This window comes from Dongia sp. agr-C8 (assembly GCF_054658695.1).
Genome location: NZ_BAAGHZ010000003.1, coordinates 941,651 through 1,050,430 on the forward strand (window position 1 = coordinate 941,651; position 108,780 = coordinate 1,050,430).

114 protein-coding genes and 1 pseudogene (2 of these 115 only partly in view) are annotated in these 108,780 nt (G+C 66.7%); 53 read left to right on the forward strand and 62 right to left on the reverse strand.

All coding sequences use genetic code 11. The features are described from left to right. Together ACYQ4T_RS18710 and ACYQ4T_RS18715 are read left to right on the forward strand one after the other, a co-directional pair. On the forward strand, nt 1–217 hold the 3' portion of the coding sequence (locus ACYQ4T_RS18710) for a hypothetical protein (protein ID WP_459857340.1). The gene continues 47 nt to the left of window position 1, outside the view; only the last 217 of its 264 coding nucleotides appear in the window; its start codon lies off the left edge, out of view; its stop codon occupies nt 215–217. 18 nt (nt 218–235) lie between these two features. Beyond that, nucleotides 236–766, forward strand: coding sequence for a GNAT family N-acetyltransferase (locus ACYQ4T_RS18715; RefSeq protein ID WP_459857342.1), 531 nt, complete (start codon nt 236–238; stop codon nt 764–766). On the opposite strand, the gene ACYQ4T_RS18720 is transcribed toward ACYQ4T_RS18715, so the two are convergent. Beyond that, a complete protein-coding gene (locus ACYQ4T_RS18720; RefSeq protein WP_459857344.1) occupies nt 739–1,578 on the reverse strand; it encodes a helix-turn-helix transcriptional regulator in 840 nt (279 codons plus the stop codon). The genes ACYQ4T_RS18715 and ACYQ4T_RS18720 overlap by 28 nt on opposite strands. An 89-nt stretch (nt 1,579–1,667) precedes the next feature. Here ACYQ4T_RS18720 and ACYQ4T_RS18725 point away from each other — a divergent pair, with 89 nt between their 5' ends. From ACYQ4T_RS18725 to ACYQ4T_RS18735, 3 genes are all read left to right on the forward strand, one after another. Beyond that, a complete protein-coding gene (locus tag ACYQ4T_RS18725) occupies nt 1,668–2,045 on the forward strand; it encodes a VOC family protein (protein ID WP_459857347.1) in 378 nt (125 codons plus the stop codon). 196 nt (nt 2,046–2,241) lie between these two features. Next, nucleotides 2,242–3,195: a glutathione S-transferase family protein gene (locus tag ACYQ4T_RS18730; protein WP_459857349.1), complete on the forward strand. Its 954-nt coding sequence runs from the start codon at nt 2,242–2,244 to the stop codon at nt 3,193–3,195. A 159-nt stretch (nt 3,196–3,354) separates the two neighbouring features. Further along, on the forward strand, nt 3,355–5,931 hold the full coding sequence (locus ACYQ4T_RS18735; protein ID WP_459857352.1) for a PAS-domain containing protein: 2,577 nt from the start codon (nt 3,355–3,357) through the stop codon (nt 5,929–5,931). Here ACYQ4T_RS18735 and ACYQ4T_RS18740 read toward each other — a convergent pair whose 3' ends face one another. From ACYQ4T_RS18740 to ACYQ4T_RS18755, 4 genes are all read right to left on the reverse strand, one after another. Then, nucleotides 5,932–6,510, reverse strand: a complete 579-nt coding sequence (locus ACYQ4T_RS18740; RefSeq protein WP_459858065.1) for a tetratricopeptide repeat protein — start codon at nt 6,508–6,510, stop codon at nt 5,932–5,934. It lies immediately after the preceding gene. Nucleotides 6,511–6,575: 65 nt separating this feature from the next. After that, nucleotides 6,576–7,838: a PAS domain-containing sensor histidine kinase gene (locus ACYQ4T_RS18745; RefSeq protein ID WP_459857354.1), complete on the reverse strand. Its 1,263-nt coding sequence runs from the start codon at nt 7,836–7,838 to the stop codon at nt 6,576–6,578. Nucleotides 7,839–7,950: 112 nt separating this feature from the next. Continuing rightward, entirely contained in the window at nt 7,951–8,604 is a 654-nt protein-coding gene (locus tag ACYQ4T_RS18750; RefSeq protein ID WP_459857356.1) for an alpha/beta hydrolase, read from the reverse strand. A gap of 13 nt (nt 8,605–8,617) precedes the next feature. After that, nucleotides 8,618–9,268, reverse strand: a complete 651-nt coding sequence (locus tag ACYQ4T_RS18755; protein WP_459857358.1) for a DNA-3-methyladenine glycosylase family protein — start codon at nt 9,266–9,268, stop codon at nt 8,618–8,620. On the opposite strand from ACYQ4T_RS18755, the gene gluQRS reads away from it, so the two are divergent. From gluQRS to ACYQ4T_RS18770, 3 genes are all read left to right on the forward strand, one after another. Further along, nucleotides 9,267–10,148 carry a tRNA glutamyl-Q(34) synthetase GluQRS gene (gene gluQRS, locus ACYQ4T_RS18760; protein ID WP_459857360.1) on the forward strand — a complete coding sequence of 294 codons (882 nt, stop codon included), beginning with the start codon at nt 9,267–9,269 and terminating at the stop codon, nt 10,146–10,148. The two genes, ACYQ4T_RS18755 and gluQRS, sit on opposite strands and share 2 nt — an antisense overlap. A gap of 54 nt (nt 10,149–10,202) precedes the next feature. Next, on the forward strand, nt 10,203–10,922 hold the full coding sequence (locus ACYQ4T_RS18765) for a TerC family protein (RefSeq protein WP_459857362.1): 720 nt from the start codon (nt 10,203–10,205) through the stop codon (nt 10,920–10,922). A gap of 186 nt (nt 10,923–11,108) precedes the next feature. Next, nucleotides 11,109–12,983: a chloride channel protein gene (locus tag ACYQ4T_RS18770; RefSeq protein ID WP_459857364.1), complete on the forward strand. Its 1,875-nt coding sequence runs from the start codon at nt 11,109–11,111 to the stop codon at nt 12,981–12,983. Nucleotides 12,984–13,043: 60 nt separating this feature from the next. On the opposite strand, the pseudogene ACYQ4T_RS18775 reads toward ACYQ4T_RS18770, so the two are convergent. Next, nucleotides 13,044–13,187, reverse strand: a pseudogene (locus tag ACYQ4T_RS18775) (endonuclease domain-containing protein); the annotation flags it as partial. Between the two features lie 176 nt (nt 13,188–13,363). Here ACYQ4T_RS18775 and ACYQ4T_RS18780 point away from each other — a divergent pair. Together ACYQ4T_RS18780 and chrA are read left to right on the forward strand one after the other, a co-directional pair. After that, nucleotides 13,364–14,203, forward strand: coding sequence for a chromate resistance protein ChrB domain-containing protein (locus ACYQ4T_RS18780; protein ID WP_459857367.1), 840 nt, complete (start codon nt 13,364–13,366; stop codon nt 14,201–14,203). A gap of 378 nt (nt 14,204–14,581) precedes the next feature. After that, nucleotides 14,582–15,949 (forward strand): chromate efflux transporter, encoded by a 1,368-nt coding sequence (gene chrA / locus ACYQ4T_RS18785; RefSeq protein WP_459857369.1) that lies wholly within the window; start codon nt 14,582–14,584, stop codon nt 15,947–15,949. On the opposite strand, the gene ACYQ4T_RS18790 is transcribed toward chrA, so the two are convergent. The 6 genes from ACYQ4T_RS18790 to ACYQ4T_RS18815 form a co-directional block, all read right to left on the reverse strand. Then, nucleotides 15,946–16,590, reverse strand: a complete 645-nt coding sequence (locus ACYQ4T_RS18790) for a hypothetical protein (RefSeq protein ID WP_459857373.1) — start codon at nt 16,588–16,590, stop codon at nt 15,946–15,948. The two genes, chrA and ACYQ4T_RS18790, sit on opposite strands and share 4 nt — an antisense overlap. A gap of 156 nt (nt 16,591–16,746) precedes the next feature. After that, nucleotides 16,747–17,304 carry a DUF4142 domain-containing protein gene (locus ACYQ4T_RS18795; protein ID WP_459857376.1) on the reverse strand — a complete coding sequence of 186 codons (558 nt, stop codon included), beginning with the start codon at nt 17,302–17,304 and terminating at the stop codon, nt 16,747–16,749. A gap of 193 nt (nt 17,305–17,497) precedes the next feature. Then, nucleotides 17,498–19,459, reverse strand: a complete 1,962-nt coding sequence (locus tag ACYQ4T_RS18800; protein WP_459857379.1) for a methyl-accepting chemotaxis protein — start codon at nt 19,457–19,459, stop codon at nt 17,498–17,500. A gap of 140 nt (nt 19,460–19,599) precedes the next feature. Then, nucleotides 19,600–20,451, reverse strand: a complete 852-nt coding sequence (locus ACYQ4T_RS18805) for a DUF4743 domain-containing protein (RefSeq protein ID WP_459857381.1) — start codon at nt 20,449–20,451, stop codon at nt 19,600–19,602. Further along, nucleotides 20,452–21,309 (reverse strand): DUF4743 domain-containing protein, encoded by an 858-nt coding sequence (locus tag ACYQ4T_RS18810; RefSeq protein WP_459857384.1) that lies wholly within the window; start codon nt 21,307–21,309, stop codon nt 20,452–20,454. Between the two features lie 5 nt (nt 21,310–21,314). After that, complete coding sequence (locus tag ACYQ4T_RS18815) at nt 21,315–22,472, reverse strand: adenylate/guanylate cyclase domain-containing protein (protein WP_459857386.1); 1,158 nt, start codon at nt 22,470–22,472, stop codon at nt 21,315–21,317. A 131-nt stretch (nt 22,473–22,603) separates the two neighbouring features. Between ACYQ4T_RS18815 and ACYQ4T_RS18820 the strand changes: the two genes are divergently transcribed. Both ACYQ4T_RS18820 and ACYQ4T_RS18825 read left to right on the forward strand, forming a co-directional pair. Continuing rightward, nucleotides 22,604–24,295 carry a vWA domain-containing protein gene (locus ACYQ4T_RS18820; protein ID WP_459857388.1) on the forward strand — a complete coding sequence of 564 codons (1,692 nt, stop codon included), beginning with the start codon at nt 22,604–22,606 and terminating at the stop codon, nt 24,293–24,295. A gap of 102 nt (nt 24,296–24,397) precedes the next feature. Further along, nucleotides 24,398–24,949 carry a hypothetical protein gene (locus tag ACYQ4T_RS18825; RefSeq protein ID WP_459857390.1) on the forward strand — a complete coding sequence of 184 codons (552 nt, stop codon included), beginning with the start codon at nt 24,398–24,400 and terminating at the stop codon, nt 24,947–24,949. Between the two features lie 337 nt (nt 24,950–25,286). Here ACYQ4T_RS18825 and ACYQ4T_RS18830 read toward each other — a convergent pair whose 3' ends face one another. The 4 genes from ACYQ4T_RS18830 to ACYQ4T_RS18845 all read right to left on the reverse strand — a co-directional run bounded on the left by ACYQ4T_RS18830 (nt 25,287) and on the right by ACYQ4T_RS18845 (nt 29,224). Then, the gene (locus tag ACYQ4T_RS18830) at nt 25,287–25,592 is read right to left on the reverse strand and encodes a type II toxin-antitoxin system RelE/ParE family toxin (RefSeq protein WP_459857394.1); all 306 of its coding nucleotides are present in this window, start codon (nt 25,590–25,592) and stop codon (nt 25,287–25,289) included. Then, a complete protein-coding gene (locus ACYQ4T_RS18835; RefSeq protein WP_459857396.1) occupies nt 25,589–25,837 on the reverse strand; it encodes a type II toxin-antitoxin system ParD family antitoxin in 249 nt (82 codons plus the stop codon). Before ACYQ4T_RS18835 ends, ACYQ4T_RS18830 begins: the two co-directional genes overlap by 4 nt. 59 nt (nt 25,838–25,896) lie before the next feature. Beyond that, on the reverse strand, nt 25,897–27,081 hold the full coding sequence (locus ACYQ4T_RS18840; protein WP_459857399.1) for an aminotransferase: 1,185 nt from the start codon (nt 27,079–27,081) through the stop codon (nt 25,897–25,899). A gap of 154 nt (nt 27,082–27,235) precedes the next feature. After that, a complete protein-coding gene (locus tag ACYQ4T_RS18845; RefSeq protein ID WP_459857401.1) occupies nt 27,236–29,224 on the reverse strand; it encodes an acetoacetate--CoA ligase in 1,989 nt (662 codons plus the stop codon). Between the two features lie 168 nt (nt 29,225–29,392). Between ACYQ4T_RS18845 and ACYQ4T_RS18850 the strand changes: the two genes are divergently transcribed. Both ACYQ4T_RS18850 and ACYQ4T_RS18855 read left to right on the forward strand, forming a co-directional pair. Next, nucleotides 29,393–30,295, forward strand: coding sequence for a DMT family transporter (locus tag ACYQ4T_RS18850; RefSeq protein ID WP_459858068.1), 903 nt, complete (start codon nt 29,393–29,395; stop codon nt 30,293–30,295). Beyond that, nucleotides 30,292–31,227, forward strand: coding sequence for a DMT family transporter (locus tag ACYQ4T_RS18855; protein WP_459857403.1), 936 nt, complete (start codon nt 30,292–30,294; stop codon nt 31,225–31,227). The genes ACYQ4T_RS18850 and ACYQ4T_RS18855 overlap by 4 nt, the downstream gene beginning before the upstream one ends. 103 nt (nt 31,228–31,330) lie before the next feature. On the opposite strand, the gene ACYQ4T_RS18860 is transcribed toward ACYQ4T_RS18855, so the two are convergent. Further along, complete coding sequence (locus ACYQ4T_RS18860) at nt 31,331–31,693, reverse strand: YkvA family protein (protein ID WP_459857405.1); 363 nt, start codon at nt 31,691–31,693, stop codon at nt 31,331–31,333. Between the two features lie 115 nt (nt 31,694–31,808). Between ACYQ4T_RS18860 and ACYQ4T_RS18865 the strand changes: the two genes are divergently transcribed. After that, the gene (locus ACYQ4T_RS18865; RefSeq protein WP_459857408.1) at nt 31,809–32,567 is read left to right on the forward strand and encodes a tetratricopeptide repeat protein; all 759 of its coding nucleotides are present in this window, start codon (nt 31,809–31,811) and stop codon (nt 32,565–32,567) included. An 81-nt stretch (nt 32,568–32,648) separates the two neighbouring features. Here the strand turns inward: ACYQ4T_RS18865 and ACYQ4T_RS18870 are convergent, their stop codons facing one another. From ACYQ4T_RS18870 to ACYQ4T_RS18885, 4 genes are all read right to left on the reverse strand, one after another. Next, complete coding sequence (locus tag ACYQ4T_RS18870; RefSeq protein ID WP_459857411.1) at nt 32,649–33,071, reverse strand: OsmC family protein; 423 nt, start codon at nt 33,069–33,071, stop codon at nt 32,649–32,651. A 151-nt stretch (nt 33,072–33,222) separates the two neighbouring features. Continuing rightward, nucleotides 33,223–34,878: a tetratricopeptide repeat protein gene (locus tag ACYQ4T_RS18875; protein WP_459857413.1), complete on the reverse strand. Its 1,656-nt coding sequence runs from the start codon at nt 34,876–34,878 to the stop codon at nt 33,223–33,225. 83 nt (nt 34,879–34,961) lie between these two features. After that, on the reverse strand, nt 34,962–35,231 hold the full coding sequence (locus ACYQ4T_RS18880) for a hypothetical protein (RefSeq protein ID WP_459857415.1): 270 nt from the start codon (nt 35,229–35,231) through the stop codon (nt 34,962–34,964). Between the two features lie 20 nt (nt 35,232–35,251). After that, complete coding sequence (locus ACYQ4T_RS18885) at nt 35,252–35,479, reverse strand: flagellar basal body rod C-terminal domain-containing protein (protein WP_459857417.1); 228 nt, start codon at nt 35,477–35,479, stop codon at nt 35,252–35,254. Between the two features lie 298 nt (nt 35,480–35,777). On the opposite strand from ACYQ4T_RS18885, the gene ACYQ4T_RS18890 reads away from it, so the two are divergent. Continuing rightward, nucleotides 35,778–36,659: an HpcH/HpaI aldolase/citrate lyase family protein gene (locus ACYQ4T_RS18890; protein WP_459857419.1), complete on the forward strand. Its 882-nt coding sequence runs from the start codon at nt 35,778–35,780 to the stop codon at nt 36,657–36,659. 8 nt (nt 36,660–36,667) lie between these two features. On the opposite strand, the gene ACYQ4T_RS18895 is transcribed toward ACYQ4T_RS18890, so the two are convergent. From ACYQ4T_RS18895 to ACYQ4T_RS18920, 6 genes are all read right to left on the reverse strand, one after another. Continuing rightward, nucleotides 36,668–37,909: an arginine deiminase gene (locus ACYQ4T_RS18895; RefSeq protein ID WP_459857421.1), complete on the reverse strand. Its 1,242-nt coding sequence runs from the start codon at nt 37,907–37,909 to the stop codon at nt 36,668–36,670. A gap of 25 nt (nt 37,910–37,934) precedes the next feature. Beyond that, nucleotides 37,935–39,401 (reverse strand): arginine-ornithine antiporter, encoded by a 1,467-nt coding sequence (gene arcD / locus ACYQ4T_RS18900; RefSeq protein WP_459857423.1) that lies wholly within the window; start codon nt 39,399–39,401, stop codon nt 37,935–37,937. Nucleotides 39,402–39,574: 173 nt separating this feature from the next. Next, nucleotides 39,575–40,510, reverse strand: a complete 936-nt coding sequence (locus tag ACYQ4T_RS18905) for a hypothetical protein (RefSeq protein ID WP_459857425.1) — start codon at nt 40,508–40,510, stop codon at nt 39,575–39,577. A 5-nt stretch (nt 40,511–40,515) separates the two neighbouring features. Further along, nucleotides 40,516–41,976 carry an MBOAT family O-acyltransferase gene (locus tag ACYQ4T_RS18910; RefSeq protein WP_459857428.1) on the reverse strand — a complete coding sequence of 487 codons (1,461 nt, stop codon included), beginning with the start codon at nt 41,974–41,976 and terminating at the stop codon, nt 40,516–40,518. Nucleotides 41,977–42,057: 81 nt separating this feature from the next. Further along, nucleotides 42,058–42,993 (reverse strand): DMT family transporter, encoded by a 936-nt coding sequence (locus tag ACYQ4T_RS18915; RefSeq protein WP_459857431.1) that lies wholly within the window; start codon nt 42,991–42,993, stop codon nt 42,058–42,060. A 129-nt stretch (nt 42,994–43,122) separates the two neighbouring features. After that, nucleotides 43,123–43,782: a TetR/AcrR family transcriptional regulator gene (locus ACYQ4T_RS18920; RefSeq protein WP_459857434.1), complete on the reverse strand. Its 660-nt coding sequence runs from the start codon at nt 43,780–43,782 to the stop codon at nt 43,123–43,125. Between the two features lie 258 nt (nt 43,783–44,040). On the opposite strand from ACYQ4T_RS18920, the gene ACYQ4T_RS18925 reads away from it, so the two are divergent. Both ACYQ4T_RS18925 and ACYQ4T_RS18930 read left to right on the forward strand, forming a co-directional pair. Then, complete coding sequence (locus ACYQ4T_RS18925; protein ID WP_459857437.1) at nt 44,041–45,105, forward strand: HlyD family secretion protein; 1,065 nt, start codon at nt 44,041–44,043, stop codon at nt 45,103–45,105. Between the two features lie 22 nt (nt 45,106–45,127). Further along, nucleotides 45,128–46,780, forward strand: coding sequence for an MDR family MFS transporter (locus tag ACYQ4T_RS18930; RefSeq protein ID WP_459857440.1), 1,653 nt, complete (start codon nt 45,128–45,130; stop codon nt 46,778–46,780). Nucleotides 46,781–46,788: 8 nt separating this feature from the next. Here the strand turns inward: ACYQ4T_RS18930 and ACYQ4T_RS18935 are convergent, their stop codons facing one another. The 7 genes from ACYQ4T_RS18935 to ACYQ4T_RS18965 form a co-directional block, all read right to left on the reverse strand. Further along, complete coding sequence (locus tag ACYQ4T_RS18935; RefSeq protein WP_459857443.1) at nt 46,789–47,547, reverse strand: type 1 glutamine amidotransferase; 759 nt, start codon at nt 47,545–47,547, stop codon at nt 46,789–46,791. A gap of 126 nt (nt 47,548–47,673) precedes the next feature. After that, nucleotides 47,674–49,305 (reverse strand): hypothetical protein, encoded by a 1,632-nt coding sequence (locus ACYQ4T_RS18940; protein ID WP_459857445.1) that lies wholly within the window; start codon nt 49,303–49,305, stop codon nt 47,674–47,676. A 104-nt stretch (nt 49,306–49,409) separates the two neighbouring features. After that, a complete protein-coding gene (locus tag ACYQ4T_RS18945) occupies nt 49,410–50,297 on the reverse strand; it encodes a metal ABC transporter permease (protein WP_459857448.1) in 888 nt (295 codons plus the stop codon). Between the two features lie 6 nt (nt 50,298–50,303). After that, on the reverse strand, nt 50,304–51,098 hold the full coding sequence (locus ACYQ4T_RS18950; RefSeq protein WP_459857450.1) for a metal ABC transporter ATP-binding protein: 795 nt from the start codon (nt 51,096–51,098) through the stop codon (nt 50,304–50,306). 196 nt (nt 51,099–51,294) lie between these two features. Next, a complete protein-coding gene (locus ACYQ4T_RS18955; protein ID WP_459857452.1) occupies nt 51,295–52,176 on the reverse strand; it encodes an alpha/beta hydrolase in 882 nt (293 codons plus the stop codon). A gap of 184 nt (nt 52,177–52,360) precedes the next feature. Further along, a complete protein-coding gene (locus ACYQ4T_RS18960; protein WP_459857454.1) occupies nt 52,361–53,053 on the reverse strand; it encodes a M48 family metallopeptidase in 693 nt (230 codons plus the stop codon). A 195-nt stretch (nt 53,054–53,248) separates the two neighbouring features. Next, the gene (locus ACYQ4T_RS18965; RefSeq protein ID WP_459857456.1) at nt 53,249–54,166 is read right to left on the reverse strand and encodes a bifunctional transcriptional activator/DNA repair enzyme AdaA; all 918 of its coding nucleotides are present in this window, start codon (nt 54,164–54,166) and stop codon (nt 53,249–53,251) included. A gap of 234 nt (nt 54,167–54,400) precedes the next feature. Between ACYQ4T_RS18965 and ACYQ4T_RS18970 the strand changes: the two genes are divergently transcribed. The 9 genes from ACYQ4T_RS18970 (at nt 54,401) to ACYQ4T_RS19010 (ending at nt 63,143) form a co-directional block, all read left to right on the forward strand. Continuing rightward, entirely contained in the window at nt 54,401–54,928 is a 528-nt protein-coding gene (locus ACYQ4T_RS18970; protein WP_459857459.1) for a GcrA family cell cycle regulator, read from the forward strand. 68 nt (nt 54,929–54,996) lie between these two features. Beyond that, entirely contained in the window at nt 54,997–55,860 is an 864-nt protein-coding gene (locus ACYQ4T_RS18975) for a CE1 family esterase (protein WP_459857461.1), read from the forward strand. Between the two features lie 80 nt (nt 55,861–55,940). Then, the gene (locus ACYQ4T_RS18980) at nt 55,941–56,510 is read left to right on the forward strand and encodes a 2-oxoacid:acceptor oxidoreductase family protein (protein ID WP_459857464.1); all 570 of its coding nucleotides are present in this window, start codon (nt 55,941–55,943) and stop codon (nt 56,508–56,510) included. Beyond that, nucleotides 56,510–57,766, forward strand: a complete 1,257-nt coding sequence (locus ACYQ4T_RS18985) for a transketolase C-terminal domain-containing protein (protein WP_459857467.1) — start codon at nt 56,510–56,512, stop codon at nt 57,764–57,766. Before ACYQ4T_RS18980 ends, ACYQ4T_RS18985 begins: the two co-directional genes overlap by 1 nt. Before the next feature lie 10 nt (nt 57,767–57,776). Next, nucleotides 57,777–58,778, forward strand: coding sequence for a thiamine pyrophosphate-dependent enzyme (locus tag ACYQ4T_RS18990; protein WP_459857469.1), 1,002 nt, complete (start codon nt 57,777–57,779; stop codon nt 58,776–58,778). 4 nt (nt 58,779–58,782) lie between these two features. Then, entirely contained in the window at nt 58,783–60,405 is a 1,623-nt protein-coding gene (locus ACYQ4T_RS18995; RefSeq protein WP_459857471.1) for an NAD(P)-binding protein, read from the forward strand. 34 nt (nt 60,406–60,439) lie between these two features. Continuing rightward, nucleotides 60,440–60,964, forward strand: a complete 525-nt coding sequence (locus ACYQ4T_RS19000) for a P-loop NTPase family protein (RefSeq protein WP_459857474.1) — start codon at nt 60,440–60,442, stop codon at nt 60,962–60,964. Between the two features lie 8 nt (nt 60,965–60,972). Further along, entirely contained in the window at nt 60,973–61,980 is a 1,008-nt protein-coding gene (locus ACYQ4T_RS19005; protein ID WP_459857476.1) for a sodium:calcium antiporter, read from the forward strand. Between the two features lie 206 nt (nt 61,981–62,186). Beyond that, entirely contained in the window at nt 62,187–63,143 is a 957-nt protein-coding gene (locus tag ACYQ4T_RS19010; protein WP_459857478.1) for a nucleoside hydrolase, read from the forward strand. 114 nt (nt 63,144–63,257) lie between these two features. On the opposite strand, the gene ACYQ4T_RS19015 is transcribed toward ACYQ4T_RS19010, so the two are convergent. Further along, complete coding sequence (locus tag ACYQ4T_RS19015; protein ID WP_459857480.1) at nt 63,258–64,130, reverse strand: SDR family oxidoreductase; 873 nt, start codon at nt 64,128–64,130, stop codon at nt 63,258–63,260. Nucleotides 64,131–64,239: 109 nt separating this feature from the next. On the opposite strand from ACYQ4T_RS19015, the gene ACYQ4T_RS19020 reads away from it, so the two are divergent. Continuing rightward, on the forward strand, nt 64,240–64,869 hold the full coding sequence (locus ACYQ4T_RS19020; protein WP_459857482.1) for a TetR/AcrR family transcriptional regulator: 630 nt from the start codon (nt 64,240–64,242) through the stop codon (nt 64,867–64,869). Here the strand turns inward: ACYQ4T_RS19020 and ACYQ4T_RS19025 are convergent. After that, a complete protein-coding gene (locus ACYQ4T_RS19025; RefSeq protein ID WP_459857485.1) occupies nt 64,866–65,570 on the reverse strand; it encodes an SOS response-associated peptidase in 705 nt (234 codons plus the stop codon). The two genes, ACYQ4T_RS19020 and ACYQ4T_RS19025, sit on opposite strands and share 4 nt — an antisense overlap. A 2-nt stretch (nt 65,571–65,572) precedes the next feature. Beyond that, nucleotides 65,573–66,124 (reverse strand): hypothetical protein, encoded by a 552-nt coding sequence (locus ACYQ4T_RS19030; RefSeq protein ID WP_459857487.1) that lies wholly within the window; start codon nt 66,122–66,124, stop codon nt 65,573–65,575. 137 nt (nt 66,125–66,261) lie between these two features. Between ACYQ4T_RS19030 and ACYQ4T_RS19035 the strand changes: the two genes are divergently transcribed. The 3 genes from ACYQ4T_RS19035 to ACYQ4T_RS19045 all read left to right on the forward strand — a co-directional run bounded on the left by ACYQ4T_RS19035 (nt 66,262) and on the right by ACYQ4T_RS19045 (nt 68,422). Beyond that, a complete protein-coding gene (locus ACYQ4T_RS19035; protein ID WP_459857489.1) occupies nt 66,262–67,182 on the forward strand; it encodes a DMT family transporter in 921 nt (306 codons plus the stop codon). 88 nt (nt 67,183–67,270) lie between these two features. Continuing rightward, complete coding sequence (gene tam / locus ACYQ4T_RS19040; RefSeq protein WP_459857492.1) at nt 67,271–68,041, forward strand: trans-aconitate 2-methyltransferase; 771 nt, start codon at nt 67,271–67,273, stop codon at nt 68,039–68,041. 93 nt (nt 68,042–68,134) lie between these two features. Next, nucleotides 68,135–68,422 (forward strand): hypothetical protein, encoded by a 288-nt coding sequence (locus ACYQ4T_RS19045; RefSeq protein ID WP_459857495.1) that lies wholly within the window; start codon nt 68,135–68,137, stop codon nt 68,420–68,422. A gap of 15 nt (nt 68,423–68,437) precedes the next feature. Here the strand turns inward: ACYQ4T_RS19045 and ACYQ4T_RS19050 are convergent, their stop codons facing one another. Beyond that, the gene (locus ACYQ4T_RS19050; RefSeq protein WP_459857497.1) at nt 68,438–68,899 is read right to left on the reverse strand and encodes a MarR family winged helix-turn-helix transcriptional regulator; all 462 of its coding nucleotides are present in this window, start codon (nt 68,897–68,899) and stop codon (nt 68,438–68,440) included. 47 nt (nt 68,900–68,946) lie between these two features. On the opposite strand from ACYQ4T_RS19050, the gene ACYQ4T_RS19055 reads away from it, so the two are divergent. From ACYQ4T_RS19055 to ACYQ4T_RS19065, 3 genes are all read left to right on the forward strand, one after another. Continuing rightward, on the forward strand, nt 68,947–69,309 hold the full coding sequence (locus ACYQ4T_RS19055; RefSeq protein WP_459857500.1) for a DUF488 domain-containing protein: 363 nt from the start codon (nt 68,947–68,949) through the stop codon (nt 69,307–69,309). After that, nucleotides 69,306–70,232: a PLP-dependent cysteine synthase family protein gene (locus tag ACYQ4T_RS19060; protein WP_459857502.1), complete on the forward strand. Its 927-nt coding sequence runs from the start codon at nt 69,306–69,308 to the stop codon at nt 70,230–70,232. The genes ACYQ4T_RS19055 and ACYQ4T_RS19060 overlap by 4 nt, the downstream gene beginning before the upstream one ends. Before the next feature lie 72 nt (nt 70,233–70,304). Further along, nucleotides 70,305–70,646, forward strand: a complete 342-nt coding sequence (locus ACYQ4T_RS19065; protein WP_459857504.1) for an antibiotic biosynthesis monooxygenase family protein — start codon at nt 70,305–70,307, stop codon at nt 70,644–70,646. A gap of 15 nt (nt 70,647–70,661) precedes the next feature. On the opposite strand, the gene ACYQ4T_RS19070 is transcribed toward ACYQ4T_RS19065, so the two are convergent. Further along, a complete protein-coding gene (locus ACYQ4T_RS19070; protein ID WP_459857506.1) occupies nt 70,662–72,092 on the reverse strand; it encodes a pyridoxal phosphate-dependent decarboxylase family protein in 1,431 nt (476 codons plus the stop codon). Between the two features lie 166 nt (nt 72,093–72,258). Between ACYQ4T_RS19070 and ACYQ4T_RS19075 the strand changes: the two genes are divergently transcribed. Both ACYQ4T_RS19075 and ACYQ4T_RS19080 read left to right on the forward strand, forming a co-directional pair. Next, a complete protein-coding gene (locus tag ACYQ4T_RS19075) occupies nt 72,259–72,678 on the forward strand; it encodes a hypothetical protein (protein WP_459857509.1) in 420 nt (139 codons plus the stop codon). A 10-nt stretch (nt 72,679–72,688) separates the two neighbouring features. Next, entirely contained in the window at nt 72,689–73,852 is a 1,164-nt protein-coding gene (locus tag ACYQ4T_RS19080; RefSeq protein ID WP_459857511.1) for a hypothetical protein, read from the forward strand. A 6-nt stretch (nt 73,853–73,858) separates the two neighbouring features. Here the strand turns inward: ACYQ4T_RS19080 and ACYQ4T_RS19085 are convergent, their stop codons facing one another. Both ACYQ4T_RS19085 and ACYQ4T_RS19090 read right to left on the reverse strand, forming a co-directional pair. After that, nucleotides 73,859–75,508: an acetolactate synthase large subunit gene (locus tag ACYQ4T_RS19085; RefSeq protein WP_459857513.1), complete on the reverse strand. Its 1,650-nt coding sequence runs from the start codon at nt 75,506–75,508 to the stop codon at nt 73,859–73,861. Between the two features lie 36 nt (nt 75,509–75,544). Continuing rightward, nucleotides 75,545–76,576, reverse strand: coding sequence for a TerC family protein (locus ACYQ4T_RS19090; protein WP_459857516.1), 1,032 nt, complete (start codon nt 76,574–76,576; stop codon nt 75,545–75,547). Between the two features lie 247 nt (nt 76,577–76,823). On the opposite strand from ACYQ4T_RS19090, the gene ACYQ4T_RS19095 reads away from it, so the two are divergent. Both ACYQ4T_RS19095 and ACYQ4T_RS19100 read left to right on the forward strand, forming a co-directional pair. Beyond that, a complete protein-coding gene (locus ACYQ4T_RS19095) occupies nt 76,824–77,777 on the forward strand; it encodes a lipid kinase (RefSeq protein ID WP_459857519.1) in 954 nt (317 codons plus the stop codon). Nucleotides 77,778–77,908: 131 nt separating this feature from the next. Then, on the forward strand, nt 77,909–78,454 hold the full coding sequence (locus ACYQ4T_RS19100) for a methylated-DNA--[protein]-cysteine S-methyltransferase (RefSeq protein WP_459857522.1): 546 nt from the start codon (nt 77,909–77,911) through the stop codon (nt 78,452–78,454). Between the two features lie 6 nt (nt 78,455–78,460). Here ACYQ4T_RS19100 and ACYQ4T_RS19105 read toward each other — a convergent pair whose 3' ends face one another. Continuing rightward, nucleotides 78,461–79,282 (reverse strand): oxygen-binding di-iron domain-containing protein, encoded by an 822-nt coding sequence (locus tag ACYQ4T_RS19105; RefSeq protein WP_459857525.1) that lies wholly within the window; start codon nt 79,280–79,282, stop codon nt 78,461–78,463. Between the two features lie 135 nt (nt 79,283–79,417). Here ACYQ4T_RS19105 and ACYQ4T_RS19110 point away from each other — a divergent pair, with 135 nt between their 5' ends. Beyond that, a complete protein-coding gene (locus ACYQ4T_RS19110) occupies nt 79,418–80,029 on the forward strand; it encodes a TetR/AcrR family transcriptional regulator (RefSeq protein ID WP_459857528.1) in 612 nt (203 codons plus the stop codon). 33 nt (nt 80,030–80,062) lie between these two features. Here ACYQ4T_RS19110 and ACYQ4T_RS19115 read toward each other — a convergent pair whose 3' ends face one another. After that, nucleotides 80,063–80,476: a GFA family protein gene (locus tag ACYQ4T_RS19115; protein WP_459857530.1), complete on the reverse strand. Its 414-nt coding sequence runs from the start codon at nt 80,474–80,476 to the stop codon at nt 80,063–80,065. Between the two features lie 121 nt (nt 80,477–80,597). Here ACYQ4T_RS19115 and ACYQ4T_RS19120 point away from each other — a divergent pair, with 121 nt between their 5' ends. From ACYQ4T_RS19120 to ACYQ4T_RS19130, 3 genes are all read left to right on the forward strand, one after another. Further along, nucleotides 80,598–81,161: a methylated-DNA--[protein]-cysteine S-methyltransferase gene (locus tag ACYQ4T_RS19120; RefSeq protein ID WP_459857532.1), complete on the forward strand. Its 564-nt coding sequence runs from the start codon at nt 80,598–80,600 to the stop codon at nt 81,159–81,161. Nucleotides 81,162–81,341: 180 nt separating this feature from the next. Further along, entirely contained in the window at nt 81,342–81,860 is a 519-nt protein-coding gene (locus ACYQ4T_RS19125) for a PAS domain-containing protein (RefSeq protein WP_459857534.1), read from the forward strand. Continuing rightward, nucleotides 81,835–83,142: a methyl-accepting chemotaxis protein gene (locus ACYQ4T_RS19130; RefSeq protein ID WP_459857536.1), complete on the forward strand. Its 1,308-nt coding sequence runs from the start codon at nt 81,835–81,837 to the stop codon at nt 83,140–83,142. The genes ACYQ4T_RS19125 and ACYQ4T_RS19130 overlap by 26 nt, the downstream gene beginning before the upstream one ends. 87 nt (nt 83,143–83,229) lie before the next feature. Here the strand turns inward: ACYQ4T_RS19130 and ACYQ4T_RS19135 are convergent, their stop codons facing one another. Then, entirely contained in the window at nt 83,230–84,288 is a 1,059-nt protein-coding gene (locus ACYQ4T_RS19135) for a GlxA family transcriptional regulator (protein ID WP_459857538.1), read from the reverse strand. Between the two features lie 125 nt (nt 84,289–84,413). Between ACYQ4T_RS19135 and ACYQ4T_RS19140 the strand changes: the two genes are divergently transcribed. The 4 genes from ACYQ4T_RS19140 to yghU all read left to right on the forward strand — a co-directional run bounded on the left by ACYQ4T_RS19140 (nt 84,414) and on the right by yghU (nt 87,706). Continuing rightward, a complete protein-coding gene (locus ACYQ4T_RS19140; protein ID WP_459857540.1) occupies nt 84,414–85,487 on the forward strand; it encodes a class I SAM-dependent methyltransferase in 1,074 nt (357 codons plus the stop codon). Between the two features lie 92 nt (nt 85,488–85,579). Continuing rightward, complete coding sequence (locus ACYQ4T_RS19145) at nt 85,580–86,179, forward strand: TetR/AcrR family transcriptional regulator (RefSeq protein ID WP_459857543.1); 600 nt, start codon at nt 85,580–85,582, stop codon at nt 86,177–86,179. Continuing rightward, the gene (locus tag ACYQ4T_RS19150) at nt 86,176–86,775 is read left to right on the forward strand and encodes a DNA-3-methyladenine glycosylase I (protein ID WP_459857545.1); all 600 of its coding nucleotides are present in this window, start codon (nt 86,176–86,178) and stop codon (nt 86,773–86,775) included. Before ACYQ4T_RS19145 ends, ACYQ4T_RS19150 begins: the two co-directional genes overlap by 4 nt. 49 nt (nt 86,776–86,824) lie before the next feature. Beyond that, nucleotides 86,825–87,706, forward strand: coding sequence for a glutathione-dependent disulfide-bond oxidoreductase (gene yghU / locus ACYQ4T_RS19155; protein WP_459857547.1), 882 nt, complete (start codon nt 86,825–86,827; stop codon nt 87,704–87,706). Nucleotides 87,707–87,842: 136 nt separating this feature from the next. Here the strand turns inward: yghU and ybaK are convergent, their stop codons facing one another. The 4 genes from ybaK to ACYQ4T_RS19175 form a co-directional block, all read right to left on the reverse strand. Continuing rightward, entirely contained in the window at nt 87,843–88,316 is a 474-nt protein-coding gene (ybaK, locus tag ACYQ4T_RS19160) for a Cys-tRNA(Pro) deacylase (protein WP_459857549.1), read from the reverse strand. A gap of 18 nt (nt 88,317–88,334) precedes the next feature. Beyond that, a complete protein-coding gene (locus tag ACYQ4T_RS19165) occupies nt 88,335–89,609 on the reverse strand; it encodes a hypothetical protein (protein WP_459857551.1) in 1,275 nt (424 codons plus the stop codon). Between the two features lie 88 nt (nt 89,610–89,697). Beyond that, nucleotides 89,698–89,925: a hypothetical protein gene (locus tag ACYQ4T_RS19170; protein WP_459857553.1), complete on the reverse strand. Its 228-nt coding sequence runs from the start codon at nt 89,923–89,925 to the stop codon at nt 89,698–89,700. A 21-nt stretch (nt 89,926–89,946) separates the two neighbouring features. After that, nucleotides 89,947–90,711, reverse strand: coding sequence for a DUF899 domain-containing protein (locus tag ACYQ4T_RS19175; protein WP_459857556.1), 765 nt, complete (start codon nt 90,709–90,711; stop codon nt 89,947–89,949). 116 nt (nt 90,712–90,827) lie between these two features. Between ACYQ4T_RS19175 and ACYQ4T_RS19180 the strand changes: the two genes are divergently transcribed. Continuing rightward, nucleotides 90,828–92,051 carry a hypothetical protein gene (locus ACYQ4T_RS19180; RefSeq protein ID WP_459857558.1) on the forward strand — a complete coding sequence of 408 codons (1,224 nt, stop codon included), beginning with the start codon at nt 90,828–90,830 and terminating at the stop codon, nt 92,049–92,051. A 36-nt stretch (nt 92,052–92,087) separates the two neighbouring features. Further along, nucleotides 92,088–92,723: a Vgb family protein gene (locus ACYQ4T_RS19185; protein ID WP_459857560.1), complete on the forward strand. Its 636-nt coding sequence runs from the start codon at nt 92,088–92,090 to the stop codon at nt 92,721–92,723. Here ACYQ4T_RS19185 and ACYQ4T_RS19190 read toward each other — a convergent pair whose 3' ends face one another. Beyond that, a complete protein-coding gene (locus tag ACYQ4T_RS19190) occupies nt 92,724–93,278 on the reverse strand; it encodes a winged helix-turn-helix transcriptional regulator (RefSeq protein WP_459857563.1) in 555 nt (184 codons plus the stop codon). A gap of 139 nt (nt 93,279–93,417) precedes the next feature. Between ACYQ4T_RS19190 and ACYQ4T_RS19195 the strand changes: the two genes are divergently transcribed. Together ACYQ4T_RS19195 and ACYQ4T_RS19200 are read left to right on the forward strand one after the other, a co-directional pair. Then, on the forward strand, nt 93,418–93,843 hold the full coding sequence (locus tag ACYQ4T_RS19195; protein WP_459857565.1) for an Ohr family peroxiredoxin: 426 nt from the start codon (nt 93,418–93,420) through the stop codon (nt 93,841–93,843). A 104-nt stretch (nt 93,844–93,947) separates the two neighbouring features. Further along, nucleotides 93,948–94,676, forward strand: a complete 729-nt coding sequence (locus tag ACYQ4T_RS19200; RefSeq protein WP_459857567.1) for a hypothetical protein — start codon at nt 93,948–93,950, stop codon at nt 94,674–94,676. A gap of 14 nt (nt 94,677–94,690) precedes the next feature. Here ACYQ4T_RS19200 and ACYQ4T_RS19205 read toward each other — a convergent pair whose 3' ends face one another. From ACYQ4T_RS19205 to ACYQ4T_RS19220, 4 genes are all read right to left on the reverse strand, one after another. Next, complete coding sequence (locus ACYQ4T_RS19205) at nt 94,691–95,056, reverse strand: MmcQ/YjbR family DNA-binding protein (protein ID WP_459858071.1); 366 nt, start codon at nt 95,054–95,056, stop codon at nt 94,691–94,693. Beyond that, entirely contained in the window at nt 95,056–95,454 is a 399-nt protein-coding gene (locus tag ACYQ4T_RS19210; protein ID WP_459857570.1) for a DUF4345 domain-containing protein, read from the reverse strand. Before ACYQ4T_RS19210 ends, ACYQ4T_RS19205 begins: the two co-directional genes overlap by 1 nt. A gap of 26 nt (nt 95,455–95,480) precedes the next feature. Further along, nucleotides 95,481–95,846, reverse strand: coding sequence for an ArsC family reductase (locus ACYQ4T_RS19215; RefSeq protein WP_459857572.1), 366 nt, complete (start codon nt 95,844–95,846; stop codon nt 95,481–95,483). Nucleotides 95,847–95,948: 102 nt separating this feature from the next. Beyond that, nucleotides 95,949–96,845, reverse strand: a complete 897-nt coding sequence (locus tag ACYQ4T_RS19220) for a DMT family transporter (RefSeq protein ID WP_459857574.1) — start codon at nt 96,843–96,845, stop codon at nt 95,949–95,951. A 238-nt stretch (nt 96,846–97,083) separates the two neighbouring features. Here ACYQ4T_RS19220 and ACYQ4T_RS19225 point away from each other — a divergent pair, with 238 nt between their 5' ends. Beyond that, nucleotides 97,084–97,953, forward strand: coding sequence for a LysR family transcriptional regulator (locus tag ACYQ4T_RS19225; RefSeq protein ID WP_459857577.1), 870 nt, complete (start codon nt 97,084–97,086; stop codon nt 97,951–97,953). Between the two features lie 274 nt (nt 97,954–98,227). Here ACYQ4T_RS19225 and ACYQ4T_RS19230 read toward each other — a convergent pair whose 3' ends face one another. After that, on the reverse strand, nt 98,228–98,647 hold the full coding sequence (locus ACYQ4T_RS19230) for a DoxX family membrane protein (protein ID WP_459857580.1): 420 nt from the start codon (nt 98,645–98,647) through the stop codon (nt 98,228–98,230). Nucleotides 98,648–99,004: 357 nt separating this feature from the next. Between ACYQ4T_RS19230 and ACYQ4T_RS19235 the strand changes: the two genes are divergently transcribed. Together ACYQ4T_RS19235 and ACYQ4T_RS19240 are read left to right on the forward strand one after the other, a co-directional pair. Then, nucleotides 99,005–100,123, forward strand: coding sequence for a ParA family protein (locus ACYQ4T_RS19235; RefSeq protein ID WP_459857582.1), 1,119 nt, complete (start codon nt 99,005–99,007; stop codon nt 100,121–100,123). A gap of 4 nt (nt 100,124–100,127) precedes the next feature. Further along, complete coding sequence (locus ACYQ4T_RS19240) at nt 100,128–101,024, forward strand: SIR2 family protein (protein ID WP_459857585.1); 897 nt, start codon at nt 100,128–100,130, stop codon at nt 101,022–101,024. A 93-nt stretch (nt 101,025–101,117) separates the two neighbouring features. On the opposite strand, the gene ACYQ4T_RS19245 is transcribed toward ACYQ4T_RS19240, so the two are convergent. The 8 genes from ACYQ4T_RS19245 to ACYQ4T_RS19280 all read right to left on the reverse strand — a co-directional run. After that, complete coding sequence (locus ACYQ4T_RS19245) at nt 101,118–101,459, reverse strand: DUF3362 domain-containing protein (protein ID WP_459857587.1); 342 nt, start codon at nt 101,457–101,459, stop codon at nt 101,118–101,120. Between the two features lie 80 nt (nt 101,460–101,539). Next, entirely contained in the window at nt 101,540–101,935 is a 396-nt protein-coding gene (locus ACYQ4T_RS19250; protein ID WP_459857589.1) for a PIN domain-containing protein, read from the reverse strand. Nucleotides 101,936–101,965: 30 nt separating this feature from the next. Next, nucleotides 101,966–102,220, reverse strand: a complete 255-nt coding sequence (locus ACYQ4T_RS19255; protein ID WP_459857592.1) for an AbrB/MazE/SpoVT family DNA-binding domain-containing protein — start codon at nt 102,218–102,220, stop codon at nt 101,966–101,968. 57 nt (nt 102,221–102,277) lie between these two features. Continuing rightward, the gene (locus ACYQ4T_RS19260) at nt 102,278–102,673 is read right to left on the reverse strand and encodes a hypothetical protein (RefSeq protein ID WP_459857594.1); all 396 of its coding nucleotides are present in this window, start codon (nt 102,671–102,673) and stop codon (nt 102,278–102,280) included. Between the two features lie 158 nt (nt 102,674–102,831). Next, nucleotides 102,832–104,847 carry a YgiQ family radical SAM protein gene (locus ACYQ4T_RS19265; RefSeq protein WP_459858073.1) on the reverse strand — a complete coding sequence of 672 codons (2,016 nt, stop codon included), beginning with the start codon at nt 104,845–104,847 and terminating at the stop codon, nt 102,832–102,834. Between the two features lie 368 nt (nt 104,848–105,215). Further along, nucleotides 105,216–106,763: a glutamine-hydrolyzing GMP synthase gene (guaA, locus tag ACYQ4T_RS19270; protein WP_459857597.1), complete on the reverse strand. Its 1,548-nt coding sequence runs from the start codon at nt 106,761–106,763 to the stop codon at nt 105,216–105,218. After that, nucleotides 106,760–107,338 (reverse strand): N-acetyltransferase family protein, encoded by a 579-nt coding sequence (locus ACYQ4T_RS19275; RefSeq protein WP_459857599.1) that lies wholly within the window; start codon nt 107,336–107,338, stop codon nt 106,760–106,762. The genes guaA and ACYQ4T_RS19275 overlap by 4 nt, the downstream gene beginning before the upstream one ends. Nucleotides 107,339–107,495: 157 nt before the next feature. Further along, nucleotides 107,496–108,780 carry the 3' portion of an RsmB/NOP family class I SAM-dependent RNA methyltransferase gene (locus tag ACYQ4T_RS19280; RefSeq protein ID WP_459857601.1) on the reverse strand. The gene runs 56 nt beyond the window's last position, so 1,285 of the gene's 1,341 nt are visible here — the last part of the coding sequence; its start codon lies off the right edge, out of view; it ends in the stop codon at nt 107,496–107,498.

Below are 108,780 nucleotides of genomic sequence, written 5' to 3' on the forward strand. Positions count from 1 at the left end.
CGTCGCCCTCGTCATTCTCGGCGGCCTGGTCACATTGCTCTCCGGCCTCTGTGCCGGGGGCAGCATCGTCGGCGGCATCATCGACATCGCCAATGGAGACGCGACCCTTCGACAGGCGCTCGGCCCGGCCCTGCCGTTCCTGTTGGTCGGCCTGCCTTTCCTGGCGGGCGGTATCGCGCTAATGGTCTGGGGTCTGCGCATCCAGAGGCGCAGGTAACGCTCCAAGGAATTCCCCGTGCCGACCATCCCCGTTCTCGACACCCCGCGCCTCACCCTGCGCGGACATCGCAGCTCCGACTTCGAATCCGTCGCCGCCATGTGGGGCGATTTCGAAGTCGCGCGGCATATCAGCGGCAAGCCATCGACCCCGGAGGAATCCTGGGCCCGCATGCTGCGCTATGGTGGGCTCTGGCACTTCCTCGGCTACGGCTATTGGGTGGTGGAGGATAAGGCCACCGGCAAGTTCCTGGGCGAGGTCGGCCTCGCCAACTTCCACCGCGAGATGGATCCGCCGCTCGGCGATCTTCCGGAGGCGGGCTGGGTGATGACGCCCGCGGCCCATGGCAAGGGCTACGCGACGGAAGCCATCGGCGCGGCACTCGCCTGGGCGGACGAGACTCTGAAGACGCCGGTCGTCTGCATCCTGGCGCCGGAGAATCCGGCCTCGATCCGGGTCGCCGAGAAGAGCGGCTTCCGCGAGATCGCCCGCGGCACCTACAAGACCTGGCCGACTTTGGTCTATCGCCGCGAACTGCCCGCGCGATAGGCACCGGGGTTCAGGCCCGTCACCTTCTTGAAGCGGCGGTTGAAGGTCGAGAGGTCGTTGAACCCGGCTTCGAAGGCGATCGACGAGATCTCGTCGCGGGAGCGCTTCAGCCGCAAGGCGGCGCGGTGGAGGCGGTTGCGCAGCAGATACTGATGCGGCGCGAGCCCGACCACCTGCCGGAAGGTGCGCAGGAAATGGTAGGGGCTCATCGCCGCCCGCCCGGCCAGGCCGTCGAGCGTGTAGCTCTCCTCCGGCCGCGCCGCCAGCGTCCGCACGATCGCCGTCACGCGCTTGATGTCGCGGGCGCTCGGCTGCCGCGCCCGCTTCGGCGCATCGGCGAGAATCCCGATCACCGCGCCGGCCAGCCGCAGCGCGATCTCCTCGAAAGCATCCCGGTCGTCCTCATCACGCGCGACTTCGGCTTCGGCAAACAGCGGCGCCAGGACTTCGAGCGGGGGCAATTGCGGCCGCGTCACCGCACTCCGCCGCGCGCCGGGCACCGCGGCGACGATCTCTTCCCAGACCGCCGGTGAGAAATGGAAGGCGGTGCAGCGGTCGCCGACCCCGTGCTCATGGCCGCATTCGTAGCAGACGCCGGGAGCCCCCAGCATCACCGCGCCCGGTGTCAGCACCGCGGCGCCGATGCTGGAGCGGTACTGGAACGTGCCTTCGCTGACCTGCGCGATGGCGACCGCGCGATGCTGCTCTTCGAAGGCCGCCGTCTCCGGACCGGAGCGGCAGATGATGTCCTGCACCATCCAGCCGCGGCCGGAGGCGAGGGTCCGCGACGACAAGGGGGTCGGTTCGCTCATGCGTACAGAATAGCAACTTTTCCCAAGCGGCGTCACCGCCCGATTGCCTAGATGGAGGCACATGGCCAAGAGCGAAAGGAGCCGAACCCATGTTCAACCACATCTCGATCGGCGTGCGGGATATCGGCCGCACCAGGAAGTTCTACGACGCCGCCTTGAAGCCGCTCGGCTTCAAATGCTTGAGCGAAGGCGCGGATTCTCTCGGCTACGGTGCGGCGGAAGTGGCGCTCTGGATCGGCCAGGTGGCCAAGCCGGCGTCGATCGACGACAAGGCCAACCTGCATTTCTGCTTCGACGCCGGCAGCCGCAAGGCGGTCGATGCCTTCCATGACGGCGCGATGAAATCGGGCGGCAAGGACAACGGCAAGCCGGGCTTGCGCAAGGATTACGGCGACAACTACTACGCCGCCTTCGTCATCGACCCCGACGGCTATCGCCTCGAAGCCTATTGCGGCCAGGCGAAATAGAAAATGAAACGTCATGCCCGTCCCCGGACCTGATCCGGGGATTGACCCGGGCATCTCGCGCCGCCGTAGAAATGCCCGCGGATCAAGTCCGCGGGTGACGTCGTGGAGTAATCAACAGCCCTGGCCGGATAAACTTACCCTTTCATCCGGCAACTCGAGCGCCCATGTTTCACCCCTTGCATTGCAGGAGTGAAACATGGGCCTCCTTGTGGGCGGCGTCTGGCAGGACAAGTGGTACGACACCGACTCGCAGAAGGGTCGCTTCGTCCGGTCCGAGAGCCGGTTCCGCAACTGGGTGACCGCGGATGGGTCACCCGGTCCCTCGGGCGAGGCGGGCTTCAAGGCGGAGGCGGGGCGCTATCACCTCTACGTCTCCTATGCCTGTCCCTGGGCCCACCGCACCCTGATCTTCCGCGCGCTCAAAGGGCTGGAGAGCATGATCGCGCTCTCGGTGGTGAACTGGCATATGGGCGCGCGCGGCTGGACCTTCGATCCCGGCGCCGGTGTCATCCCCGATCCGATCCATCACGCGAAGACCCTCGCCGACGTCTACCTCGCCGCCGATCCGGAATATTCCGGCCGGGTGACCGTGCCGGTGCTTTGGGACAAGCAGCGCGGCACCATCGTGAACAACGAGTCTTCCGAGATCATCCGCATGCTGAACGGCGCCTTCGATCGCCTGGGCGCGAAGCCCGGCGACTATTATCCGCCGGATCTCCGGGCCGAGATCGATGCGCTCAATGCGCGGATCTACGACACGGTCAACAACGGCGTCTACAAGGCCGGCTTCGCGACCAGCCAGGCGGCCTATGAGGAAGCGCTGCACCCGCTGTTCGAGACGCTGGATTGGCTTGAGGACCGGTTGACATCGCGCCGCTATCTCTGCGGCGATCGCGTCACCGAGGCGGATTGGCGGCTCTTCACCACCTTGTTGCGCTTCGACCCGGTCTATGTCGGGCATTTCAAGTGCAACATCCGCCGCATCGCCGACTACCGGCAGCTCTCACGCTATCTGCTCGACCTGCTCGGCTTTCCCGGTGTGCGCGAGACGGTGCATCTCGATCACATCAAGCATCACTATTACGGCAGCCACAAGACCATCAACCCGACCGGCATCGTGCCGGTCGGGCCGCGGCTGGACTGGGCGTGACCGCGCCTAGCGGCCGACGCTTGTTTGATGAATAAACCAATCCGGTATGCAGCATATGATTGTATGCGGCGGACCCGCTCGGACAATTGGTGCGGCTGGCCTTCGGTAGTATCATCGCGGCTTCGGGTCGCCCTGAACGGGTGTAGGGGTGTCGTGGCCATGATCCAGATCAGCCAGTTCATGCTGGGCCTGACACAGAACGTCAGCCTGCTCGCGCTCCTGATCGTCGGCTATGTCTGGATCCGGCGCGTGCCGCAGATGACGCCGGCGCTGCGGGACAGTGCGCTCGGCCTGCTGTTCGGGCTGGGCGCGGTCGGCGCCATGGCGACCAGCGTCAATCTCGGGACCGGCATCCTGCTCGACGGCCGCACCATCCTGGTCGGCATCGCGCCGCTGTTCGGCGGCTGGATCGCCGCGCTGCTTGCCGACGCCGTCGCGATCGGGTTCCGCGTCTGGGTCGGCGGCCCGGCCCACTCGCCGTGGCTCGGCATGGTGGTCGCGAGCCTGCTCGGGATCGCCTTCTGGCGGGTCCACCTCCGGCTCGGCCGGCAGCCGGGCTTTGTGGCTCTGTGGCTGCTGGGGCTGCTGATCTCGGCGGTCAACCTCTCCGTCATCCTGTTCCGCGCGCCGGAATTCGTCGTGGCGATTTCCAAGGAGATGCTGACAGCGGTCGCCGCACCGCTGCTGATCGTCAACCCGCTCGCCATGGCGATCCTGGGCGTCGCCCTGCGGCGCGAGGACGACCGGCTCGCGTTGCAACGCCGGCTCGATGAACAGACGGATCTCTTCAAGGCGATCTTCGGCGCCATGAGCGACGGCGTCACCGTGGCGAATGCCGAGGGCGAACTGGTGATGCGCAACCCGAAAGCCATTGAGCTGGCGGGAGACGCGCCGAATTCCACTTCCAGCAAAGATTGGGCCGAGGCCTTCGGCACCTATCAGGTCGATCGCGACTCGCTTTTTCCGGAGGATGACATCCCCCTGGTCAAGGCGGTGAGAGGCGAGAGCAGCGACGGTGTCGAGATGGACGCCGTCAACCGGCACGACGGCACGCGGCGCACCCTGAGCGTCAGCGGCCGGCCGCTGGTCGGCCACGACGGCAAGCCGCGCGGCGGCGTGGTGGTGTTTCGCGACATCACCGCCCAGCGCCGCGCCGCGCAGGAGCTTGCGAAGAGCGAGATGCGGCTTAGGGCTGCGATCAGCGCCATGGAGAGCGGCTTTGCGCTGTTCGACGCCGAGGACAGGCTGGTCCTGTGCAACGAAGCCTTCATCGACCGGGGCTCCCGGGCGGCGTTCGGCAACCCGGCCGGCCGGACCTTCGCGGAGATCATCCGCGCCTTCGTCGCCGGCAGCGTGACCGCGGTCGACGCGCGCGCCGATCCGGAAGCGTGGATAAGCTGGCGGCTCGAGCTGCATCGCAACCCGCCGGACCGGCCGACCGAGATGCAGTTCACCGATGGGCGCTGGAAGCGCTTCACCGAGCGCGTCACCGCCGAGGGCGGCCGGGTCGCGATCTGGACCGACATCACGCCGCTGAAACAGGCCGAGCTCCGGCTGCGCGACGCGATCGAGAACATGGACGGCGGCTTCGCCCTGCTCGATCGGGACTTGCGCTTCGTCGCCTTCAACCATCGCCTGTTGGAGCAATACCCGAAGAGCGCGCATCTGTGCGTGGTCGGCGCCCGGCTGGAGGACGTCATCCGCTACGGAGCGGAGCACGGCGAATATGCCGGCGTCGCGTCGCCGGCCGAGGTCGAAGCCCTGGTCGCCGGCATCAAGGCGAGCTTTGCCGGCGAGCGCGACGCCTCGGGCGAGGTTGAGCTCGCCGATGGTCGCTGGTCGCTGGTCAACCGGCATCGTACCGAGGACGGCGGCCATGTCGTGATCCGCACCGACGTGACCGCGCTGAAGCGCCAGCAGCGCGACCTCGAAGCCGCCAACCGCAAGCTGCAGAATCATGCGGCGGAGCTGGCGGCCCTGGCCGCGAAGCTGGACGAGGAAAAGCGCCGCGCCGATGCCGCCAACCGCGAGAAGTCGATCTTCCTCGCCGGCATGTCGCACGAGTTGCGCACGCCCTTGAACGGCATTCTCGGCTTCGCCGAAATGATCGCCCAGGAGATCTACGGTCCGGTCGCGCCGCCGCGCTACCGCAATTGCGCCGATCTCATCCACCAGAGCGGCGCGCATCTGCTGTCGCTGATCAACGACATCCTGGACTTGTCCAAGATCGAGGCCGGCAAGGCCGAGCTCCGCATCGAGGCACTGCGGCCGCGCGCGCTGGCCGACGAGGCGATCACTCTGGTTGCGCGGCTGGCCCGCGACAACGACATCCGCCTGGTCTCGGACATCGACCCGAGCTGCCAGGCCCTGCATGCCGATGAACGCTCCGCCAAGCAGATGCTGCTCAATCTGCTCTCCAATGCGGTCAAGTTCACGCCGGGCGGCGGCGAGGTCCGGCTCGCGATCCGCTGCCTCCCCGACGGCGGCGTCGAGCTCGCCGTCAGCGATACCGGTCCCGGCATGACGGACGAGGAACTGCAGACCGCCCTCGCGGTCTATGGCCAGGTGGACGGCGTCGCTTCCCGCCTGAACGGGACCGGGCTCGGCTTGCCGCTGACCAAGGCGCTGGCCGAGCTCCATGGCGGCCGGCTGCAGATCGAAAGCCGCAAGGGCGCCGGCACCACGGCGACCATCCACCTGCCGGCGGGCTCGGCCTGCCAGGCCCGGAGGGTTTGATTACGGCGCGTGTTCCTTGCGCCAGGCCTCGGCGCGCTTCGTCGCTTCGGCCCGATCCTCGGCGCTGAGCTCGGCGGTGAGCTTGTCGCGGGTCGTCACCGCGACCTGCTTCGACAGCGGATCCGGCATCCCTTCGGCGCCGATCAGCAGCCATTTCAGCGCCTCGATCTTGTCCGGCTTGCCGTCCGCGGTGCCGGTGCCGGTCAGCAGGTTTCCCGCCAAGGTCACCTGCGCCTCGGCAAAGCCGTGCTCGGCGGCGCGGCGGAACCAGTCGTTCGCCGCCTTCTCGTCGCGCACCACGCCATGTCCGGCCGCGGTCATCAGGCCGAGCGCGTTCTCGGCCGGCGGATAGCCGCCCGCCGCCGCCTTGCGATAGAAGGTGAGCGCCTGGCCGTAGTCGAGGGCGACACCGCCGCTGCCGCGCTCGAACTGCGCGCCCTTGGCGAAGTCGGCGGCGAGTTCTTCCTGGGTCGGCGGAGCCGGCTCGGAATGCCAGATGAAAACCCCCAGCCCCGCCAGCAGGAGGAGGGCGAAGACTCCGGCTGCGACCAGCGCGAAATGCGAACGGGTGAACTGCAGGGCGGCCTCCTTCGGAAAAGAGCCGGGAGACTAGAAGGAAACCGATCCGCGGTCCATTGGCAGGGTCAAGCTTGCGCCCCCGGCATGGCCGGCGGCTGCGGGAAGGAGAGGATCGCCCGCGTGCCCTCGCCGGGCTTGCTCTCGAAGCGCAGCGATCCGCCATGCTGCTCGGCCAGGGACTTCGCGATCGGGATGCCGAGGCCGGTGCCGCGGCCCTTGCGCGTGACCAGCCGGTCGTCGTCGATGCCGCCGGTGGACGCGAGCAAGCTGTCGATCTGCCCCCGGGTCAGCCCCGGGCCGGTATCGCCGACCTCGATCTCGACCTTGCCTTCCAGGCGGCGGAAGGCGATCCAGACCTTGCCCGAGGGCGGGGTGAACTTCAGCGCGTTGTAGAGCAGGTTGACCGCCGCCTGCTTCACGGACACCCGGTCGGCGGTGAAGGCGCCGCATTTCTCCGTGCCGGTGACCGAGAGATCGATGCCGGCGCCCTGGCGCGGCGGCATCATGTTCAGCGTTTCGCGCGCGAGCTCCAGGGGATCGATCTCCACCATGGTCATGCGCCGCAGCCCGGTCTCGATGCGCGACAGGTCGAGCAGATCGGAGATCACTTCCAGGAGGTGCTCGCCGCTCTTCTTGATGTCCTCGATGTATTCGCGATAGGCCTCGCTGCCGATCGGCCCGAACACGCCGAGGCGCATGATGTCGGCGAAGCCGATGATCGCGTTCAGCGGCGTCCGGAGCTCGTGGCTCATGTTGGCGAGGAAGCGCGACTTCGCCGCATTGGCGGTCTCGGCTTCGAACTTCGCGGTCTTCAACTCGCGCAGCAGCCGCGCCATGTCGTCGGTCTGGGTCGCGAGCCGCACCATCGCGTGCTGCAGGGCGGTCTCGCGTTCCTTGAGCGCCTGGATGTCGCGGCCGACCGATTGCAGCTCCATGTCGCCGGTCAGGGGCGAGCGCACGATCTGCGCGTTCCAGCTCCACCAGCGCTTGGTGCCGTCGGGCAGCTCCCATTGGATCTCGACCGCCTTCACCGAGCCCATGGTCAGCAGGGTGCGCACGCGCTCGCGCGCGATCTCCACCTTGCGCGCGTCGAGGAACTCGCTGATCGGGCGGTTGATCAGCGAATTGGGATCGCGCCCGAGCAGCCGGGCATAGCTCGCGTTGCACCACTTACAGACGAGCTCGGGCGTATAGCGGATGACCGCGTCATCCAGGTCGGAGATGACGGCGTGCCAATAGGCGGCTTGCTCGGAATCATACCGGGTGGCTTCCCGAGGCTGTCCACCCATGCCGTCGCCGTTCGCCATCACGCCTCTGTCCGGAATCAAGGCCTCATCACGGTCTTCCGGCATTTTAGTCCTAGCAAGGGTAAACGAGGTCTTAATGGCGAGACGAAACCCCCGCGCAAAAGCCCAAGATCACCGCGGGCTCCGCGGATCCTCAGGAAAAATTTTGGTGGATAAACTGCCCGCCGCGGGTCAACCCCTCGGGGTCGATCGAATGCGGCAGGCCGGGCCGCGCCAGCGTCTCGACTGTGACACCGAAGGATTGCAAGACCTGCGCGGCGGCGCCCATGGCCGCGAAGGGCACGACCTGGTCGGCGGTGCCGTGGACCAGCAGTACCGGCGGCTTGGACCTGATCTCCAGGGCGAGCGCGTCGGCGCCGATCAGCGCACCGGAATAGCCGACGATGGCGGCCGGCGCGGTGGTGCGGCGCGGTCCCACATGCAGCGACATCATCGTGCCTTGCGAGAATCCGACCAGCGCGAGGCGGCTCTCGTCGAGCCCGCGCGATTTCAGCGCGTCATCGAGAAAGCCGTCGAGAATGGTCGCGGCCGCCCGCGTGCCGGCGAGCTTCGTCGCCGGATTGCGGTCCTCGAGCCCGAACCACTGATAGCCGCCGAACGGATTCATCTCGCAGGGGAAGGGCGCGTTCGGCGAGACGAATTCCGCATCCGGCAGCAGGTCGGCCCAATAGGGCGCCAGCGAAATGAGATCGTCGCCGTTCGAGCCATAGCCGTGCAGGAAGACGACGAGCTGCTTGGCCTTGGATCCGGATTTCGGCGCGACGTTCGGTCCATCGAGGGTCTGCATACGCTTCACTTCCTTATAACGGCTGGCCGCCGATGCCGCCCTTCCCGTTCCTATAGTAGTGCCAGAGCATCCGGGCAGCGTAGGAGCGGAACGGCCGCCAGGGCTCGGCGATCTTCAGCAGCTTCTTCGGGTCCGGCCGGGCGCGGAGCTTCTTCAGCCGTTGCGCCGCCACCATCAGCGCCAGGTCCTGGGCCGGCATCACGTCCGGCCGCTTCAGGCTGAACAGCAGGAACACCTCCGCCGACCAGCGCCCGATCCCCTTGACCGAGGAGAGCGAAGCGATCGCCGCCTCGTCATCCATGCGCCGGAGCTTGGCCAGCGACACCCGCCCGTCCAGGAAGGCGGCGGCGAGATCGCGGCCATAGACCATCTTCTGCCGCGAGAAACCGATCGCGCGCAGGTCGTCGTCGCTCAGCGCGACAAAACCCTCCGGCGTCACCTTGGCGAGACGCTCGTTCAACCGGCCGGAGATCGCCCGCGCCGACGCCGTCGAGACCTGCTGCGCGATGATCACATGCATCAGCGTCTCGAAATCGGCCGGACGATGCCGGGGCGGCGGCGGCCCGATCTCCGCGATCGCCGCGGCCATGTGCCGGTCGGCACCGGCGAGATGATCCAGCGCCTGTTGCAGCAGCCCTGCGTCTTCGCTATTCCTGCCCGCCATGACCCTCGCCTTCGGAGCCGGAATAGTTACGCGATTCGCGCCCAGTCCGACAGGCTTTCTCCATCTCGGCCATGCCCATTCCGCCTTGCTCGGCCATCGCACCGCGCGCCAGGCAAATGGCCGTTTCCTGCTCCGCATCGAGGACATCGACCGCACCCGCTGCAAGCGGGAATTCGAGCGCGCGATCTTCGACGATCTTCATTGGCTTGGCCTCGATTGGGAAGAACCGGTGCGCCGCCAGTCGGACCACTTCGCCGATTATGCGGCGGCCCTGGCGCGGCTGGAATCCGACGGTCTGCTCTATCCCTGCTTCTGCAGCCGCAAGGACATCGCCGCGGCGGCAAGCGCTCCCCACGGCATTCCATCACAGGACGGCGAGACCGTGATCTATCCCGGAACCTGCCGCGGGCTCGACCCGATTCTTGCGGCCGAGCGCAAGGCCGCGGGCGCGCCCTATGCGCTGCGGCTCGATACCGCGGAAGCCTCACGCCGGTCCGGTCCGCTCGCCTTCTCGGAAGCCGATCCGGATGGCGCCAATTTGCGCGAAATCCGCGCCCAGCCGGAACGTTTCGGGGACGTGGTGCTGGGCCGCCGCGACACCCCCGCCAGCTATCACCTCTGCGCCACCCTCGACGACCATCTCCAGGGGGTGACCCTGGTCATAAGAGGCGAGGATTTGCGGCCTGCGACTCATCTGCACCGCCTGCTGCAGGCGGTTTTGGGGCTTGCATCGCCGCAATATAGGCACCATGTCTTGCTGACAAACGAGTCGGGGGTCCGGCTCTCGAAACGCGACGGTGCCTTGGCGCTCCGGGCGCTGCGGGAGCGGGGATTGAGCGCAGCAGCGGTGCGGAAGATGGCCGGGTTCCAGGATGCATAAAACTCGGGCCGATCGGTCGCCGATGAAATCACTCCAAGAGCAGAACCCGCGCTGATGGAGGGCTTCGAGCACATCCTCGTCGCGCTGATCCCGCTCGCCCAGGTGATCATGATCGACCTGGTGCTGGCCGGCGACAACGCCATCGTCGTCGGCATGGCCGCGGCCGGCCTGCCCAAGGAAATGCGCGCCAAGGTCATCGTCATCGGCATCGCGGCCGCGACCGTCCTCAGAATCGTCTTCGCCCTCGTCACCAACCAGCTGCTGGCAATCATCGGCCTCACCCTGGCCGGCGGCATCCTGCTGCTCTGGGTCTGCTGGAAGTTCTGGCGCGAGCTGGTGCATGAGCGCCGCCGGCGGCTGAAGGAAGCGGCGATGCGCCGCGAGCAGCTCACCCGCGACGAGCGGGTCGAACTGGCCGAGCAGCCCGAGGTCCTTCCGGGCGCCGCGCCGGCCAAGACCATGCGCCAGGCGATCACCCAGATCATCCTGGCCGACGTCTCGATGAGCCTGGACAACGTGCTGGCCGTGGCCGGCGCCGCCGGCCATCATACCTGGGTGCTGATCGTCGGCCTGCTGCTCTCGGTCGCCCTGATGGGCGCCGCCGCCACGATCATCGCCGGCCTCCTGAAGCGCTATCACTGGATCGCCTATGTCGGCCTCGCCATCATCCTCTGGGTCGCCGTGGACATGGTCTACCGCGGCACCACCGAGGTGATGCACCAGATGAACGACGACCCGCCCGTCACCACGCCGCTGCCGGCGCCGGCGCAGTAACGCGCCTCGTTTCGTACCCCCACCCCGACCCTCCGCCGATTCGGGGGAGGGAGAAGAAGCCGCGCGCTGCAGTCCCCTCCCCCGAATCGGGGGAGGGTTAGGGGGTGTGAGTCACCGCGTGGGGGTGCGTATCCCAGCGTCCCCTGATAAAACCAAGCGTGACGTGAAGCAGTCAGCGCACATGCCGTGACCACCGAGCCGCAACCTGCCCAAGATCTTCAGGGGGGCACCCGCTTCCGCCGCATCGCCCGCGGCGTGCCGTATCGCGTCCAGCTCTACAGCCGGCTGCTCTATCGCAAGCTGCTCGCCACCCGGGTTCGCGACAGCGAGGTGGCGCTGCTGATCCTCGCGGTGCTGATCGGCGCCGCGGTTTCGGTTGTCACCTGTCTGACCGGGGAAGCCCTGGTGCTGATCCGCGTGGCTCTGTTCGGCAGCCACGAGGCCGTGCACTTGAGCAGCGGCGAGGGCATCGATCCCATCCGGCTGATGGCGGTGCCGATCATCGGCAGCCTGATCTACGGCTTCGTCGCCTATGGCGAACGCCGGCTGCGCGGCCGCGACATCGTCGATCCGATCGAGGCCAACGCGCTCTATGGCGGCCGGATGTCGCTGCGCGATTCCGTCTCGCTGGCGCTGATGACCCTGTTCTCCGCCGGCATCGGCGCCTCGGTCGGCATGGAGGCGGCCTATACCCAGGCCGGTTCCGGCGTCGCTTCGCGCACCGGCCAGGCCTTGCGCTTCCGCCGCAAGGATCTGCGCGTGCTGGTCGGCTGCGGCGCGGCGGCCGCGATCGCCGCCGCCTTCAACGCGCCGCTGGCCGGTTCCTTCTACGCCTTCGAGCTGGTGATCGGCGCCTATTCGCTCAGCGCGCTGGCGCCGGTCGGCATGGCGGCGGTGACCGCCGCCGTGGTCGGCCGCACCTTCTTCAACCTCGAGCCGCTGATGATCATCCCGCAGCAGATGCCGCCGGGCAATGTCGACTTCCTCTATTTCGCCGCGATCGGCGTCGCCGCGGCCTTCGTCGGCGTGATCGCGATGCGCACCGTCACCGGCTTCGAATCCATCCTGCAGCAATGGCAGCTGCCGCGCGGCTTGCGCCCCTTCTGCGGCGGCGTGGTGCTGGGCGGGCTCGCCTTCGCCTTTCCGCCGGTGCTGGGCAGCGGCCATGGCGGCATCGAGGTCACCGTCACCCAGGCGACGCCCTTCGTGTTGCTGCTCGGCTTGCTGGCCGCGAAGCTGGTGGCTTCCGCGGTCTCGGTCGGCAGCGGGCTGCGCGGCGGCTTGTTCTCCTCCTCGCTCTACATCGGCGCGCTGCTGGGCGCGCTGATCGGCCAGCTGGCGGCGCTGATCGACCCGATCCTCTCGACCGAATCCATCACCTTCACCATGGTCGGGATGGGCGCGGTCGGCGCGGCGATCGTCGGCGCGCCGGTCACCATGATCCTGCTGGTGCTGGAGCTCACCGCCTCCTATTCGATCACCGTCGGCGTGATCGTCGCGGTGCTGCTGGCCTCCTTCGGCGTGCGCCAGTGGTTCGGCTATTCGTTCTCCACCTGGCGCTTCCACCAGCGCGGCCTGAAATTGAAAGGCGCGCATGACATCGGCTGGATCCAGGACCTGACCGCCGAGACGCTGATGCAGCGCGACATGGTCTTCGTCCGGTCGTCGGATTCGCTCGAAGCCACCAAGGCCCAGCACCCGGCCAGCGAGACCGGCCAGCTCTTCGTCCTCGACGACGACGGCGGCTACCGCGGCGTCATCGACGTCGCCACCCTCCACCTCGCCGCGTCACCCACCGGCGGCACCGCCTCCCGCGTCGCCGACCTGCTGCCGCTGAAACAGCCGGTGCTGGCCAGGAAGACGCCGATCCGCGCCATGCTGGCGCTGTTCGAGGAAAGCCAGCTCGAAGTCCTCGCCGTCGTGGATTCGACGGTGACCCGCTACGTGCTCGGCTACTGCACGGAAAGCTACGTGCTCCGCCGCTACAACCAGGAACTGGAACGCCGCCGCAGCGAGGAACTCGGGCACAGCGATCTCTACGGGCCGGCGGAAGAGCGCTAAAAAAATCCCCTCCCCCGACTTCGGGGGAGGGCCGGGGTGGGGGGAAGTGCCCCCTGAGAATCAGCCCTCCCCCTTCACAGCCCGCAAGATCCGCTCCATGACACCGGCGGTATTCTCAAGCACTTCATTGTTCCAGAACCGCAGCACGCGATAACCTTCCCGCTCAAGCCACGCCGTGCGCTCAGCATCGTCGTCCGCGCGCTCGGCATGCTGGCTGCAGTTGGGGGAGGGGACAGCGCCGAGCTAATGCCGCCGCCTTGTGACGGTTGACGCGCCCGGAGCGCTCATGAATACTCCACCCCAAGGGGTTAACCGCGATTACCCCGTGAGGCGGCAGCCTAAAGATCGCGTCCCGACTCCCTAGCTGATGGAGTGGACGCATGCCGTCGAATACCGACATCACCCCCGCACAGCTTATCCGTCTCATCGGCCTTCCGGACGCGCCCGCGATCATCGATGTGCGCGATGACGAGGACTACGCCGCCGATCCGCGCTTGCTGCCCTGCGCCCTGAAGCGCGACTGGGACCAGACCGCATCCTGGATCGACGCCTGGAATCCGCCGCCCGGCACCCGCGCCGTCGTGGTCTGCCATAAAGGCTTGAAGCTTTCCGAAGGCGTCGCCGCCCTGTTGCGCGCGCGCGGTGTCGCTGCCGAGGTGCTGGAAGGCGGCTTCCTCGCCTGGCGCGCGGCCGGCGGGCTGCTGTTCTCGCCGGCGAAGCTGCCGCCGCGTGACGTGCGCGGATCGACGCTCTGGGTCACCCGGGCGCGGCCGAAGATCGACCGCATCGCCTGTCCCTGGCTGATCCGCCGTTTCGTCGATGCCTCGGCGACCTTCCTCTATGTCGCGGCATCGGAAGTCCCCGCCGTCGCCGAACGCTTCAACGCCGCGCCGTTCGACATCGACAACGCGTTCTGGAGCCATCGCGGCGAGCGATGCACCTTCGACACCATGCTGGAGGAATTCGGCTTGCAGAGCGAGGCGCTGGATCGACTGGCGACCATCGTGCGCGGCGCCGACACCAACCGGCTCGACCTGGCGCCGCAAGCGGCCGGTCTGCTCGCGGCCTCGCTCGGCCTCTCGCGCAGTCATCGCGACGATCTTGCGCAGCTCGAAGCCAGCATGTCGCTCTACGACGCCTTCTACCGCTGGTGCCGCGACGCGGTCGGCGAGACGCACGATTGGCCGGGGCATGTGAAGAAGACGCGGGACGCAAAGTGACGGCGTCACGCGACGCGGCGCCGGAATTCAGCCAGGCAAATAAAATTCGAATTCATCCGCCGTCGGACAGACAGCGCGCGCCGATCGTGATACTATCGGCCGGTTGTTTGACATCGTGCAGCTTGCATCGAGATTCGCGTCCGGCCGCCCGGCGCCGTCGGGAAGAAGCTGCTCTTCGCGCGCGCCAAGCTGCTCCCGGAACGAGCCGGACCGCCTCACTGCATGTACCCAGCATGTACAGAATCAAGCATCACCTCCGCGCTGCCGAACGGAAGGCCGATTGTCGTCAGCGACTTGATGGTGTTTTGCACCTCGAAAGAGGGGGTGGCCGTCAATGCCCGACCGGGCAGCTACGGAAGCGGCGATGGGTCCGTCCATATGAGTAAGGCCAGGTCGACCATTCCCACCTTCCGCGAGGCCCTCAAGGTCTGGGCCAAGGTCGGCTTGCTGTCCTTCGGCGGCCCGGCCGGGCAGATTGCGCTGATGCACCGGATGCTGGTCGATGAGAAGCGCTGGATCGGCGAGCAGCGCTTCCTGCATGCGCTCTCCTATTGCATGCTGCTGCCGGGACCCGAGGCGCAGCAGCTCGCCGTCTATATCGGCTGGCTGCTGCATGGTGTCCGCGGCGGTCTGGTGGCCGGCATTCTCTTCGTGCTGCCGGGCGCCGTCGTGATGCTGGCGCTCTCCGCCGTCTACGCGCTCTATCACGACTTGCCCGCGCTCACCGCGCTCTTCCTCGGCGTCAAGGCGGTGGTGCTGGCGATCGTCATCGAGGCGATCCTCAGGATCGGCCGTCGCGCCTTGAAGAACCGGGTCGCGGTCGCCATCGCCGTGGCGGCCTTTATCGGCATCTATCTGCTGAAGATTCCCTTCCCGCTGATCGTGCTCGGCGCCGGCCTGCTCGGCTGGATCGGCCACCGCGTCTCTCCCGCGGCTTTCCCGGCGGCGGGCGGCCATGGCAACGGCGCCGACCCGGACAGCCACGGCCTCATCGACCGGCTGATCGAAGGCGGCGCGCTCACCCATACACGGCGCTCCATGCCGCGGGCGCTGCGCACCCTGGCGCTCTGGCTCGCCCTCTGGCTCGGGCCGATCCTGGCGCTTCGCCTGGTGACTGGGGGCGACAGCATCTGGACCAACCTCGGCCAGTTCTTCAGCGTCATGGCGGTGGTCACTTTCGGCGGCGCCTATGCGGTCCTCGCCTATGTGGCGCAGGCCGCGGTCGACGGCCTTCACTGGCTGCTGCCGCACGAGATGGTGGACGGCCTCGGTCTCGCCGAGACCACGCCGGGGCCGCTGATCCTGGTGCTGCAATTCGTCGGCTTCCTCGCCGCCTTCCGCGCCCATGGAACGCTGGATCCGCTGCTGGCCGGCATGTTTGGTGCCGCGATCATGCTGTGGGCGACCTTCGCGCCTTGCTTCCTCTGGATCTTCGTCGGCGCGCCCTATGTCGAAGCCCTGCGCCGCAACCAGGCAATCTCCGCCGCGCTGGCCGCCGTGACGGCGGCGGTGGTCGGCGTCATCGCCAACCTCGCCGTCTGGTTCGGCCTGCATGTGCTGTTCGGCGCGACCCAGGAAATCCCGCTCGCAGGGCTCAGTCTCGAAGTGCCGGTGCCCGGCAGCATCAACGGGATCACCGCCGCCATCGCGCTGGCCGCCGTGATCGCCATGCTGCGGTTCAAGGTCGGCGCGCTGCCGACCCTGGCCTTCGGCGCCCTGGCCGGTCTGGCGACGCTCTGGCTCTAGCCCTGCGCGCGCCTGCGCCGCCAGCCGACGAATCCCATGCCCGCCAGCGCCGAGGCGAACAGCGGAAGTGCCGCCGGGATCGGGGTCGTTGCGACGGCATCGATGCTGATGCCCGAAAGCACCGGCCCGTGGAACCCGTTGATGTTGCCGATGGTGTCGAAGACCAGCAACGCGCCGAGCTGGGTCGCCGCCGCGGTGAACTGCAGGCTCAAGAGCTGGGTGATGGGCTCTGAGAAATAGTTCTGGCTATGGGTGCCGAGCGAGACGGAATATTCCAGCTGGGTGCCGGGAGCGTGCCCGCCCTGAAGGAAATCGGTCCAGCTCACCGTGTATGTGGTCCCTGCGATCAGGTCGAAGGCGACGGTGCTCTGGATGATGGCCTGGCCTTGGTCGCCGATCAGGTCCAGGCAATTTCCGCCGGGATTGCCGGAGCAGCCGAACAGGTTGCCATTGAGCTGACCGAGGATGTCGATGTTCCCGGATGTGACGGTGAACTGCGACCCCGGGATGCCGGTGCCGCTGTTGTAGCCCTGACCCGGCGTCGCGCCGGAGAAGTCCTCGCTGAAGATCGTCGCGGCTTGCGCGCCGGCGACAGTGGCGATGAGCAGAATCCCTGCGAGCGCGGCGGTCTTGAGCACCATGCGAACCCCCTGGTTGCTCCGCCCGGGGCGCGCCGGATCCGGCGGCCACGGGGCGGGGAAGAGAGGGTCACACAGGGGTGCCGGCGGCGGCGATGCACCACTTCGGGGCAGGTCGGGACATTTCGGGGCAATGTCCCGGCGCCCGGCGCGATTGGCCTAGAACTGCGCAGCGAGCTGGCGGGCCATCTCCAGGTGATGCTGGATGGTCGGCAGGTGCTTCTGCGCGAAGGCCTTCAGGTCGGCGTCGCTGCCGTTGGTGATCTCGTTCTGGAAGGCGTTGACGACGGCGGTGTGGTCCTCGACCTGGCCCTGGATATAGACCCGGTCGAACTCGCTGCCATAGGTCTTCTCGAGCTGGTCGTATTTGGCCTTGTGGTTGAGGTCCATCTCGTCGGGCGGGGTCATCTGCTTCATCTGCGCCAGGCTGCTGAGCTCGTTGCCGGCGGCGGTGTGGTCGCTCACCATCTGCGCGGCGAAGGCGCGGACGTCCATGCGCGTCGCCCGGGCTTGCGCCAGCTCGCCGAACTTGATCTCGGCATGGCCGCCGGCGCCGACCGTGTTGATGAAGTTGGCGTCGGTGGTCGAGAGGGTCGGCGTCATCTGCGCCTGGGCGGCGGATTGCACGCCCGTCGCGGCTTTCTCGGAAGTCTCGCAGGCCGCGAGGCCGATCGCCGAAAGCAACAGCGCAGCGGTGAAGGCAAGGCGTCGGGACATCGTGAAAACTCCGTGCTGGGACATTGAACATCGCCAACCCGGGTATTCGAGAGCGGTTCCTACGGTGGCACGCACCCCCACCCCGGCCCTCCCCCGATTCGGGGGAGGGAGAAGAATGCGCTCGGTGCGGTCCCCTCCCCCGAATCGGGGGAGGGTTAGGGTCGGGGTGCGGAACGCCAGCCCGACAGGGTCACTAGGCCGCCTTGATCGAGGACAGGAAGGTCTCGACCTTGCCGCGCAGCGTCTCCGACTGCCGGGAGAGCTCGGTCGCCGCCGAGTTTACCTGTTCCGCGGCGGCGCCCGTGGCGGCGGCCGCCTCGGAGACGCCGCTGATGTTGGAGGACACTTCCTGCGTGCCGGCGGAAGCCTGCTGGACGTTGCGCGAGATCTCCTGGGTCGCGGCACCCTGTTCCTCGACCGCGGAAGCGATGGCGGTGGCGATGTCGTTGATCTCGCGGATGGTGGTGGCGATCGACTGGATGGCGGAAACCGCCTCGGTCGTCGCCTGCTGGATGCCGCCGATCTGCGAGCCGATCTCCTCGGTCGCCTTGGCGGTCTGGTTGGCGAGGCTCTTCACCTCGGAGGCCACCACCGCGAAGCCCTTGCCGGCCTCGCCGGCGCGCGCCGCCTCGATCGTGGCGTTCAGGGCCAGCAGGTTGGTCTGGCTGGCGATGTCGTTGATGAGACCCACGACCTCGCCGATCTTCTGCGCCGCCTCGGCCAGGCCCTTGACTTGAACATTGGTGCGGTCGGCGTCGGCTACCGCACGGCCGGCGACGGCCGCCGATTGCTGCACCTGGCGGCTGATCTCCTGGATCGAGGCCGTCAGCTCCTCGGTCGCGACCGAGACGGTCGTGACGTTGGTGGAAGCCTCTTCCGAAGCGTTGGCGACCGCGGTCGCCTGGCGCGCGGTCTCCTCGGCGGTCGCCGTCATCGAGGACGCGGTCGCCTGCATCTCGGTGGTGGCGGAGCTCACCGCCTTCAGCACGATCGAGACGTCCTGGTCGAACTTGTCGGTCAGGAGCTCGATCTGCCGCGCCCGCTCGGCGCGCTGGCGCTGCGCCTCCATCTCCTTGGCGGCCAGCTCCTCGGCCTTGATCATGCTGGCCTTGAAGACGCCGAAGGCGCCCGCCATCTCGGCGACCTCGTCGCTGCCGACCACCGGCACCTCCACCGACTTGTCGCCGGCGGTCAGGCGCGACATCGCGCCCGCCAGCTGCTTCACCGGCCGGCTGATGCCGCGGCCGATAACGAAGGCCAGCAGCAGCATGACCAGCGCGATGACGATGACCGCACCGAACATCGTGTACCGCGCCTGGACCTCGATCCGGTCCATCTCGGCGCCGGCGGCGGCCCGCCGGGTACTGGCGGATTGGCGCACCTGCTCCAGGATCGGTTCCGCCGCGGCATAGGTCTCGCTCATGCCGGAAAGCTTGTCGTTGATGGTGAGCTGCAGCTTGGCCATCTCCAGGAAGGCCGCCTCGTACTGCGCGGCGAGCTCGGCGAGCTTGGCCTGGGCCTCGGCCGGGATCGTCGAGGCCTTCAGCAACACGCCGAAATGCGCCCGCTCCTGGGTGAGCTTGTCGATATAGCTCGGGTCGACGCGCGCCACGAAGTCCTTCTCATGGCGCCGCATCATCAGCATCGAGATGGTGAGCTGCGGGTCGTCATAGCCCTTCAGCGCCTCTTCGATCTCATGCACCGCGCCGCGCAGCTTGCCGAGCAAGCCCTGGTCGGGCTTCAGGCCCATGCTGGTGAGATCGCCGGCGATCTCGCGGAAGCGCGCATCGTAGTCGCTGTAGAGGCCCTGCAGCTTCTGCAACGCCGCCGCCTCGTCCGGGCCGGCATGGGGCATGAGGTCGCCGATCTCCTGGCCGATCTTCTTGCCGACCTCGGCATGCTTGTCGGCGAAGCTGGTGTCCTTGCGGAGCAGGAAGTCCTTCTCCCGGCGCCGCGCGTTCAGGAAATCCTCGGCGATCGACTGCACCGTGATGTATTCCGAGATCGCCCCCTGCTCGACCGCATCGACCCGGCCGCGCATGCCGTCGGCGATGAAGAGCGTGATCAGGATGGCGACGAAGCCGATGAGGGCGATGCCGGCGATGAGCAGGATCTTGGTCCCGATCTTCACCCGGGCGAGCGTGGCGTTCAGCATGGAGTGATGTCCTGGTTGGAGGGGCCGCGTCCCGTGCGCGGTACAACCATAAAACGCCACGAATGGTTAATCTTGCGCTAAAGATTCCTAAGATCTGAGGCGGAAGCTGCTGAAATAATGTTAACTCTGAATAATTTCCGTTAATGCGGACCGGAAAGCGCCAGCGCGAGGTCGCAGTAATCTGCTCGCTCTGGTGTTAAATGGCCCATTCGGATCATGAAATCGATCACCACCAGGCCGACGTTGAATTTGAATCTCTCGGTCTCGTCGAGGATGCGCTCCACCTCATGCAGCGGCATGAGCTCGAAGCTGGCGATCTCGCCGTCATGGTTGTGCGGCACGAAATCCCGGGGCAGCTCCAGGTCATAGACGAACAGGGTGTCGTCGCGCAGATGGCCGTTCAATTCCATGCGATAGGCCAGTGCCCCCGCGGGCTCGGCGCGGCGCGCCAGCTCCTTCGGGACCGACGCCTCTTCCGCCGCTTCCTTCATCAGGTTGTCGAAGGGCGAGATATGGCTGGGCAGCCCGCCCGCCACCAGATGGTCGAGCTTGCCCGGCTCGATCGGCCGGTTCTCGGCGCGCTTGCCGACCCAGAGCAGGATCCGGTCGCCGTCGCGCACATAGCCGTTCAGGTGCACGCCATAGGCCTTCACGCCGAGGAACGGCACCAGCGCCCGCTCGACGTCGAACAAGGGCGCCGCGCCGAATCTCGGCGCGACCGGGAACAATTCGTTGCGCCAGCCGGTCACGATGCCGCGGGCGCTCAGCTCCTGCGCCACGGTGTTGATCGCCGCGGTGCGGGAATCGAACTGCGCCAGGTGCTCCTTCACCTGCAAGGCCTCGGTTGAGTTGACGAACACGCTGGGAAACTTGCCGAACTCGACCGCGAGGTCGTGCCGCACGTAACCGAGACGCTCGCCCGCCACCAAGAAGGGCTTGAACTTCTTCAGGCTGTAGCGGTGGCAGGCTTCAATGCGTTCCAGCAGGCTCATCTACTGCACCCAGGGGATCGGCCGGCGCAGCTCGGCGATCAGTTCGAGGAAGTCGGGATCGGTGGGCCCGACGAAGCCGTGCCGGATCAGGAAATCGATCAGCACGATGGCCACGTCATAGGAGAAGTCGTCCGCCGATTTCAGGCGGTCGATCAGCGCGCTGACCGGCACCAGCAGGAACTCTTCGACCTCGCCGTCGGTGTTCCGCGGCCGGAAGCTCTCCGGCAGCTCGAGATCGTAATTGAACTGCAGCCCGACCCGCATATGCCCATGGATCACCGCCAGCAGGGTGATGATGCCGACCGGCTTCGCCTTCTCGGCGATCTCGCGCGGCATGCCGGCTTCTTCCTGGCATTCCTTCATCAGGTTGTTCCAGGGCGAGATCCCCATCGGCTGCCCGCCGCCGACGATCAGGTCCATCATGCCGGGATCGATCGGCTTCGATTCCGCGCGCTTGGCGATCCAGACCTTCATCGCCCAGCCGCGCCCGACGAAGCCGTTCAGGTTGACGCCGTAGGACAGCGTCCCGAACAGCACGGTCGCCGCCCGCTCCATCTGCAGCAAGGGCGCCGTGTAGAATCCCTGCGCCACCGGGTAGGCCTCGTTGCGCCAGCCGGGGATCAGGCCCTCGGCGCGCAACGTCGCCAGCACCTCGGCCACCGCTTCCGACCGCGTGTTGAAGCTCCTGAGCCGCGGCTGCAGGGTGACCGCCTTGTCGTCCACGTGAAACACATGCGGGAAGCGGGCGAGGGCGACGGCGAAATCCGGCATCACCCAGCCGACATGCTGCTTCGCCACCATGAAGCGGCGGTACTGATCGAGATCGACGGCGGGATAGCGCCGGAATTGCCGCATCATCGAGGTCATTGCGGGACGAAGACCTCGACTGGCTCGCGCACGCCGCGCAAGACATGGGAACCCAGCGAGCGCAGCGGCTTGCCCAAGGTCCGCGCGAAGCTGTCGGAAAGCAGCAGCGGCTGCTGCACCACCTTGGTCAGGCCCTCCAGCCGGCTCGCATGGTTGACCGCCGGCCCGATCACCGTGAAATCGATCCGCCGTTTCGCACCGATATTGCCGAACTCGACCTCGCCGCAATGCAGCGCCATGCCGTACTTCAGCGGCGCAGTGCCCTCCGCCGCCAGGTCTTCATTCAGCTTCGCCGTGCCGGCGAGTGTCGCTTGCGCGGCCGCGAGCGCCCGCGCACAGCTGGCGCTCGGGTCGTCATCCAATGGAAACACCGCCAGCAGACCGTCGCCCATGAACTTCAGGATATCGCCGCCCTGGGCCTCGATCGCCTCGCCCATCACCCCGAACCAGCGGTCGAGCAGCGCCACCATGGCGCGGCGCTCCAGCCGGTCGGAAAGCAAGGTGAAGCCGCGGAGATCGGCAATCAGGATCGCCGCCTGGATGGTGCGCACGTCGCCGCGCTCGATCTGGCCGCTATAGGCGCGTTGCGCGGCGGTCGGCCCGAGATAGGCGCTCAGCGCATCGAGCGCGACCCGGCGGAGCGCAATGCGCTCGCAGAGCGGCGACAGCAGGATGCTGGCATAGTGCAGCGCCTCGAATCCCGCTTCGCCGAACCCACCCTCGGCCTTGGTCGCGAAGGAGATGCTGGCGGAACGGTAGGTGTCCTGGAAGGCGAGCGGCAGCATCGTGTATTCGGTCGCACCCTCGCCGGCCATGAGCTCGATGATCTCCATGCCCTGGCTGTCCTCGCCCTGGCGCCAGCGGAACGGCTGGTTGGTGTCGTCGACATATTTCGCCGGGCTGTTCAGATAATCGCTGGAGGCGAGCAGGCCGGGCCGCGCCCGACTGAAGCCGCGGTCGCGCAGGTCACCATCGACCCAGAGCAGCGAGAAGCCGATATCTTCCGGATGCAGGGTCTCGAGGCCGATATTGGAGCGCCAGACCGGCAGGCCCTGTTTCACCAGCTTCTTGCAGAAGCCGTTGAAGAGCACATCGAGGGGAGGTTTCTCGCTGATCTGGGCGATCAGCCAGGTCTGGAGGTCGGGCGGGGTCATGGGGCGAACCTAACGCCCCAACCGCGCCGCGACAATGCCTTGGCGCCGCCGCAATCCGACCATTCCCGCGCCCCCGAGCGGAGCGAGCCTTTCCTGCGAGTGGGGAACACACCCGGAGGAGGGGAAGCACAATGAAAACGTCGCAATGGGCCGGCCTGATCATGATCGCCGGCGCCGGCATGCTGATCGGCTGCACCAAGGAAGCGAATCAGGCCGCCAATACGAACGATGCCGCGGTCGAGACGGCTTCGACACAAGGCGCAGGTTCCGTGGCGCAATCGGGCTCGGTCGCCGGTGGGTCGGTCTCCAGCGCACCGGCGCCGATCCAAAGCAAGCTCGTTCCGGGCAAGGCGGAGAATTTCCAGAGTGACGCCTATGCGCCGGTGCCGCCGGAGAACACCGAGAACTACCTGCCGATCGACGAGAATCCGGTGAAGCAGGTGGCTGAGGCGCCGGTGTCGACCTTCTCGGTCGATGTGGATTCCGGCTCCTATGCCAACGTGCGGCGCTTCATCCTGAACGGCCAGCAGCCGCCGGCAGACGCGGTGCGGGTCGAGGAGATGATCAACTACTTTGCCTATGACTATCCGGCGGCGGACGATCTCGCGACCCCGTTCCGCACCACCACCCATGTCGTGAAGACGCCGTGGAACCCCGACACCTATCTGCTGGAGATCGGCATCAAGGGCTACGTGCCGAAGGGCGAGCGCCCGGCCGCCAATCTCGTGTTTCTCATCGATGTCTCCGGATCGATGGAACACGCCGACAAGCTGCCGCTGCTGAAATCCGGCATGCGCATGCTGACCGACCAGCTCCGATCCGACGACAAGGTCTCGATCGTGGTCTATGCCGGTGCCGCCGGCGTCGTCCTCGAGCCGACTTCGGACAAGGCGAAGATCAAGGCGGCGCTCGACCAGCTGCAGGCCGGCGGCAGCACGGCGGGCGGCGAGGGCATCCAGCTCGCCTATGCCATGGCCAAGCAGGGCCATGTCGACGGCGGCATCAACCGGATCATCCTGGCGACCGACGGCGACTTCAATGTCGGCGTCACCAATATCGATGACTTGAAGAAGATGATCGAGGAGAACCGCAAGTCCGGCATCGCCTTGACCACGCTCGGCTTCGGCGAGGGCAATTACAACGACGCGCTGATGGAGCAGATCGCCGATGTCGGCAACGGCAACTACGGCTATGTGGACTCCCTCAAGGAGGCAAAACGCCTGCTGGTCGATCAGCTCGCCGCCACGATCCAGACCATCGCCAAGGACGTGAAAGTCCAGGTCGAGTTCAACCCGGCCGTGGTCGCCGAATACCGCCTGATCGGCTACGAGAACCGCGCCCTGAAGCGCGAGGACTTCAACAACGACCAGAAGGATGCCGGCGAGATCGGCGCCGGCCACACCGTGACCGCGCTCTACGAGATCGCGCTCAAGGGATCGAAGGGCCTGACCGTCGATCCCCTGCGCTACGGCAGCGAGCCGGTCGCCACGACCGAGCCCGCGGTGAAGCCGGAGGAGTTCGCCTTCCTGCGCCTCCGTTACAAAGCCCCGGATGGCGAGGTCTCCAGGCTGATCGAGACGCCGCTCGCGACCGCACGCCTCGATAAACCCGAATCGACCAATGCCGAGCTCGATTTTGCTGCGGCGGTCGCCGCCTTCGGGCAGAAATTGCGGGGCGGCGACTACCTGAAGAACTATTCCTACGACCAGATCGCGGAACTGGCCAGGGCCGCGCGGGGTTCAGATGAAGACGGCATGCGGGCCGAGTTCATCGAGCTCGTGGAAATGTCCAAGGCGCTGGGCAGTTCCGGCAGCCTGCAGTAGCCCACCCAGTCCAACTGGGACTCGTGATTTGCCTCCCTGTCACTTGCAGTCCCGGAACCGGGGAGACGCGGCGCACCGCGTCTCCCCGGTGACTTTCAAAGAATGGGCAAGACTGGCTGGTGGCGCTCCTCGGACAGGTCGGCGCGCTTCTCGGTCTGGCCGCCCGTCATCGGCATCTTTCTGGGCGCGTTGCAGATCTATGGCTTCTGGCGAGCCGAGTTCGGCCTCATGTCGCTGGCTATCATGATGCTCTGCCTCCTCGGACTGCTGCTTCTGCTGGTCCATGTGGTCGCGGCGTCACTCGTGGCCCTGATTGTCGGACGGTGGCGCAGGTCGGCCTCCAACCTGATCGGAGTCGCGGCGGCGATCCTCGTTATCAGCGGTGGCATGTTTGTGCCGATCGAGCTGCGGTTCTGGCTAGCAGCCCGCTCACACTATGAGGCCGAGCGAGCGCTTGCCGGCAGCCCCGATCAGAAGAGATGGCTCCTTGATGCGCAATTCCTCGGCCCGGATCAAATCGACCTTGTCTATGATGCGTCGGACAGCGCGGAGCCCCCATATGGAGGGCGCTCCGGCCGCGTGGACAGATATGACTGCGCCCTCTACATCGACCGATTAGACGGCCACTTCTACCGGCATTCGTTGATCTGCTGAGCGGCTAGAAGCTTCCGCCGCGTCCCTTGCCAGCCGCTCCGCCACTCCCGGCATCCCTGAAGACGGCACCGCGCCGAGTTCATCGACCTCGCGCTCGGCAGTTTGGGAAGCGCGGAGTAGAACTGGGGGCTCGTGATTGGCCTCCTTGTCAGCACAGTTCGCTGACTTTCTCAGTCTCCGTCATCCCGGCGGGAGGCGCCGGGATCCACGCCTTGGGTGTTGCCCGATAGGAAGGCGTGGATGTCGGGACACCGCCGACGTAGGTCGGCTTTGCCTCCGGGTCTAGCCATGACGACCGAGGATGGCGGCGGCGCCGAGTTCGACGTCAAAGTCAGCATCACTCGGGAAATTCTCCCACCGCGCGATGCATGTCCATTCGGTCGTGGAGGATTCTGACGACCTCGCACTCGTCATCGTCGAAACGAAAGAATACGACATGCCTTGCGACCAGGAAGGTATGATATCCCCGCCGGAGTTCCGGCCGTTCCCTGCCCAAAGCCGGTTTCCGGCGGAGGCGGCGGAGCGCGGCATGCAATGCCGCCAGACATCGGCGCTTCTGGGCCGCGCCCCAGCGCTGTTGCGTATAGTCAGCAATCGCTCGCAAGTCGGCAAGCGCCGCATCTGCGAGGACAAGCCGCCTCATAGCCGCGCAAAAAGCTCCCGCAACTCCTCGTCATCCGCAATGACGGTCTTTCGACCGGCGGCTAGGTCCGCCTCGCCCTTGGCAAGCTCTTTGCGCAGCCGCTTCAGCTTGAGTTCCTGAACGCTGTCGAGCTCATGCATGAGCCGCAGTGCCTCGCGGATGACTTCGCTGGCGTTGTTGTAAAGGCCGGAGTCAACCTTGTCGCGCACGAGCTCTTCGAGTTTCGGTGTTAATGACACGTGCATCGGGCACCTCTAGTTCCGAGGCAAATGTAAGGTGCGATCCATACTTTGTCAAAGTATGGTCAGAACCCCTCCGCCGCGTCCCGGGCCAGCCGTTCCGCTACTTCCGGCATCCATTTCGCCTCGACATTGGCGAAGGCGACGCGGAGGTAATCGTCCTGGTCGGGGCCGAACATCGAGCCCGGCAGGATCAGCAGGTTTTGCTGCTGGGCGAGGCGCTTCGCCACCTCCATCGCCGAGCGGCCGCGATGCGGGTGTTTGAGATAGGCGAAGAAGCCGCCGGCCGAAATCAGCTCATAGCCGAGGTCGTTGCGGGAGAAAGCCGACTGCACGGCGAGCAGACGGTCGCCGATCATCTCGGTGATTCCGGCGCGCCAGCTGTCGAGGTGCTCAAGTCCGTAGGCAGCGGCAAGTTGCCCGATCCGCGGCGCGCAGATCGCCACGCAATCCATCGCCTTGGCAATCTCGGCGATGAGCTTCGGATCGGCGACGATCGCGCCGACGCGGTAGCCTGGCAGCGAGAAGGATTTCGAGAAGCTGTAGAGATGGATCAGCGTGTCCGACCAGTCCGGATCGCGGAAGAGATCATGCGGCGCCGGTGCGCTCGGCATGAAGTCGCGATAGGTCTCGTCCAGGATGAAGGCGATCTTCTTCCGGCGGCAGAGCTCGAAGGCGGCGCGGATCTCCTCCGGCGGATAGATGGCACCTGTCGGGTTGTTGGGCGAGATCAGCACCAGCGCCTTGGTCCTCGGCCCGATCAGCTGCTCCGCCGCGGCGAGGTCGGGCGCTGCCGGGTTGTTCTTCGCATGCGGCAACAGCACGGTCTCGATGCCGCCCATGTCCAGCCACATGCGGTAATTGAAGTAGTAAGGAGAAGTCTGGATGATCGTTTCGCCCGGCTTGGCCAGCGCATTGGCGGTGAGGCAGAAGGCCTGGTTGCAGCCCGCGGTGATCAGGACGTGCTCCGGCTTCACCCCGCCGCCATAGCGCCGGTTGATGTCCCTGGCCAAGCCCGCCCGCAGCGGCGGAATGCCCTCGATATCGGCGTAGCGCGAGCTTTGCGGCGCGCCGATGATCTCGCGCAGATGATCGGTCAGCGCCGGCGCCGGCGGATAGCCGGGCGCCGCCTGCGAGAGATCCACCAGCGGCTTGTCGCCGGGAAAAGTCCGGCCGGAGATCCAGGAAATCGCCTCCGCGATCGGCGGCGCGCCGACGGAGGTCAGCAGCGGGTTGATGGCAAAATTCATGGCGCGACTTGGTATGCGGCGTGTCGTACCCCCACCCCGGCCCTCCCCCGATTCGGGGGAGGGGGAAGAAGGCGCTGGGTGTAGTCTCCTCCCCCGACCCCGCGGACGAATGTCCGCATTCTCGGACGGGGGAGGGTTAGGGTGGGGGTCCGAATCACGACTGCAATTCCTTCAGGTCGACGTAGAGGTCCAGCGCTTCCGGATTGGCCAGCGCCTCCTTGTTCTTCACCGCCTTGCCATGGACCGTGTCGCGGACCGCGAGCTCGGTGATCTTGCCGGATTTGGTGCGCGGGATATCGGTGACGGCGACGATCTTCGCCGGCACATGGCGCGGCGTGGTGTTGGCGCGGATCTGCGCCTTGATCTTGTCCTTTAAGGCCTCGTCGAGCTTCACGCCGTCGCGCAGCCGCACGAACAGCACCACGCGCACGTCATGCTGCCAGTCCTGGCCGATCACGATGCTTTCCAGGATCTCCGGCAGCTGCTCGACCTGGCGGTAGATCTCCGCCGTGCCGATTCGGACACCGCCGGGATTGAGCACGGCGTCCGAACGGCCATAGACGATGATGCCGCCATGGGCGGTGAGTTCGACATAGTCGCCGTGGTGCCAGATGTTCGGATACCGCTCGAAATAGGCGGCCTTGTAGCGCTTGTTGCCTTCGTCGTTCCAGAAGCCGACCGGCATCGAGGGGAAGGGCTTGGCGCAGACCAGTTCGCCCTTTTCGCCGACCACCGGCTTGCCCTCGTCGTTCCAGACTTCGACCTTCAGCCCCAGGCCGCGCATCTGGATCTCACCGCGCCAGACCGGCCCGGTCGGGTTGCCGAGCATGAAGCAGGAGACGATGTCGGTGCCGCCCGAGATCGACGACAGGCAGACGTCGCTCTTCACCTTCTCGTAGATGTAGTCGAAGCTCTCTGGCGCCAGCGGCGAACCCGTGGAGGTGATCATCCGCACGGTCGAGAGGTCATGAGTCTTGATGGGCTCGAGGTTCGCCTTGGCGCAGGCATCGATCCATTTCGCGGAGGTGCCGAACATGGTGCACTTCTCCGCCTGGGCATAGTCGAACAGGATGTTGCCGGCGGGCGAGCCGTCGAACAGCAGCAAGGTGGCGCCGGAGGCGAGGCCGGAGATCAGCCAGTTCCACATCATCCAGCCGCAGGTGGTGAAGTAGAACATCCGGTCGCCCGGCTTGATGTCGCAATGCAGCCGATGTTCCTTGAGATGCTGGAGCAGCGTCCCGCCCTGGCCATGCACGATGCATTTCGGCACGCCGGTCGTGCCCGAGGAATACATGATGAAGAGCGGATGGTTGAAGGCCACGCGCTCGAAGCTGATCTCGCCACCGGTCTGTTCGTTGAGCGCCTCGCGGAACAGCTTCGCCCGCGGCATCTGCGAAATGTCCGGGTGGTTGTTGAGATAGGGGATGACCAGCACCTGCTGCACGCTCGGCAGCTTGGCCAGCACCTCCTGCACGCGGCTGAGCGAGTTCTGCGGCTTGCCGTTGTACCAGTAGCCGTCGGCGGTCAGCAGCACCTTGGGCTCGATCTGGCCGAAGCGGTCGAGCACGCCCTGCACGCCGAAATCCGGCGAGCAGGAGGACCAGATGCAGCCGATCGCCGCTGCGGCCAGCGCGCCGATGATGCTCTCCGGCATGTTGGGCACGAAACCCGCCACCCGATCGCCGGGCTCCAGCCCCAGCCAGCGAAAATACTGTGCCAGCCGCGCCACGTCGTCCCAGAGCTCGGCATGAGCCAGCCGCCGCTTCACCTTGTCCTCGCCCCAGAAGACAATGGCATCGCGCGGGTTGCCCCTGGAGAAGCGCAGCAGATTCTCGGCGTAGTTGATCTTGGCGTTGGGGAAGAACTGTGCGCCCGGCATCTTGTCGCCGTTGGTGAGCGCGGGCCGCCCCATCTCGCCGACCACGTCGCAATAGCGCCAGACCGAGGTCCAGAACCGGTCGATCTGCTCGGTGGACCAGGCCCAGAGCGCGTCGGTGTCCTTGAGGCCGATCTGCCAGTCCCGTGCCACCTGGGTGCGGAACTTGGTCATGTTGGCGGCGGCCACCGCCGCTTCGCTCGGACGCCACAATGGTTCAGTCCCCGATGGGGAACCCTGGTCCCCGATCTGGGCCGGTTCAGACATGCTTAGCTCCCTTGCGCGAACGGAAATGGTCAGGCGCGCTGAATGGGCCTAATCTGCCCAGCCACCACAAGAATTGACAAGACCAAACCCGACATTCCCTTGCCCCCTTCCGCCGCCCGAATTGGCGCCGGCGGCCCTTCCGGTCGCGGCGCCCACCCCTTATTGGCCGTGGTGCTGGTGCTCTGCGCCAGCGCCTGCTTCGCCACCTTGAGCGCGCAGGTGCGGGTGCTGAGCGATCTCGGCATGCATCCCTTCGTCACCACCTTCTGGCGGAATTTCTTCGGCCTCTTTTTCATGCTGCCCTGGCTGATGAAGAACGGCCTCGGCACCTTGCGGACCGACCGCTTCTGGATGTTCACGCTCCGATCCGCCATCAGCTTCGTCTCGATGCTGCTGGGATTCTGGTCGCTGGCCCTGATGCCCTTCGCCAAGGCGATCTCGATGAGCTTCACCGCGCCGCTCTTCGCCACCTTGCTGGCCGCGGTCTTTCTCGGCGAGCGGGTGCGCCTGCGGCGCTGGTCGGCGACCATCGCCGGCTTCATCGGCGTGCTGGTCGTCTTGCAGCCGGACTCCGCGGCCATCAATCTGGGCGAGCTGCTGGCGCTGGCCGCCGCGGCCTTGAGCGCCATCGTCTCGATGGTGGTGAAGAATCTCTCAAAGACCGAGAGCTCGAACGCGATCGTCACCTACATGGTGCTGCTCTTGACGCCGATGTCGCTGGCGGTGGCGCTGCCGGTCTGGAGCTGGCCGCCGAGCGCAAGCTGGTGGCCGTTCATGATCGGCATGGGGCTTGCCGGCACGCTCGGGCATCTCTGCTGGGTGCGCGCGCTCGGCATGGCCGAGGTCTCGCTGGTGGTTTCCTATGACTACGTGCGCTTGCTGTTCGCAGCGCTGATCGGCTACTGGGCGTTTTCCGAGGCGCCCGGCCTGCATACCTGGATCGGCGCCGCGCTGATCGTTGGCTCCGGCATCTACATCGCCCGCCGCGAGGCCAAGCTGCACCAATCCGCCGCCGCCCGCGCCGTTGCCGTCAGTGCCGACCCGATCGCCTCGCCGAATCCAAAAGCATGAAATCCTTCTGGGCCGAGCTCGCGCCGAACAGCAAGGGCGCCCTGCTGATGACCTTGAGCGGCGTCACCTATTCCTTCATCGCAGCGATGGTGAAGGAGCTCAGCCAGAATGGAATGGACGGCTTCGAGATCGCCTTCTTCCGTGCGTTCTTCGGCTTCGTGGCGCTTTTTCCGTTCCTCGCCTTCGCCGGCAAAGCCGGTTTTAAGACGCAGCATCTCGACAAGCATGTCTGGCGCGGCGTGCTCGGCAGCGTGTCGGTGGTCTGCGCCTATGTCGGCATCGGCAAGCTGGCTCTCGCCAACTACACCGCCCTCTCCTTCACCAAGCCGCTGTTCGCGGTGATCCTCGCCTATTTCATCATCGGCGAGCAGGTGCGCTGGCGGCGCTGGGCGGCGACCATCATCGGCTTCCTCGGGGTGCTGGTGATGATCCGCCCGGGCGCCGATACCTTCTCGCCCTGGGCCTTCCTGGCCCTGGGCGATGCCTTCGCGATCGCTTTCCTGATCACCATCGTAAAGAAGTTGCCGGAAACCGAGACCGAGCTGGTGATGATGTTCTATTACGGCATCATCGCGATTCTGGTCGCGCTGCCGCTGGCGCTCTGGGCCTGGCGCTGGCCCAATCCGATGGAATGGCTGCTGCTGGCGGGCATCGGCCTGGTCGGCGCCTATTCGCAATATCTCTGGATCCGCGCCTTCCGCATCGGCGAGGCCTCGGCGGTGGCGCCGTTCGATTACCTGCGCCTGCTGTTCGCCGGCCTGATCGGCTTCGCGCTCTTCAGCGAGATGCCCGACATCTGGACCGTCGGCGGCGCGGTCATCGTGGTCGCGAGCACGGTCTACATCGCGCAGCGCGAAGCGCGGCTGAAACGCGCCGGCGATAGGGAAGCGGTGAAAGCGGAGGCGATCGCGTCCGAGCGACCGGGGTTGTAACACCCAACGTCATCCGCGGGCTTGACCCCCGCATCTCGTGCCGACGAGGCTCGGAGAGAGATGCCCGGATCAAGTCCGGGCATGACGGTTCAAATTGGGCGGCTCAACCCGCCAGCGCCTTGTCGAGCATCTCTTTTGCCCGCGCGCGATGCTCCGGACGGATGCTGGAGGCGACGCTGCGGATCGCGGCGTAGAGCACGGTCGCGTCGTCGGTGTACCCGAAACCGGCGATGAAATCCGGAATGACGTCGATCGGGAGGACGAAATAGGCGAGCGCGCCCATCAGCACCGCCTTGACCTGCAGCGGCGTCTTGGGGTCGAGGGTGGCGTAGTAGGCCGCCAGCAATTCGCCGAGAAACGGAATGCGCCGCGCGGCCCGGCGGATCTTCGGCCAGAAGCCGTTGTTCACGCGGGCCCGGTCGCGTTCGAATTTGCGGGGGTTATAGATGGTCAGCTCTTGCGACATGGCGCCGGATATGGCCCCGGAATCGTTAATTTCCAAGAGGGTGGCGACCGGGCGGGCGGCAAATCGGCATGGGGAATGCTAGACTGAGGCCATGATCAAGCTTGAGCAATTTCTCATGGCGGCCGTTTTCGGCCTGATTTCAGCGGGTTCGGCCCTGGCGCAGCAGGGGCCGGTGCAGGCGCAGCCTTTGCCGCCGCTGGCGCCGCCACCGGTCGCCGGCGCCACCCAGCTCAGCCCGCCCCCGGCGCAATTTGCCGCCCCGCCGCCGGACCTGACCGCCCGCGAGGCGCTGACCGGGGCACCCGTGCCGCCGATCAAGACCACGGCGACGCTCTGCGTCCGGCCGGTCATGGTCGATGACGAGATCCGCACCTGGGATCACCTGCAGGAGGTCGGCGGCGCCAAGCCGGCCTGGGATGCCTACCAGATCGGCGACTACCTGAAGGCCGTGCCGATCTTCGAGCGCCTCGCCAAGGTCGGCCATCCCGAGGCCGAACGGCTGCTGGGCTTCGTCTATTACGCCGGCCAGGGCGTGCCGCAGGACTATGCGCGCTCGCTCTACTGGTTCGAGAAGGCGGCAAACCAGGGCTGCTTCGGCGCCTATGCCGCGCTCTCCTCGCTCTACCGCGACGGCAAGGGCACCGGCGTCGATCTCGGCAAGGCCTATATGTGGCTCAACATCGCGGTCTCGCGCCTGCCCGACAGCGTCGAGCGCGACGCCTTGATCAAGGAGCGCAGCAAGATCGAAGCGCTGATGACCCCGGCCCAGATCGAAGCCGCGCAGAAGCGCTCGCAATCCTTCAAGGAAAAACCAGTGATCCCGCCGGACCCCGAGGATCTGCCGGTCGACTACTTTCCGAAGGCGGTGAACTGACCACCCCACTTCGTCATTGCCGGGCTTGACCCGGCAATCTGGCGCCAGATGCGCGGGTCAAGCCCGCGCATGACGGCCTGATTATTCCGCCTCGACGATCTCGAAATCGTGGGTGATCTCGGTTCCGCTCTTCTCCAGCATGATCGAGGCCGAGCAGTACTTCTCCGCCGACAGCTTGATCGCGCGCTCGACCGCGTCGTGCTTGAGATTCTTGCCGGTCACCTTGAAATGGAAGCGGATCTTGGTGAAGACCTTCGGCTCCTCGGCCGCGCGGTCGGCGTCCAGGGTCACCTCGCAGCCGCGGACATCGTGACGGCCCTTCTCCAGGATCATCACCACGTCGGTCGCGGTGCAGCCACCGGTGCCGAGCAGCACGTATTCCATCGGCGAGGGCGCGATGGTGGGAACGCCTTGGCCGGTCGGCGCCGCGATGACGATGCCGTGGCCGCTGTTGCTGGTGCCGAGGAACACCCGTCCCTCGATCCAGTTGATGCGTGCTTTCATTCTATCCTCTGAGGCAAGTCGGAGAGAGTCATTGCGCGTCACCCCCACCCCGCCCTCCCCCCGAAGCCGGGGGAGGGCTTAAACGCGCTGGTGCCGTACCCCTCCCCCGACTTCGGGGGAGGTAGGGTGGGGGTGCCACTAACTCGATGCATCAAGACCGCGGCTGGTGGCCGAGCAGGTTGAAGAAGATGCGGGTGTTATCATAGCCGGCGGCGACGTCCAAGCGGTCGCCTTCCTGGACTTCGACCGGCTCGGGGAAGAAGTGGATCGCCTGCTTCCAGTGGTTGGTGCGGCTGCGGCTTTCGGAGCGGTAGATGACCTCCTCGTCGAGAACGAGGTCGAACCAGAAGCAGACGCCGTGGCAGATCCCGGCGCGGTTCGCGGTGATTGCCAGCGGCCGCAGGTCCTCGGTCTTCATGGCCTTGCGGAAGTCGAAGTCGAGCAGGCGGACGCGCCCCGAGAGCACGCGGTGCGGATCGGCGCCGAGGTCGATCTGGGCGTAGCCCGGCGAGCGGAAGACGTCGAAAGCGCCCATGTCGAAGCCGGCAATCTGTCCGACCGGGTTGATGTTGGCCAGATGGTCGCATTGCATCAGCACGCCCCAGACCACGGCCGCCTGCGGGATGACCTTCGCATCGGGCTTCACCAGGTTGGCGCGGGCATGCTGGATGATCGGCAGCATGTTGGGCGCCAGCATGCCGATGTTGATCAGTTCCGAGACGAAGACGTCGGCCCGCTCGGGCAGATCCTCGCCGAGCTTCATCTGCGTCGATCGCTTGCTCAGGACCGTGATCCGGTCGGCGAAGCCGTTGCGCGCGACGGTCTCCTTGGCCACCTTGGCCAGGATCGGCACCGCCTCGCAGGTGACGACGTGCTTCGCGCCGGCGCGCGCCGCCATCATCGCCACCAGGCCGGAGCCGGTGCCGATCTCCAGCACCAGCGAATCCGGGGTCACCGCCCGCGCGAGTGCACGCTCATAGGCGGCGTTGCGCTCGTCGTCGTTGATCATCGGGATATGCCAGGCGGGAATCATGCCCGACATCGCGAGATGCAGCGCGAACTGCACGTCCTCGTCCTCGGGCAGGCGCTCCGCCGCGACCTTCAGGATCGCGAGCGCCTCTTCGTTGCGGTTCTGCTCGGTGAGGCATTGCGCGAGACCGCAATGCGCCGGCGCGCAACCGGGGTCGATCTCCAGCGCGCGGCGGAAATGCCGCTCGGCGGCCGCCTGGTCGTCCATCTGGTTGTAGACGTCGCCGAGATTGTAATGCGCGTCGAGATAGTCCGGCTCGCGCAGCACCGCCTGGCGGAAGCAGGCCAGGGCCTTGTCGAGCTCGCCCTCGCGCTTCAGTGCGATGCCGAGGTTGTTGATCGCGCTGTTGAGCTCCGGCGCGATCCTGATGGCTTCGCGGAAGCAGGTCTCGGCCGGCCGCACCTGGTCGAGCTTCAGCAGCGCATTGCCGAGATTGTTCCAGGCATTGGCGTCCTGGGGCTCGATCTCGAGTGCGCGGCGGAAGGCGGCCTCGGCCTCGGCAATCATGCCGAGCGCGTAATAGAGCGCGCCGCGGGTGTTGAAGAAGCGGTTGTTGTCGGGCGCGGCGGCGATCGCGCGATCGACCAGGTTCAGCGCTTCCTGGGCCTGCAGCCCGACCTGGTAGGCGAGCACGCCGAGCAGATGCAACGCTTCGGCATTCTCGGCGTCCCGCTCGAGAATGCCGGCGCAGATCAGCTTAGCCGCCTCGAAGTCGCCGGTCTCGGCGGCCCGGACGGCATCCCTCACGGCATCGTCGATCGCGAGTCCAGCCGCCACGCGGCCTCCATCCCCTCGTGCACGCGCGAAACCGCGTGCCGAGCGGCAATCCTATAGCGGAAGGCAGAGGCGAGAGAAGAGGCTCAGACCAGGATGTTGAGCAGCGAGCCGCGCGGCGAGGCCGCGTTGCTGGCTTGCGATGAGCCGCCGCCGGTATCGCCGCCATTGCCGCCGGCGGCGGCCGGGGCGGCCGGCTGGGCCGCGCTGGCGCCGGAAGCGGCGGAACTGCCGAGGATGGAAGCCAGGGACTGCGCCTGCAGATTGCTGGAACGCAGGGCGGCGATCGAAACCTGTTGAGCCCGTTGGGCGGCGCTGATCTGGGAAGCAGCGCCTGCGGCGGCAGCGAGATCCATATTGGGTTACGCCCCTGGGTTTACGCTTTGATGTCGAGCAGCGTCTTGGTCATCTCGTCGCTGGTCTTGATGACCGCGGCATTGGCCTTGAAGCTGGTCGCGGCCGTGCTCAACGAGACGATGTCCTGCGGATCCTGCGAGCCGCCGGCGATGTTCTGCGCGGCGTCGTTGACCGTGTTCGTGGCCTTCTTCAGGCCCTCGATCGCGGTCGCGGTCGCGTTGTTGCTGCTGACGGAACCGACGTCCATCGGGGTCTCCCTGACCTCTGGCCTTCGGCCGATCTTTCCGAGTGATCGGCTGTCATGCCCTAACCTAGGGGTGAGAGGTTAACAGAGGATTGCCGCCGCCGTGAATCCCCGGAGAATCTTCCTGATTCGGGTTAACCAAGTTTGGGTCCAATCAGCAAGTGGTGTCGCGAACAGGCCAGGATTTACCGTTTGCCGGATAATCCTGTGCCATGTTAGCAATTCCCGTGTTGCAACCGCGAAAGCGAATTAAGCCCCCATTCGCACCCTCTTTTTGAGCCGGGGGGCGGGAGCACGAGCGATGACGATTCGACCGCGCCGGTCGGTCCTCTACATGCCCGGCAGCAATGAGCGCGCGCTGGAAAAAGCGCGCAGCCTCGGCGCCGATGGCTTGATCCTCGATCTGGAAGACGCTGTCGCCCCGGAGGCGAAGGCGCGCGCCCGCCGTCAGGTTGCTGACGCCGTGAAAGCGGGCGGCTTCGGCCGGCGCGAGGTGGTGGTGCGGGTGAACGGCCTCGACACCGAATGGGCGGGCGAGGACATCGCCGCGGTCGCGCATAGCGGCGCCGATGCCATCCTGTTTCCGAAGATTCAATCCGCCGCCGACGTGCTGCAGGCGATCCTGCTCCTGGAGCAGGCCGGCGCGCCGTCGAGCTTGCCGATCTGGGTCATGGCGGAAACGCCGCGCTGCATCCTCAACATGGATTCGATCGCCGGCGCCAGCCCGCGCCTTTCCTGCATCGTCGCCGGTACCTCCGATCTCGGCCGCGAGCTGCGCATCCGCCCGACCCCCGCGCGCGATGGCGCGGTCGGCGCGCTGACCATGATCGTGCTGGCGGCGCGCGCCCACGGCCTCGACGCGCTCGACGGCGTGCATCTCGATCTCGCCGACGATGCCGGCTACGAGGCGGTCTGCCGCCAGGGCCGCGACCTCGGCTTCGACGGCAAGACGCTCATTCATCCGAAGCAGATCGACGCCGCCAACCGCGCCTTCGCGCCGACGCCGGCCGAGCTCGAAGCCGCCCGCGCCATCCTCGCCGCCTGGAAGGAGGCGCGCGCCGAAGGCAAGGGCATGGTCGTGGTGGGCGGCCGCCTGGTCGAGAAGCTGCATGTCGATGAGGCCGAGCGCCTGCTGGCGCTCCACGAGGCCATCAGCGCGCGGGATCAGGCAGAAGCGGCTTAACCGAGCGCCTAAAGCGGATCGCGGATCAGCGGGCAGGTCATGCAATGGCCGCCGCCGCGGCCGCGGCCGAGCTCCGAGCCCTCGATGGTGATGACCTCGATGCCGGCCCGCCGGAGCTTGGTGTTGGTGTAGACATTGCGGTCATAGGCGACCACGACGCCGGGCTCGATCGCCACCACATTGTTGCCGTCGTCCCACTGCTCGCGCTCGGCTTCGTAGCTGTCGCCGCCGGTCGACACCAGCCGCAATTCCTTCAGGCCCAGGGCCTCGCGGACGACTTCGGTGAACGGCTGGGTTTCCTCCACGATCTTCAACTCGGTTTCCGTCTTGCCCGGCCAGAGGCTGAAGCTCCGGATCCGGTCCACCACCTGCGGGAAGAGGGTCGCGAGATCCGGCGCGCAGAAGGTGAAGATGGTGTCGAGATGCATGAAGCTGCGGTCGCGCGGCATCAGCGCGCCGATCACGCGCTCGGCGGCTCCCTTCGCGAACAGGCGCTTGGCGAGGGCCGCGACCATCTGCGGCGTCGAGCGCTCGCCCATGCCGATCAGGACGACACCGCCGCCGATCGGCATCACGTCGCCGCCTTCCAGGCTGGGGAAGCCGGTGGGTGAATCGTCAAGCTCCCACCAGGTCTCGAACCCTGCGGCCTTGAAGCGCGGATGGAAACGATAGACCGCGGCCACATTGGCGGCCTCGGGACGCCGGGCCGGCCAGAACATCGGGTTCACGGAGACGCCGCCATAGATCCAGCAGGAGGTGTCGCGGGTGAACAGCTGGTTCGGCAGCGGCGGCAGCAGGAAGTCCTGTGGCTCCAACGTGCGGGCGAACAGGCCGCGCGGCTTCTCCGGCATCTCGGCGCGGGTGATGCCGCCGATCAGGTGATGCGACAGCCAGTCGGCCGGCACCTCGTTGAGCCAGGGCCGGAGCTCTTCCGCGACATCGGCGCCGACGCTGCCGGGGGCGAGACGCCGGTCGAGCAGCCAGGCGCGCGCCTCGGGGATCGCCATTGTCTCCGCCAGCATGGTGCCGAAATCCTGCACGGTGACGCCGCGCTCGCGCAGCGCATCGACGAAGGCGTCGTGCTCCTGCCGCGCCTTCTTCACCCAGAGCACGTCGTCGAACAGCAGGCTGCGGCAGTTCTCCGGCGTCAGGCGCTGCAGGCTCAAGTCCGGCCGGTGCACCATCACCTCGCGCAGGCGGCCGATCTCCGAATGAACTCCGAGCGCGGTCACGGCCTTCTTCGCTTCCATGGCGCGTTCCTTTGCAGAGGCTCAATCACAGCGGGCTGATGATGCCGGCCCAGATGTCGTAAGCCGCCCAGATCGCGGCGACCACCAGGCCGGCGGCGAGGGCGAGCTCGACCGGGTGGAACAGCCGCTGGCCGGCCTCGCGCCTCGCGACCACATGGGCGACGATGCCGGGCGCATAGAGCATCGCGCACATGAAGAGATAGGCCGGGCCCGCGGCATAGACCAGCCAGGCGCCATAGACCGTCGCCACCAGGCCGGCGACGAAGCCCAAGGCCCGCGTCTCGCCCGCCTGATAGCTCTCGCCGGTGACCGCGAGCTTCAGCGCATAGGCGCCGGAGAAGACATAGGGCACCAGGATCGCGGTCGAGGCGATGTAGTAAAGCGCCTGGTAGGTGCTCTGGGCATAGAGCGTCACGAACAGGAACACCTGCACCAGCCCGTTGGTGATCCAGAGCGCCGCCGAGGGCGAGCCGTTGCGGTTCGCGGCGGCGAAGATCCTCGGCAGGGTACTGCGCTGGCCCGCGACGAAAGCGATCTCAGCCGCGAACAGGGTCCAGCTGAGGAACGCGCCGACCACCGAGACGACGACGGCGATGTTGATCAGCGCCGCGCCCCAGGGCCCGACCAGGGCCTCGAGCACGCCGGCCATGGAGGGGTTGTTCAAGCCCGCGAGGTCCGCCCGCTGCATCACGCCCAGCGAGAGCAGCGACACCAGGGCGTAGAGCGCGAGGCAGGTCAGGAAACCGGCGGCGGTGGCGGCGCCGATGTCGCGGCGGCGCTCGGCCCGCGAGGAGACGACGCTCGCGCCTTCGATGCCGATGAAGACCCAGAGCGTCACCAGCATGGTGGACTTCACCTGGTCGAGCACGCTGCCCAGCGACCCGTCGGCCGGTCCGCTCATATCCATCGAGAACACGTCGAGCTTGAAGGCGACGGCGGCGACCGCGATGAACAGCACGATCGGCGCGATCTTGGCGATGGTGGTGATGACGTTGACGAAGGCCGCCTGGCGCACCCCGGAGAGGATCAGGAAATGCACGGCCCAGAGCAGGACCGAGGCGCCGATCACCGCTTGCCAGGTGTTGCCGTCGCCGAACACCGGGACGAAATAGGCGAGCGCGGCGAAGACCAGGACCGCATAGGAGACGTTGCCGATCCAGGCCGAGATCCAGTAGCCCCAGGCGCTGTTGAAACCGATGAAGGGACCGAAGCCGGCCTGGGCATAGGCATAGGGCCCGGCATCGAGCTCGGGTTTGCGCAAGGCGAGGCTCTGATAGACGTAGACCAGGGCCAGCATGCCGACGGCGGTGATGCCCCAGCCGATCAGGATCGCCAGCGGCCCCGCGGCATTGGCCATGTCGTGCGGCAGGCCGAAGACGCCGGACCCCACCATGGATCCGATGACCAAGGCCGTCAGCGCGCCGAGCCGGAGCTTGCGCGGCGCCGTCGCGTGGCTGTCCGGAATCGCGGTGTTCGCAGTGGTCGAAGACATGGCTTCCTCCGATGCTTCGCGCGGGGTCTGGCTCTCGTCCAAACTGCGCTGCCGCAGCGAAAGCCACTTTGATTTCCCTCAAGACCGGCGGCTTTAACCGAAGTTTCACGCGCCCCCCAGGTACGGATCGACCGCCGCGCCGACCGCGCCAGGACTTGGTAAAAGTGAAGGAACTACCGCAGCAGCGGCGCGATCAGCGCGTAGATCCGGTCGCTTAAGGCCGCGCGCAGGTCCGGCCGGATGTGGTTCACGGAATCGCCGACGTCGCCGGGTGAGATGATGACGGGCGCCGGCGAGACCAGGCGCAAGCCCGCGTTCCCGACCTTGGCGTCGATCTTCTCGACATAGCCGGGATTGAGGTCGAGCACAGCCTGGATCGTCGGCCCGTGCATGTAGAGGCAGTTGATCTCCTGCTTCCGGCAGAGCGCGGCGATCCGCTCGAGGAAGGGGTCGAAATCGTCATATGGCCCGCGCCATTCCTTGATGTCGTCGGGGGTCGGCTTGCCGCCGGCTTCCTGTGCTACATAGTCGAGCGTCGCGCAGCCGGTGCAGTCGCCGGTGTCGCGCGCGCCGGTCATGAGCGTCCGGATGCCGTCCGCCTGCACGCCGCTGTCGAACAGGAAGCTCAGGAGAGAGGCTGCCGCCTTGACGGCGAGCTTCGGCGGCAGCGCCAGCACCTGCGCGGGATCGCGGGCGTTGGCCAGCACGAAGCCGTCGGCGCTGGCGGAGAAGCGGCGGCGATAGAGCTCGGGCGAGACCATGACGACCAGGTTCTCGATTTTCATCCCGCGACGGATCGCTTGCCGCAATTGCGTCTCGATCGCCGGCAGGCCGAGCGCCCCGCCGCTCAGCGCGAGATTGAGAACGGTCCTGCCGCTCTGCGCCGCCATCGCCCGGGCATCGACCCCGTTGCCGAGCGAACTGTCGCCGAGCAGCAGCAGGTCCACTCGTTCCGGCGCCGCCGCGAGCTTCGCCGCCTGGAAGTGATAGAGGCCGCAGATGTTGCGGTCGAGCAGGGTGCACTGGTCGAGGCCGAACCAGGAGACGCCAAGCGCGCCGCCGAGCAGCAGCAAGAGCAGGCCGAAGAGGGTGAGGGCGTAGCGACGCATCGGCTTCAGAACTGGAAATAGAGGAAGTCGCTCACCCGGTCGGTGAACAGGATGAAGTAGAGGGCCGGCGCCGCGATGCCGGCGACGACAACCGCCGCCGCAAGGCCCGGCCGCCAGCTGAGCCAGGCGGGCGTTACGCTCGCGGCATCCAGTGCCGGCTGGAAGCGCGCCATGACCTCCTGCGTGTTCGGCCAGAGCCAGGCGATGCCGAGCAGCAGCGCGACCGTGGCCCAGACGCCCACCCCCATCGCCGTATCCGGCGACGCACCTTGCCCCAGCATCGCAGCCCAAAGCCTGAGCGCGGTGTCGAGGTCCGCGGCGCGGAACACCACCCAGGCGAGAACCACGGCGAGAAAGGTCAGCGCCTGCGCCAGGATCCGCGGCAGGCGTTCCGAGCCGATCATCGAACGCCAGAAATGATTGACGACCAGATAGAGCCCGTGCAGCCCACCCCAGAGGACGAAGGTCCACCCCGCCCCGTGCCAGAGCCCGCCCAGCAGCATGACCAGCATCAGGTTGACATAGCGGCGCTGCGGGCCGCGGCGGTTGCCGCCGAGCGGGAAATAGAGATAGTCGCGCAAGAATCGCGACAGTGTCATATGCCAGCGCCGCCAGAAGTCGATGGCGCTCGCCGCCTTGTAGGGCGAGTCGAAGTTGAGCGGCAGCTGCACGCCGATCAGCCGCGAGGCGCCGATCGCCATGTCGCTGTAGCCGGAGAAGTCGAAATAGAGCTGCAGCGTGTAGGCGAGCGCGCCGAGCCAGGCGGCTTCCGTCGAGACCGCGACGCCGCCCGCGGCGACGTCGAACACCGGGTTGGCAAGCGGCGCCATGCTGTCGGCCAGCACCACTTTCTTGAACAGGCCGATCGCGAAGATAGTGAGGCCGACCGCGAGGTTCTCCCAATTGAACCGGAAGGCACCCTTGCGCTCGAACTGCGGAATCATTTCGCCGTGGTGCAGGATCGGCCCGGCGATCAGGTGCGGGAAATAGGCGACGAAGAGCGCGTAGGAATCGGCGCGGCGCGACTGGACCTCGCCGCGATAGGCATCGACCAGGAAGGCTATCTGGGTGAAGGTGAAGAACGAGATGCCGAGCGGGAGCACGATGCCGAGGTCGGGCTTCGGGTCTCCCAGCAGCGTGGCGCCGGTCGCGGCGAAGAAGCCCGCATACTTGAAGATGCCAAGCAGGATCAGGTTGGCGGCGAGGCCGGCGATCAGCCAGGCCTTGGCCCGGTGCTGCGCCCCGGCATCGCGCGCCGCCAGGATCCGCATCCCGGCCAGATAGTTGCCGAGGATCGAGGCCAGCATCAGCGGCAGAAAGCGCCAGTCCCAGACCGCGTAGAAGGCGAAGGAGGCGAGGGCCAGCCAGGCGATCGCCCATTGCGGCCGGTGCCGCGCCAGCAGGAAGGCGCCCATGAGCGCGATAGGCAGATAGAGAAAGATGAAGCTGGCGGAGTTGAAGAGCATGGAGCCGGGCGCGGGGTGAACTGGCCCCGGGGGTATGACGGGGCGGCATGCCGAAGGCAAGCCCCGTTCTCTGGCCCAGGCCTAGGGGACGAAACGTCGCCAGCGCCCGTCGATCGCCGCGAGGCCGAGCCCGATCAGCAGCATGCCCAGGAGCTGGTGCGTGGTCACGCGCTCGCCGAGAAAGGCGATGCCGAGCAGCAGCGCGCTCACCGGGATGAGGAAGGTCACCAGCAGCAGGTTGGTGGCGCCGGCCCGCGCCAGGATGCGGAAGAAGATCACATAGGCGAGGGCGGTGCTGATAAGCGCCAGGCCGATCAGCGCCGCCCAGGTGCCGCCGCCTGGCATCGGCAGCGCCCAGGGCCGATCGATCAGCAATGCCAGCGGCAGAATCAGGATAGAGCTTCCGGTGAGCTGCCCCGCCGCCACCGCCAGCGGCGGACGTCCCCGGAATCGCCGGCCGAACACGCCGGCGAAGGCATAGGAGAGTGCTGCCGCCAGGACCGCGAGCTCGGACCAGAGGTGACCGCCGAGCCCGCCGGCCAGGTCCAGGCCGAGCATCAGCGCCACGCCGAGGATCCCGAGCACCACGCCGCAGAGCTTCGCCGCCGTGGCCTTCTCCTCGGTGGTGAAGGCATGCGCGACCAGCACGGTGAAGAGCGGTGTCGTGGCGTTGAGGATCGAGGCGAGGCCGCTCGCGATCTCCTTCTGGCCCCAGAAGATCAGACTGAACGGGATCGCGTTGTTCAAGAGCCCCATCAGCAGGAAGTCGCGCCACACGGCGCCGTCGCTCGGCATGCGCTGGCCCAAGGCGAGCAGCAGCAGGTGCAGGGCCGCCGCCGCGATCACGACGCGCGCGAGCACGATGGTGAGCGGTGGCAGCTCGGCGACCGCGATCTTGGCGAAGAAGAACGAACCGCCCCAGACCATGGAGAGCAGCACCAGCAGCAGCCAGTCGCTGCCGGACATGCTGCGGGTTGCTTGTGCAGGGGACACGACATGCTCCGCGCGAAGACTCATTCCCCCACCCCGGCCCTCCCCCGATTCGAGGGAGGGAGAAGAAGCGCTCGGTGCAGTTCCCCCCCCCGATTCGGGGGAGGGTTAGGGTGGGGTACGTCTCGCTAAGATCGAACCGATCGGCCCGCGCCGCTATCCGATGCTTGCGGTCTTCCTGGCGCCGGCGAGGAAGGTATCGACCACGAAGTCGATATGCCGGTTGAGCTCGACCTCGGTAGGGCGCCGCGTCGGGTTCAGCAGATTCTGCAGGTAGAGATCGCCGCGCAGTGAATGGATGAACTGGTGCGCGCTGCGCTCCGGGTCCGTGGTCGCGATCAGGCCGGCGGCGGCGACGCTGCGGAAGAATTCTGTCAGGTATTTCGCCACCGTCTGCGGCCCGGTGCGATAGAAGACATCGCCGATTTCCGGCACCCGACCGCATTCGCCGATGGTCAGGCGGAACAGCGCCAGCCGGTCCGGCCGCATGATGAGATTGAGATAGCCGCGGCCGAAGGCGCGCAGGCTTTCTTCCAGCGCGCCGTCGAGCGGCAGCGCGTGCACCAGATGCGCGAGTTCCTCGGCGCCCTCGGCGACCAGCGCGCCCAACAGGCCTTCCTTGTTGCCGAACTGCTGGTAGACCGTCGCCTTGGACCCGCCGGCCAGCTCGACGACCGCGTCGATGCTGGCATTGGCATAGCCCCGCTCCAGGAACACCTTCTGGGCGGCGGCCAGGATCGCCTTGCGGCGGTCTTCGGGGGAACACCGGGTCCGGGCCGGGCGGTCGGCGGCCCGCGCGGTTGCGGTTCTGGCCATGGGCACCTCCATCTGCCTTCGCACTGTAACGTACGGGACGGTCTGTTTCAACACGGCAAGCCGGGTCTTTCGCCGGCCGACCCGTCCATTCACAAGCGGGGCAGAATAAAATGAGCCAAATTCAATACCATAAACGTAAGTATAGTTGCAGGCTCCGGTCTGTGACCCATGTCACCCAGGGTCAGCTTGACGGCGTCGCTCTCAGCTATATGTACTTATCAGTACAAAACTGAAGCGCCCATTTGGGGGAGAATTGAGATGAAGCGGACCTTGCGGCGTATCCTTCTCGGCAGCGTTGCCCTGGCCGTGCTGGCCGGTGCCGGCGCCTTCGGCAGCTATTGGGTCAAGACCGGCCGGTACCTGGAATCGACCGACGACGCCTATGTCCAGGCCGACTACACGACGATCGCGCCGAAGGTCTCGGGCTACATCGCCGATGTGAAGGTCGAGGACAATCAGCCGGTGAAGGCCGGTGACGTCCTGGCGGTGATCGACGACCGCGACTTCAAGACCGCGCTTGCCCAAGCCAAGGCCGACGTCGCCAGTGCCAAGGCCGATGTCGACAACATCGAGGCCCAGCTCGCGGAGCAGCAGTCGGTGATCCAGCAGGCCCAGGCCGCGATCGAATCCGACCAGGCGGGCGTCAAGTTCGCGCAGCAGGACTACACCCGCTATCACAATCTCACCGCCCAGAAGGTCACCTCGGTGCAGGACGAGCAGCGCGCGCAAACGGTGCTGCAGCAACAGAACGCCGCCCTGCAGCGCGACCGCGCCGCCTTGGCCGCCGCGAAGCAGCGGATCGATGTCCTGACCACCGCGAAGACCAAGGCCGAAACCGAGGTGCAGCGCCTCGAAGCCGTGCAGCAGCAGGCGGAATTGAACCTGGGCTACACCACGATCGTGGCGCCGATCGACGGCACCGTGGGCGCGCGCAGCCTGCGCACCGGCCAGTATGTGCAGGCCGGCACCCAGCTGATGGCCGTTGTCCCGCTGCATGCGGTCTATGTCGTCGCCAATTTCAAGGAAACGCAGCTCGCCGATGTGAAGACCGGCCAGCCGGTCGAGATCACGATCGACGGCCTGCCCGGCGTCACCGTGAAGGGCAAGGTCGATAGCCTCGCCCCGGCGAGCGGCTTGGAATTCGCGCTGCTGCCGCCGGACAACGCAACCGGCAACTTCACCAAGATCGTGCAGCGTATCCCGGTGAAGATCGCGCTCGAGATCGACGGCGACCTGGTGGGCCGCCTGCGCCCCGGCATGTCGGCGGAGCCGGTGATCGACACCAAGCCCGCCGCCGCAAGCACCAAAGTCGCGAGCAACTGAGTCCCGCCAGGGGGAAGCCGCCATGTCCATCGCCGAAACCTTCGATGCCATTCCCGAGCGCCGGCCGGCCGTCGCAGCGCCGGTCCGGAAGATGGACGTATCGCCGGCGGCGCCCGCCAACCAGAACACCGATCAGGTCCCACTGAAGACCTGGATCGCGGTGATCGGCGCGGCGCTCGGCGCCTTCCTGGCGGTCCTGAACATCCAGATCGTCAATTCCTCGCTGGCCGACATCCAGGGCGCGATCGGCGCCGGCATCGACGACGGCGGCTGGGTCTCGACCTCTTATCTGGTCACCGAGATCATCGTCATTCCGCTCAGTGGCTGGCTGGCCGGCGTCTTCTCGATGCGGATCTATCTGCTGGCCAGCACGGTTCTGTTCCTGGCCTTCTCGGTCGCCTGCGCCTTTGCCGGCAACCTGACCGAGATGATCATTCTGCGCGCCTTCCAGGGATTCAGCGGCGGCGCGCTCATTCCATTGGCTTTCACCATCATCGTCACCATGCTGCCCCGCGCGAAGCAGCCGGTCGGTCTCGCGCTGTTCGCGCTCTCCGCCACCTTCGCGCCGGCGATCGGCCCGACCATCGGCGGCTATCTCAACGAGAACTACGGCTGGGAATACATCTTCTATGTGAACCTGGTGCCCGGCCTGGTCATGCTCGCCATGCTGGCCTATGCGCTGCCGCATTCGAGAATGCAGCTCGGCCGCCTGAAGCAGGGCGATTGGCTCGGCATCGTCGCGATGGCGATCGGCCTCGGCGCGCTGCAGACCTTCCTCGAGGAAGGCAACAAGGACGACTGGTTCGGATCCGAGCTCATCACCACGCTCGCCGTGACCGCGGCGGTCGCGCTCAGCGCCTTCATCGCGATCGAGCTCACGGTGAAGCGCCCGCTCTTGAACCTGAAGCTGCTGCTGCGCCGCAACTTCGCCCTCGGCACGGCGTCGAACATCCTGCTGGGCGCCGCACTCTACGGCTCCTCCTTCGTGCTGCCGCTCTATCTTTCCCAGGTGCAGGGCTACAACGCCGAGCAGATCGGCGAGGTGCTGGCCTGGACCGGCATCCCGCAGCTGATCCTGATCCCGCTGGTGCCGCGGCTGATGAAGTCGGTCGACACGCGGATCCTGATCGGCCTCGGCTTCACCCTGTTTGCCGTCAGCAACTTCATGAACATCTATCTGACCACCGACTATTCCGGCCCGCAGCTCCTCTGGCCCAACATCGTGCGCGCGATCGGCCAGGCGATGGTGATGACCCCGCTCTCCGCGGTGGCCGCCGCGGGCATCGAGGCGGAGAATGCCGGCTCGGCTTCGGGCCTCTTCAACATGACCCGTAACCTCGGCGGCGCCATCGGCATCGCGCTGTTGCAGACCATCCTCACCAAGCGCGAGCAGTTCCATTCCAACGTGATCACGCAGAACGTCTCGGCCTTCAACGAGGCGACCCGGCAGCGGATCGGCGAGCTGACGCGCTACTTCCTGACCCACGGCATCTCCGACCCGGCGACCGCCCAGCACCAGGCCATCGTCGCGATCGGCCGCAGCGTGCGGCGCCAGGCCACCGTCATGGCCTACAGCGACGCCTTTGTGCTGATGGGCTTCGCGCTGGTGGTGGCGCTGGGTCTCGGCCTGCTGCTGAAGAAGGCGTCCGGCACCGGCGCCGCCGGCGCGCATTGAGAAGTCGGCTAAGCCGCGCGGCCGTTGTTCTCGACCATGCCTTGCTTGGCCGCGGTGACGAGGTCGGCCCAGCGCTGGGTGACGACGCGGCAGAAATCGTTGGCGCGGCGGCCGTATTTCTCGAACTCGCCCTTGGCCCGCGCGATGGTTTCCGCGGCACCGGCTTCGCCGAGCTTTCCCTGCAGCACATGGCCGAAATTGCTGACCCAGTCCCGCGCGAGATCCATCGAGACCTCCCAATGGCACTGGAAGCCATAGGCAGTCTGGCCGAAGCGGAAGGCCTGGTTGGTGCAGGTCTCGCCGGTCATCAGCCGCACGCCGCCCTCGGGCAGGCCGAAGGTGTCCTCATGCCACTGCATGATGCGCTGGCGCGGAGCGAGGCCCGCCAGCAGCGGATCGTCGCGGCCTTCCGGCGTGATCTCGATCGGCAGGAAGCCGAACTCGAAGGTGTCGTTGACCCGCACCCGCTCGCCGAAGGCCCGGGCCATCAGCTGGCCCCCCAGGCACATGCCGAGCAGCGGCTTGCTCTGCGCATGGAAGGCGCGCAGCAGGTCCAGCATCGGCAGGAAGGCGGGGAAGCGCGCGTCGTCATGCGCATGCTGCGGCCCGCCGAGGACCACCGCGCCGTCGTAACCTTCGGGCGAATCAGGAACCTTGTCGCCGTGATGCGGCAGCAAGGTGGTGAGCCTGGCGCCCGCCGCCTGCAGATAGTCGCCCAGCAGCGAGATCGGCGAATTGACGTCGTTCTGAAGTACCAGGACCTGCATCGGCTCCATCCCCCGCGCGGGCTTGCCCGCGCAACGTCTCTTGCGCGCGGCCCATGCCGCGCCACGTCCGCGATGGCGGGAAATATGCGGTGATCGCCCGCCGGAATCAACCGGCCGCCGCAAGGCCTAGAGCGCCGGCAGCAGCGCCCCGATCAGCTGCACCGCGCTCAGCAGCGGCACCAGCGCCGCGGTTTCCCGCGCCCGCGCCGGCGCTGCCGCCGTTGTCTCGCCCGGGATGGTGTAGCGCCGGGTGATCTGCGCCATCGACCAGTGCAGCACCAGCACGGTTTCCGCGGTGTCCAGGTTCCGCGTGTCCAGCACATGCAGGATCTTCTCCAGCGGCGCCTCCAGGCCGAGCATCCGCAGGATATGCGTCCGCTTCTCCACCAGCCGCACCGCCGCGACCAGGATCGCGATCGCTTCGTTCCGGCGCAGCCGCAGCCGCGCGGCGAGGCCCAGGCGCCAGCTCTTGGCGAAATCCGCGAGCGCGCGGCGGGTGGAGGGCGAGAGCTGCTCGACCAGCCCCGGCTGGAAGCCGAAGAAGCTCAGCGTGGTCGCCTTCTTCGCCTGGCCGAAGGCCGCGCGCGGCACGCCGGCCTCCTCCAGGATCCGGCGCGGGATCGGCCGGTCATAGTCGCCGCCGACCGAGTAGGGCGCCAGCTCCGGCGTGTTGGAAATCGCGACCACGTCGCGGTGGTTGAGCGCGCCGATATAGGGCAGAGGCAGGTGGATGAAATCCATGCGGCGGCGGTATTCGCCCAGCGAGCCGCCGTCGAGGTCGCCGCGCTTGATCACATCGCTCGGCACCTTCTGCTTCTCCCACATCGTGTCGCCGTGGCAGCCGGTGAAGAGCACGCGCTGCCCGATCATCGGCGCGAAGGCGAGATAGTTGACGTCGGAGCCTTCCAGGGCGTGGCAGAAGAACTCCGCCTCCGGCGTCGCGAGGTCCTCGCGCTGCAAATAGAAGCGGCGGTCGGTGACCGTGATCGCCATGTCCAATGCCTTGGCGATCTCCTCGCCGCTGTCGGAATCGACGATGCCGAAGGCGCGCCGCGCATGGCCATGGGTCACCGCCTCGCGGCAGCCGGCCTCGCGCGCCAGCGCCGCGCAGGCCGGCGAGTCATATCCCTGCGAGATCGTCGCCAGCGGCCGGTAGGGATGGGGCCGCGCCGGGTCGCGGGCATTGTCGAGGGTCGCCTCGACCACGCGCGTCAGATGGCTGCGGTAGTCGGCGAAGGCCGTGAAGCGCGGCGCCTGCGGCTTGCGCTGCACGGTGATCTCGAGATCATGACCGATCGCGAGGTTTTCGAAGTAGTAGCCGCGAATCTCTTCTGCGCGCAGCGAGGGGAAGCGGATCGGCGAATGTTCCAGACCGCCGAGGATGTCGAAGAAAACCCGGTGATAGTCGAGGAAGTCCGGATCCAGCGCATCGCCGCGATGGGCGAGCAGGAAGGGCAGGGAATTGCTGACGAACAGCTTCGCGCCGTCGCGGCAGGTGAAGACCGATTCCAGCGTGTGACTGGGCGGCACGATGGTCCAGCCGTCTGTGCCGAGCACGCCGCCGCTGCCGAAGGCATCCGCTTTCTCCGCGAAATCCATCGCATCGAGCGATCCGGGCCAGGCGCCTTCAAAGAAGGCATGATCCGAGCGGCAGACGCTGCCGCCGCAGATCAGCCGATGCCGTTCCGGTCGGCCGTCGATTTCCAGCAGCCATGCCAGCGGCGGCAAGGCCTCGCGGACCTGTGCATTGAGCTTCAAGTCGGTCTCCCCGCGCGCCCCCGCGCGCTTTTGGGAATTTTACCCGAGGCGGAGATCGGCTCAAAGCCCGTCACGCACAACGCGGTGTGCGAAATTCTTATAGTTCAATGCGCGAGATGCCGCCTTGGCCAATAGCGGCGCACCAAGCCGCCGCGCTGTCCGAGCGCCAGGGATGCGAGATAGAAGACGCCCGCGACCAGCACGATGGCCGGTCCCGACGGCGTGTTGAGATGATAGGAGAGGATGAGCCCGAGCAGCGAGGCGGCCATGGCGATCCCGCTGGTGGTGAGGATCAGTCCCCCCACGCTGCCGGCCCAAAGCCGCCCCGCCGCCGCCGGCAGCAGCAGCAGCCCGACCGACATCAAGGTGCCGAGCGCCTGCATGCCGGCGACCAGGTTGACCACGACCAGGACCAGGAAGACGAGATGCGCGACCGCGCCGGGTCCTGCCGCCCTGCCGCCGGCGGCGACCCGCAGGAAACCCGGGTCGAAACACTCGACCACCAGCGGCCGGTAGATCACCGCGAAGGCGAGCAGGGTCAAGGTCGCCGCGCCGGCGACCAGCAGCAGCGATTTGTCATCGACGCCGAGCAGCGAGCCGAACAGGATATGCAAGAGATCGACGTTGCTGCCGTGCAGCGAGATGATCAGCACGCCGCTGGAGATCGAGATCAGGTAGAAGCCGGCGAGGCTGGCATCCTCTTTCAGCGGCGTCACCCGGCTGACCAGCCCGGCGAGCAGGGCGACCAGCAGGCTGGCGGCGAGCCCGCCCAAGGCCATCGGCCAGAGTGCCAGCCCGAACAGCATGAAGCCGACCGCGACGCCGGGCAGCACCGCATGGCTCATCGCATCGCCCATCAGGCTCATGCGCCGCAAGACCAGGAAGGAGCCGATCGGCCCGGCCGAGAGCGAGATCGCGATACAGGCGATCAGCGCCCGCCGCATGAAGGCGAACTCGGCAAACGGCGCGATCAGGAGATCGTGGAGGGTCATCGTGGATTAAGCCGGCACTTCGCAGACCGGCGCATTCTCCAGCCAGCCTTCCGCGAGGCTGCGCGCCCGCGCGAGATTGGCGTTATCCAGCACGTCCCCGGTCGGACCCCAGGCGATCGGCTCGCGGGCGATCAGCAGCGCTTCGGGAAAGGCGCGCCGCGCCATGTCGAGATCGTGGATCGCGGCGACCACCGTGCGGCCCTCGCGCGACCAGCCGACGATCAGGCGCAGCAGGTCCTCGGTGGTGCGCTGGTCGATCGCGTTGAACGGCTCGTCCAGCAGGATGACCGGCGCATCCTCGACGATCAGCCGCGCGAACAGCAGCCGCTGGAACTGGCCGACCGAGAGCGCTTCGATCGGGCGAAGCTCAAGCCCCTGCAGCCCGACCGCGGCCAGCGCTGCGAGACTCTGTCGGCGATGCGAAGCCGTCAACCGCCCGAAGGCGCCGCTGCGGCGCCAATGGCCGAGATCGGCGACGTCGAGCACTTTGAGCGGAAAGCCGCGATCGACCTCGACCACCTGCGGCAGATAAGCGATGGCGCCTTTGCGCCCGGCGGCGATATCGACATGGCCGGAGGCGATCGGGGCCAGGCCAACGATCGCCTTCAAGAGCGAGCTCTTGCCGCCGCCGTTGGGACCGCAGAGCGCGGTCAGGCTGCCTTCGCGGAAATGGCCGGTCAGGTGATGGACCGCCGGATGCCGGTTATAGGCGACGGTGAGATTGCAGACCGAAATCGCCGCCGGCCCTTCCGCCGCGACATGCAACGGCGTGCGATGGACATGCGGGTGGGCGAGATTCATCGCGTCAGAGCGCCCACTGCACCGCCGCCCACAGCAGCAAGGCCGCCAGGACGGCGCCGCCCAGGCGCATCGGCATGCTGGCGGAAAGCAGGGTCTTGGGGCTGGCGACGGTCTCGGGCATGGCGGAAATCCGGTGTTTGATTTGTTATAACATAACAAGCCGGCCCGGGCTGGCAAGACGGGAATCCAGGTCCCCTCAGCTGCCGCAGGGGGAGATTGGCGGCAAGGTGACCGGGGTCACTGCCGCCGCTGGCGGCGGCGGCAGTCGCTGCAGAAAATCCAGCATCGCGCGCTCGGCTTGCGGCGTCTGCACGTCGTTATGGCCGGCGCCATCGATGGTCAGCCAGGTCTTCGGTTCCGACGCCGCGGCGAAGAGCGCGCGTCCCAAGGCGATCGGGATCAGCGTGTCGTCGCTGCCGTGAAAGACGAACAGCGGCGCCTTGTTGAGACCGATCTTCGCCAGGGAGTCGAAGCGGTCGCGCACCAGCCAGCGGGCGCCGAGATAAGGCAGCTGGATCGCCGCCACCTCCGCGATCGAGGTATAGGGCGAGCGCAGGATCACCGCCTTGACCGGATGCTCGGCCGCGAGCTGCACCGCGACCCCGGTCCCGAGCGATTCACCGAACAGCACGATGCTGGAATCCGGAATGCCCTGGGTGTTCAGGAAGGCATAGGCCGCGCGGCCGTCCTCGACCAGCCCGCGCTCGCTCGGGCTGCCGGGATTGCCGCCATAGCCGCGATACTCGAGCGCCAGCAGGCCATAGCCCGCGTCGATCAGGAATTTCGCGAAGGGCAAGTGATTGCCGATGTCCCCGGCGTTGCCGTGGAAGAACAGCACGGTCGGCATATCGATCCGTGCGGCGCGGAAGTACCAGGAGCGGAGGTCGAGCCCATCCGCGGTCTGCAGGCAGACGATCTCGCGCTTGGGCAGCAGCGTCGGATCGTTCAGCATCGGCGCGCCGTCGCTCCGGTGATAGAGCATCTTGTCCTGCATGAACCAGAGGATGCCGACCACCATCGCATAGACGATGACGGCGCCTTTCAGCAGCGAGAAGAGGAAGCGGCCCAGTTTGCTCAAGACGTGCGCCTGCGCATCGATCGGAAAGCCTTGTCTGAAGCGGGTTTCCGCACCTTAGCGCAAAGGGAAACCGCCGGGCCAGAGGCCCGCCCCGACTTGTCCCAAAGGGAAACCGCCGGGCCAGAGGCCCGGCGGTCAAGCTTCCGCGGAGGAGAGACGCGGAAGTGGAACTAGCGCCCGTGATTCAACGGCCGTAGCGGTAGAGCTCGGTGCCGTGTTCCTCCAGCCAGTCGCGCGCCATGTTGATCGAGCGCGGCGAGAGCTCGCGGCAGAGCTTCCAGAACTTCGGCCCGTGGTTCATCTCCTTGAGATGCGCGACCTCATGGGCGACCACGTAGTCGAGGACGTATTTCGGCGCGAACACCAGGCGCCAGGAGAAGGCGAGCTCGCCCTCGTCGGTGCAGGAGCCCCAGCGGCTCTTGGTGTCGCGGATCGAGATCTTGGTGATCTTCTTGCCGATCGCCGCGGCCTTGTCGCGGGCGCGGGTCTCGATCTCGCGCTTCGCTTCGGCTTTCAGCCATTCGTGCACGCGGCGCGGCAGATGCTCTTCGTAACCGGCGACATGGATCTCGCCTTCCTCGCACCAGACGACGCCGCGCGCGGTCGGGCGATGGCGGATGCGATGGTTCTCGCCGAGGAAGGGAACGACGGCGCCGTGGCGGAACGGAATCGGCTCCGCCAACTGGTCGAGGCGCTCGGCGATCCAGTCCTTGTTGCTTAACGCAAATTTCTTGCCTTCTTGTCGCGAAGTGCGTTTCGGCAGGACGATCACGACGCTCGCTTTACCATAGTCGAGGCGCATGATGATGCGGCGCGCGCGGCGGTTCTCGCGGAACACCAGCGGCACTTTTCGCTCATCGAAATTGAGCATCGTCATGTCGGAAATTTCGCCGATCCGGCGACGCGCGGGCGCGCGTTTTCCGGCGCTTTTTCCAGCGCCGCGATTTCCAGATTCTTTCCGATTTTTCAGTGCGTTCGGCATTTCCGCAGCAGGCTGGAGAACGGTCGGCTGCGGCTAGTCTAACCCCCTTCGCGCGGGGCGCAATCACTTACGCCTTTTTTCCACGCATAGCTAACCCGCGCGTCGCGCCGCCCGGCGCTCCGCGGAAATAAGGGCCTGTTTTCGCTCAATTCCCCAGGCATAGCCGCCGAGCGTACCGTTATTACGCAAAACACGGTGGCAAGGGATGGCCAGGGCGACCGGATTTGTGGCGCAGGCATTGCCCACCGCGCGCGAGGCCGAGGGCTGGCCGATCGCCTCGGCGATCTCGGCGTAGGACCGGGTTTCACCGGTCGGGATTCGGAGCAGCTCCTCATAGACCCGGCGCTGGAAGGCGGTGACCTGGATGTCGAGCGGCAGATCTTCGCGGGGCTTCGCACCGTCGATCCGGCGCAACAATTCGGTCACATAGCGGCCCAGCGCGGCATCGTCGCGCTCGATCGAATCCGCTTCCGGAAATTCGCTGGCGAGATCCTTGAGCAAGGCGCCCTCGGCGGTGCCGAGCTCCACGCGGCAGAGTCCGCGCGCGGTCGCCGCGACCAGCAGCTTGCCGAGACCGCATGGCGAGATCGCATAGAAGATCGCCGCACCCTTGCCGCCCTTGGCATAGCTCGCCGGCGTCATGCCGAGCGCGGCCATCGCCCGTTCATAAACCCGGCTCGACGAGCCGTAGCCGGCTTCGAACGTGGCGGCGGCGACGCCATCGCCGCGCTTCAAGCCGCGTTTCAGCTGTTTCATCCGCAGCGCGTCGTCGTATTGCCGCGGGCTCACCCCCAAGGTCTGCTTGAACTGGCGCTGCAGATGCCAGGGCGAGACGCCGCAATGCTGCGCCAATTCCTCCAGCGTCACCGGACCTTCGGCTTCCTCGGCGACGCGGTTCTCTATATAAGCGGCGGCCCGGCGTGCGACCGCCGCGGCACTGGCGGCGGCCCCCAGGGTCTTATCGGGGGTGGCGATCGCGGTCTGCATGGTCTTCCTCGGTTTCTTCATCTGCATGTCCAGCATCTGCCGAGAGAAATAGGCCGCGTTCCGTTCTCACTCTATCCGATGCTTGCGGGTCGTGCGCAGGACACTAGGACAGACTCCCTGCCACTAATTCCATGTTGAAAACCCATGGATATCCACAACATTTGGAGTCGACCCTCTTGCCTATCAGGATATTGTGGAGTGAAATCTGCCGGACACAATATCCTGATGCAGCAATCCGGGCAGTGAGGCGAGAACATGGAATGGACCGAACAAAGGATTGAAGTACTGCGGAAACTCTGGGGGCAGGGTCAGACCGCCAGCCAGATCGCGGCGATCCTGGGTGGGATCACCCGGAATGCGGTGATCGGCAAGGCGCACCGCCTCGGCCTCACCGGCCGGCCCTCGCCGATCAAGCGCGAAGCCGGTGCCTCGCCGCAGCCGCGCCGTCGCGCGGCGGCCCCGGCCGCCCGCCGTCTGCCCGGCGCCGGCCAGCCGGGGTCGGTCCACGGCCAGCCGCTGCCGCAGACTCATGGCTCCGCCGCACAGCACGCGCCGGCGCAGCGCGCCGAGGCGCATGAGCCGGTGACCCGCGAGGCGCCGCCGCCGGCGCCGAAGACCTCGAACCGGGTCGCCGCCCATGCCGGCAGCAAGACCTGCTCCTGGCCGATGGGCGACCCGAAGCAGCCGGGCTTCCACTTCTGCGGCGAGCCGGCGGAAGCCGGCAAGCCCTATTGCGCGCATCATTGCCACGTCGCGTATCACAAGAAGTCGGAAGCAGCCTGATCCGCGAACCGGTTCCCGGCGCTGAAACAAATCCCGGCCGGGCGAGGCATCGCCTGGCCGGTTTTGTTTTGGCGCTGCTCTGCCTCGTCGGCTTCGGTGCGCGCGCCGAAGACAGTCTCCGCACCATCACCGTCGACCAGACCGAGCGCAGCTATGTGCTGCACGTGCCGCGCCATGTGAAAGCGCCGGCGGCATTGGTGATCGTGCTGCATGGCGGCGGCGGCTCGGCCAAGAGCGCCATCGCGCAAACCGGCTTCGACGCGGAAGCCGAAGAGCGCGGCTTCATCGCGGCCTATCCCGAGGGCACCGCGCGCAGCCGCTTCCACACCTGGAATGCCGGCGTCTGCTGCGGCGCCGCGGTCGAGCGCGGCGTGGACGATGTTGGTTTCATCCGCGCCATGGTGGCCGACATCGCCGCCGCCCATCCGCTCGATCCGAAGCGCATCTATGCGACCGGCCTTTCCAACGGCGGCATGATGGCCTATCGCCTCGGCTGCGAGGCCAGCGATCTCCTCGCGGCGATCGCGCCGGTCTCCGCCGTCGTGGTCGTTGCGCCTTGCGAGCCACGCTTCCCGGTCTCGCTGCTGCACATCCACGGCACCGCCGACCGCAACGTGCCGATCGAGGGCGGTGTCGGCGCGAAGTCGATCGTCAAGATTCCCTATCCGCCGGTCGAAGGCTCGATCGCTTTCTGGGCCGCCTGGGGCGATTGCGGCAAGGATCCGATCGTCAGCTCACCGGCACCCAGCGTCGAGCTCCGCTCCTATCCGCGCTGCACGCTGGGGATCGCGGTCGATTACTACGTGATCGCAGGCGGCGGCCATGCCTGGCCGGGCGGCAAGCGCCTGGCGAAATTCCTCGACGCGCCCTCCACGGCATTGGATGCAACGCCGCTGATCTGGCGGTTCTTCGCCGCCCATCCGAAGCCTTAGCTTCTTTGTCACCTATGACATAAATCAAGGAGTGCCCGGGCATTCCGGCGGATGCTCGCCTGTCTCAGCGAGGATCGGGCATGTTCGAGGTGCGGATACACGGCCGCGGAGGCCAAGGAGTCGTGACGGCGGCAGAGATGCTGTCGATCGCGGCCTTCGAAGAGGGCCGCCACGCCCAGGCCTTCCCGAGTTTCGGCTCCGAGCGCACCGGCGCGCCGGTCATGGCTTTCTGCCGCATCGCCGACCGGCCGATCCGGGTGCGCGAGCCGGTGATGACGCCGGATGCGCTGATCATCCAGGACCCGACCCTGCTGCACCAGGTCGATGTATTTCAGGGCCTGAAGCCCCATGGGTACGTGCTGATCAATTCCGCGCGCGGCATCGCGGCCCTTGGGCTCGAAACGCTGAGGCATCCCCGGGAGCGCTTGCTGACCGTGCCGGCCAGCGATCTTGCGCTGAAGCATGTCGGCCGGCCGCTGCCGAATGCGGCGCTGCTCGGCGGCCTCGCGGCCTTCGCCGGCCTGGTGCATCTCGCGTCGGTCAATGCCGCCATCGCCGCAAAATTCTCCGGAGCGGTCGCGGTCGCCAACATCGCCGCGGCCGCGGCGGCGCATGACTGGGTCTGCGCGGAGCTGAAGGAGCCGGCCTGATGCTGAGACAGATCGAAGGTTCGCGCGCCGTCGCCGAGACGGTTGCGATGTGCCGGCCGGAAGTGGTCTGCGCCTATCCGATCAGCCCGCAAACCCACATCGTCGAGGCGGTCGGCGAGCTGGTGAAGAGCGGTGCGCTCAGCCCTTGCGAGTTCATCAACGTCGAGAGCGAGTTCGCCGCCATGTCGGTGGCGATCGGCGCCAGCGCCGGCGGCGCACGCGCCTACACCGCGACGGCGAGTCAGGGTCTCCTCTTCATGGTCGAGGCGATCTACAACGCCTCCGGCCTCGGCCTGCCGATCGTCATGACCGTGGCGAACCGGGCGATCGGCGCGCCGATCAACATCTGGAACGACCACAGCGACGCGCTCTCGCAGCGGGACAGCGGCTGGATCCAGCTTTTCGCCGAGACCAATCAGGAGGCGGCGGACCTGCACATCCAGGCCTTCCGTCTGGCCGAGGCGCTCTCGCTGCCGGTCATGGTCTGCATGGACGGCTTCATCCTGACCCACGCCTATGAGCGGATCGACTTGCCGAGCCAGTCGCAAGTCGACGCCTTCCTGCCGCGCTACGAGCCGCGCCAGCTGCTCGATCCCCTGGATCCCGTCACCATCGGTGCCATGGTCGGTCCGGAAGCCTTCACCGAGGTGCGCTATCTCGCCCATTACCGCCAGGAACAGGCGCTGGAGATGATTCCCGGGATCGCCGCGGATTTCGCCTCCGCCTTCGGCCGGGATTCCGGTGGCCTGCTCCGGCCCTATCGGCTGGAGGATGCCGAGACCGTGGTGATCGCGCTCGGCTCTGTGCTCGGCACGATCAAGGATGTGATCGACGAGATGCGCGATGCCGGCGTGAAGATCGGCGTGCTCGGCATCGTCAGCTACCGGCCGTTTCCCAGCGAAGCCATCCGCGCGGCGATGCGCCATGCCAAGCGCTGGGTGGTGGTGGAAAAGGCGCTCGCGGTCGGCATGGGCGGCGTGGTTTCGACCGACGTGCGCATGGCGCTCGACCCCGCCTTGCATCAGGTTGGCACCGCCGCGATCGCCGGGCTCGGCGGCAGGGCCATCACCAAGGATTCGCTGCGGCGTCTGTTCGACACCGTGGTCGATGGCATCGCGGAGCCGCTGCATTTCCTCGACCTCAATCTTCCGGTGGTGAAGCATGAGCTCGAGCGCATGGGCAGCCTGCGCCGCTCCGGGCCGATCGCCGAAAATCTGCTGAAGCAACTGGGCGCCGTCGCCGCCCGGATCGCCTGAGGGCCGGACCATGAGCTACACCCCCGTCAAGTTCTACCAGACCGGCACGCACACGATCGGCAACCGGCTGCTGCCGCCCGAGACGCGCACGGCGCAATCCGAAGACGACCGGGCCAATGCGCTCTCCTGCGGCCATCGCGCCTGCCAGGGCTGCGGCGAGGCGCTGGGCGCGCGCTATGCGGTCGATGCCGCGATGCGCGCCGCCGGGCGCGACCTGATCGCCGCCAACGCGACCGGCTGCCTGGAAGTCTTCTCGACGCCCTTCCCGGAGACCTCCTGGCAGATCCCCTGGATCCATTCGCTGTTCGGCAACGCGCCGGCGGTGGCCACCGGGCTCGCCGCGGCGATGAAGGTCAAGGGCAGGAGCACGCGGGTGATCGCCCAGGGCGGCGACGGCGGCACCACCGATATCGGCTTCGGCTGCCTCTCCGGTCTGTTCGAGCGCAACGACGACGTGCTGGTCATCTGCTACGACAACGAGGGCTACATGAACACCGGCGTGCAGCGCTCCTCGGCGACGCCGCCGGCGGCACGCACCGCGACCACGCCGGCGATCGGTAACGAACCGGGCAACGTGTTCGGCCAGGGCAAGGACGTGCCGCGGATCGCGCTCGCGCACGAGATCCCCTATGTGGCCACCGCGACGGTCGCCAACCTGCGCGATCTCGAGGCCAAGGTGGAGCGCGCGATGTCGATCCACGGCGCCCGCTATATGCATGTCCTGGTGCCCTGTCCGCTCGGCTGGGGCACGGCCTCGCATGACACCATCAGAATCGCGCGTCTTGCCGTCGAGACCGGGCTTTTCCCGGTCTGGGAAGGCGGGCAGGGTGCGGTGACCAAGGCGCTGAAGATCCGCGCCAAGCGGCCGGTCGAGGACTATCTCAAGCCGCAGAAGCGCTTCGCGCATCTCTTCAAAGACGAGACCGGCGCCGCCGCGATCGCGCGACTGCAGGCGATCGCCGACCGCAACATCGCGCGTTATCGGCTGCTCGATCCCCAGGCGGAGGTCTGAGTCCATGGAGGACAAGCCCTACGCCATCACCCTCGATGTCGGCTCCAGCCGCGCCAACCACACCGGCAGCTGGCGCAGCGAGCGCCCGGTCTATGCCGACCATCTGCCGCCCTGCAACGCCGCCTGCCCGGCCGGCGAGGATATTCAGGGCTGGCTCTACCGCGCCGAGGAAGGCCGCTACCGCGAGGCCTTCGAGAGCCTGACGGTCAACAACCCGATGCCGGCGGTGATGGGCCGGGTCTGCTATCATCCCTGCGAAACCGCCTGCAACCGCGGCAAGCTCGACACCGCCGTCGGCATCAACGCGGTCGAGCGCTTCCTCGGCGACGAGGCGATCCGCCAGGGCTGGCGCTTCCCGAAGCCCGAAGCGAGCACCGGCAAGCATGTGCTCATCGTCGGCGCCGGCCCCTCCGGCCTCGCCGCCGCCTATCACCTGGCGCGGCGCGGCCATGCCGTCACCCTCCGCGAGGCCGGCCCGATGGCCGGCGGCATGATGCGCTTCGGCATCCCGAAATACCGCCTGCCGCGCGACATCCTCGAGGCCGAGATCGCTCGCATCCTCGATCTCGGCGTGACCCTCGAGCTCAACGCCAAGGTCGATGACATCAAGGCGGCGATGTCCGGCTTCGACGCCACCTTCCTCGCGATCGGCGCGCAGCTGGCGAAGCGCGCCTATGTGCCGGCGGGCGAGGGGGCGCGCATCCTCGATGCCGTGTCGGTGCTCCGCGCGATGGAAGGCGCCGAGGCGCCGAAGCTCGGCCGCCGCGTTGTCATCTACGGCGGCGGCAACACCGCGCTCGACGTCGCGCGCACCGCGCGCCGTCTTGGTGCCGAGGAGGCACTGATCGTCTATCGCCGCACCCGCGACCGCATGCCGGCCCATGACTTCGAGGTCGAGGAGGCGCTGGACGAGGGCGTCATGATGAAATGGCTCTCGACCATCAAGCATATGGAGGACGGCCGGATCACGGTCGAGCGGATGCAGCTCGACGAGAAGGGTTTCCCGCAGCCGACCGGCATGCTGGAGACGCTGGAGGCCGACAGCCTGGTCCTGGCGCTCGGTCAGGACGTGGATCTCGGCCTGATCAAGGACGTACCGGGGCTGGTCGCGGCGGGCGGCGGCATCGCGATCGATCGCGGCATGATGACCCGGCTGCCCGGCCTGTTCGCCGGCGGCGATGCCGTGCCCATGGAGCGCACCGTCACGGTCGCCATGGGCCATGGCAAGAAGGCCGCCGCCAACATCGACGCCTGGCTGCGCGGGGAACTCTACGAGAAGCCGGCGAAGCATGCCGAGGCCGGCTTCGATCGCCTCAACACCTGGTATTACACCGACGCGCCGCATCAGGTCCGCGCCAAGCTGGACGCCGCGCGGCGGGTGGAGGGATTCGCGGAGGTCGTGCAGGGTCTCGATGCCGAGACCGCCCTGTTCGAGGCCCGGCGCTGTCTCTCCTGCGGCAACTGCTTCGAATGCGACAATTGCTACGGCGTCTGCCCTGACAATGCGATCGTCAAGCTCGGCGCCGGTCAGCGCTACCGCATCGACACCGATTTCTGCAAAGGCTGCGGCCTCTGTGCCGCCGAATGCCCCTGTGGCGCCATCGATATGATCCCCGAACAAATCTAAGCGAATCGCCGGCCGCTTCGCTAGACTTTGCGCCATGGCCCGCATCCTCATCATCGGCAATGCCGGCGGCGGCAAGTCCGTCCTGGCGCGCAAGCTCGCGGCGAAACGCGGCCTGCCTTATCGCGAGATCGACGCCATCACCTGGAAGCCGGGCTGGGAACCATATCCGCAGGCCGAGTACGAGGCGGCGCATGCGAAGCTGATTGCCGAGGAAGACTGGGTGCTCGACGGGCTCGGCTGGACGGAATCCCTGCCGGCGCGGTTCGACCGCGCGACCGAGATCATCCTCATCGACATGCCACTCTGGATGCATTTCTGGCTGGCGGCCGAACGGCAGTTCCAGTGGATGCAGGGCAAGCTCGAGCACCCGGTCGGCGGCATCGCCGAGATGCCGACCACCCGCGGCATGTTCGAGGCGCTCTGGGAAACCGACCGGGAGATGGCCCCGGTCTTCCGCCGCCTGACCGACGAAGCCGAACGGCAAGGCAAGAACGTCACCCGCATCGCCTCGGTCGAGGAACTCCAGGTCTTCACCGACAAACTGGCGTCCGCGAGTTAGGATACGCGATGATCTGGCTCGGATTCATCGTCTGCATGGCGTTGATCTTCTTCGGCGGCCGGCGGCTCAGTCGACTGGCCGATGCGCTGGCGGCCAGGACCGGAATCGAAGGCTCCTGGATCGGGCTGACCCTGCTCTCGTCAATCACCTCCGCCCCCGAGCTCATGACAGGGCTCGCCAGCGTGACCCTCGCCGATGCGCCGGACATCGCGATGGGGGACATCATGGGCAGCTGTGCCTTCAACGTCGCGATCCTGGCCCTGGTTCATTTCACCGTACGCCGGCAGACGCCGCTCTTCGCCGAGCTCGGCGGGCATCACGTTCTGCCGGCCGCCTTCAGCGCCATGCTGATCGGCGTGGTGACAATGGAGCTCGCGGCGCGGCAGTTCGGCGTGCATCTGCAGTTCCTGCAGACTGGCGCCTTTGTGCCGGTGGTGCTCGTGCTTTACATGCTCGGGATGCGGATGATCTTCCGCGACTCCGCAACGACGCGAGCTTCATCGGATATGCAGGCCGCGACGCCGGCGGATGCCGAGGTGCCGCTCAGCCCCCTGCTGGCGCAGATCGCCTTTGCCGGCGCTGCGGTGATCGCGGGCGGCGTCGGGCTGCCTTTCGTCGCAACGGATATCGCCGATACACTCGGCTGGAGCCATTCCTTTGTCGGCACCCTTCTGGTCGCCGCTGTCACCTCGGCGCCGGAGATCACCGTCACGCTCGCGGCGGCCCGCATCGGGGCGCTGGACATGGCGGTCGCCAACGTCTTCGGCAGCAACATGTTCAACATCGTCGTGATCGCGATCGATGATCTCGCCTATAGGCCGGGCCCCTTGCTGGCCGCGGTCAATCCCGCGCATGCCTTTTCCGGGCTGACCGCCATCGTCATGACGACCCTGGCGATCATCGGTCTCTCCTATCGCCGGGCGAGCGGGGCCTATACCTCTGTCACCGTCATCAATGCCGGGCTGGTGCTGCTCTTCCTCGGCAACGCGGCCCTGCTGTTCTACAGTGGGCGATAGGCGCGCGGCATCGCTGTAAGCGGCCTTCCCTCGGCCAGACTGCCGTCGGCGTCTTTCCCAGCGCGCACGCTCCCGAAGCCGGGCCAGTGTTGGTAATCCGATGCTTTCCGGCCAGGCAAACCAAGTGCTAGGTTGCGAACCACAGTGTGAGTCACGCCGATCATCCGACCGGCGTTGTTGTAGAGATAATTCCCGAAAGGTTGCCCATGTCCCGCGAGTCCGCTGCTCGCAAGATCATCTTCGACACCGACCCAGGCCAGGACGACATGGCCGCTCTGCTGATGGCGCTGGCTTCGCCCGAGGAGCTGGAGGTGCTGGGCATCGTCGCCGTCGCCGGCAACGTGCCGCTGCACCATACCGAGCGCAACGCGCGCCGGATCTGCGAGCTGGCCGGCCGCAGCGACGTGCCGGTCTTCGCCGGCAGCGACCAGCCGATGGGCCGCAAGCTGGTGACCGCCGAGCATGTGCATGGCAAGACCGGGCTCGACGGTCCCGACCTGCCGGAGCCGAAGACGCCGCTCAACAAGAAGCCCGGCGTGGATTTCCTGATCGAGACCCTGCGCGCGGCGCAGGACGACGAGATCACGCTGGTGACCCTCGGGCCCTTGACCGATATCGGCCTGCTGCTCAGCCGGGCGCCGGAGGTGAAGCCGAAGATCCGCGAGATCGTGATGATGGCCGGCGCCTATTTCGAGGTCGGCAACATCACGCCCGCCGCGGAGTTCAACGTCTATGTCGATCCCACCGCGGCCGACATCGTGTTCAAGAGCGGCGTGCCCCTGACCGTGATGCCGCTCGACGTCACGCACCAGGTGTTGCTGGTCCAATCGCGCCTGGACAAGCTCGCCGGCCTCGGCAACCGCAGCGGCAAGGCCCTTGGCGAGGCGCTCACCTTCTCGCGCACCTTCGACGTCAACAAATACGGCACCGAAGGCGCGCCGCTGCACGACCCGACCACCATCGCCTATCTGCTGAAGCCCGAGCTGTTCGGCGGCCGCCACATCAACGTCGAGATCGAGACCCAGAGCGCGCTCACGCTCGGCATGACCGTCGCCGACTACTGGCGCGTCACCGACCGCCCCGCCAACGCCCGCTACATGCGCGAGGTCGACGTCGAGGGCTTCTTCGAACTCTTGTTCGAGCGGGTTGCACGCCTGCCCTGATCGATCCCTGCAAGAGTCCCCTCCCCCAAGATGGGGGAGGGCTAGGGAGGGGGTTGATGCAGCCGTGATGTTTCAGACGAAGAGCTGCAAGAAGATCCAGCGCACGGCGAAGCCTTAAGCCGCCACCGCCTGCTTCCGCGCGCTGAGGAACGCGGCCAGCGTGACCGGCTTGCGCCCCGCGAGCCGCTCGACATCGCCGGTGACGACATCGAGCATGCCCTTGGCCGCCGTCTGCGCGATGCCGAGAATGGCCTCGACCACGAAATCGGGCAGGCCCGCCGCCTTCAGGCCGCCGGCATATTGTTCGTTGGTGATGATCGCGGCCTCAACCGGCTTGCCGAACACCTGGCCAATGGTCGCGGCGATCTCCGCCGGGGTCAGCGAGGCGCCGCCGGTCACGTGGTAGACCGAACCTTCATGCCCCGAGCCCAGCAGCACGCCGGCCAGGGCCGCCGCGACGTCGTCCCGCGCGAGATTGGCGACCGGGGCCGGGCCGGTCGCGCCGTAATGCCCGCTGGCCAAGGCGTGCTGCAGCGCGCCCATGAACAGGTTCTCGAAATACATCCCCATGCGGACGATGGTCCACTTCAGGCCGGAGGCGAACACCGCCTGCTCGGTCTCAAGATGCGACTGCATCAGGTCCTGGCCCGGTCGCGCCGCCACGGTGGAGACATAGACGATATGGCGCACGCCGGCCGCTTTCGCCGCCTGGATCGCGGCCTTGTGCTGCGGCGTGCGGATGCCGGGGCGCAGATCGGAGGTCGGGATGATCAGCAGCGTGTCGATGCCCTTGAACGCGGCGGCGAGGCCGGCCGGCGCGTCGAAATCGCCCGCGCGCACGGTCATGCCCTTGGCCGCGAAAGCCTGGAGCTTCTCCGGGGTCCGGGTGACCGCCACGATCTCGCCGGGCTTGGCGCCGCGGGCGAGCAACTCGTTGAGCACGCTGCCGCCGAGCTGGCCGCCCGCGCCGGTGATGCCGATCGTCATGGCTTGATTTCCTCTCTCAGATTGCCGATGTTACCGGACGGTAACTATCGGACGTTACCGACCGGTAACGATCGCGTCAACCGGAAAATATGGTGTAGGATTTCTTCCCATGGCCCAAGGGACGCCCATTCAGCCGAAAGCAGTCGAGTCGAGAGAGAGCCGGGAGAAGCGGCCGCGGGAGCGGATTCTCGCGACCGCGCGCGATCTCTTCTACCGCGACGGCATCCGCGCGGTCGGCGTGGAGATGATCGCCGCCGAGGCCGGCACCAACAAGATGACGCTCTACCGCAACTTCGGCTCCAAGGAGGAGCTGATCGCCGAATACCTGCGCGGCGAGGTGCAGGCGGTGGAGCGGCATTGGGACGCGCTGATCGCCCGCCATCCCGCCGACCCGAAGGCGCTGATCCTGGCCTGGCTCAAGGACATGGGCGCGCTGATGACCCGGCCGGAGAGCCGCGGTTGCCCGATGGTCAATGCCGCGGTCGAGCTGCCGGACCCCGACCATCCCGGCCGCAAAGTGATCGAGCAGCACAAGCGCGCGATCCGCGACCGCCTGGCCGCCGCCTGCCGCAGGGCCGGCCTCGCCCATCCCGAATTGCTGGCCGACCAGATTCACATGCTGGTCGAAGGCGCCGGCGTCTGCCTGCAAAGCGTCGGTCCCGACGGCCCCAGCCACCGCTTGGTGAAGATCGTGGAGAGTTTGCTGGAAGCCGCTGAGAAGATGCCGCGCAAACGCTAGAACAGCGCGCCTTGCTTCGGCGCTTCCGCCCGCTTCGCCGGCTCCGGCCCTTCGCCGTCCTGCTTCTCGCCCCGCAGCACGATCTTCAGCGACCCGTCCGGCAGCGGCCGTTGCAGATTCAAAGCCTCCGGCAGGGGCGCCGTCAGCCACTGGTCGATCTCCGCCGCGTCGCGCAGGATGACCGGCATCGCCTTGGGGTGGATGGCGCCGACCTCGGCATTGGGCGCGGTGGTCAGGATGGCGAAGAGATCGTTGGTGGTCTCACCTTCCTTCACCTTGCGGACTGAAGTCCATCGGGTCCAGATCCCGGCGAAGCAAGCAAGCGGCCGCGACTCGTCAAGGGCGAACCAGACCGTCGGGCGCTTACCGTCCGGCAGCACCTCGTTCTCGGCGAAGCTGGTGAAGGGCACGACGCAGCGATGCTCGGGCACCAGCCAGCGCCGCCAATGCGCCGATTCCGTGTTGCGCACGTTGGTCACGCCGGAATCGCTCTTCTTGCCGACCAGCACCGAGGCGGGGGAGGGCATGCCCCAGCGCGCCATGCCGAGTTCGCGACCGTCCGCGCGGCTGCGCACGATCGGCGCCGCGTAGTCGGGATAGATGCCGGGCAGGGGCGGCATGTTGCCCGTTGTGTCTGTCAGCGCGCGCACCAGCTGCCGGATCGCATCCTGGCCCTTGGTCAGCGAGTAGAGATTGCACATGATTAGTTCGGCACTTCCTTGTGCCAGGCCGCGGCCCAGTCGGTGAGATCGAAATAGAGCGCCTGCTCGCCCTCCGCGGTGCTGAACTCGATCCGCGACACGAAGTTCGGCGGCGGGCCGGCATAGAGCGTCGAGGCGGCGATCTTGCTGCCCGGAAAGCGTTCTTCGATATAGCGATAGGCATTGGCGATGGTCGAAAGCGCCTCGGCCTGGCCCCGCACCTCGATCGGCCGCTCCCAGGAATCGCCGGCGCCGCGATAGCTGAGCCCGGTTTCAGGCTTGCCTTCATCCGGCACCAGGTTGGCCGTGGCGTCGATGCCGTACATCAGCGCGAGGTGCAGATCCTGGTCCTTGCCGAGCTTGTCGAAGTCGACGCCGATCACATCCTGCTTGCCGCTGGCGCCGGCCATGGCGATCGGCCGATAGCCGCTGGCGGCATCCGGCACCGGCGCCAGATCGGACATGCGCCGGGCCTTGTCCGATTGCGGCTGCACGCAGGCGCTCAAGATCAGGACCGCGCCCATCGCCAGGATCGGAAGAACTGCCCGCTTCATCTGCCCGCTGCTCCACTGCCGCGCGGCCATCTAACCATGAAAGCCGACGCCGATTGAACCCGAGAATTGCGGCATGACGGCGGCGACGGCTTCGGACTAGACTATGCATCTCCGCCCGAGCCCCGCCGATCGCCTTCATGTCCGACCCCGCCGAATCACCGCAGCCTCTGCTCGCCCGCCTGTTCCATGCGCCGGCGGCTTTGCTGCTGATGGTGGGCGCCTTGCTCGGCCTCACCTTTCCGCTCGGCAAGCTCGCGGGTGCCGCGGGCATCCCGCCGCTGGTCTGGTCGACGCTGCTGTCGGGCGGCGGCGCAACCGTGCTGGCGATTGCCTTCCTGCTGCGGCCGCGGCCGGTGGCGTTCACCGCGCAGCTGCTGCGCTACTTCGTGATCGTCGCCGTCGTCTCCTACGCGCTGCCGAATGCGCTGGTCTTCACCGCGATCCCGCATCTCGGCAGCGCCTATGCCGCGATCCTGTTCACGCTCTCGCCGATGTTTACCGTGGTCTTCTCCTTCCTGGCGCGGTTGCGGGCGCCGCGCCGCCTGGAGCTCGCGGGGATCGCCGTCGGCTTCGTCGGCACCTTGCTGGTCGCCTCGGCGCGCGGCGAGGCCGGCCGCAGCGTCGAATGGTTCTGGGTGGCGCTGGTCGCCCTGGTTCCGGTCAGCCTGGCGCTCGGCAATGTCTACCGCACAATCGACCTGCCGCGGGGCACGCCGACCCTGGTCCTCGCGGTCGGCAGCAACGCGGTCGCCGCTCTGCTGCTGCTCGCGCTCAGCGCCGCGGCCGGCCAGCTCGGCGACTTCGCGCGCCTGGCGACGGTGCCGGGCCTGGTGGTCGCGCAGATCGCGGCGACCGCGGCGATGCTGGCGCTGTTCTTCCAGCTGCAGGTGGTGGGTGGTCCGGTGACTTTGAGCCAGATCGGCACGGTCTCGGCCGGCGTCGGCGTGCTGGCCGGCACGCTCGGCCTGGGCGAGCGCTATCCCGCCATCGTCTGGATCGGCCTTGCCATCATCGCGGTCGGCATCTCGCTCACGGTCCGGGCGCGGATGCGGCACTGAGGTTGCGCTAGCCCAAGGAAAAGCGGGTCGCACCTTGAGGCGGCCGGACGCAGACTGCGCGCAGCGCAGCGCAGCCGAGGAGGGCAGAATGGCCTGGTCTTCCATGCAGTATCTGAAATTCGAGGACGAGCGCACGCGCCCCGCGCGCGATCTCCTGGCGCAGGTCCCGCTGGAAAGCGCCACGCGCGCCTATGACCTCGGCTGCGGCCCCGGCAACTCCACCGAGCTCCTGGCGGCGCGCTTCGGCCCGGACAACGTCACCGGCCTCGACAGCGATCCCAACATGCTGGCCGCGGCGCGCAGCCGCTTGAAGGGCACGCGCTTCATCGAGGCCGACCTCGAGACCTGGCAGCCGCCGGAGCCGGCCGACCTCCTCTATGCCAACGCCGTCTTCCAATGGGTGCCGGATCATCTCACGGCCCTCGCGCGGCTGATGGATGGCCTGCGTCCCGGCGGCGTGCTCGCGGTGCAGATGCCGGACAACCTCCAGGAACCGAGCCATATGGCGATGGAAGAGGCGGTGCAGGACGGACCCTGGCGCGCGAAATTCAAGGCAAAGAATCCGAAACGCGACCCCCTGCCGCCGCCCTCGGCCTATTTCGATCGCCTGGCGCCGAAGTCCAGCCGTGTCGATGTCTGGCACACGGTCTACAACCACCCGATGGCCAATCCCGACGCCGTGGTCGAATGGATGAAAGGCACCGGCCTTCGCCCCTATCTCGACACCGCCGGCCCGGAACATGCCGAAGCCTTCACCGAAGCCTACCGCGCGCGGATCGCCGGGCTCTACCCGCCGATGGCCAACGGCCGCGTCCTCTTCCGCTTCCCGCGGCTGTTCGTGGTCGCAGTGAAGGCCTGATGGCGGCAGCCGGGTGGCACGACTCCGACGTGGAATCCCGAAGCAACAATGCTAATATGGCGTGTCAGCACTGCAGCGCATTGGTGTGTCTCCATGGCGGCTCTTCAGGCGGATCGTCCGGGCTGGCTGCAGCGGGCCAGCGACTTTGTGGCCAGCTGGATGAAATGGTTTGGTTACTGCGCCTTCGTGGACTTGGTCCTGCATCTGGCCGGCCAAAGGCTGGGCTGGACGCTTTTCAGCACGCCCAGAACCCCCGGAGAGGCCCTGTTTTTCGACGGCTGGATGGCAACCTGGTTCATGCTGATTTGCGGCGCTGGATCGGGCAGGCGAGTCAGCCTCGTCAAAGCAATTCTTTTCCGATTCAAGAAGAACGCCGCATAGCGATGCCCTCACCGGTCACGGCGTAGCGCCGGCGGCCGCCTCCGCTAGGCGCTGGGCAAGCGTCGGTTCCATCCGCCGTGCGAGCTTCGCTTTCGCTTTGCGCCAGAGCGGGATCGCCGCCTCCAGCCGCCGCGCGCCGGTCTCGGTCAGCCAGGCGGCGCGGCGGCGGAGATCGTTCTCGACCGCGGCGATCTCGATCAGCCCGGCATCCTCCAGCCTGCGCAGGTTGCGCGACAAGGTCGACTGCTCGAGTCCGCTGCGCTCGGCCAGCGCGCCCAAGCTGTCGTCCTCGGCCGCGGCGATCTGCGCCATCAGGGCCAATTGCGCGGAGCTGATGCCGGTCGCGGCCAGTTCCTGGTCCAGGAACTGGGTGATCCGCCGCGCCGCCAGCCGGCTCAGCGCGCCGGGGCAGGTCTCCACCAGGACGCGGGCGTCGCCGCGCAGGGTCTTCGGGGCTTGATTCGCGCGTTTGATCATTCTATGTATATACATCATTTGTAGATACATGCAAATAGGCCGCTGCCATGGCACTCAAGGTGAAACGCGTCTACGAAGCCGCCGCCCGGGCCGACGGGATGCGGATCCTGGTGGACCGGCTCTGGCCCAGGGGCATCGCCAAGGAGAAGGCCAGGGTCGATCTCTGGCTGAAGGCGGTCGCGCCGAGCAACGCCCTGCGCAAACGCTTCCATGCCAAGCCGGAGAAATGGGACACCTTCCTCGAGGCCTATGCCGCCGAGCTTCAATCGGACGAAGCCGAGGAAGCCGTCAAGGAACTGCGTCGCCATATCCGCAAGGGCAGCGTCACCCTGCTCTACGCCGCGCGCGATGAAGAGCACAACAACGCCGTCGCCCTGAAGGCCTTGCTCAGCCGCCGGAAGCGAGCATGAGCGTCCTCCAGGCGATCGGCAACACGCCGCTGGTCGAACTCCGTCGCGTCGTGCCGCGGGGCTGCGCCCGCATCCTGGTGAAGGTCGAGGGCCAGAACCCGACCGGCAGCATGAAGGACCGCATGGCACAGGCGATGGTCGCCGGGGCCGAGCGCGACGGGCGCCTCAAGCCCGGCGGCACCATCGTCGAATATACCGGCGGCAGCACCGGTGCCTCGCTGGCCTTGGTCGCGGCCGCCAAGGGCTATCGCCTGAAGATCGTGACCTCGGATGCCTTCAGCGCCGAGAAACTCACCCAGATGCAGGCTTTCGGCGCCGAATTGACCTTGATCCCGAGCGAGAACGGCAAGATCACGCGGCAGCTCATCCAGGACATGATCGCCGCTGCCCAGACGATCGCGGCCGAGCCGGGCACCTTCTGGACCGACCAGCTCAACAACCGCGACAGCATCGCCGGCTATCATCCGATGGGCGAGGAGATCTGGACCCAGAGCGGCGGCAAGGTCGATGCCTTCATCCAGGCGGTCGGCACCATGGCCTCGCTGCAAGGCGTCGCCACCGTCTTGAAGCGCCATAACCCGAAGTCCCGCATTGTCGCGGTGGAGCCGGCGGAATCGGCCGTGCTCTCCGGCGGCGCGCCCGGCGCGCATCGGATCGAGGGCATCGGCATCGGCGTCGCGCCGCCGATGTGGGCCCCGCAGATGGTGGACGAGATCATCCCGGTCCCGACCGACCAGGCCGAGGCGATGGCCCGCCGGCTGGCCAGCGAGGAAGGCCTGTTCGCCGGCACCTCCTCCGGCGCCAATGTGCTGGCCGCGATCCGGCTCGGCCTGAAGCTGGGCCCACAGGCGACGATCGCGACCCTGCTCGTGGATTCCGGTCTGAAATATCTCACCACGCCGGTCTTCCGCCGCGCGGCGTAACAGAGAGAGTTTCGGATTGCCTCCACCCGTTCCGTCGGGCTTCCATCAGACTCGCATCGGCTGGAGGGACCCATGGACCGCGAGCATCGACCTACCATCGCCCGCATCTGGCGCGGCCGCGTCCGTCGCGAGCGCGCCGAGGAATATGAGGCCTACAACTACGAGACCGGCATCAAGCCCCTGATCGAGAAGGCGCTGGGCGTCCAGGCCCTGCGCGAGGATCGCGGCGACGAGGTCCTGTTCATGACCATCTCCTACTGGAAAAGCATCGAGGCGATGGCGCGCTTCACCGGCGGCGACCCCAGCGCCATCCATCATCTGCCGCGCGACAGGGACTTCCTGATCGAGCTGCCGAAATCGGTGCAGATCCTGGAGCTCCGCCACGCCCATGGCGATACCGGGGGTGACGGCTAGTAGCGGTTTGGCGGTTCAGGCCGCCGCGTGGACCCCGCGCCAGGCTTTGATGATCGCCTCGGCCGACAGCAGCACGTCGTTCTCCGAGGTCGAGGCGCCGATCACCGAGAGCCGCATCACCGTCCGGCCCTGCCATTGGGCGCCGCCGGCGAAGCAGGTGCCGTCGCGCTGGATCGCGGCGATGGTCTCCGCGGTGGCGGCGTCGCCGGCTTCAGGCGTCATATCGGCGCCGAAGCGGACGATCACCTGGTTCAGCACCACGTCGTTCAAGACGGCGATGCCCGGGTCCTTCTCGTCGCGGAGCTTCTCGGCCAGCAGCGCGGCGTAGCGGCAATGCCGTTCCACCATGGCGGCGACGCCGTCGCGGCCGAGATGCTTCAACATCGCCCAGACGGCGAAACCGCGCGCGCGGCGCGAGAGCTCGGGCACGAAATGCGAGGGATCGCGCTCGCCCACCGCCACCGGCGGCAGGTAGCTCGCCGCGATGGTCATGGCGCGGCGATGCGCCTCGGCGTCGCGCATGATCGCGAAACCGCAGTCATAGGGCGTCTGCAGCCATTTATGCCCGTCGGTCGACCAGGAATCCGCCAGCTCGACGCCTTCCGCCAGCGGCGCGCGCATGGGTGAGGCCCGCGCCCAGAGCCCGAAGGCGCCGTCCACATGCACCCAGACATTCTTGTGCTTCCGCGCTTCGGCGATGATCGCCGGGTGCGGATCGAAGGCGCCGGTGTTGAGCTGCCCGGCCTGCGTCACGACGATGACCGCCGGATCCTGCCTCGCGTTGCGCATCGCCAGCGCGAAGGCGTCGGGCAGCATCCGGCCCTGGCCATCGACCGGGATGCTGATCACCCGCCGCCGGCCGAGGCCGAGATATTGCAGCGCCGTGAGCACGGTGATATGCGCCTCGGCGCCGATCAGCACCGTGATCGGCGGCGCACCGAACAGCCCGTCCGCCTCGACGTCCCAGCCGATCCGGCGCAAGACCTCGCTGCGCGCCGCGGCCAGGCCGACGAAGCTCGCGATCGTGGCGCCGCTGACGAAGCCGACCGAGGATTCGCGCGGCAGGTCGAGGATGTCGAGCAGCCAGCGCATCGCCACGGTCTCGCAGGCGGCGGCGGCCGGCGTCGCGGTATGGTTGCCGGCATTCTGGCCCCAGGCGCTGGTCAGGAAATCGGCGGCGACGCCCATCGGGTGCGAATTGCCGATCACCCAGCCGAAGAAGCGCGGCCCCGCCATCGCATGCAGCCCCGGCGTTGCTCGGCCGACCAGGTCTTCCATCACGATCTGCGCCTCGGTCCCGGCCTCCGGGGTCGGCGCGTCGAAGGCGGCCAGCGCCTGCGCATAGGTCTGCAGCGGCCGCTGCACCCGCTTGGGCAGGGCCGCCCGGAATTCCACGGCATGCTCGGCCGCACGGGCGAACAGCTGTGCGACGGCGGTATTCTGCATCGGGCGCCTCCATATTCCTCAGGCAGCAAGAAGCTCTAGCCCGGTTTCCTCCGCTTGGGGGAGTGACGATCGTCACCTGAGACCTCGACACTCACGGCCACCCGCAAAGGTGCTGTGCGCCCGTTTGGGTTGTGATATGTTGCCGAAGCAGCAGGGGGAGGGCGCCATGTCGCGACTCTATTACCCGCCGGAGGCCAGGGGCAAGCTGGCCACCGGCGGCGGGGGCCAGGGCTTCGACGCGGGCGAAGCCGGCAAGAAAATCGCCAAGCTGATCCCGGCGGAACTCATCACCGGCTATACTGGACTGATCGGCGTCGCGTTGAACATCCGCGTCGAGTGGCAGCCTTATGCCTATGCCGCCTTCTTTCTGCTCTGCTGGGTGCTGACCCCCTTCTATCTCAACCAGATGGCCGAGCCGGGGAAGCCGAAGCGGAATCATCTGATCGTCTCGACGTTGGCGTTTCCGGTCTGGGCTTACCTCGTGTCCGGCCATCAGGTGATCCCGGATTACTTCGACGCGGGGCTCGCAACCGCGGTCGCCATCGTCTTCAGCTTGATCACCGGCCTGATTCCGATGAACAAGTGAGACTGCCGCCGTGCAGTTCCTGATCGACTTCGCTGCCGAGGACCAGGAATTCCGCGGCATCCTGGAACGCGCCTCGAAGTATCCGACGGTGCAGGGCGTGGTGCTCGACATCGAGCGGTTTTGGCTGGCGACGTGGCAACTTCGCAACCGGTGGGGCGACAATGTCGCCGAGCACGATCCGGACGACTGGTTACTCTGGAGATTGGCCGGCCGCCGGATGCCTGCGCAGCCTTACTTCTATCCGCGGCCGCTGCGGTATGACGACCTCGAGTCGTGGCGACCGCAGTCGTGGCAATGGTTCCGGCGCGACATGGGTTTCAATCCTGATGGGCTGCCCTTGGTGGTCAAAGTCTGTCTCCGTCCGCAGAAGTCGCCGGACGAACCCATTCCGAGCGCGACGGAACTGCGCAGTCCGGAGGGCCGCCTCGCCGTAGAGGTCGAGACCCGTCCACAGGGCCGCCTGAGCAGCAATCCGCGCAAGCCCCAGACGCCTCTGCCCGGCGGCGTCAGCATCGGCATCGGCGCCACCGATTACGGCACGCTGAGCGTCGTTCTGAAGGACGCCGGCGGCCAGCGCTACGCGGTCACCTGCGCCCATGTCGCGGCGCAGGCCAATACCGTACAGCACCCCGCGCCGCGCGATTCGAGCAAGGCCGCGGCAATCGGTACCAGCATCCTCGCGTCGACTTTGGCGCCGTGTCTCCCGGGTCAGCCCTGCAACCCTTGGTCCGGAGTCCAGCCCAACTCGGTCGACCTGTCGCTGATCAAGATTGATGCCTCGCGCGTTTCCTCGGTTCTGGAGGTTCTCGACATCGGAAGCCTGGGCGGCATTGCGCCGCGGGCAAACTTATCCACGGGCCAAACGGTCGAAGTCATGGCGCGCACCAGCCGCTACAATCAGCTCCAGGTCGGCGGCCTGGCGGCCTGGTACAAGTTCAACCACGCCGGAGTCCACTACTGCTTCCAGAACTTGTTCGAGGTCGAATCGCCCTACGGCACGGCGGGCATAATCAAGTCGGGCGATTCCGGGGCACCCGTCTGCACGCCGGATGCAAGCGGCACGGCCTGGGCCGGCATGATCATCGGCGCCGACAGCTTCAAGGGATATGCGGTCTACGCCGAAACCATGGAAGCCTGGATTGCCAACCAGGGCTATCGGCTCAGGGTCTCCTGATCGGTCTCAATCGGCCTTGGCCTTGCGGTTGCCGAGCTCGTCGATCAGCACCCGCATATTCTCGCTGTAATCGATCGGCACCGCGACCAGGTGCACGCCGCCGGCGTCGAAGGCCTGCTGCAGGATGGGGATGACCTCGGTCGTGGCGCCGACCGCATGGCCCTTGGCGCCGTAGGACTCGGCATATTTGACGAAATCCGGATTGCCGAAGGTCATGCCGTAATCGGCGAAGTGATCCACCGCCTGCTTCCAGCGGATCATGCCATAGGCGGAATCGACGATGACCAGCACCACCAGGTCCAGCTTCAGCCTGACCGCGGTCTCCAGCTCCTGGCTGTTCATCATGAAGCCGCCGTCGCCGCAGACCGCCAGCACCTTGCGCTCCGGATGCAGCAGCTTCGCCGCGATCGCCGAGGGCAGGCCCGCGCCCATGGTGGCCAGCGCATTGTCCAGCAGCAGCGTGTTCGCCACATGCGTGCGGTAATTGCGCGCGAACCAGATCTTGTACATGCCGTTGTCGAGGCAGACGATGCCGTCCTCCGGCACCACGGCGCGGATGTCATGCACCAGCCGCTGCGGGATCACCGGGAAGCGCGGCTCCTCGGCGCCGGCATGGGTCTTCGCCAGGATTTCCTGGCGCAGCGCCAGCATCGCGGTCTGCTCGGCGATGCGCCCGCCCAGTCGATCCGCCAGGGCGGCGACGCTGGCGCCGATATCGCCGATCAGCTCGGCGTCGGGGTGATAGACCTCCTCGACCTTGGCCGATTGGTAGCCGATATGGATCACCTTGCGCGGGCGCTTCGGCTTGCCCATCAGGAAGGGCGGCTTCTCCACCGTGTCATGGCCGATGGTGATGATGAGGTCGGCGCGGTCGATCGCGTCGTGGATATAGTCGCGCTCGGACAAGGCCGCGGTGCCGAGATAGAGGTTGGAGCCGCCATGCACGGCGCCCTTGCCCATCTGGGTGTTGAAGAACGGGATCCGCAGCCGCCGCACGAAATCCGACAAGGGCTCGACCAGGCGCGGCCGGCTGCCCGCGGCGCCGATCATGATCAGCGGCATCTTCGCCGCCAGGATCATTTCGGCCGCCCGCTCCAGGGCCGCCGGCGCCGGATAGGGGCGGTCGATCGGATGCACCGGGATGAGCCGCGCCTCGGCTTCCTCGGCCGCGATGTCCTCCGGCAGCTCCAGCAGCACCGGCCCCGGCCGCTCCTCCTTGGCGACGCGGAAGGCGTCGCGCACCATGGTCGGGATCGAAGAGGCCGAGACGATCTGCCGGCTCATCTTGGTCAAGGGCCGCATCGCGTTGACGATGTCGACGATCTGGAACTGGCCCTGCCGCGCATGGTGGATGGGCTTCTGCCCGGTCAGGATCAGCATCGGCATGGCACCCAGATGCGCATAGGCCGCCGCGGTGGTGAAGTTCAGCGCGCCCGGCCCCAGGGTCGAGAGACAGACGCCGGGCTGCCCGGTAAGCCTGCCGTGGGTCGCCGCCATGAATCCCGCGGCCTGCTCATGCCTTGTCAGCACCAGCTCGATCTTCGACGACCTGAGCGACTCGACGACGTCGAGATTCTCCTCGCCGGGAATGCCGAAGATGCGCGCGACGCCTTCATTCTCCAGCGCGGCGACGAGCAGATCGGAGCCTTTGGTCATCAATGGGCACTCATGCGGTGGGGAGACGCCCGCAGGTTAGTGCGGGTCGCCGCGATCGTCCAGGACCAGCCCGCCTTGCCCCCGCGTCTTCCACAGCGAGTAGCCGACGCCGGCGGCCAGCAGCGCCACCGTCACGCCCAATGAGAGCACCGGCGGGATCTTGGCGAGGCCGAGCATGTCGGCGGCGAAGATCTTGCCGCCGATGAAGACCAGCACCGCGGCCAGCGCGTATTTCAGGTAATGGAAGCGCTCGACCATGGCGGCCAGGGCGAAATAGAGCGCACGCAGGCCGAGGATCGCGAAGATGTTCGAAGTGTAGACGATGAAGGGGTCGGTGGTGATGGCGAAGATCGCCGGCACCGAATCGACCGCGAAAATGACGTCGGCGAACTCGATCGTGATGAGGGCGAGGAACAGGGGCGTCATGAACCAGCGCCGCCGCCCCGCGGCGTCGCTCTGCCGCACGAAGAAGCGCTCGCCCTGCAGGTTGTCGGTCACGTTGCAGCGCCGGCGCACCCATTGGAGCAGCCGGTTCGAGCCGAGGTCGTGCTTCTTGTCGGCCGCGACCAGCATCTTGATGCCGGTCAGGATCAGGAATGCGGCGAAGATGTAGAGCACCCAGCCGGCCTGCGATATCACTGCCGCGCCGGCGCCGATCATGATCGCGCGCAGGACGATGACGCCGAGGATGCCCCAGAACAGCACCCGGTGCTGATAGGCCCGCGGCACCGCGAAATAGCTGAAGATCATGGCGATGACGAAGACATTGTCCATCGCCAGCGCCTTCTCGACCGCGAAGCCGGTGAGATAAGCCATGCCCGGCGCGGGGCCCAGCGACCACCAGACCCAGGCGCCGAAGCCGAGGCCGAGCGCGATATAGCCGGCGCTCATCTTCAGGCTCTCGCGGATGCCGATCGCGTGGCTCTTCCGGTGCAAAACGCCGAGATCGAAGGCCAGCAGCGCGGCGACGATGCCGAGGAAGCCCAGCCACATCCAGGCCGGCTTGCCCATGACCTCGGCGAACAGGAAGGCGATATGCGGCAGGCCCGGGTCCAGCAGATTGTGCATAGAATCATCCCCCGATGGAGCAATGTCGGCGGAAGACGTCGGAAGAGGTCCGACATCATGCGCTTGCCGACACGCGGCGCATCAGAGGGGCCCGGACCAGGGTCATGCTCAGGTGGTTTTCGAAACCCGTTCCGTCAAGGGGCAAGTTTCCGGTCATTTCCGGCAACCGCGGCCTTGTCCGGCGTGTTTCTCCCCCAATATCCCATTTCCCGACAGCCCGGCCCCCGACAGCCCAAAGCGAGACGCGATGACGGCCAGCGACACCAAGACCGCCACCGCGGCCGCCGCCGCGCCCAGGCAGCGCCGCCGCATGCTCGCGGTGATCAACCGCAACAGCCGTTCGGGCGGCGTCGCGGCCGGGATCGCGATCGCGCGGCTCAACGCCGCCGGCGTCGATCTCACGGTCACCTCGCCGCAGTCGCCGACCGAGGTGGCCCCCTGGATCGAGGCGCACGCGGCGGAGGGCGAGGCGGTGGTGATCGCCGGCGGCGACGGCAGCCTGAACGCGGTGGCGCCGGCGCTGCTGAAGACCGGCCTGCCGCTCGGCATCCTGCCGACCGGCACCGCCAACGACCTCGCCCGCACGCTCGGCATCCCGACCGACATCGAGCAGGCCGCCGACGTGATCGCCGCCGGCCGGAAACAGGCGATCGACATCGGCGAGGTCAACGGCCATCACTTCTTCAACGTCGCCAGCATCGGCCTCTCCGCCGACCTCGCGAACTCTCTCAGCCGCGAGACCAAGCGCCGCTTCGGCCGCCTGGGCTATGCCTTGACCGCCTTGCGCGTGCTCAGCCAGGCGCGGCCCTTCCACGCCGAGATCTCCAGCGCCGAGGGCACCGCGCGGGTGAAGACTCTGCAGATCGCCATCGGCAACGGCCGCTATTACGGCGGCGGCATGGCGGTCGAGGAGAGCGCCACCATCGACGACGGCCATCTCGATCTCTATTCGCTGGAGGTCGATCGGGTCTGGAAGCTGCTCTTGATGGCCAAGGCCTTCCGCGAGGGTCGCCACGGCCTCTGGGAGGAGGTGCGCGCCACCAAGGGCGAGCATTTCGAGATCCGCACCCGGCGTCCGCGCCCGATCAACACCGACGGCGAGCTGGTCACCTTCACGCCCGCAAGGTTCAACCTGCTGCCGAAAGCGATCACCGTCTTCGCGCCGAAAGAGAAGCCGGCCGAAGCCGCGACGCAGCTGTAGCACCGCCTCCTTGCTGCATTTTGCAGCCCGCACCGGCGCAAGAACCGGAGTGCCAAGGCGAAGGCCTATCCTTCATCTTCCGCCCAGGTCCGGAGTATGAGAATGAGGAGTGCCCCATGGAGCCTATCGCCATGTCCAGAGTGACCTTCGCTCTCTCGCGCCTGGAAACGCCGATCGGCGTCGCGCTGATCGCCACCGACATTGAGGGCCGGCTGCGCGTGCTGGACTGGGAAGATCATGTGGCCCGGATGCAAACCGGCCTGGATCGGATTTACCGCGCCTCGGGCGGCGTGAAGCTGGACGATAGCATTGCCGCGGCCTGGCCGGTGATGGATCGGCTGAAGGCCTTCTTCGCCGGCGATCTCGAGGCGATCGATGGGATTCCGGTCGAGAGCGCCGGCACGCCCTTCCAGCGCAAGGTCTGGGCGGTGTTGCGCAAGATCCCGGCGGGCAAGACCTGGACCTATACCCAGCTCGCCGGCCGCGCCGGCAAGCCGGAAGCGATCCGCGCCGCCGGCGCCGCCAACGGCCTCAATCCGATCAGCGTCGTCGTGCCCTGCCACCGCGTGATCGGCCGCGACGGCTCGCTGACCGGCTATGGCGGCGGCCTTCACCGCAAGGAATGGCTGCTGACCCATGAGGGCGCCGCCTTCAAAGCGCCGAAAGCCGCCGCCTAGAGATACTCAAGCCGCCAGCGCGAACGGCGCCAGCGCCGGCTCGGTATTCGCCGGGTCGTGCAGCAAGGCGCCATGGCAATAGATCTCGGCGATCGGCCCGGTGAGCGTGGAAGCGCGGCCTTCGAGCACCGGGAGATGCGCCGAGACGAGATGCGCCGGGGCCAGGCGGTCGATCGCCGCGAGGCCGCGGCCGAGCGCGGCGCGATCGGCGCCTTTCAGCCAGGGCGAGTCGATCCCGGACCAGGTCATCATGCCGTTGCGGAAGTCGGCCGCGGCGACGTCCTCGACCGAATCGACCGGGGCGGGCAGCACCGCGCCGAAGCAATCCACCGTGTAGAGCAGCGCGGCGGCGGGATCGAAGAAGCCCATCGTCTCCGAGGCGTCGTAGTAAAGCGGGCGCACCGTGTGCAGGCGCCGCCCGCCGGCCTCGAACACCGAGCCCGGCTCCAGGAACTGGACCCGGCTCATGTCGAAGCCCAAGAGGCCGAGCTTGGCCATGCCGAGATAGCCGGTCACCACCTTGGCCTTGGGCGCGCGGTCCAGCACCTTCTGCAGCGCGCCGATGTGATCGACATCGGCATGGCTGATCCAGATCCAGGCGAGTTCCGCGGGATCGATCTCCTGCTCCAGCTGCCCCAGGAAGGCGTCGCCCAGCGGCGCGATGCCGGTATCGACCAGCACCGGCTCCCGTCCCTTCAGCAGCAGCGAGTTGATCGCGATCGCACCCAGGCCCGGCAGCGGCGCCCAGGCGTTGAACATCGTCCAGTCGGCGCCGAGCCGGCGCGGCGCGGTCAGGATCGGGGCGGTCAGGGCTTCGTTGGTTGACATCGGGCAGGTTTCCTCTCGGTTCGGGTTATCGATGATTTCGGTGAACAGGCTTGTTTTGTGAAAAAGTCTGTACCGGCGCCGGGGAGGACTGGTCAACAATCCAGTGAACGACTATGTTCACTGAATGAGGTGGTCGTGACGAAGCGCACAAAAAAGCGGACCTATCGATTATCGGCGCGGGCGGAATCCCAGGCGGAGACCCGCCGGCGCATCGTCGAGGCGGCGGTCGCGCTGCACGAGAAGCTCGGCCCGGCCCACACGCCGATGAGCGCCATCGCCGAGCGGGCGGGGGTGCAGCGCCTCACCCTCTATCGCCATTTTCCCGACGAGGCGGCAATGTTCGCCGCCTGCACCGCGCATTGGGGCGCGCTGCATCCCTTGCCTAACGCGGCGCTCTGGGAAGGGATCCGTGAGCCGATGTCCCGCGCCGCGGCGGCGCTGGCCGCGCATTACGATTACTACGCGGACACGCAGCGCATGTGGACGGTGGCCTATCGCGACGCCGGCCTGGTGAAGCCGATCCAGCCGGTGCTCGCCCAGGTGGACGACCATCTCGGCGCGGTGGCCGAATCTATCGCCGCCGGTTTCGGCCGCAAGGGCGTGGTCCGCCGCGACCTTGCCGCGACCCTCCACCACGCGCTCGCCTATGCGACCTGGGCCAATCTCGAAGACCGCGCCCTCGACACCGAAGCCAAGGTGGCGCTGGTCATGCAATGGCTCGACGGCGTGCGGGAATCCCGCGGCTGACGCTGGAACCCGCGCGCCTCGCCGCGAAGAATCCTAAGATTGAATCGGCGCCGGCTGCCCCGCGATCTGCGGCAGGTCCGGATCTATGCAGGCCCAGCTCGGCGCGCTGCTCACCCAGATGGTCGAGCTCGGCTTGGCGATCTCCGGATCGTCCAGCGCGCCGGCGCGGATGAAGACCAGGTTCGGCCGCGATTCCGCCTGGCTGAACAGCTGGGTGCCGCAGACCGGGCAGAACTTGCGGTGCATCTTGTTGCCGCTGTCGGCGGTGCTCTCGTAGTCTCGCAGTTCGCCCGTGACGGTGACGGCCGCCGACTTGAACGCGGCCCCCACCGCCGGTCCGCCGGCGCCGAGCTTCTGGCACACTTTGCACCAGCAGACCCGCCCCAGGATCGGTCCTTCCGAGACGGTGAACCGCACCGCGCCGCAGAGACATCCGCCGCTGATCATGATCGCGCTCCCTCGCTGTCCATGACCTGCCTAGCGTGCCGCCGGGAATAGAGCAAGAATCGGAGCGCATTCCCGACTCAGCGACGCCATGTCATAGTCCGAGGATCGAAGGATCAAGGCCATGACCGACGCATTACACCAATACGCCGTGTTCGAGACCGCGGCCGGTTTCTGCGCCATCGGCTGGACACCGGCCGGGATCGCGCGTTTCCAGCTGCCGGACCGCGATGCGGCGACCGCCGAGCGCAACATGCTGCGGCGCTTTCCGGCGGCGCAGCCGGGCACGCCGCCTTCGCCGGTCGCCGCCGCGATCGCCGCGGCGCGGCGCTACTTCGCCGGCGAGGCGGTGGACTTCACCGATATCGAACTCGATCTCGAGGGCCAGGATGAATTCTTCGGCCGCATCTACGCTGCGCTCCGCAGCGTCGGTTATGGTCAGGTCACGACCTATGGCAGTCTGGCCAAGGCGCTCGGCGCCGGGCCCGAAGCGGCGCGCGCCGTCGGCCAGGCCATGGCGAAGAATCCGGTGCCGCTGATCATCCCCTGCCATCGGGTGCTCGCGGCCGGCAACAAGGTCGGCGGTTTCTCCGCGCCCGGCGGCGCGGATTCGAAACTGAAGATGCTCGCCTTGGAAGGTGTGGATCTCAGTCCGCCACCCCCGGCCCAGCAATCTTTGGCCTTCTGATCGCGCCCGGCACAGCCTGACGGCTTGTCTCTGCCGGTGACCCCGGGCGTTCCAGCCAGCGAAATCTGCGGGCAGCGGCAAAACACCACAGCCGAGAATGAAGGCCAACTTTACCGAATTTTTTCCATTCTCGTGTCAGAAGGAGAGATCTGCGGGTAAACGCCACCACATGGATCGAACATGGACGCCACCCTCACCGGTCGAGAGCGCCACTTCGGTGAAGACGAGATCATCGTCAGCAAGACCGACCTCAAAGGCCGCCTCACCTACGCCAACCGTGTTTTCCTCAGCATTGCCGACTTGAGCCTCAAGCAGACCATCGGCGAGCCGCACAGCCTGATCCGGCATCCCCACATGCCGCGCTGCGTCTTCAAGCTGCTCTGGGAGCGCATCCAGTCCGGCCGCGAGCTGTTCGCCTATGTGGTGAACCGGGCGGTGAACGGCGATCATTACTGGGTGCTGGCGCATGTCACCCCGTCCTACGGCGCCGATGGCCAGATCGCCGGCTATCACTCCAACCGGCGCGTCGCCAAGAAGGCGGCGGTCGACACGGTGATTGCGCCGCTCTATGCCGAGCTCCGCGCCATCGAGGAGAGCCATGCCAACCGCAAGGACGGCATGAACGCCGCCTATGCGGCGCTGAACGAGAAACTGAAGGCCAAGGGCACCGACTATGACCGCTTCATCTTCTCTCTCTAGCCTGACGCTCGGCCTCGGCCTCGCCGCCGGCCTGATCGTCGTCGCACTGGCGCTCGTCGCCGGCGGCTTGCCCGCCTGGGCGGTGCTGGCGGTTCTGGTTGCCGCCCTGCTCGCGGCAGGTTTCGCGCTGCTCGCGAACTTACGCATGCGGCGTCGCCTCCAGCAGGCGCTCGCCGTCATGGTCGACCTGCAGAAAGGCGATTTCGAGCGCCGGCTGAACGACGTCGAGGAGAAGGACCTGCTGGGCGAGGTGCTCTGGGCGGTCAACGATCTCGCCGACCGCGCCGACGCCTTCGTGCGCGAATCCGGCGCCTCGCTGCAGGCCGTGACCGAGCAGCATTACGACCGCCGGGTGATGGAAGCGGGCATGGCCGGCGAGTTCCGCCGCACCGCGCGCGCCATCAACACCGCCACCGCCGGAATGGGCGCCAAGGTGAAGGAGGCCGGCGACGCCATGCAGCGCTTCGAGGCGACCGCCGCCGAGGTGATCGCCAAGGTCGAGGCCGCGAGCACCGCGCTGGACCAGACCGCGACCTCGCTCAACGAGGCCACCGCCGTCACCAACAGCCGCAGCGTCGCGGTCGCCTCGGCCAGCGAGGAGGCCTCGGTCAGCCTGGAATCCGTCGCCTCGGCGACGGAGGAACTCACCGCGTCGATCGACGAGATCAACCGCCAGGTCCAGACCTCGGTGCAGGTGGCGGACAAGCTGACCGCCCGCACCAACCAGGCGGGCGAGGACGTGCGCCGGCTGGTCGGCTCCGCGGCCAAGATCGGCGAGGTCATCACGCTGATCCGCGACATCGCCGCCCAGACCAATCTCCTGGCGCTGAACGCCACGATCGAGGCGGCGCGCGCCGGTGAAGCCGGCAAGGGTTTCGCCGTCGTCGCCTCGGAGGTGAAGAGCCTCGCCACCCAGAGCGGCCGGGCGACGGAGGATATCGTCGCCCAGGTGGAAGCGATCCAGGGCTCGGTTGACACCGTCTCCGCCACCATCGGCGAGACCGCGGCGGTGATCACGGAGATGACCGGCGCGTCGACCGCGATCGCCGGCGCCATGGAGCAGCAGGCCGCCGCCACCAGGGAGATCGCCCGCAATGTCGAGCATGCCTCGACCGGCGCGGCCGAGGTGGCGAGCAACATCACCGGGGTCCGCGAGGCGGCCGGCGCAACGGAAGCGGCGGCGTCGGTGCTCGCCGACTCGATCGGATCGCTGAAGCTCCAGTCCGCCAATCTTAACAGCGAGCTGGCGAAGTTCCTGGGCGAGCTGAAGCGCGTGATCTAGCGCTACAAGGGGCGTCATTGCCGGGCTTGATCCGGCAATCTCGCGCCGACCGGAGGAGGATGCCCGCGTCAAGCCCGGGCATGACGTTCAGGTTGAGCGTTTCCTGCCGCTGCGCGCATAATCCGGGATGCGGAAGCGCCGCCGATAGGTCCCCGGCGTCAGGCCGGTGACCCGCTTGAACAGCCGGCGGAAGAAGGCCGGCTCCTCATAGCCGACCTGCCAGCCGATCTCGTCGACCGCGGTCTCGGTCCGCTCCAGCCGGCGCTTGGCGTTCTCGATCCGCAGACGCTGCACATAGGCGATCGGGCTCAGCCCGGTCGCGGCGGTGAAGCGCCGCTTGAAGGTGCGCTCGGCGAGGCCGGTGCGCTTCACCATCTCCTCGATCGGGTTCGCGACGGAGAAGTGCTTGCCGATCCAGTCCTGGGCGGCCTGGACCGCGCGGTCGCCGTGATCGGTGCGGCCCTCGAACACGATGTAAGGGGTGAGCCCGTCCTGATGCCATTGCAGGGCGAAGCTGCGGGCGACGGTTTGCGCCGCGGTGGCGCCGGCATGCCGGCTGATCAGGTAGAGCACCAGGTCGTGCCAGGTCATCGACGCGCCCGATGTGACCAGCTCCTCGTTCCTCCCCGCGATCACCAGCACCCGTTCGGGATGACTCGGCACTTTCGGGAAGGTCTCGGCGAAGGTGCGGGCGTAGCCGAAATGCACCGTCGTCTCCATGCCGTCGAACAGGCCGGTCTCCGCCAGCAGGAAGATCCCCGAACAGGCGGAGCAGAGCAGGGCGCCCCGGGCGTGCATCGCCGTGAGCCATTCCACCAGCTCCGGATAGCGCCCCTTTTCCCAGCCGTTTGGGCCGATGAACAGCGACGGCACGATGATGATGTCGGTTGTCGTCACCGCATCGATGCCGCGCTCCACCGTCACCGGCATGTGGCTCGCGAGATCGAGCGGGCCCGGTGCGCGTCCGACCACCTGGACGGTGAAGGGTGCCGGCGCCAGCAACCCCGGCGTCTCCTTCGGCAGGATCGAGAAGGCGTTCATCACGTCGAAGATCCCGCTCAAGGTCGAGATCGCGCATTCCGGCACGGCGACCAGGCTCACATGGAGCGGCTGCTGTCCTGGCGCGGGTATGGCTTGGCGGGTCATGGCGGCGGCGAAACTGGCACAAACGACCCTATTCTGGACAGTCCCGCTCTGCCTTCGCGGCGTGACCGCCGTCATTCTCCGGCGCGACGCAGAACCCCCTGCGGTCAAGAGCGGAGAAGAATTGCATGGATACAATCGAAGCCGCGGCCATCAACCCCCAGAAGCTCGAAGCGCTGATGGGCCGCGTGATCAACGACATTTCCGCCGGTTATGGCGGCATCATGGTCAGCCTCGGCTACAAGCTCGGCCTGTACAAGGCGATGGCCGGCGCCGGGCCGATGACCGCGCGCGATCTCGCCGGCCGCGCCGCCTGTGCCGAGCGCTACGTGCGCGAATGGCTGGGCTCCCAGGCCGCCGGCGGCTATGTGAACTACCACGCCATCAGCGACACCTACGAGCTCACGCCCGAGCAGGCCTTCGTGCTCGCCGACGAGGAGAGCCCGGCCTTCATTCCACTCGCCTGGCAGGTCCCGGCCTCGATGTGGGCGGATGAGGCCAAGGCGGTCGAAGCCTTCAGGACCGGCCAGGGCATTCCCTGGGGCGACCACGACCACCGCCTCTATTGCGGCGTCGCCGGCTTCTATCGCAACGGCTACCGTGCCAGCCTGGTCCAGCAATGGCTGCCGGCGTTGGACGGCGTTGTGGCGAAGCTGCAGGCCGGCGCGGTGGTCGCCGACATCGGCTGCGGCCACGGGCATTCCACCAACCTGATGGCGGCGGCTTTCCCGAACTCCAAGTTCCGCGGCTTCGACGCCCATGCGGAGTCGGTCTTGGAGGCCAACCAGGCCGCGGTGAAGGCGGGCGTCGAGCGCCAGGTCAGCTTCGCCAAGGCAAAGGCGGATGACTATCCCGGCAAATACGACCTGATCTGCTTCTTCGACTGCCTGCACGACATGGGCGATCCGGTCGCCGCTGCCACCCATGCAAGGAAGGCGCTGGCGCCGCAAGGCACGGTGATGCTGGTCGAGCCCTTCGCCAACGACCGGGTCGAGGACAATATCTCGCCCGTCGCGCGAATGTATTACGCCGCGTCGACCATGATCTGCTGCGCCCACGCAATCTCCGAAGGCGGCCGCATGGTACTGGGCGCCCAGGCCGGCGAGGCGCGGCTCGCCGAGGTCTTCCGCAAGGCGGGCTTCTCGCAGTTCCGCCGCGCGGTCGAGACGCCGTTCAACTTGGTTTTGGAGGCCCGGGTCTGATCGGCGCCCAACTGGTCGGCTCTTGACGGCACTTGGACGCTTGTCCTAGTCTCTGGGCTAGGACGAGCGTCCAAGTCGCTGTCAGGGAGCCGATGCGCGAAGAGACCTCCACCCGCGCCGAGATCGTCGCCGCCGCCGATGCCCTCTTCTACCGGCAGGGCTACGCGCAGACTTCCTTCGCCGACATCGCCGCGGTGGTGGAGATCTCGCGCGGCAATTTCTATCACCACTTCAAATCCAAGGACGAGATCCTCGACGCCGTGATCGAAGCGCGGATCGCCAAGCGGGAGCGCCTGCTCGAACGCTGGGAGCGCGAAGCCGAGGGACCGGCCCCCAAGTCGTCCGCCGACTGCATCCGCAGCTTCATCAACATCCTCATCGCCAACCGCAACGACATCCAGCGCTACGGCTGCCCGGTCGGCACCTTGACCGCGGAGCTCGCCAAGCTCGACCATCCATCGCAGCCCGACGCCAACCGGCTCTTCGGCTTGTTCCGCGCCTGGCTCGCCAAGCACTTCGCCGCGCTCGGGCGCAAGGCGGATGCCGATAAGTTGGCGTTGCACCTCCTGGCGCGCAGCCAGGGCGTCGCGGCGCTGGCCAATGCCTTCCACGACGAGGCCTTCATCCGCCGCGAGGTACGCCTGATGGAGGAATGGCTGGAGGAAGAGATTTCCAGGGGAACTGCAAGATGACCACGGTGACGGGACCGGACGGCAAGCGGCGCTGCCGCTGGGCCGGATCGGCGCCGGAATTCCCGCATTACCACGACAGCGAGTGGGGCTATCCGGTCGATGACGACTTCCGCCTGTTCGAGAAGCTCTGCCTGGAAGGATTTCAGTCCGGCCTCTCCTGGCGCACCATCCTGGCCAAGCGCGAGAATTTCCGCGCTGCCTTCAAAGGCTTCGACTTCAACAAGGTCGCGCGCTTCACGCCCCGCGATGTCGAGCGCCTGCTGCAGAACGAAGGCATCATTCGCCATCGCGGCAAGATCGAGGCCGCCATCAACAACGCCCGCTGCGCGCGGGAGATGGTGCAATCGGAAGGCTCGCTGGCTGCCTTCCTCTGGCGCTATGAGGCTGGCCGCCCCGCCAAGCCGCAGACGGCCGCGACTTCCGCCGAATCCATCGCGCTTTCGAAGGAGCTGAAGAAACGCGGCTGGAAATTCGTCGGCCCGACGACAATCTACGCTTTCATGCAGGCCATGGGCCTGGTCAATGACCATGTTGAAGACTGTGCTATTCGCTCGAAGGTCGAACGCGCCCGCAAGAGCTTCAAACGTCCAAAGTGAGTCTCTATTCCCCCGACACATTCCCCTTTAGTGCCTGGAGTTCATCCTCATGAATGACGCGACTGCCTACACGCCGCCCAAGGTCTGGACCTGGAACAAGCCCAATGGCGGCGAGTTCGCCAATATCAACCGGCCGATCTCCGGCCCGACCCATGAGAAGGCGCTGCCGGTCGGCAAGCACCCGCTGCAGCTCTATTCGCTGGCAACCCCGAACGGGCAGAAGGTCACCATCCTGCTCGAGGAGCTCCTGGCCCTCGGCCACAAGGGCGCGGAATACGATGCCTGGCTGATCAAGATCGGCCAGGGCGACCAGTTCGGCAGCGGCTTCGTCGACGTCAACCCGAACTCCAAGATCCCCGCGCTGATGGACCGCAGCGGGCCGAAGCCGATCCGGGTCTTCGAATCCGGCGCGATCCTGCTCTATCTCGCGGAGAAATTCGGCGCCTTCGTGCCGGCGGTGACGTCGCCCGAGCGCGCGGAAGTCCTCTCCTGGCTGTTCTGGCAGATGGGCAGCGCGCCCTATCTCGGCGGCGGCTTCGGCCACTTCTATTCTTATGCGCCGTTCAAGATCGAGTACGCGATCGACCGCTTCGCCATGGAAGTGAAGCGCCAGCTCGACGTGCTCGATAAGCAGCTGGCCAAGACCGAATACATCGCCGGCGACAAGTACACGATCGCCGACATCGCGATCCTGCCCTGGTATGGCGGCGTGGCGAAGGGCTACTCCTACACCGGCGCCGCGGAATTCCTCAGCGCCCATGAATACAAGCACCTCAACCGCTGGGCCGACATGCTCTATGCCCGTCCGGCGGTGAAGCGCGGCCGCATGGTCAACCGCATGTCCGGCGATCCGAAGGAGCAGCTCCACGAGCGCCACGACGCCAAGGACTTCGAGACCAGGACCCAGGACAAGCTGCAGCCGGCAACTTAGTCGCAGCGACCGCCTGCGAGCGGTAGCGAAGACTCTCTCCCGCTTCCCGCCCCCAAGATGGGGGCGGGTGAGGGCGGGGGTTGATGCAGCCGTGATGTTTCGAGAAGCGCGCGGGGGAAGCTCCAGCGCTAAACCGCTAAGCCACCAGCGGCGCGACGATCGCTTTCAAGGCGGCTGCCGCGTCGCCCGGCTTCAGCCGCAGCTGCAGCCCGCGCTGCCCGCCGTTCATGTAGACCAGGTCGTGCTGCATCGCCTCGGCCTCGATGGCGACCCGCGGCGGCTTCATCTGGCCGAAGGCGCTGATGCCGCCGACCTTGTAGCCGGAGATCCGCTCGGCATCGGCGGGCTTCATCATTTGCGCCGCCTTGCCGCCGAAAGCCGCGGCCAGCTTCTTCATCGCGACCTCCTTGTCGGAGGGCACGATCACGCAGACCGGCTTGCCGTCGACCAGGGCCATCAGGGTCTTCAGCACCCGCGCCGGCTCCTCGCCCAGGGCCGCGGCCGCCTGCATCCCCACCTTGTCCGCATCGGGGTCGTAGTCGTAGGCATGCACGGTGAAGTCGACCTTCGCCTGCTCCAGCGCCTTGGTCGCGCGCGTCGCTTTGGACATCCGATTCCACCAAGCCGGCTATGTCTTGGTCAGCGTGACCGAATCGACAATTGCCTCGGCGAGATTGCGCCAGTTCTCATCCGCCATCCAGATCTTGACCAGGCAAAGGCGGTCTGGTCCTCGCTTGGATGGCGTCCGCACCGCGGCATCCAGCACAAACCCCTTGCCGTCATCGGCGGGATAGAAGCCCCGATCCCTTGCAACCTCACCGAGCGCCAGTGCCTCGCCGCCGTGATCCGCGCCGGGACTGAGGATGCCATCCGAAACCTGTACCCTGAAGGCGCCGTTCCCGACGGCAAAGCGTCCGGGTTCGTTGAATTCAAGAACGAGGCTGCTGGGTATGCTCACGGACCATCCGTTCATCGTGATCCAGGCGTTGCGGCGACGATACCCGATGCCCTTTGGATGAGGGAATACGGGCGCCTCCGGACCGACCAGTGTCATGATCTCGCTGATGACACCGAGCGGAACGGGTAATCGGTACCCGTGCCGCATCGCTTCGCTCAGGCAGGTGAGGACATTGGCCATCATGGTGGCCTCGTTGCGCTCGAGCGGCTTTGCCCAACGCATGCGTCGCCACATCAAATCCAGTGCGACTCCGCGATGGAAGCTGCCCTCGAAACCCTGCCCCCACCATGGGAAGAAATCGGCTGCGGCGCCTGCTAACGAATCACCCTCCAGCGCCGACCAGCGCTCGACTTCCTCGAACGATCTCGGCCCGAAGTGGGTCAGGATCTCGTTTTCGTCCCCTTCCCAAACCTCGCCGACAGGTATGCCGAGATAGGCTGCTGGTGTGCCGGCGGCTCTGGGGCGGCTTCGCTCCTCGACGACCTGGCGGCAGCGGTTTCGGAAGAAGCGCGCCATTGCATGCTGCAGGCCGGAAAAATCGCGGGTCCGAGCGTAACCGGTATCGTCATCGCTTCTCCCGACATAGTCCCACTTCAAGCCGAGCTTGGCCTGCACCGCATCCATGCAAGCGATTACGAAGGCGTGATATCCGGGACCCGTAACGCTCGTGATTGCACTGAAACGAATGATGCCGAGACGAAGGGTGGACCTGTCGGCCAGAATCTCCACGGGCATGGCGTTCGGATGCAGCGTCACTCGGAATCCGTCCCACCCGCCCAGCTTTGCCGGCTTCGCCGCGGCGAACGGCTGCAGAGGCGTGCCCCTTGTGGCCTCGATAAAGGCGTTGGCTATAGCTTCAAGCGGTATGACCTGCGAAGACAGGAATCCCGTCTTCACGCTTGGGTTGGCCATGGCTCGAATCTCCAGGAACTCGCGCTTATCCATTTCGGAGCTGTTGTCGTGCCCTGGCCCAAGCGAAACATCGTCAGTTCAGTTCAGACCGCCGACCGACGCAAGCAATAAATACAACCTGTCAGCGCAGTCGGGAGGCCAGCTTCAGCCATGGCGCCAGATGGAACGCCGCCATCAATCCATACATCAGGCCCATCCCGCCCCAGGGCGACGCCGCGTGCATGCAGAGCATGTCCGGCGCGGCGCCGCCGCTGGCAAAGGCGAGGAGCCCGAAGACCGGTGTCGCGGCGAAGCGGAGAACGGCCGCGGCGTGCGACGGCAGGTCCTTGTCGAGCAGATGCGCGCTCATGGAATGGGCTCCTCCCGGGCGTCAGGCCTTGGCGTATTCGTCGTGGCGCTTCCACCAGATGCCCTGCTCGTTGCGGCCCTTGGGCGCGCGGTCGAGGAATTGGTACATGCCCCAGATGCCGTCGACCCCGCGGGCATAGGCGGAATAGGTGTGATGGACCACGCCGTCCTCCAGCACGAAGGTCGAGAGGCCCGGCCGGTCGCGGGTATAGGTCGGCGCGTCGGTGCCGCAGGAGGCGGCGAACTGCCGGACCGGCTCGGGATACTGCGCCGCGTCCATCGCATGGCCGCCGCGCTTGTAGTTGTATTCGATGGTGCCGGCCTGCCGCTGCTGGTCGGTGAACCAGACATTGAAGTCGGCGTTGAAGTCGCTCCCCGCCGAGGAGGCCCAGGGGAATTCCCAGCCCATCCGCCGCTTGTAGCCGGAGAGTTTCGCCAGCGGCGCCCGCGACACCGCCCAGAGCATCACGTCGTGGCTGGCGAGATGCGGGATCACGCCGTCAAAGCCGTCGGCGATCGCCGAGCAGGACGGGCAGCCCGCGGTGTAGTCGGGGCCGAACATGAAGTGATAGACCATGAGCTGCGAGCGGCCCTGGAACAGGTCCTTGAGCGTTGCGCGGCCCGCCTCGGTGTCGAACATGTAGTCCTTCTCGACCCGCACCCAGGGCAGGGCCTGGCGCAGTTCCGCGACCGCGTCGCTGCGGTGGGTCAGATCCTTCTCCGCCGCCAGCAGGTCGAGCCGCGCCTGCAGCCATTTCTCGCGGGATGCCGTGGCATGTGTCGTCATGATGGTCGCTCCTTGGTTGGTGTTTCCGGTGCGCTAGACTTAAGCTCCGGCGATCGCAGCCTGGGAGTGACAAGTGTGGCGGGATTTTCCCCAATGGATTCTTGCCCGATGGAGTCATGATGGACTCGCTGATCACCGCGGCGGCACGGGCGCTGGCATCCGGTGACCCGATCGCGGCGCTGAACCGGATCGCGCTGCGTGACGATGCGCCGGCGCTGGCCTTGCGCGGGATCGCCATGGCCCAGCTCGGCGATCTCGACCGCGCGCGTCTGCTGGTGCGGAAGGCGGCGCGCGCCTTCGGGCCGCGCGAGGCCCTGGCCCGCGCCCGCTGCATGCTGGCGGAAGCCGAGATCGCCTTCGTCTCGCGCGACCTCGGCTGGCCGGCCAAGGCGCTCGACGCCGCGCGGGCGACCCTGGAGCAGCATGGCGACCGCGCCAATGCCGCGCATGCCCGGCATCTCGAGGTGCGGCGCCTGCTGCTGATGGGCCATCTCGACCAAGCCGAGAGCAAACTCGCCGCATTGCAGCCGGCACGCCTGCCCCCGGCCTTGCGCGCCGGGCATGAACTCGTCGCCGCCGGCATCGCCATGCGGCGGCTGCGCACCAGGCCGGCGCGCGCCGCCCTCGCCCGCGCCAGAAGTGCCGCCGCGGCGTCGCGCATTCCCGGCCTGATCGCCGAGGTCGAGCGCGCGAGGCAGATCCTCAACGCGCCCGCCGCGCGGCTGGTGACGCAGGGCCGCGAGCAACTCCTGCGCCTTGCCGATGTCGAGGCCCTGCAAACCTCGAAGGCGCTGGTGATCGATGCCTGCCGCTATACCCTGCGCGATCCCAAGGGCGCGGTGGCGCTCGCGCGCCGGCCGGTCCTCTTCGCGCTCGCCCAGGCCCTGGGCGAGGCCTGGCCCGGCGACGTCTCGCGCGACGCGCTGGTCAACCGTGCCTTCGGCGCCCGGCGCGCCGACGAATCGCACCGCGCCCGGCTGCGGGTGGAGATCGGCCGGTTGCGCGCGGTGCTGCGGCCGCTGGCCAGCGTCACCGCGACCCCGGGCGGATTCGCGCTCGCGCCGCGCCGCGCGCCCGAGGTCGTGGTACTGGCCCGGCCGGTCGGGGAGAAGCATGCCGCGGTGCTGGCCTTCCTGGCCGACGGCGAATCCTGGTCGAGCTCGGCTCTGGCCTTGGCGCTCGGCGCCAGCCAGCGCCAGGTGCAGCGCGCGCTGGATGATCTCGCCGCTTCGGGCAAGGTGCAGTCCTTCGGCCGCGGCCGGGCCCAGCGCTGGACCACGCCGCCGGTCCCGGGATTCACGACCACCTTGTTACTCCCGACCCCGCTGGCGAGCGCTTAGCTTCCCGTCATCGCCAGCGCCATTCAGGAAGAAATCATGTCCAGGACCGAAGCCAAGATCATCCGCGAATACGGGCCCTTCGACGGCGTCGACCAGGTGGCCGGCGTCACCTACGACGGCGGCAGCGTCTGGTTCGCCTCCGGCGAAAAGCTGAACGCGCTCGACCCGGAGAGCGGCAAGCTGGTGCGCGCGCTCGACGTCGCCGCCCATGCCGGCACCGCCTTCGACGGCACGCATCTCTACCAGATCGCCGAGAAGCAGATTCAGAAGATCGACCCCAAGACCGGCCGCGTGCTCTCGACGATTCCCTCGCCGGGCGACGGCAAGGATTCGGGTCTCGCCTGGGCCGAGGGCACGCTCTGGGTCGGCCAGTATCACGACCGCAAGATCCACCAGGTCGATCCCGCCACCGGCAAGATCCTGAAGACCATCGAATCCAACCGCTACGTCACGGGAGTCTCCTGGGTCGAGGGCGAGCTCTGGCACGCCACCTGGGAAGGCGACGAGAGCGAGCTCCGCCGCGTCGATCCCGGGAGCGGCGAAGTGCTGGAGCAGCTGGTCATGCCGGAGGGCAGCTTCATCTCCGGCCTGGAATCCGACGGCAAGGACCGCTTCTTCTGCGGCGGCGCCCGGAGCGGCAAGCTCCGCGCGGTTCGGCGGCCGAAGCGCTGATCAGCGACTCTTTTTGAACGCCGCAAGCCGCGCATCGCGCTCGGCCTGGTAGCTGGGGTTGAAAGCGCCGGAGAGATCCTCCCGCTTCAGCACCCGGCCGCAGCTTTCGCAGACCGTGCCGAGACCCGCCGGCTTGCCGCAGCTCTTGTGGATGAAGTCCACCGTGCGGCCTTCCTTGCGCGTCTTCAGCCAGGTCTCGCCCCAGGCCCGCATCGCCAGGATCACCGGATAGAAAGCCTCGCCCTTGGCGGTCAGGTGGTAGTCGTGCCGCTTCGGTCGCGCATTATAAAGGCGGCGCTCGACCAGGCCTTCCGCCTCCAGGGCTTTCAGCCGCGCCGCCACCATCTGCGGCGTGGCGCCGGTCTGCGCCTGGATCTCCTCGAAGCGGTGGTTGTCGGCGAAGAGCTCGCGCAGCACCAGCAGCGTCCAGCGGTCGCCGACCGCCGCCACCGCCCGCGCCACCGGGCAGAGCGTGCCCGGGTCCAGCGCCGACGGGGCCGGGGCGGGAAGCGCGGAAACCCGGGCCTTCCCGCGGCTTCCTGTGATCCTTGTCACTTTCGTTTTCATAGCCACTTGCCCCTATGATTTCCATAGCAATATGGTTCGGCATCGGAACGGAAGCAAGGGGTCGCGAACGGCGGCCCGCCGGACCGGACAGGACCCGAACCCTCAACCTTCGCAACAGGAGACCGCCATGAACGCCATCACCCCGACCACTTCCGCCTTGACCGCAAAGACCCTCGTCACCGGCAAGACCCACAGCAAGAGCGGCCGCGACGGCTATGCCAGGAGCGCCGACGGCTTCGTCGATCTCGCGCTGGCGCAGCCGCACCCGGCCGCCGAGAACCTGTTCGCCGCCGCCTGGTCGGCCTGCTACATGGGCGCCATCGAGCTCGCCGCCGCGCAGCGCCAGGTGAAGCTCGCCGGCAGCCCGGAAGTCGATGCCGAGATCGACCTCAACAAATCCGGAAACGCCTTCTTCCTCGCCGCGCGCTTCACCGTGACCGTCCCCGGCGTCGATCGCGAGACCGCCGCGGAACTGGCCGAGATCGCCCATGGCATCTGCCCTTATTCGAAGGCGGTGCACGGCAACATCGAGGTCACGACCACCATCGCGTAAGGCCAAGGCATCGGGCCCGTCGCAAGCCGGCGGGCCCGATCCGGCTGGACAGCAAGGCGGCGATCGCTAGGATCCGCGGTTGCAAAACGCGTTTGGAGAATCGCATGCGTCGCCTCGCGCGCGCCGGCCTGGTCCTGCTGGCGGTGCTGTTTCTGATCGGACTGGCGCGCGCGCCGGTGCTGGCCGAAGCGCCGGGCGAGTTCGAAGCCTGGAGCGCCATCGAGCGCGCGCCGACCGACGCCGCGCTGGTGGACTTCCTGGTGAAATACCCGCAGAGCCCGTTCCGGCAGAAGGCCGCGGCCCTGCTCGCCGATCTGCGCGGCACGTCCCCGGCGGACGTGCTCGACCAATACGGCGGATACCAGTCCGTTGCGCCCGGGTCTGCGGCGCCCGCGGCCGCGGCGCCGGCCGCTCTATCGGCGCCGCCGCTGCCGGCCGGCACCTACGCGCGCAGCGGCCGGGAAGACTATGACGACAAGTCGGGCTCGCTCGAGTGGGAAGACGAGCTGGTGCTGAATGCCGATGGCACCGCGGAGCTGACGGTCAAGTACCGGACGTCCCTGCGCACCTACTGGTATCTCACCGGCTGCGAGTCCAGCACCAATTACAGCCCCAGCCCCCGTGTGGGGACCTATCGGTGGAAGCGGAAATACACGGTCACGGTCGATGCGACCACCATGTCCCTGCAGCCCCAGGGGCCGGCCGAGATCTCCTGGATCGACCCCTATTGCTGGAAGCCCGGCGCGGGCACCGGTGGCGAGGAGACCTGGGTGCTGGATTGGGTCGACGGCCGGCTCTCCGACGAGGACGGCGCCTTCACGCGGAAATACTGAGCGCTTCGCGCGGGTCAGTCGCCCACCGGCAGCCCCAGGGCGATCCGCTTCTTCTTCGACAGCCCGCGCGCGACGAGGCTGTGCGACTGCCGGATATAGTCCTTGAGCTCACGGTCGCTGAGCCCCGGCGCATCGTAATGCTGGATCCATTTCATCCCGCGCGAGGCGAGATAGGGCGCCGGCCGGCAGCCCGGCGTTGCTTTCAACATCTCCCAGGCGATGTCGTTCACCTTGAAGGTGAAGGCGGGGTGGTCGTCATGCCAGCCGCCGATCGCGAACACCTTGCCGCCGACCTTCCAGACATGGGCGCCGCCCCACTGCACCACATGGGTCGTGGCGGTGAGCTTCCGGCAGAAGGCGTTGTATTGCGCATAGGTCATCACGACAGGAACCGCCCGCCGGCGCGCCGCGCCACCCGCCATTGCCAGAGCGTCAGCAGCGGCGTCACGATGAGCTCCATCGCCAGCGCCGCCAGCATGACCGGCGAGGGCGCGCCCTTGGCGAACAGCGACAGCAGCCGGCCGACACCGCCGATCACCACGAGCGTGCTGAGCAAGGTGAACTGTAGCCGCTTGCGCTCGATCCCCGGCACCGAGGCGGCATAGCCGAGTCCGATCCCCAGCAGCAGCCCGCAGAGATAGCGGAAATGGCTGTCGAGGTCGCGCCCCTCTCCGGCGTCACCGACCAGCGCCGGCCCCAGCGCCAGCCCGGCGCCCCCGGCCGCGATCGGCACCAGGCAGCAGACCGCGACCGCCGATTGCAGCAGCCGCTTGCTCATCTGTCGGCCCGCGTGTCGCATCGGCGCTACTTGCCGAACACCGCGGCGTAGCGCTCCGGCTTGAAGCCGATCTCGATCTGCCCGCCGGTCTCGACCCCACCTGATTCCAGGATCGGGCGCTTGATCATCGACGGCTGCGCCAGCATCAGCGCGATCGCCTTGGCCTCGTTGAGGTTCGCCCGCTCGCTCTCGGCCAGTTTCCGGAACGTGGTCCCGGCGCGGTTCAGCACCGCCTCCCACCCGGCCGCCTTGCACCATTTCTGCAGCGCGGCCTTGGTGACGCCCTCCTTCTTGTAGTCGTGGAAGTCATAGGCGACGCCCTGCTGCTCCAGCCAGGCGAAGGCCTTCTTCATCGTGTCGCAATTCTTGATGCCGTAGATCTTCGCGGCCACCGACCGACTCCCGCAAATGCCGAGAACGCGGCCGGATGAAAGCAGCAACCGGGACCCGCTGTCGAGTCCCTGCCCGCGGCGCTCCCGGGCGGTCCCGCCGCCTCAGGCGCCGCGCGGCACCCGCGGCGTCAGCCGCCAGCCCAGCTTCACGCCGAGCGTGCCGGTCACGATCAGCGCCATCCCGGCGGCCTGCGCGACACCGAGCAGCCGGTCGAAGAACAGCCAGTCGGTGCCGATCGCGGTCAGCGGGTTCACGAAGCTCAACACCGCGATCAGCGGCGTCGAGACCCGCGGATAGGCGGAATAGAGCAGCACCCAGGCGATCCCGGTCTGCACCGCGCCGATCATCGCCAGCCAGCCCCAGGCGGCCGGCGCGATCGCCTGATGGAAATCGACGAAGGGCGCGAAGAGGATGCAGCCCACCACGGTCTGGATCAGCGTGGTGATCTCGCCGCGCTGCCCGGCCAGACCCTTGCCCGCAATCGCCGTCACCGCATAGAGCAGCGCGCCGCCGAGATTGATCGCGATGCCGAGCAGCCAGTCCGGATCGATCTCCCCGGGTGAAAGGCGGTGCGACCGGGTGAGCCCGCTCGCCAGCACCACGCCGATGAAGGCGGCGATCAGCCAGAGCAGCTGGTCGCGCGTCACCCGCTCCTTCCAGACCGCCGCGCCGATCAGCAGGATCAGGAAGGGCTGGATGTGGAACAGGATGGTGGCGGTGCTGATATTGGTCAGCAGGATCCCGGCAAAGAAGGCCGCCCAGCTCAGCACCAGGCTCACCCCCGCCACCATCCCCAGCATCAGGTTGCGGCGGCTGAGCGAACGGTCGGGCAGGATCCCGGTGGCGAGGCACCAGGCCAGCATGAACCCGGCCCCGATGGCGCTCCGCCAGAACACGATGGTGATCGCGTCGAGCCCGGTCGCCACCACACCCGCGCCGACCGTGCCGATCAGCATCAACCCGGCGACCAGCTTCGCCACATCGCGGTTCGCGTTCATGCTCGTCCTCGGTGCTTCGCACCCCCGCCGCACCTCTCTCCTTCTCCCTCCCCCCGTCCGCGAATGCGGACATTCGTCCGCTGGTCGGGGGAGGGCACTCTTACTTCTCCCTCCCCCAAATCGGGGGAGGGCCGGGGTGGGGGTCCGACCCGCGGGGACCATGCCCTCGACAGCCCCATCCGAAAAACGGATAGTTCGAAAGCACACCATCCGATAATCGAAAACAGGCGACGAACCCATGCCACACGACCTGCAACTGGACTGGCTGCGCTGTTTCGTGGCCGTGGTCGACACCGGCTCGCTCTCCGCCGCGGCACCCGAGCTCTACCGCTCGCAGTCGGCGGTCAGCATGCAACTGAAGAAGCTGGAGCAGGCGCTCGGCCACCGCGTGCTGGATCGCGGCGCCCGCCGGATGGCGCTCACCCGTGAGGGCCAGGCGCTGCTCACCTATGCGCGGCGCATCCTCGACCTCCATGCCGAAGCCAAGGCCGCGGTCGGCGAGGGCGAGGCGCTCTCCGGCCGCGTCCGCCTCGGCGTGCCCGACGACTACGCGGCGAAGTACTTGACGCCGGTGCTGAAGCGCTTCGCCCCGCGCCATGCGCAAGTCGAGATCGAGCTCACCTGCGAGCAATCCACCGCGCTGATCCCGCGCGTCGCCAAGGGCGAGGTCGACCTCGCGCTCGTCTCACGCCAGGACGCGCGCGCCGGCACGCTGCTGTTCCACGAGCCCCTGGTCTGGGTGGGATCGCCGCAATTCCAGCTCTGGCGCCACGACCCTTTGCCGATCGCGGTCTACGAGGAAACCAGCCTCGCCCGCCGCCACGCCGTGAAGGCGCTGGCCCAGCAGGGCCGCGCTTTCAAGATCGTCTACAACAGCTCCAGCCTCGCCGGCCAGATCGCCGCGGTGGAAAGCGGCCTCGCCGTCGCCGTGCTCACGCAATGCAGCGTCCCGGAAGGCCTCGACATCCTGGGCCGCGAACATGGGCTAGGCCCGCTGGACCCGATGCAAGTCGCCGTCCACCGCAGCAAAGCCTCCCGCGGCGAGAAGGCGGTGGACATGCTGCACAATCTCCTCATCCGCACCCTGCGCTCGGCGCCATCCGCTTAGCCGCGGAGCCGGAGAAAGCACGCTCTCCTGTTTTCCCCTCCCCCGAGATCGGGGGAGGGTTGGGGAGGGGGTTGATGCAGCCTGAGCATCGCAAGGACGAAAGCGCCGTGAGATCCAGCGCTCCGCCTGAAAGGGATAATCAACAGCCGCGCGAAGTCCGCCATAAGAGACTCCGTCATCCCGGGACTTGGTCCCGGGATCCGCGCCTTTCTTTCATCGAGACCCAAGGCGTGGATCCCGGCGCCTAGCGCCGGGATGACGGCTGAGTCTGTGCTTAGAGCGGGGCCGCGCGCCCACCCCAAGCCACCCGCCAGCCCAGCGCCAGCCGCGCGCCCGGCCCATGCACCGCGGCGAACAGCAGCCCGGCCAGGAACACCCAGTGGTCGACGAAGAACCCGAACTCCGCCTGGTTGGCCTGCCAGAGCGCGGGCCCATGAAAGCTGAAGGCGAGGAAGATCACATAGATCCCGGCGAGCAGCGCGGCCTCGCCGAAAAAGGCGCCGAGCAGCAAGGCCAGCCCCAGCCCGACCTCGAAAAACGCCGCGACCCAGGCCAGCAACAGCGGAAACGGAAACCCCGCCGCCGCGATATACCCCGCCGTCGCCGCCATGCCGGCGAACTTGAAGCCGGCCGCCATCAGAAACGCCCCGGCAAAAATCAGCCGGGCCAACAGTAACGCCATCGTCTTCGCCATCGCAGTCATCCTTTCCGATCGATGAGAGCCCCCGATACAGGCTCGTCGAACGGCGCGCTGCGGAATCGACCGGCGCCCGAAAGTTTTTCGCCGGAGGACGTAAGCCGCCTCGGTGGCGTCATGGAGCAAGAGACGGGTTGGAGAGCGAGCAACGCTGCCGCAGCGGCGAAAGACGCGCCGCGGATCTCAAGCTCACCGTTCGTACAGAAGACCGCTGGAGTCCGCGTCCGCGCGGTAGAGACCAGGCCAAAGCACCCCCATCTTGTTTAAGAACACTGCATCGCGTCGCGTTAGAAGCACTTGCAGGACTTCTCACATCGGACGTATGGTCGAGAAAGCAACTTTTAGGATATCGAAGTGGCGAAGAAACTGGCGAAAAAGAAGATATCGAAGAGGAAGCGAGTTCGGTCCAGCCTACCTATGGAACCGAACGACCAAGGTTTGTTTGAAAACGCTCGCTCGCGTGGAACGAGCGCAACTTGCTTTTTCAACAATAAGGGTGGGGTAGGAAAAACGACACTCGTTGCGAATCTAGCGGCCGAGCTGGCACTGAACTTCAAGGCCCGCGTGCTAGTCGTTGACGCGGATCCTCAATGCAACTTGACCCAATATGTTCTGGGCGAAGTGGAGGCAACGCGAATCTACTCTCAGGATGATCCTGAGAGTGTGTTCAAGGTAATACGGCCGATCTCGCTTGGTCGCGGGTACAGCGACAAACTGCCGATAATTAGGAGTGAGAGTTTTGGCTTCGACGTGATTATTGGGGATCCTCGACTTGCTCTGCAGGAAGACTTACTTGCTGGTGACTGGCGAGACGCACGCGGTGGGGGAATGCGAGGTATCCGAACAACATTCGTCTTTGCAGAATTAGTACGTCAGGCAAAGAAACTAAAGTATGATTTTGTTTTCTTTGACATGGGCCCGTCGCTCGGCGCAATCAATCGCGCGGTACTTTTGGCGATGGATTACTTTGTCGTACCGATGTCGATCGATATTTTTTCTGTATGGGCCATTAAGAATATCGGTGCGACTGTCGGTGTGTGGAAGCGCGAGCTAGAGACCGGCTTGAAGCTCGCGGAAGAGCCGGATGAGCTAAAGGATCTTGTTAGTTGGCGACTTCGGTTCCTTGGCTACGTTACTCAGCAACACAAAGAGCGAACTGGCTACGACCGGAAAGCAGGAGAAGCTGGAGAAGAAAAGAAGGTTCGAAGGCGCGTCCAAGCTTACGAAGACATCGGCGCGATCTTTCCGAAAGAGGTCGAAAAGAATCTTAAGGAATTCTATGAAAAGAAAGTGATAAATCCCCACCTCGGCGACATTCGACATCTGGGCAGCCTCGCTCCAAGGTCCCAAAGTCAGCATGTTCCGATGATCTCTGTGGCAGGGACGGGTAGCTATACGTTGTTGCGCAAACAAGCTAGGGAGATCTATCGAAAAATCGCTCGTCGCTTCCTTGAGAACGCGGTGGCGTGCTAGGCCAGTGACTAGCCCTGTATTCAATTCTGATTTGCTTGGAGATTTGGCTCGTCAGAGCGTAGTGCTCTTTTTGGGCGCAGGGGTTTCGGCAAGCGCAGTGACCGCAAATGGCGGCAAGATCGCAGGCTGGTCAAAATTTCTTCGAGATGCAGCGCTTAGGGTGGATGCTTCTCTTAGAGAGCAGATACTTGATCTAATTGACGCTAAAGATTTCTTATTGGCGTGTGAGTTGCTTCAGTCGGCTTTGGCCGATGAGTGGGAGAAGGTAGTTTCCGCAGAGTATGGGCAAGTCGCTCAACCATCTCCTCTGCATGCCGCGCTCCTGCGCCTCAAGCAGAGGATTATTCTAACAACGAATTTTGACAAACTCCTTGAAATGGCCTGGGGCGCCCCGGAGCAAGGAGGAACCCACTATGCAAAAGTAATATCGAAGATAGATCAGGACATCTTTAGGGTCCTCAAAAGTCATGAGAGCAAGTATCTGATTAAGATCCATGGATCGGTCGATGATGCTCAGACTCTGGTATTCTCCCGATCCGAATACATCAGAATGGCATTTGGAAATGTAAGTTACTCGGGATTCCTCGAAAATCTGCTTTTGAACTATACGTTCTTGTTTGTTGGATTTTCGATGGATGATCCCGCCATCACGTCGTTAATGGAAATGTATGCCCTCCGGTATCCCAAAGCTCGCCCACACTACATCTTTGCGTCTCAAAGCATTCCGGACAACCTCGTGGATATTCATAAGCGTCTTCGGAAGCTGGCTGTAATTCCATATGACGCCTCCAATGACCACGCGGCTCTCGCTCCTCTCATTACTGAACTGGGTCGCCAAGCGAGAGAGCGCCAAAGGACTATCATCAGTGATTCGATGTCGGAGTTAGAAGCTATCGCATAGTCGTTCTATCTGAGCTTTTTCAGCCGACCCAATATTATGATTGAGCGGCGAGCGCTGATCACTTCTTGACGCCGTTAGTCGTCGGGTTAGTCTTCACTTCTCCCCCGGATACCCCACGCCCTTCGTCGTAAACCGCTGCCCCCCGCGCGCGGCACGCCCCGCGCGCTGCTTCGGCCGCGGCTTCGCCCCCGGCGCCTTCGCCACCCAGCCCGCCGGCTGCTGCGCCGGCACGAGCTGGTCCTCGCGCGGCCCGATCAGATCCCCGCGCCCCATCCGCTGCAGCGCCTCGCGCAGCACGGGCCAGTTATCCGCATCGTGATACCGCAGGAACGCCTTGTGCAGCCGGCGCTGCGTCAGCCCCTTCACCGCGCGCAAAGACGTCTGCACCTGGTCGGCGCGGTCCTTGTTCTTCTTCAGCCAGAGTACCAGGTTCATCGCGCCCTCGTCGCTCGCGCCCGGATGCGCCGGGACATCGGAAACCGTATCTCCCGCACCACCTCCGGCGCCGGCGGGCATCACCCGACCAGCGTCATGCCGCAACCCTTCGCCGCCGCGCGGTCGAAGGTCATCGTTCGGGTGCAGCCTGCGGCGGCGGCGGAGTGCTGGATGAGGCAGTCCGCGAAGTCGGCGTGGGAGCCTTCAAAGACGCGGAGGGCTTTCCAGACCACTTCGGCGCGCTCGACGACGATTTCCTTGGTGCGCAACAGGGCTTCGAAGGCCTCTACCAGCTGGCGCCGGTCGAGTTCATAGGCGGAGGACAACACCCAGGCCAGTTCCACGGCGGCCACCATGGGAACGAAGCCGGGGGATTCTGCGGTCAGGGATTCCAGCTGCCGGCTCGCCGCGGCCGACTGAACGGGATCGTCCTGCATGATGTACCGCACCAGGACATTGGTATCGAGGCCGATCATCGGCCCACCCGGCTCATTCGGCCACCCGGTTCATTTGCGCGTATTCTTGGCCGCAGCACCCCGCCGGGCGATGGCCGCATTCATCGTCTCGATCGACACGGTCTTGCGCGGCTTGCCGAACATGCCTTTCAGCGCGGTCACCGGCCGGGTCGCCGCAATCACCTCATAGCGGCCGGCCGCGACCTCGACAAATTCGAGCCGGTCGCCGGCATCGACCCCGAGCGCCGCCCGCACCCTGGCCGGAATGGTGATCTGCCCCTTGCTGGTCAATGTGGCTGTGGACATGGAAAGGTCTCCGCGCTTGCTCCTTACAATATAGTAAGGAATCGACCTTGCGGCAAGCTAAGGCGAAGGCACCGTGGCAGTGAACCGGCTCGCGTCGGTATAGACTTGGACCGGCCGTCCGGCGGCGTCGTACAGGTTGACGATCAGCAAGGTGCGGACGTCGTCGGTGATCAGGACCGTGTCGATCGGGTTGGCCAGTCGAGTGCCGGGATGCCGCACCAGGGCACAGGCGATGCCGCCGCCGATCTCGTCTTCCGGTCGCGCGAGGCCAGCTACCGCCAGCGCCTGATCCGGTGTCTTGCCGTCTCCGATACAGGTCGCCCCCGACAGCATTACCGGCTGCTCAAGTTGCCGCGTGATCTGGTCGACATAGGCTTTTTCTACCGCGTAGTCGCGTTGCGTCGCGTTCTCCGGCGTGTCCATCAAGGCGCCGCCGCCAAAGCTCATCGCCAACGTTCGGAATCCTGGTGGCGGTGCCCGGAAGGGCGTATCGGCCCAGGCCGGTCCCGCTGCGCCCAATGCTGTGCCCAGAACGACCACGCCACCGAGGGTGGCGGAGCGGAGCCGCACTCTTATTGCCATCTCCTTGCCTGACATTCCTTCCGCGCCCCTCACTTCTCCCCCGGAAACCCCACTCCCTTCGTCGTAAACCGCTGCCCCCCGAGCGCGGCACGCCCCGGCCGCTGCTTCGGCCGCGCCTTCGCACCCGGCGTCTTCGCCACCCACCCGGCCGGCTGCTGCGCCGGCACCAGCTGGTCCTCGCGCGACCCGATCAAATCCCCGCGCCCCATCCGCTGCAGCGCCTCGCGCAACACCGGCCAGTTGTCGGCGTCGTGATAGCGCAGGAACGCCTTGTGCAGCCGCCTTTGCGTCAACCCCTTCACCGCCTTCACTTCCTCGCTCGCGCCATGCCGCACCGCCTTCAGCGGGTTGACGCCGCTGTGGTACATCGCGGTCGCGGTCGCCATCGGTGAGGGCAGGAAGGTCTGCACCTGGTCGGCGCGGTACTTGTTCTTCTTCAGCCAGAGCGCGAGGTTCATCATGTCCTCGTCGGTCGTGCCGGGATGCGCGGCGATGAAGTAGGGGATCAGGTAGTATTTCTTCCCCGCCTTCTTCGCCGCCGCGTCGAACATTTCCTTGAACCGGTCATAGGCGCCGATCCCCGGCTTCATCATCTTGTCGAGTGGGCCGCGCTCGGTGTGCTCGGGGGCGATCTTGAGATACCCGCCGACGTGATGCGTCACCAGCTCCTCGACATATTCCGGGCTCTTGATCGCGAGGTCGTAGCGCACGCCGCTCGCCACCATCACCTTCTTCACGCCCTTGGTCTCCCGGACCTTCCGATAGAGCCGGATGAGATCGTCATGGGAGGTGTTGAGGTTCGGGCAGATCTCCGGGAACACGCAGGACGGCCGGCGGCAGGCGGCCTCGATCTTCGGGTCCTTGCAGGCCATGCGGTACATGTTGGCGGTCGGCCCGCCGATATCGGAGATGACGCCGGTGAAGCCCGGCGTCTTGTCGCGAATCTTCTCGATTTCTTGGAGTATCGACGCCTCCGAGCGGTTCTGGATGATCCGGCCCTCATGCTCGGTGATCGAGCAGAAGCTGCAGCCGCCGAAACAGCCGCGCATGATCGTGACCGAGAACTTGATCATGTCCCAGGCCGGGATCTTTGCATCGCCATAGCTCGGGTGCGGCGCGCGCGCATAGGGGAGGTCGTAGACCGCGTCCATCTCTTGCGTGCTGAGCGGGATCGGCGGCGGGTTCAGCCAGAGGTCGCGGTCGCCATGTCTTTGAACGAGGGGACGGGCATTGCCGGGATTGCTCTCCCGGTGCAGCACACGGCTGGCCCGCGCATAGGCCTCCTTGTCCTCGACCACCTGCTCATAGGCGGGGAGGCGGATCACCACGTCGCCCTTCACCCGGGCCGCGCCTTCATCCGCCACGTCGAGATCGTCGGCATGGAGCTCGGTGGTGGTGTCCGGCACCTTGCGGAACAGCGCCACGCCGCGGATGTCGTCGCAATCCTTCGGCGCCGCGCCGGCATCGAGCCGCTTCGCCACTTCGACCACCGCGCGCTCGGCATTGCCGTAGAGCAGCAGGTCGGCCTTGGCATCGGCCAGCATCGAGCGCCGCACCTTCTCCGACCAGTAGTCGAAATGCGCGATCCGGCGCAGCGAGGCCTCGATCCCGCCGAGGATCACCGGCACCTCCTTGTATGCCTCGCGGCAGCGCTGCGCATAAACGAGTGTGCAGCGGTCCGGCCGCTTGCCGCCTTCGCCGCCGGGCGTATAGGCATCGTCATGCCGGAGCTTCCGGTCGGCGGTGTAGCGGTTGACCATGGAATCCATGTTGCCGCCGGTGACGCCGAAGAAGAGCCGCGGCTTGCCCAAAGCCTTGAAGGGCTCGGCCGACTGCCAGTCCGGCTGTGCGATGATCCCGACCTTGAAGCCCTGCGCCTCCAGGAGGCGCCCGATGATCGCCATGCCGAAGCTCGGGTGATCGACATAGGCATCGCCGGTCACCAGCACGATGTCGCACTGCGCCCAGCCGAGCGCATCCATCTCGGCGCGGCTCATCGGCAGGAAGGGGGCGGCGGTCGATTGCGCCGGCGGGCGCAGCGGCATCGAGGCCGCCTGCATTTCAGGGAGCGTGTTCATGGCGCAGACCTAAGACTCCCCGGCCGCAAAGGCAACCCGAGCGGGTTGATCTTCAGGAACAAATCAGGTACAATGCGCTCTCTATCGAGCGCCGCCCGCGACGCGCCACGGCACAGCCCGCTGCATGTACTGTGCATGGACGAGATTCGGCCCCGGCGCCTTTCGCCAGCCGGACGCCACCGGCACTCCCGTCGGATTTTTTGCGCTGCATCGCAGACAGGACCCGGACGAAACGGCCTTTTCCGACCCAGGCGAATCGGCTTTTTCTCCGCGCGATCAGGGCTTTAGTCGGTGTTTTCGGGTCGCGGCCGTCCGCTTCGTCCCGCTGCGCCGCTTCACTCCCATTCGATCGTTCCCGGTGGCTTGGAGGTGTAGTCGTAGCAGACCCGGTTGATGCCTTTGACCTCGTTGACGATGCGGGTCGCCATGCGGCCGAGCAAAGCGGGCTCGAAGGGATAGAAATCCGCCGTCATCCCATCGGTCGAGGTGACGGCGCGCAGCGCGCAGACATGGTCATAGGTGCGCCCATCGCCCATCACGCCCACCGTCTTCACCGGCAAGAGCACGGCGAAGGCCTGCCAGATCTGGTCGTAGAGTCCGGCCTTGTCGATCTCCTCGAGATAGATCGCGTCGGCCTTCCTGAGGATGTCGAGCTTCTCCCGGGTGATGTCGCCGGGGATGCGGATCGCGAGGCCGGGGCCGGGGAAGGGATGGCGGCGGATCATCGCCTCGGGCAGGCCGAGCTCGCGGCCGAGCGCGCGCACCTCGTCCTTGAACAGCTCGCGCAGCGGCTCGACCAGTTTGAGATTCATCCGCTCCGGCAGGCCGCCGACATTGTGATGGCTCTTGATGGTGACGCTGGGACCGCCGGTGAAGGAGACGCTCTCGATGACATCCGGATAAAGCGTGCCCTGGGCCAGGAACTGCGCGCCGCCGATCTTATGCGCCTCCTCGTCGAAGACGTCGATGAACAACCGGCCGATGATCTTCCGCTTGGTCTCGGGGTCGGTGACGCTCTTCAGCTCGCCGAGAAAGAGCTCCGAGGCGTCGCGATGCACCAGCGGGATGTTGTAGTTGTCGCGGAACAGGCGCACCACTTGCTCGGCCTCGCCGCCGCGCAGCAGGCCGTGATCGACGAAGATGCAGGTCAGCTGGTCGCCGATCGCCTCATGGATCAGCACCGCCGCGACCGAAGAGTCCACACCGCCGGAAAGCCCGCAGATCACCTTGCCCTTGCCCACCTGGGCGCGGATCTTGGCGATCATGGATTCCTTATAGGCCGCCATGGTCCAGTCGGCCTTGCAGCCGCAGATCCGCTGCACGAAGTTCTTGATCAGCTGGGCGCCGCGCGGCGTGTGCACCACCTCGGGATGGAACTGCACCGCGTAATACTTGCGGCTCTCGTCGGCGATCGCCGCATAGGGCGCGCCGTCGCTGACCGCCACCACCTTGAAGCCCTCGGGCAGCCTGACCACACGGTCCCCATGGCTCATCCAGACCTGGTCGGTATCGCCCGGCAGCCAGACCCCGTCGAACAGGGCCGAAGGCTCCTTGATCTGCAGGCTGGCGCGGCCGAACTCGCGGTGATCCGAGCCGTGCACCTCGCCGCCCAGCTGCGCGCACATGGTCTGCTCGCCGTAGCAGATGCCGAACACCGGCAGCTTCGACGACCAGACCTCGCCCGGCGCCCGCGGCCCATCCTCCGTCGTCACCGAATGCGGGCTACCGGAGAGGATGATGCCCTTCGGATCGAACGCCTTGATCTTCGCGGCGTCGGTATTGAACGGCATGATCTCGCAATAGACCCCCGCCTCGCGCACCCGCCGCGCGATCAACTGCGTCACCTGCGATCCGAAATCGAGAATGAGAATGCGATCGGTCAATTCGGCCTCTCCGAAGAACAAGCAGCAATGAGTTGATTCAGATCCCGCCAGCCATAAGCCACATCCGGCGCGCCTTCATCGACGCCCTCGGCGAAGACCGTGCCGCCGAGCTTGTCGTAGAGCTTGCGGTAGTCGTTGTCTCGGAAGGCCCAGAGCATCGGCGCGCGTCGGCCGCCGACCTGCCAGTGATGCGCAATCGCGGCGATCAGCGCGCGGCCCAGGCCCTTGCCCTGCACGGCGTGGCGGATATGGACGATGTTGATCTCGCAGTCGAAGTCGCTGAGCTTCGGCTGGCCCGGAATTTTGCGGGTGATGGTGTGATCCAGCACCGGCCCGCCATAGATGAAGCCGAGGATCGGCCCGTCGGGCTCCTGCTGGCCGACCAGGACCAGGTTCTGCCCGTCCTGCATCTTGTGCTTCCAGTAGTCGAGTCGCTGCTCCGGCTGCTTCGCCTCGATCTGCTTCTCGTCAACCACGCCGGCATAAGCGCTCTTCCAACCGAGATAATGGATCTCCGCGATCTCCAGCGCATCGTCCAGCACCGCGGGGCGGATCAAATAGCCGGAGGGAGTCATCGACCCCTCACCCTAGCCCTCTCCCGCAAGGGGAGAGGGGACTCTCTATCGCCGCTGCCATTGAAAGCGAAAACGGAACCCGTCAGATGCCGCTGCAAAAACGAACCCCCTCTCCCCTTGCGGGAGAGGGCGGGGTGAGGGGTCGACGGGTGCCCACTCACGAGACGCCAGACTTTCTTTCCATCACCGCGACGAAGAATCCGTCGGTGCCATGTTGACCCGGAGTCAGCACCAGCATGTCGCCGTCACCCGGATAGGGCGTATCGAGGCCGAGGTGCTTGGTCGCCTCGGCCCAGACCTTCGGCGCGGGCACCAGCGTGAAATCCGGATTGGCTTCGAGAAAGGCCTCGACCTGATCGGCATTCTCTTCCTGGAACAGCGAGCAGGTCGCATAAACCAGGCGCCCGCCCGGCTTCACCAGCCGCGCGGCGCTGTCGAGAATCCGCTTCTGCAGATCGACCAGCTCTTCGAGATCGCTCGGTTTCAGCCGCCATTTCGCATCGGGGTTGCGGCGCCAGGTGCCGGCACCGGAGCAGGGCGCGTCGATCAGCACCCGGTCATAGCCGCCGGCATGCCGCTTCACCCAGGGATCGCGCTCCGAGGAGAGATCGCGGCGCTCGACATTGTTGATCCCGGCGCGGCGGATGCGGGTGGCGGAACGCTCGATCCGGCCCTTGAGCACGTCCATCGCCACCAGCTTGCCCTTGTTCTCCATCATCGCGGCGAGGGCGAGCGTCTTGCCGCCGGCACCGGCACAGAAGTCGACGATGCGCTCGCCGGGCCGGGGATCCACCATCATCGCCACGAGCTGCGAACCTTCGTCCTGGATCTCGATCAGGCCGCTGGTGAAGGCCTCCAGCGTCGCCAGCGGCGGGCGGCCCTCGACCCGCAACCCCCAGGGCGAGAGCGGCGTCGGCTTCGCCTCGATATCGGCGTCGCGCAGCGCACGGGCGCCGACCGATCGCGTGCCGCGCAGCGTGTTGACGCGGATATCCGTCGCGGCCGGCTGGAGTGCGGCGGCCATCTCGGTTTCGAGCCGCGTGCCGAAGGCGCGCTTCAGCCGCTCTTCGCACCATTCGGGAAATTCGTAGCGCACCCAGAGCGGCGCCTTGGGATCCTCGAGGCTCTGGCCCTCCAGCGCCTTCGCGATCCGCTTCTCGGTCTGGTCGAGGGTCGGCGGGCGATACTGGCCACCGTCGAAGGCGCCGGCGATCTTGTCCGCCGACCAGCCTTCCATCACCGCCATTCGCGCGATCATCCGTGCCCGTTCGATCTCCGGCAGCTTCACGTCGCCGCGGGCCCGGTCGAGCTTCCACCCCAACGCCGCGCGCCGGCGCAGGATGGCATAGACATGATCGAGCACCGCCCGCCGGTCCGCGCCGCCGATATAGCGCCGGGTGCGGAAATAGGCCGCGGTGGCGCGATCCGCCGGCGCGCTGCCC

Coding starts and splice junctions, on each gene's coding strand:
- ACYQ4T_RS19085 (WP_459857513.1), bottom strand. CDS start 75,508: ATGACCAAAGGCTCCGATCTGCTCGTCGCCGCGCTGGAGAATGAAGGC.
- arcD (WP_459857423.1), bottom strand. CDS start 39,401: ATGTCTTCGACCACTGCGAACACCGCGATTCCGGACAGCCACGCGACG.
- ACYQ4T_RS19010 (WP_459857478.1), top strand. CDS start 62,187: ATGTCCCGCGAGTCCGCTGCTCGCAAGATCATCTTCGACACCGACCCA.
- ACYQ4T_RS19065 (WP_459857504.1), top strand. CDS start 70,305: ATGGACCGCGAGCATCGACCTACCATCGCCCGCATCTGGCGCGGCCGC.
- ACYQ4T_RS18730 (WP_459857349.1), top strand. CDS start 2,242: ATGGGCCTCCTTGTGGGCGGCGTCTGGCAGGACAAGTGGTACGACACC.
- ACYQ4T_RS18860 (WP_459857405.1), bottom strand. CDS start 31,693: ATGTCGCAAGAGCTGACCATCTATAACCCCCGCAAATTCGAACGCGAC.
- ACYQ4T_RS19025 (WP_459857485.1), bottom strand. CDS start 65,570: ATGTGCAATCTCTACTCGCTGACCAAGGGCCAGGATGCGATCCGGCAG.
- ACYQ4T_RS19090 (WP_459857516.1), bottom strand. CDS start 76,576: ATGCACAATCTGCTGGACCCGGGCCTGCCGCATATCGCCTTCCTGTTC.
- ACYQ4T_RS19130 (WP_459857536.1), top strand. CDS start 81,835: ATGACCGCTTCATCTTCTCTCTCTAGCCTGACGCTCGGCCTCGGCCTC.
- ACYQ4T_RS18980 (WP_459857464.1), top strand. CDS start 55,941: ATGTTCGAGGTGCGGATACACGGCCGCGGAGGCCAAGGAGTCGTGACG.
- ACYQ4T_RS19020 (WP_459857482.1), top strand. CDS start 64,240: ATGGCCCAAGGGACGCCCATTCAGCCGAAAGCAGTCGAGTCGAGAGAG.
- ACYQ4T_RS18840 (WP_459857399.1), bottom strand. CDS start 27,081: ATGAATTTTGCCATCAACCCGCTGCTGACCTCCGTCGGCGCGCCGCCG.
- ACYQ4T_RS18755 (WP_459857358.1), bottom strand. CDS start 9,268: ATGGCGGGCAGGAATAGCGAAGACGCAGGGCTGCTGCAACAGGCGCTG.
- ACYQ4T_RS18780 (WP_459857367.1), top strand. CDS start 13,364: ATGCCGTCGAATACCGACATCACCCCCGCACAGCTTATCCGTCTCATC.
- ACYQ4T_RS19000 (WP_459857474.1), top strand. CDS start 60,440: ATGGCCCGCATCCTCATCATCGGCAATGCCGGCGGCGGCAAGTCCGTC.
- ACYQ4T_RS19055 (WP_459857500.1), top strand. CDS start 68,947: ATGGCACTCAAGGTGAAACGCGTCTACGAAGCCGCCGCCCGGGCCGAC.
- ACYQ4T_RS19145 (WP_459857543.1), top strand. CDS start 85,580: ATGCGCGAAGAGACCTCCACCCGCGCCGAGATCGTCGCCGCCGCCGAT.
- ACYQ4T_RS18985 (WP_459857467.1), top strand. CDS start 56,510: ATGCTGAGACAGATCGAAGGTTCGCGCGCCGTCGCCGAGACGGTTGCG.
- ACYQ4T_RS19105 (WP_459857525.1), bottom strand. CDS start 79,282: ATGTCAACCAACGAAGCCCTGACCGCCCCGATCCTGACCGCGCCGCGC.
- ACYQ4T_RS19185 (WP_459857560.1), top strand. CDS start 92,088: ATGTCCAGGACCGAAGCCAAGATCATCCGCGAATACGGGCCCTTCGAC.
- ACYQ4T_RS18920 (WP_459857434.1), bottom strand. CDS start 43,782: ATGGCCAGAACCGCAACCGCGCGGGCCGCCGACCGCCCGGCCCGGACC.
- ACYQ4T_RS19225 (WP_459857577.1), top strand. CDS start 97,084: ATGCCACACGACCTGCAACTGGACTGGCTGCGCTGTTTCGTGGCCGTG.
- ACYQ4T_RS19205 (WP_459858071.1), bottom strand. CDS start 95,056: ATGACCTATGCGCAATACAACGCCTTCTGCCGGAAGCTCACCGCCACG.
- ACYQ4T_RS18895 (WP_459857421.1), bottom strand. CDS start 37,909: ATGGAAGCGAAGAAGGCCGTGACCGCGCTCGGAGTTCATTCGGAGATC.
- tam (WP_459857492.1), top strand. CDS start 67,271: ATGGCCTGGTCTTCCATGCAGTATCTGAAATTCGAGGACGAGCGCACG.
- ACYQ4T_RS19015 (WP_459857480.1), bottom strand. CDS start 64,130: ATGACGATCGGCATCACCGGCGCGGGCGGCCAGCTCGGCGGCAGCGTG.
- ACYQ4T_RS18795 (WP_459857376.1), bottom strand. CDS start 17,304: ATGTCCCGACGCCTTGCCTTCACCGCTGCGCTGTTGCTTTCGGCGATC.
- ACYQ4T_RS18925 (WP_459857437.1), top strand. CDS start 44,041: ATGAAGCGGACCTTGCGGCGTATCCTTCTCGGCAGCGTTGCCCTGGCC.
- ACYQ4T_RS18835 (WP_459857396.1), bottom strand. CDS start 25,837: ATGCACGTGTCATTAACACCGAAACTCGAAGAGCTCGTGCGCGACAAG.
- ACYQ4T_RS19095 (WP_459857519.1), top strand. CDS start 76,824: ATGACGGCCAGCGACACCAAGACCGCCACCGCGGCCGCCGCCGCGCCC.
- ACYQ4T_RS19170 (WP_459857553.1), bottom strand. CDS start 89,925: ATGAGCGCGCATCTGCTCGACAAGGACCTGCCGTCGCACGCCGCGGCC.
- ACYQ4T_RS19220 (WP_459857574.1), bottom strand. CDS start 96,845: ATGAACGCGAACCGCGATGTGGCGAAGCTGGTCGCCGGGTTGATGCTG.
- ACYQ4T_RS18995 (WP_459857471.1), top strand. CDS start 58,783: ATGGAGGACAAGCCCTACGCCATCACCCTCGATGTCGGCTCCAGCCGC.
- chrA (WP_459857369.1), top strand. CDS start 14,582: ATGAGTAAGGCCAGGTCGACCATTCCCACCTTCCGCGAGGCCCTCAAG.
- ACYQ4T_RS18960 (WP_459857454.1), bottom strand. CDS start 53,053: ATGACGATGCTCAATTTCGATGAGCGAAAAGTGCCGCTGGTGTTCCGC.
- ACYQ4T_RS18890 (WP_459857419.1), top strand. CDS start 35,778: ATGACGATTCGACCGCGCCGGTCGGTCCTCTACATGCCCGGCAGCAAT.
- ACYQ4T_RS18765 (WP_459857362.1), top strand. CDS start 10,203: ATGGAGGGCTTCGAGCACATCCTCGTCGCGCTGATCCCGCTCGCCCAG.
- ACYQ4T_RS19140 (WP_459857540.1), top strand. CDS start 84,414: ATGGATACAATCGAAGCCGCGGCCATCAACCCCCAGAAGCTCGAAGCG.
- ACYQ4T_RS19275 (WP_459857599.1), bottom strand. CDS start 107,338: ATGACTCCCTCCGGCTATTTGATCCGCCCCGCGGTGCTGGACGATGCG.
- ACYQ4T_RS19200 (WP_459857567.1), top strand. CDS start 93,948: ATGCGTCGCCTCGCGCGCGCCGGCCTGGTCCTGCTGGCGGTGCTGTTT.
- ACYQ4T_RS18845 (WP_459857401.1), bottom strand. CDS start 29,224: ATGTCTGAACCGGCCCAGATCGGGGACCAGGGTTCCCCATCGGGGACT.
- ACYQ4T_RS18885 (WP_459857417.1), bottom strand. CDS start 35,479: ATGGACGTCGGTTCCGTCAGCAGCAACAACGCGACCGCGACCGCGATC.
- ACYQ4T_RS18870 (WP_459857411.1), bottom strand. CDS start 33,071: ATGAAAGCACGCATCAACTGGATCGAGGGACGGGTGTTCCTCGGCACC.
- ACYQ4T_RS18790 (WP_459857373.1), bottom strand. CDS start 16,590: ATGGTGCTCAAGACCGCCGCGCTCGCAGGGATTCTGCTCATCGCCACT.
- ACYQ4T_RS18825 (WP_459857390.1), top strand. CDS start 24,398: ATGGGCAAGACTGGCTGGTGGCGCTCCTCGGACAGGTCGGCGCGCTTC.
- ACYQ4T_RS19175 (WP_459857556.1), bottom strand. CDS start 90,711: ATGACGACACATGCCACGGCATCCCGCGAGAAATGGCTGCAGGCGCGG.
- ACYQ4T_RS18910 (WP_459857428.1), bottom strand. CDS start 41,976: ATGCTCTTCAACTCCGCCAGCTTCATCTTTCTCTATCTGCCTATCGCG.
- ACYQ4T_RS19210 (WP_459857570.1), bottom strand. CDS start 95,454: ATGAGCAAGCGGCTGCTGCAATCGGCGGTCGCGGTCTGCTGCCTGGTG.
- ACYQ4T_RS19245 (WP_459857587.1), bottom strand. CDS start 101,459: ATGAACCTGGTACTCTGGCTGAAGAAGAACAAGGACCGCGCCGACCAG.
- ACYQ4T_RS18915 (WP_459857431.1), bottom strand. CDS start 42,993: ATGAGTCTTCGCGCGGAGCATGTCGTGTCCCCTGCACAAGCAACCCGC.
- ACYQ4T_RS19100 (WP_459857522.1), top strand. CDS start 77,909: ATGTCCAGAGTGACCTTCGCTCTCTCGCGCCTGGAAACGCCGATCGGC.
- ACYQ4T_RS19150 (WP_459857545.1), top strand. CDS start 86,176: ATGACCACGGTGACGGGACCGGACGGCAAGCGGCGCTGCCGCTGGGCC.
- ACYQ4T_RS19030 (WP_459857487.1), bottom strand. CDS start 66,124: ATGAAGCGGGCAGTTCTTCCGATCCTGGCGATGGGCGCGGTCCTGATC.
- ACYQ4T_RS18735 (WP_459857352.1), top strand. CDS start 3,355: ATGATCCAGATCAGCCAGTTCATGCTGGGCCTGACACAGAACGTCAGC.
- ACYQ4T_RS19075 (WP_459857509.1), top strand. CDS start 72,259: ATGTCGCGACTCTATTACCCGCCGGAGGCCAGGGGCAAGCTGGCCACC.
- ACYQ4T_RS18970 (WP_459857459.1), top strand. CDS start 54,401: ATGGAATGGACCGAACAAAGGATTGAAGTACTGCGGAAACTCTGGGGG.
- ACYQ4T_RS18950 (WP_459857450.1), bottom strand. CDS start 51,098: ATGAATCTCGCCCACCCGCATGTCCATCGCACGCCGTTGCATGTCGCG.
- ACYQ4T_RS18820 (WP_459857388.1), top strand. CDS start 22,604: ATGAAAACGTCGCAATGGGCCGGCCTGATCATGATCGCCGGCGCCGGC.
- yghU (WP_459857547.1), top strand. CDS start 86,825: ATGAATGACGCGACTGCCTACACGCCGCCCAAGGTCTGGACCTGGAAC.
- ACYQ4T_RS19070 (WP_459857506.1), bottom strand. CDS start 72,092: ATGCAGAATACCGCCGTCGCACAGCTGTTCGCCCGTGCGGCCGAGCAT.
- ACYQ4T_RS19255 (WP_459857592.1), bottom strand. CDS start 102,220: ATGTCCACAGCCACATTGACCAGCAAGGGGCAGATCACCATTCCGGCC.
- ybaK (WP_459857549.1), bottom strand. CDS start 88,316: ATGTCCAAAGCGACGCGCGCGACCAAGGCGCTGGAGCAGGCGAAGGTC.
- ACYQ4T_RS19115 (WP_459857530.1), bottom strand. CDS start 80,476: ATGATCAGCGGCGGATGTCTCTGCGGCGCGGTGCGGTTCACCGTCTCG.
- ACYQ4T_RS19135 (WP_459857538.1), bottom strand. CDS start 84,288: ATGACCCGCCAAGCCATACCCGCGCCAGGACAGCAGCCGCTCCATGTG.
- ACYQ4T_RS19195 (WP_459857565.1), top strand. CDS start 93,418: ATGAACGCCATCACCCCGACCACTTCCGCCTTGACCGCAAAGACCCTC.
- ACYQ4T_RS19120 (WP_459857532.1), top strand. CDS start 80,598: ATGACCGACGCATTACACCAATACGCCGTGTTCGAGACCGCGGCCGGT.
- gluQRS (WP_459857360.1), top strand. CDS start 9,267: ATGACCCTCGCCTTCGGAGCCGGAATAGTTACGCGATTCGCGCCCAGT.
- ACYQ4T_RS19230 (WP_459857580.1), bottom strand. CDS start 98,647: ATGGCGAAGACGATGGCGTTACTGTTGGCCCGGCTGATTTTTGCCGGG.
- ACYQ4T_RS19050 (WP_459857497.1), bottom strand. CDS start 68,899: ATGATCAAACGCGCGAATCAAGCCCCGAAGACCCTGCGCGGCGACGCC.
- ACYQ4T_RS18990 (WP_459857469.1), top strand. CDS start 57,777: ATGAGCTACACCCCCGTCAAGTTCTACCAGACCGGCACGCACACGATC.
- ACYQ4T_RS19035 (WP_459857489.1), top strand. CDS start 66,262: ATGTCCGACCCCGCCGAATCACCGCAGCCTCTGCTCGCCCGCCTGTTC.
- ACYQ4T_RS18810 (WP_459857384.1), bottom strand. CDS start 21,309: ATGATGCGGCAATTCCGGCGCTATCCCGCCGTCGATCTCGATCAGTAC.
- ACYQ4T_RS18935 (WP_459857443.1), bottom strand. CDS start 47,547: ATGCAGGTCCTGGTACTTCAGAACGACGTCAATTCGCCGATCTCGCTG.
- ACYQ4T_RS19125 (WP_459857534.1), top strand. CDS start 81,342: ATGGACGCCACCCTCACCGGTCGAGAGCGCCACTTCGGTGAAGACGAG.
- ACYQ4T_RS18930 (WP_459857440.1), top strand. CDS start 45,128: ATGTCCATCGCCGAAACCTTCGATGCCATTCCCGAGCGCCGGCCGGCC.
- ACYQ4T_RS18805 (WP_459857381.1), bottom strand. CDS start 20,451: ATGAGCCTGCTGGAACGCATTGAAGCCTGCCACCGCTACAGCCTGAAG.
- ACYQ4T_RS19265 (WP_459858073.1), bottom strand. CDS start 104,847: ATGCCGCTGCGCCCGCCGGCGCAATCGACCGCCGCCCCCTTCCTGCCG.
- ACYQ4T_RS18855 (WP_459857403.1), top strand. CDS start 30,292: ATGAAATCCTTCTGGGCCGAGCTCGCGCCGAACAGCAAGGGCGCCCTG.
- ACYQ4T_RS18905 (WP_459857425.1), bottom strand. CDS start 40,510: ATGCGTCGCTACGCCCTCACCCTCTTCGGCCTGCTCTTGCTGCTGCTC.
- ACYQ4T_RS18800 (WP_459857379.1), bottom strand. CDS start 19,459: ATGCTGAACGCCACGCTCGCCCGGGTGAAGATCGGGACCAAGATCCTG.
- ACYQ4T_RS18815 (WP_459857386.1), bottom strand. CDS start 22,472: ATGACCCCGCCCGACCTCCAGACCTGGCTGATCGCCCAGATCAGCGAG.
- ACYQ4T_RS18720 (WP_459857344.1), bottom strand. CDS start 1,578: ATGAGCGAACCGACCCCCTTGTCGTCGCGGACCCTCGCCTCCGGCCGC.
- ACYQ4T_RS19180 (WP_459857558.1), top strand. CDS start 90,828: ATGATGGACTCGCTGATCACCGCGGCGGCACGGGCGCTGGCATCCGGT.
- ACYQ4T_RS18965 (WP_459857456.1), bottom strand. CDS start 54,166: ATGAAGAAACCGAGGAAGACCATGCAGACCGCGATCGCCACCCCCGAT.
- ACYQ4T_RS19045 (WP_459857495.1), top strand. CDS start 68,135: ATGGCGGCTCTTCAGGCGGATCGTCCGGGCTGGCTGCAGCGGGCCAGC.
- ACYQ4T_RS18865 (WP_459857408.1), top strand. CDS start 31,809: ATGGCGGCCGTTTTCGGCCTGATTTCAGCGGGTTCGGCCCTGGCGCAG.
- ACYQ4T_RS18880 (WP_459857415.1), bottom strand. CDS start 35,231: ATGGATCTCGCTGCCGCCGCAGGCGCTGCTTCCCAGATCAGCGCCGCC.
- ACYQ4T_RS18750 (WP_459857356.1), bottom strand. CDS start 8,604: ATGCAGACCCTCGATGGACCGAACGTCGCGCCGAAATCCGGATCCAAG.
- ACYQ4T_RS19060 (WP_459857502.1), top strand. CDS start 69,306: ATGAGCGTCCTCCAGGCGATCGGCAACACGCCGCTGGTCGAACTCCGT.
- ACYQ4T_RS18830 (WP_459857394.1), bottom strand. CDS start 25,592: ATGAGGCGGCTTGTCCTCGCAGATGCGGCGCTTGCCGACTTGCGAGCG.
- ACYQ4T_RS19005 (WP_459857476.1), top strand. CDS start 60,973: ATGATCTGGCTCGGATTCATCGTCTGCATGGCGTTGATCTTCTTCGGC.
- ACYQ4T_RS19165 (WP_459857551.1), bottom strand. CDS start 89,609: ATGGATAAGCGCGAGTTCCTGGAGATTCGAGCCATGGCCAACCCAAGC.
- ACYQ4T_RS18945 (WP_459857448.1), bottom strand. CDS start 50,297: ATGACCCTCCACGATCTCCTGATCGCGCCGTTTGCCGAGTTCGCCTTC.
- ACYQ4T_RS18725 (WP_459857347.1), top strand. CDS start 1,668: ATGTTCAACCACATCTCGATCGGCGTGCGGGATATCGGCCGCACCAGG.
- ACYQ4T_RS19250 (WP_459857589.1), bottom strand. CDS start 101,935: ATGATCGGCCTCGATACCAATGTCCTGGTGCGGTACATCATGCAGGAC.